General features: G+C 45.7%; 83 protein-coding genes, 2 tRNA genes and 1 pseudogene (1 of these 86 running past the window's edge). 37 read left to right on the top strand and 49 right to left on the bottom strand.

Going from position 1 to position 115,343, the window contains the following annotated elements:
* The 6 genes from parC to nudF form a co-directional block, all read right to left on the bottom strand.
* Nucleotides 1–2,169: the 5' portion of a DNA topoisomerase IV subunit A gene (gene parC, locus L1D15_RS07215; RefSeq protein WP_239875184.1), read on the bottom strand. 102 nt of this gene lie to the left of the window's left edge; the window shows 2,169 of its 2,271 coding nt (coding positions 1–2,169); the start codon lies at nucleotides 2,167–2,169; its stop codon lies off the left edge, out of view.
* Nucleotides 2,170–2,172: 3 nt separating this feature from the next.
* Entirely contained in the window at nucleotides 2,173–4,053 is a 1,881-nt protein-coding gene (gene parE / locus L1D15_RS07210) for a DNA topoisomerase IV subunit B (RefSeq protein ID WP_239875183.1), read from the bottom strand.
* A gap of 213 nt (nucleotides 4,054–4,266) precedes the next feature.
* Nucleotides 4,267–4,848: an esterase YqiA gene (gene yqiA / locus L1D15_RS07205; RefSeq protein ID WP_239837733.1), complete on the bottom strand. Its 582-nt coding sequence runs from the start codon at nucleotides 4,846–4,848 to the stop codon at nucleotides 4,267–4,269.
* A 28-nt stretch (nucleotides 4,849–4,876) separates the two neighbouring features.
* Nucleotides 4,877–5,695 (bottom strand): 3',5'-cyclic-AMP phosphodiesterase, encoded by an 819-nt coding sequence (cpdA, locus tag L1D15_RS07200; RefSeq protein WP_239875182.1) that lies wholly within the window; start codon nucleotides 5,693–5,695, stop codon nucleotides 4,877–4,879.
* 9 nt (nucleotides 5,696–5,704) lie between these two features.
* Nucleotides 5,705–6,145: a DUF1249 family protein gene (locus tag L1D15_RS07195; protein WP_239837735.1), complete on the bottom strand. Its 441-nt coding sequence runs from the start codon at nucleotides 6,143–6,145 to the stop codon at nucleotides 5,705–5,707.
* Nucleotides 6,133–6,762 carry an ADP-ribose diphosphatase gene (nudF, locus tag L1D15_RS07190; protein ID WP_239837736.1) on the bottom strand — a complete coding sequence of 210 codons (630 nt, stop codon included), beginning with the start codon at nucleotides 6,760–6,762 and terminating at the stop codon, nucleotides 6,133–6,135. Before nudF ends, L1D15_RS07195 begins: the two co-directional genes overlap by 13 nt.
* A 233-nt stretch (nucleotides 6,763–6,995) precedes the next feature.
* On the opposite strand from nudF, the gene tolC reads away from it, so the two are divergent.
* Complete coding sequence (gene tolC / locus L1D15_RS07185; RefSeq protein ID WP_239865146.1) at nucleotides 6,996–8,321, top strand: outer membrane channel protein TolC; 1,326 nt, start codon at nucleotides 6,996–6,998, stop codon at nucleotides 8,319–8,321.
* A 100-nt stretch (nucleotides 8,322–8,421) separates the two neighbouring features.
* On the opposite strand, the gene L1D15_RS07180 is transcribed toward tolC, so the two are convergent.
* The 4 genes from L1D15_RS07180 to L1D15_RS07165 all read right to left on the bottom strand — a co-directional run bounded on the left by L1D15_RS07180 (nucleotide 8,422) and on the right by L1D15_RS07165 (nucleotide 14,053).
* Nucleotides 8,422–8,868, bottom strand: a complete 447-nt coding sequence (locus L1D15_RS07180; protein ID WP_239865147.1) for a hypothetical protein — start codon at nucleotides 8,866–8,868, stop codon at nucleotides 8,422–8,424.
* Between the two features lie 5 nt (nucleotides 8,869–8,873).
* The gene (gene arcB, locus L1D15_RS07175; protein ID WP_239875181.1) at nucleotides 8,874–11,213 is read right to left on the bottom strand and encodes an aerobic respiration two-component sensor histidine kinase ArcB; all 2,340 of its coding nucleotides are present in this window, start codon (nucleotides 11,211–11,213) and stop codon (nucleotides 8,874–8,876) included.
* An 81-nt stretch (nucleotides 11,214–11,294) separates the two neighbouring features.
* The gene (locus L1D15_RS07170; protein ID WP_239875180.1) at nucleotides 11,295–13,043 is read right to left on the bottom strand and encodes a GGDEF domain-containing protein; all 1,749 of its coding nucleotides are present in this window, start codon (nucleotides 13,041–13,043) and stop codon (nucleotides 11,295–11,297) included.
* A 50-nt stretch (nucleotides 13,044–13,093) separates the two neighbouring features.
* A complete protein-coding gene (locus L1D15_RS07165) occupies nucleotides 13,094–14,053 on the bottom strand; it encodes a TIGR01212 family radical SAM protein (RefSeq protein ID WP_239875179.1) in 960 nt (319 codons plus the stop codon).
* Nucleotides 14,054–14,587: 534 nt separating this feature from the next.
* Between L1D15_RS07165 and gltB (L1D15_RS07160) the strand changes: the two genes are divergently transcribed.
* From gltB (L1D15_RS07160) to L1D15_RS07140, 5 genes are all read left to right on the top strand, one after another.
* A complete protein-coding gene (gene gltB / locus L1D15_RS07160; protein WP_239875178.1) occupies nucleotides 14,588–19,138 on the top strand; it encodes a glutamate synthase large subunit in 4,551 nt (1,516 codons plus the stop codon).
* The gene (locus L1D15_RS07155; RefSeq protein ID WP_239875177.1) at nucleotides 19,138–20,607 is read left to right on the top strand and encodes a glutamate synthase subunit beta; all 1,470 of its coding nucleotides are present in this window, start codon (nucleotides 19,138–19,140) and stop codon (nucleotides 20,605–20,607) included. Before gltB (L1D15_RS07160) ends, L1D15_RS07155 begins: the two co-directional genes overlap by 1 nt.
* A gap of 431 nt (nucleotides 20,608–21,038) precedes the next feature.
* Nucleotides 21,039–25,502, top strand: a complete 4,464-nt coding sequence (gltB, locus tag L1D15_RS07150; protein ID WP_239875176.1) for a glutamate synthase large subunit — start codon at nucleotides 21,039–21,041, stop codon at nucleotides 25,500–25,502.
* 20 nt (nucleotides 25,503–25,522) lie between these two features.
* On the top strand, nucleotides 25,523–26,935 hold the full coding sequence (locus L1D15_RS07145) for an FAD-dependent oxidoreductase (protein WP_239875175.1): 1,413 nt from the start codon (nucleotides 25,523–25,525) through the stop codon (nucleotides 26,933–26,935).
* A 90-nt stretch (nucleotides 26,936–27,025) separates the two neighbouring features.
* The gene (locus L1D15_RS07140; protein ID WP_239875174.1) at nucleotides 27,026–27,454 is read left to right on the top strand and encodes a DUF1499 domain-containing protein; all 429 of its coding nucleotides are present in this window, start codon (nucleotides 27,026–27,028) and stop codon (nucleotides 27,452–27,454) included.
* A 65-nt stretch (nucleotides 27,455–27,519) separates the two neighbouring features.
* Here the strand turns inward: L1D15_RS07140 and truB are convergent, their stop codons facing one another.
* The 10 genes from truB to L1D15_RS07090 all read right to left on the bottom strand — a co-directional run bounded on the left by truB (nucleotide 27,520) and on the right by L1D15_RS07090 (nucleotide 35,644).
* A complete protein-coding gene (truB, locus tag L1D15_RS07135; RefSeq protein ID WP_239875173.1) occupies nucleotides 27,520–28,467 on the bottom strand; it encodes a tRNA pseudouridine(55) synthase TruB in 948 nt (315 codons plus the stop codon).
* Nucleotides 28,467–28,880: a 30S ribosome-binding factor RbfA gene (rbfA, locus tag L1D15_RS07130; protein ID WP_239837748.1), complete on the bottom strand. Its 414-nt coding sequence runs from the start codon at nucleotides 28,878–28,880 to the stop codon at nucleotides 28,467–28,469. The genes truB and rbfA overlap by 1 nt, the downstream gene beginning before the upstream one ends.
* 114 nt (nucleotides 28,881–28,994) lie before the next feature.
* Nucleotides 28,995–31,640, bottom strand: coding sequence for a translation initiation factor IF-2 (infB, locus tag L1D15_RS07125; RefSeq protein WP_239875172.1), 2,646 nt, complete (start codon nucleotides 31,638–31,640; stop codon nucleotides 28,995–28,997).
* A gap of 22 nt (nucleotides 31,641–31,662) precedes the next feature.
* Nucleotides 31,663–33,150: a transcription termination factor NusA gene (gene nusA, locus L1D15_RS07120; protein ID WP_239875171.1), complete on the bottom strand. Its 1,488-nt coding sequence runs from the start codon at nucleotides 33,148–33,150 to the stop codon at nucleotides 31,663–31,665.
* A gap of 24 nt (nucleotides 33,151–33,174) precedes the next feature.
* Nucleotides 33,175–33,630 carry a ribosome maturation factor RimP gene (gene rimP / locus L1D15_RS07115; protein WP_239837751.1) on the bottom strand — a complete coding sequence of 152 codons (456 nt, stop codon included), beginning with the start codon at nucleotides 33,628–33,630 and terminating at the stop codon, nucleotides 33,175–33,177.
* 212 nt (nucleotides 33,631–33,842) lie between these two features.
* A tRNA-Met gene (locus L1D15_RS07110) sits at nucleotides 33,843–33,919 on the bottom strand.
* Nucleotides 33,920–33,974: 55 nt separating this feature from the next.
* A tRNA-Leu gene (locus L1D15_RS07105) sits at nucleotides 33,975–34,058 on the bottom strand.
* Between the two features lie 15 nt (nucleotides 34,059–34,073).
* Nucleotides 34,074–34,409, bottom strand: a complete 336-nt coding sequence (gene secG / locus L1D15_RS07100) for a preprotein translocase subunit SecG (protein ID WP_006958051.1) — start codon at nucleotides 34,407–34,409, stop codon at nucleotides 34,074–34,076.
* Nucleotides 34,410–34,629: 220 nt separating this feature from the next.
* Entirely contained in the window at nucleotides 34,630–35,133 is a 504-nt protein-coding gene (locus L1D15_RS07095; RefSeq protein ID WP_239837752.1) for an N-acetyltransferase, read from the bottom strand.
* Nucleotides 35,117–35,644: an SCP2 domain-containing protein gene (locus L1D15_RS07090; RefSeq protein WP_239875170.1), complete on the bottom strand. Its 528-nt coding sequence runs from the start codon at nucleotides 35,642–35,644 to the stop codon at nucleotides 35,117–35,119. Before L1D15_RS07090 ends, L1D15_RS07095 begins: the two co-directional genes overlap by 17 nt.
* Nucleotides 35,645–35,841: 197 nt before the next feature.
* Between L1D15_RS07090 and L1D15_RS07085 the strand changes: the two genes are divergently transcribed.
* The 3 genes from L1D15_RS07085 (at nucleotide 35,842) to L1D15_RS07075 (ending at nucleotide 39,929) form a co-directional block, all read left to right on the top strand.
* The gene (locus L1D15_RS07085; RefSeq protein WP_239875169.1) at nucleotides 35,842–37,881 is read left to right on the top strand and encodes a bifunctional diguanylate cyclase/phosphodiesterase; all 2,040 of its coding nucleotides are present in this window, start codon (nucleotides 35,842–35,844) and stop codon (nucleotides 37,879–37,881) included.
* Nucleotides 37,882–38,016: 135 nt separating this feature from the next.
* Nucleotides 38,017–39,030, top strand: coding sequence for a peptidase U32 family protein (locus L1D15_RS07080; RefSeq protein ID WP_239875168.1), 1,014 nt, complete (start codon nucleotides 38,017–38,019; stop codon nucleotides 39,028–39,030).
* A 20-nt stretch (nucleotides 39,031–39,050) separates the two neighbouring features.
* Nucleotides 39,051–39,929, top strand: coding sequence for a U32 family peptidase (locus L1D15_RS07075; protein ID WP_239875430.1), 879 nt, complete (start codon nucleotides 39,051–39,053; stop codon nucleotides 39,927–39,929).
* A 70-nt stretch (nucleotides 39,930–39,999) separates the two neighbouring features.
* Here L1D15_RS07075 and lysS read toward each other — a convergent pair whose 3' ends face one another.
* The 3 genes from lysS to brnQ form a co-directional block, all read right to left on the bottom strand.
* Nucleotides 40,000–41,517 (bottom strand): lysine--tRNA ligase, encoded by a 1,518-nt coding sequence (gene lysS / locus L1D15_RS07070; protein WP_239865179.1) that lies wholly within the window; start codon nucleotides 41,515–41,517, stop codon nucleotides 40,000–40,002.
* 50 nt (nucleotides 41,518–41,567) lie between these two features.
* A protein-coding gene (prfB, locus tag L1D15_RS07065) for a peptide chain release factor 2 (RefSeq protein WP_126575070.1) occupies nucleotides 41,568–42,666 on the bottom strand; the annotation gives its coding sequence in 2 pieces (ribosomal slippage) (nucleotides 41,568–42,590 and nucleotides 42,592–42,666; 1,098 coding nt in all).
* 161 nt (nucleotides 42,667–42,827) lie between these two features.
* On the bottom strand, nucleotides 42,828–44,141 hold the full coding sequence (gene brnQ / locus L1D15_RS07060) for a branched-chain amino acid transport system II carrier protein (RefSeq protein WP_239875167.1): 1,314 nt from the start codon (nucleotides 44,139–44,141) through the stop codon (nucleotides 42,828–42,830).
* A gap of 304 nt (nucleotides 44,142–44,445) precedes the next feature.
* On the opposite strand from brnQ, the gene L1D15_RS07055 reads away from it, so the two are divergent.
* Nucleotides 44,446–45,165: a methyltransferase gene (locus tag L1D15_RS07055; protein ID WP_239875166.1), complete on the top strand. Its 720-nt coding sequence runs from the start codon at nucleotides 44,446–44,448 to the stop codon at nucleotides 45,163–45,165.
* Nucleotides 45,166–45,255: 90 nt separating this feature from the next.
* A complete protein-coding gene (srmB, locus tag L1D15_RS07050) occupies nucleotides 45,256–46,488 on the top strand; it encodes an ATP-dependent RNA helicase SrmB (protein WP_239875165.1) in 1,233 nt (410 codons plus the stop codon).
* A gap of 207 nt (nucleotides 46,489–46,695) precedes the next feature.
* On the opposite strand, the gene prfC is transcribed toward srmB, so the two are convergent.
* The gene (prfC, locus tag L1D15_RS07045) at nucleotides 46,696–48,285 is read right to left on the bottom strand and encodes a peptide chain release factor 3 (protein WP_239875164.1); all 1,590 of its coding nucleotides are present in this window, start codon (nucleotides 48,283–48,285) and stop codon (nucleotides 46,696–46,698) included.
* Between the two features lie 220 nt (nucleotides 48,286–48,505).
* Between prfC and L1D15_RS07040 the strand changes: the two genes are divergently transcribed.
* Nucleotides 48,506–50,557, top strand: a complete 2,052-nt coding sequence (locus L1D15_RS07040; protein WP_239875163.1) for an EAL domain-containing protein — start codon at nucleotides 48,506–48,508, stop codon at nucleotides 50,555–50,557.
* A 1-nt stretch (nucleotide 50,558) separates the two neighbouring features.
* Here the strand turns inward: L1D15_RS07040 and rimI are convergent, their stop codons facing one another.
* The 6 genes from rimI to rlmE all read right to left on the bottom strand — a co-directional run bounded on the left by rimI (nucleotide 50,559) and on the right by rlmE (nucleotide 56,432).
* Nucleotides 50,559–50,999, bottom strand: coding sequence for a ribosomal protein S18-alanine N-acetyltransferase (gene rimI, locus L1D15_RS07035; RefSeq protein ID WP_239875162.1), 441 nt, complete (start codon nucleotides 50,997–50,999; stop codon nucleotides 50,559–50,561).
* Nucleotide 51,000: 1 nt separating this feature from the next.
* Nucleotides 51,001–51,399 (bottom strand): DNA polymerase III subunit psi, encoded by a 399-nt coding sequence (locus L1D15_RS07030; RefSeq protein ID WP_239875161.1) that lies wholly within the window; start codon nucleotides 51,397–51,399, stop codon nucleotides 51,001–51,003.
* A gap of 85 nt (nucleotides 51,400–51,484) precedes the next feature.
* Entirely contained in the window at nucleotides 51,485–52,825 is a 1,341-nt protein-coding gene (glmM, locus tag L1D15_RS07025) for a phosphoglucosamine mutase (protein WP_239875160.1), read from the bottom strand.
* Between the two features lie 26 nt (nucleotides 52,826–52,851).
* Nucleotides 52,852–53,682, bottom strand: a complete 831-nt coding sequence (folP, locus tag L1D15_RS07020) for a dihydropteroate synthase (protein WP_239875429.1) — start codon at nucleotides 53,680–53,682, stop codon at nucleotides 52,852–52,854.
* 48 nt (nucleotides 53,683–53,730) lie between these two features.
* The gene (gene ftsH, locus L1D15_RS07015) at nucleotides 53,731–55,695 is read right to left on the bottom strand and encodes an ATP-dependent zinc metalloprotease FtsH (RefSeq protein ID WP_239875159.1); all 1,965 of its coding nucleotides are present in this window, start codon (nucleotides 55,693–55,695) and stop codon (nucleotides 53,731–53,733) included.
* 107 nt (nucleotides 55,696–55,802) lie between these two features.
* Complete coding sequence (rlmE, locus tag L1D15_RS07010; protein ID WP_239837768.1) at nucleotides 55,803–56,432, bottom strand: 23S rRNA (uridine(2552)-2'-O)-methyltransferase RlmE; 630 nt, start codon at nucleotides 56,430–56,432, stop codon at nucleotides 55,803–55,805.
* Between the two features lie 113 nt (nucleotides 56,433–56,545).
* Here rlmE and yhbY point away from each other — a divergent pair, with 113 nt between their 5' ends.
* Nucleotides 56,546–56,842, top strand: coding sequence for a ribosome assembly RNA-binding protein YhbY (gene yhbY / locus L1D15_RS07005; protein ID WP_239837769.1), 297 nt, complete (start codon nucleotides 56,546–56,548; stop codon nucleotides 56,840–56,842).
* A 72-nt stretch (nucleotides 56,843–56,914) separates the two neighbouring features.
* Here yhbY and greA read toward each other — a convergent pair whose 3' ends face one another.
* Nucleotides 56,915–57,388: a transcription elongation factor GreA gene (greA, locus tag L1D15_RS07000; RefSeq protein ID WP_239837770.1), complete on the bottom strand. Its 474-nt coding sequence runs from the start codon at nucleotides 57,386–57,388 to the stop codon at nucleotides 56,915–56,917.
* A gap of 531 nt (nucleotides 57,389–57,919) precedes the next feature.
* On the opposite strand from greA, the gene L1D15_RS06995 reads away from it, so the two are divergent.
* Complete coding sequence (locus L1D15_RS06995; RefSeq protein WP_239875158.1) at nucleotides 57,920–58,972, top strand: porin; 1,053 nt, start codon at nucleotides 57,920–57,922, stop codon at nucleotides 58,970–58,972.
* Nucleotides 58,973–59,062: 90 nt separating this feature from the next.
* On the opposite strand, the gene L1D15_RS06990 is transcribed toward L1D15_RS06995, so the two are convergent.
* The 3 genes from L1D15_RS06990 to erpA all read right to left on the bottom strand — a co-directional run bounded on the left by L1D15_RS06990 (nucleotide 59,063) and on the right by erpA (nucleotide 63,792).
* On the bottom strand, nucleotides 59,063–62,176 hold the full coding sequence (locus L1D15_RS06990; RefSeq protein WP_239875157.1) for an efflux RND transporter permease subunit: 3,114 nt from the start codon (nucleotides 62,174–62,176) through the stop codon (nucleotides 59,063–59,065).
* Nucleotides 62,177–62,188: 12 nt separating this feature from the next.
* A complete protein-coding gene (locus L1D15_RS06985; protein WP_239875156.1) occupies nucleotides 62,189–63,268 on the bottom strand; it encodes an efflux RND transporter periplasmic adaptor subunit in 1,080 nt (359 codons plus the stop codon).
* A 182-nt stretch (nucleotides 63,269–63,450) separates the two neighbouring features.
* Complete coding sequence (erpA, locus tag L1D15_RS06980; RefSeq protein ID WP_239837774.1) at nucleotides 63,451–63,792, bottom strand: iron-sulfur cluster insertion protein ErpA; 342 nt, start codon at nucleotides 63,790–63,792, stop codon at nucleotides 63,451–63,453.
* Nucleotides 63,793–64,047: 255 nt separating this feature from the next.
* Here erpA and hemL point away from each other — a divergent pair, with 255 nt between their 5' ends.
* The 14 genes from hemL (at nucleotide 64,048) to L1D15_RS06910 (ending at nucleotide 86,460) form a co-directional block, all read left to right on the top strand.
* On the top strand, nucleotides 64,048–65,340 hold the full coding sequence (gene hemL / locus L1D15_RS06975) for a glutamate-1-semialdehyde 2,1-aminomutase (protein ID WP_239875155.1): 1,293 nt from the start codon (nucleotides 64,048–64,050) through the stop codon (nucleotides 65,338–65,340).
* A gap of 261 nt (nucleotides 65,341–65,601) precedes the next feature.
* A complete protein-coding gene (locus L1D15_RS06970; RefSeq protein WP_239875154.1) occupies nucleotides 65,602–66,687 on the top strand; it encodes an AI-2E family transporter in 1,086 nt (361 codons plus the stop codon).
* A gap of 77 nt (nucleotides 66,688–66,764) precedes the next feature.
* Complete coding sequence (gene rsmC / locus L1D15_RS06965) at nucleotides 66,765–67,787, top strand: 16S rRNA (guanine(1207)-N(2))-methyltransferase RsmC (RefSeq protein ID WP_239875153.1); 1,023 nt, start codon at nucleotides 66,765–66,767, stop codon at nucleotides 67,785–67,787.
* Between the two features lie 192 nt (nucleotides 67,788–67,979).
* Nucleotides 67,980–71,366, top strand: a complete 3,387-nt coding sequence (locus L1D15_RS06960; protein ID WP_239875152.1) for a response regulator — start codon at nucleotides 67,980–67,982, stop codon at nucleotides 71,364–71,366.
* Between the two features lie 668 nt (nucleotides 71,367–72,034).
* Nucleotides 72,035–73,717: an ABC transporter substrate-binding protein gene (locus L1D15_RS06955; RefSeq protein WP_239865205.1), complete on the top strand. Its 1,683-nt coding sequence runs from the start codon at nucleotides 72,035–72,037 to the stop codon at nucleotides 73,715–73,717.
* Nucleotides 73,718–73,887: 170 nt separating this feature from the next.
* Entirely contained in the window at nucleotides 73,888–74,874 is a 987-nt protein-coding gene (locus tag L1D15_RS06950; protein WP_239865206.1) for an ABC transporter permease, read from the top strand.
* A gap of 2 nt (nucleotides 74,875–74,876) precedes the next feature.
* Nucleotides 74,877–75,902: an ABC transporter permease gene (locus L1D15_RS06945; protein ID WP_239865207.1), complete on the top strand. Its 1,026-nt coding sequence runs from the start codon at nucleotides 74,877–74,879 to the stop codon at nucleotides 75,900–75,902.
* A 2-nt stretch (nucleotides 75,903–75,904) separates the two neighbouring features.
* The gene (locus tag L1D15_RS06940) at nucleotides 75,905–76,888 is read left to right on the top strand and encodes an ABC transporter ATP-binding protein (RefSeq protein WP_239837782.1); all 984 of its coding nucleotides are present in this window, start codon (nucleotides 75,905–75,907) and stop codon (nucleotides 76,886–76,888) included.
* Between the two features lie 41 nt (nucleotides 76,889–76,929).
* On the top strand, nucleotides 76,930–77,925 hold the full coding sequence (locus L1D15_RS06935) for an ABC transporter ATP-binding protein (protein WP_239837783.1): 996 nt from the start codon (nucleotides 76,930–76,932) through the stop codon (nucleotides 77,923–77,925).
* Between the two features lie 55 nt (nucleotides 77,926–77,980).
* The gene (locus L1D15_RS06930; RefSeq protein WP_239875151.1) at nucleotides 77,981–79,702 is read left to right on the top strand and encodes a glycoside hydrolase family 9 protein; all 1,722 of its coding nucleotides are present in this window, start codon (nucleotides 77,981–77,983) and stop codon (nucleotides 79,700–79,702) included.
* A 1-nt stretch (nucleotide 79,703) separates the two neighbouring features.
* On the top strand, nucleotides 79,704–80,579 hold the full coding sequence (locus L1D15_RS06925; RefSeq protein WP_239875150.1) for an N-acetylglucosamine kinase: 876 nt from the start codon (nucleotides 79,704–79,706) through the stop codon (nucleotides 80,577–80,579).
* Nucleotides 80,580–80,588: 9 nt separating this feature from the next.
* A complete protein-coding gene (locus tag L1D15_RS06920) occupies nucleotides 80,589–82,496 on the top strand; it encodes a family 20 glycosylhydrolase (RefSeq protein ID WP_239875149.1) in 1,908 nt (635 codons plus the stop codon).
* An 88-nt stretch (nucleotides 82,497–82,584) separates the two neighbouring features.
* Nucleotides 82,585–84,993: a N,N'-diacetylchitobiose phosphorylase gene (locus L1D15_RS06915; RefSeq protein ID WP_239875148.1), complete on the top strand. Its 2,409-nt coding sequence runs from the start codon at nucleotides 82,585–82,587 to the stop codon at nucleotides 84,991–84,993.
* A 54-nt stretch (nucleotides 84,994–85,047) separates the two neighbouring features.
* Complete coding sequence (locus tag L1D15_RS06910) at nucleotides 85,048–86,460, top strand: phosphoglucomutase/phosphomannomutase family protein (protein WP_239875147.1); 1,413 nt, start codon at nucleotides 85,048–85,050, stop codon at nucleotides 86,458–86,460.
* Between the two features lie 48 nt (nucleotides 86,461–86,508).
* Here the strand turns inward: L1D15_RS06910 and L1D15_RS06905 are convergent, their stop codons facing one another.
* From L1D15_RS06905 to hrpB, 10 genes are all read right to left on the bottom strand, one after another.
* On the bottom strand, nucleotides 86,509–87,540 hold the full coding sequence (locus tag L1D15_RS06905) for an ABC transporter ATP-binding protein (protein ID WP_239875146.1): 1,032 nt from the start codon (nucleotides 87,538–87,540) through the stop codon (nucleotides 86,509–86,511).
* Nucleotides 87,540–89,165, bottom strand: coding sequence for an iron ABC transporter permease (locus L1D15_RS06900; protein ID WP_239875145.1), 1,626 nt, complete (start codon nucleotides 89,163–89,165; stop codon nucleotides 87,540–87,542). Before L1D15_RS06900 ends, L1D15_RS06905 begins: the two co-directional genes overlap by 1 nt.
* A gap of 165 nt (nucleotides 89,166–89,330) precedes the next feature.
* The gene (locus L1D15_RS06895) at nucleotides 89,331–90,344 is read right to left on the bottom strand and encodes a Fe(3+) ABC transporter substrate-binding protein (protein WP_239865216.1); all 1,014 of its coding nucleotides are present in this window, start codon (nucleotides 90,342–90,344) and stop codon (nucleotides 89,331–89,333) included.
* Between the two features lie 154 nt (nucleotides 90,345–90,498).
* Nucleotides 90,499–91,728, bottom strand: coding sequence for an ammonium transporter (locus L1D15_RS06890; RefSeq protein ID WP_239865218.1), 1,230 nt, complete (start codon nucleotides 91,726–91,728; stop codon nucleotides 90,499–90,501).
* Between the two features lie 26 nt (nucleotides 91,729–91,754).
* Nucleotides 91,755–92,093, bottom strand: a complete 339-nt coding sequence (glnK, locus tag L1D15_RS06885; RefSeq protein ID WP_004742633.1) for a P-II family nitrogen regulator — start codon at nucleotides 92,091–92,093, stop codon at nucleotides 91,755–91,757.
* A 189-nt stretch (nucleotides 92,094–92,282) separates the two neighbouring features.
* A complete protein-coding gene (locus L1D15_RS06880) occupies nucleotides 92,283–92,654 on the bottom strand; it encodes a YacL family protein (RefSeq protein WP_239875144.1) in 372 nt (123 codons plus the stop codon).
* A 105-nt stretch (nucleotides 92,655–92,759) separates the two neighbouring features.
* The gene (gene acnB / locus L1D15_RS06875) at nucleotides 92,760–95,348 is read right to left on the bottom strand and encodes a bifunctional aconitate hydratase 2/2-methylisocitrate dehydratase (protein WP_239875143.1); all 2,589 of its coding nucleotides are present in this window, start codon (nucleotides 95,346–95,348) and stop codon (nucleotides 92,760–92,762) included.
* A gap of 298 nt (nucleotides 95,349–95,646) precedes the next feature.
* On the bottom strand, nucleotides 95,647–97,899 hold the full coding sequence (locus tag L1D15_RS06870) for a patatin-like phospholipase family protein (protein WP_239875428.1): 2,253 nt from the start codon (nucleotides 97,897–97,899) through the stop codon (nucleotides 95,647–95,649).
* A gap of 100 nt (nucleotides 97,900–97,999) precedes the next feature.
* Nucleotides 98,000–100,360: a penicillin-binding protein 1B gene (gene mrcB, locus L1D15_RS06865; RefSeq protein WP_239875142.1), complete on the bottom strand. Its 2,361-nt coding sequence runs from the start codon at nucleotides 100,358–100,360 to the stop codon at nucleotides 98,000–98,002.
* Nucleotides 100,357–102,816 carry an ATP-dependent helicase HrpB gene (gene hrpB, locus L1D15_RS06860; RefSeq protein WP_239875141.1) on the bottom strand — a complete coding sequence of 820 codons (2,460 nt, stop codon included), beginning with the start codon at nucleotides 102,814–102,816 and terminating at the stop codon, nucleotides 100,357–100,359. The genes mrcB and hrpB overlap by 4 nt, the downstream gene beginning before the upstream one ends.
* A gap of 54 nt (nucleotides 102,817–102,870) precedes the next feature.
* Between hrpB and sfsA the strand changes: the two genes are divergently transcribed.
* The 7 genes from sfsA to panC all read left to right on the top strand — a co-directional run bounded on the left by sfsA (nucleotide 102,871) and on the right by panC (nucleotide 108,830).
* Nucleotides 102,871–103,584, top strand: coding sequence for a DNA/RNA nuclease SfsA (gene sfsA / locus L1D15_RS06855; protein ID WP_239875140.1), 714 nt, complete (start codon nucleotides 102,871–102,873; stop codon nucleotides 103,582–103,584).
* A 139-nt stretch (nucleotides 103,585–103,723) separates the two neighbouring features.
* Nucleotides 103,724–104,170, top strand: coding sequence for an RNA polymerase-binding protein DksA (dksA, locus tag L1D15_RS06850; protein WP_006958112.1), 447 nt, complete (start codon nucleotides 103,724–103,726; stop codon nucleotides 104,168–104,170).
* Nucleotides 104,171–104,240: 70 nt separating this feature from the next.
* On the top strand, nucleotides 104,241–105,131 hold the full coding sequence (gluQRS, locus tag L1D15_RS06845) for a tRNA glutamyl-Q(34) synthetase GluQRS (RefSeq protein WP_239875427.1): 891 nt from the start codon (nucleotides 104,241–104,243) through the stop codon (nucleotides 105,129–105,131).
* Nucleotides 105,132–105,245: 114 nt separating this feature from the next.
* Nucleotides 105,246–106,616: a polynucleotide adenylyltransferase PcnB gene (gene pcnB / locus L1D15_RS06840; protein WP_239875139.1), complete on the top strand. Its 1,371-nt coding sequence runs from the start codon at nucleotides 105,246–105,248 to the stop codon at nucleotides 106,614–106,616.
* Entirely contained in the window at nucleotides 106,613–107,098 is a 486-nt protein-coding gene (folK, locus tag L1D15_RS06835) for a 2-amino-4-hydroxy-6-hydroxymethyldihydropteridine diphosphokinase (RefSeq protein ID WP_239875138.1), read from the top strand. Before pcnB ends, folK begins: the two co-directional genes overlap by 4 nt.
* 23 nt (nucleotides 107,099–107,121) lie before the next feature.
* The gene (gene panB, locus L1D15_RS06830) at nucleotides 107,122–107,916 is read left to right on the top strand and encodes a 3-methyl-2-oxobutanoate hydroxymethyltransferase (RefSeq protein WP_239875137.1); all 795 of its coding nucleotides are present in this window, start codon (nucleotides 107,122–107,124) and stop codon (nucleotides 107,914–107,916) included.
* An 11-nt stretch (nucleotides 107,917–107,927) separates the two neighbouring features.
* Nucleotides 107,928–108,830: a pantoate--beta-alanine ligase gene (gene panC, locus L1D15_RS06825; RefSeq protein ID WP_239865232.1), complete on the top strand. Its 903-nt coding sequence runs from the start codon at nucleotides 107,928–107,930 to the stop codon at nucleotides 108,828–108,830.
* A gap of 72 nt (nucleotides 108,831–108,902) precedes the next feature.
* On the opposite strand, the gene L1D15_RS06820 is transcribed toward panC, so the two are convergent.
* The 3 genes from L1D15_RS06820 to L1D15_RS06810 form a co-directional block, all read right to left on the bottom strand.
* Complete coding sequence (locus L1D15_RS06820; RefSeq protein WP_239865233.1) at nucleotides 108,903–109,673, bottom strand: ABC transporter permease; 771 nt, start codon at nucleotides 109,671–109,673, stop codon at nucleotides 108,903–108,905.
* Between the two features lies 1 nt (nucleotide 109,674).
* Complete coding sequence (locus L1D15_RS06815) at nucleotides 109,675–110,589, bottom strand: ABC transporter ATP-binding protein (RefSeq protein WP_239837859.1); 915 nt, start codon at nucleotides 110,587–110,589, stop codon at nucleotides 109,675–109,677.
* A 188-nt stretch (nucleotides 110,590–110,777) separates the two neighbouring features.
* Nucleotides 110,778–112,448 (bottom strand): SulP family inorganic anion transporter, encoded by a 1,671-nt coding sequence (locus L1D15_RS06810; RefSeq protein WP_239865235.1) that lies wholly within the window; start codon nucleotides 112,446–112,448, stop codon nucleotides 110,778–110,780.
* A 352-nt stretch (nucleotides 112,449–112,800) separates the two neighbouring features.
* Between L1D15_RS06810 and can the strand changes: the two genes are divergently transcribed.
* On the top strand, nucleotides 112,801–113,460 hold the full coding sequence (can, locus tag L1D15_RS06805) for a carbonate dehydratase (protein ID WP_239837804.1): 660 nt from the start codon (nucleotides 112,801–112,803) through the stop codon (nucleotides 113,458–113,460).
* A 52-nt stretch (nucleotides 113,461–113,512) separates the two neighbouring features.
* Here the strand turns inward: can and hpt are convergent, their stop codons facing one another.
* On the bottom strand, nucleotides 113,513–114,043 hold the full coding sequence (gene hpt / locus L1D15_RS06800; protein WP_239837805.1) for a hypoxanthine phosphoribosyltransferase: 531 nt from the start codon (nucleotides 114,041–114,043) through the stop codon (nucleotides 113,513–113,515).
* A 306-nt stretch (nucleotides 114,044–114,349) separates the two neighbouring features.
* Between hpt and L1D15_RS06795 the strand changes: the two genes are divergently transcribed.
* On the top strand, nucleotides 114,350–114,955 hold the full coding sequence (locus L1D15_RS06795) for a LuxR/HapR/OpaR family quorum-sensing transcriptional regulator (protein WP_239837806.1): 606 nt from the start codon (nucleotides 114,350–114,352) through the stop codon (nucleotides 114,953–114,955).
* A 92-nt stretch (nucleotides 114,956–115,047) separates the two neighbouring features.
* On the opposite strand, the pseudogene L1D15_RS06790 reads toward L1D15_RS06795, so the two are convergent.
* Nucleotides 115,048–115,343 (bottom strand): annotated as a pseudogene (locus tag L1D15_RS06790) (integrase core domain-containing protein); the annotation flags it as partial.

Genomic DNA, 115,343 nt, shown 5'->3' with positions numbered 1-115,343 from the left:
GAAATTATCCAGGTCGTTTGGCTTCAAGCCCAGTTTACGTTTACCGGCATAGAGCGTCACCGATGCCCCTTGAGGTAACGACATCAGATGAGAAACCACTTCTTCCCGCTCTTTGGCTTTGGCCGCTGGAATATTAATGATCTTGTTGCCCTTGCCTTTGCCTAACTGAGGTAAATCCTTGATAGGGAATAACAACATTCGCCCTTGATTGGTAATAGCCAAAATCTCATCTTGGTCCAGGCTACGGATCGCATCCGGGCTCAAGACCTCAGCATTTTGAGGCAACGTGACTAGTGCTTTACCACTGCGGTTTTTCGACAGTAAATCACTTCCTTTACACACAAAGCCATAACCGGCATCAGAACCGACCAACCATAACTGGTCTTCTTCCCCCATCACCACATGGCGAATGTTAGTCCCTGCATTAATGTTCAGACGTCCCGTGATAGGCTCACCTTGGCTTCTCGCTGAAGGCAATGAGTGTGACTCTAACGAGTAGCTTCGACCATCACTGCCTAAGAAGACGGCTTGTTGATTACTCTTACCGCGAGCATGGGCTAAGTACTTATCACCCGATTTGTAATTCAGTCCTTCAGCATCAACATCATGACCTTTCGCGTGGCGGATCCACCCTTTGTCTGAAAGCACAACGGTAATAGGTTCGCTCGGAACAAGATCGCGCTCAGTCAAGGCTTTGGCTTCCGCACGCTCAACAAGAGGAGAGCGGCGATCATCACCGTATTTTTCAGCATCCGCTTTGATTTCTTTCTTTAATAGCGTATTCAGACGACGCTCAGAGCCTAGAAGCTGTTCAAGCTTTTCGCGTTCTTTTTCTAGCTCTTCCTGCTCACCACGGATCTTCATCTCTTCCAGCTTGGCAAGGTGACGAAGTTTGGTATCAAGAATCGCATCCGCCTGAATATCCGTAATACCGAAGCGTGCCATCAGCACTGCTTTGGGATCATCTTCCGTACGGATGATCTCTATCACTTCATCCAAATTAAGGTAAGCAACCAACAAACCTTCTAAAATGTGCAAACGTGCAAGGACCTTGTCCAAGCGATGCTGCAAACGGCGGCGAACGGTCGCACGGCGGAACTCAATCCACTCTGATAAGATCTGAACCAGACCTTTCACCTGAGGACGGTTATCCAAGCCAATCATGTTGAGATTAACGCGGAAGTTTTTTTCAAGATCCGTCGACGCAAACAGGTGGTTCATCAACTGATCACAATCGATACGATTTGAGCGAGGAACCACAACAATACGCGTCGGGTTTTCGTGATCCGATTCGTCACGCAGGTCATCGACCATTGGCAGTTTCTTGGCTCGCATTTGGCTAGCAATTTGCTCAAGTAACTTGGCACCCGATACCTGATGTGGCAGTGCCGTGATAACAATATCAGTGCCTTCTTTATGCCATACTGCGCGCATTTTGATACTGCCGCGACCAGTGCGGTAGATTTTTTCCAACTCAGCTTTTGGCGAGATAATCTCAGCTTCCGTTGGGTAATCCGGCCCCTGAACAAAGTTCATTACATCTGACAGTTCGGACTTAGGATGATCGATCAGATGGATAGTGGCATCAGCAATTTCACGCACATTATGTGGTGGAATATCGGTCGCCATCCCTACTGCGATACCCGTAACGCCATTGAGTAGAATATGTGGCAGTCGCGCAGGCAGCATTTGCGGCTCTTTCATCGTACCGTCAAAGTTCGGCTGCCATTCAACGGTTCCTTGTCCAAGTTCACCAAGCAGAACTTCTGCAAACTTGGACAATTTCGCTTCGGTATAACGCATCGCAGCGAATGATTTAGGATCATCCGGCGCCCCCCAGTTACCTTGACCGTCAACCAATGGGTAACGATAAGAGAACGGCTGAGCCATTAACACCATAGCTTCGTAACACGCGGAGTCGCCGTGAGGGTGGTATTTACCCAACACATCGCCAACCGTGCGCGCGGATTTTTTGTATTTTGCTGCTGCCGAGAGCCCCAGCTCTGACATCGCATAAATGATTCGTCGCTGAACCGGCTTTAAGCCATCACCAATGTATGGCAAGGCGCGATCCATGATGACGTACATCGAGTAATTGAGATAAGCGTCTTCAGTGAACTTGCGCATTGGCAACTGTTCAACGCCATCGTATGTAATTTCCGTAGACATTCGTTAAACCTCTGCCAAATCCCCGTTGTTTTGTAGCCAAGAACGGCGATCATCAGCACGTTTCTTACCAAGTAGCATATCCATCATTTCCATGGTTGCCTGAGAGTCATCAATCGTGAGCTGAACCAAGCGGCGAGTATTCGGATCCATAGTCGTTTCACGTAGCTGAAGTGGATTCATTTCACCCAAACCTTTGAATCGCTGGACATTGATCTTAGCTTTTTTCTTCGACAAACGTTCTAAGATGCCTTCTTTCTCATCATCATCAAGGGCATAAAAGACTTCTTTACCACAATCAATACGATAGAGTGGTGGCATAGCCACATAGATATGACCCGCTTCTACCAGAGCTCTGAAATGGCGGGTAAACAATGCACAGAGCAATGTTGCAATATGTAGTCCATCGGAGTCGGCATCGGCCAAGATACAGATCTTGCCGTAACGTAAGCTTTCAAGGTTATCACTGTCTGGGTCAATACCCAGCGCAACCGAAATATCATGGACTTCTTGAGAGGCTAATACTTGGTCAGCAGACACTTCCCAAGTATTAAGAATTTTACCGCGAAGCGGCATGACAGCCTGAAACTCTCGATCGCGAGCCTGCTTTGCAGAACCACCAGCCGAGTCACCCTCGACAAAGAAGATTTCGGTACGGTTTAGATCTTGTACTGAGCAGTCCGTTAATTTACCCGGCAAGGCTGGCCCTGAAGCCACTTTTTTACGTACCACTTTTTTACTTGCACGCATTCGCCGATGTGCATTGGCAATACAAACTTCTGCCAGCTGTTCAGCCAGTTGCGGCTTCTCATTCAGCCATAAGCTAAACGCATCCTTTACCACGCCAGAAACAAAGGCAGCGGTTTGACGCGAAGACAGACGTTCTTTGGTTTGACCGGCAAATTGAGGGTCTTGCATCTTAACCGACAATACGTAGGAACAGCGGTCAAAGACATCGTCCCCCGTGAGCTTAACACCACGAGGAAGCAGGTTACGGAACTCACAAAACTCTCGCATCGCATCAAGCAAGCCTTGGCGCAATCCATTTACGTGGGTGCCGCCTTGAGCTGTCGGGATCAGGTTTACGTAACTTTCGGTGATCATCTCACCACCTTCCGGCTGCCAAATCACCGCCCAATTAGCCGCCTCGGTCTCCGCAGAGAATTCTCCAGTAAACGGCTCTTCAGGCAAGACGGTATAACCTTTCACACCTTCTGCTAGATAGTCTTTCAGTCCATCTTCGTACAGCCATTTGTGTTCGTTGCCGTTCACTTTATCAGAGAAAGTGATTTCTAACCCTGGGCAAAGTACCGCTTTAGCTCGTAAGTTATTCACCAAACGAGTGACGGAGAAATTGGCAGAATCAAAATATTTAGCATCAGGCCAGAAGTGAACACTGGTACCTTTGTTACGACGTCCACAAGTGCCAGTGACCGTTAAGTCAGACACTTTATCGCCGTGCTCAAATGCAATTTCATACACTTGTCCTTCACGACGTACCGTTACTTCCACACGTTTTGATAAGGCATTTACAACCGAAATACCTACACCGTGAAGACCACCAGAGAATTGATAGTTTTTATTGGAAAACTTACCACCCGCGTGGAGTTTACACAGAATAAGTTCAACGCCGGAGACTTTCTCTTCCGGGTGAATATCAACAGGCATGCCTCGGCCATCATCGATCACTTCGAGTGATTGATCGGCATGCAGAATTACTTGAACTTTTGAAGCGTGTCCGGCTAGCGCTTCATCGACACTGTTGTCGATGACTTCTTGTCCCAAGTGGTTAGGGCGCGCTGTATCCGTATACATCCCTGGTCGGCGACGTACTGGCTCCAAACCATTAAGAACCTCAATGGCCCCAGCATTATATTGTTCAGTCATAATACGGAATATCGTTATAGAAAATAAATGGGTTACTGAGCAGGTAAGCTTTTGTTCTTTTTATTAATTAGTCTAAAAAGTAGCAAAAACGACCAAACTCTCGTCGTTTCACATCCAGCTCAGTACAAGGGAAACATAGTCTGGAAGAGAGGGAATGATGTCAAGTGAGATAACTAAGTAACCACTAAAATTATGACTTTTCCCTCAATGAGCCTATAGCTGGAGAAACTCAATGATATGCTTAGGGTAGCGTTCAAAGTCGACAAAACTATGATCTCCTCCCTGTTCAACGGTTTGTTTAGCTCCGCTAAACTTTTCAACCGCCTGACGATAATCCAACACCTCGTCTTCTGTTTGTTGTAAAAGCCAGAAATCTTCCGGTTGTTTGATGACCGGCGTATCCAACACTTTTAATTCATCAATATGGGTGTCTTTTAAAACATAGCGTTGCTGTGTGTAGGGGTTTTCCTGCTCGCCTAAATAGTCAGAAAGTAACTCATAAGGTTTCACCGCAGGGTTAACCACCACTGCTCTAAAACCAAATTGAGCATTGAGCCACATGGACATATACCCACCCAGCGAACTGCCCACCAAGCCAATTTGATAATCGTTAAGGTGCGTTTCAATAATGTCCAGCAAACATTCTGCAGCTTGCTTGGGAAAACAAGGTAATTGAGGAACAACAACCTTAATATCAGGACGATATTGCTGGCAATACTCCTTCATAACATTAGCTTTATGAGACAAAGGAGAACTGTTAAAACCATGAATATAAAGCAGTAATGAAGGTTGCATAATGGTCCTTAATCAGGTGAGTTCAAGGTTAATAACCCGTTGAGTTAAAGTCAGGTTGGAACCTACCTGCGGGTAGACGTTTCACTTCGGTAGTCACATTTCCATCATCGTGGAGCAATAATTCACGCCACCCCGGAGACTGGTTATCCAAAGCAAAGTCATCTGAGTTGGGTTTAAATTGTACACAGGTTGAAGGCGTGGCCATTACCCGCACTTCATTTCTCATCACATTCATGTCTTGGTGCACATGGCCACACAAGACCGCTTTGACATTATTATACTGATCGACCAATTGCCAAAAATCCTCTGAATCTTTCAAAGAATGTTGGTCTAACCAAGCACTGCCCACAAGCATGGGATGGTGATGCAATAGGATCAAAGCGTGACGTTCTTGATACTGAACTAATTTTTCTTCCAGCAGTGCAAATTGCTTATCGCTCAAACGACCATGAGGCACTCCCACGACTTGAGAGTCAAGCATAATCATCTGCCATGTTTCACCAAGCAGTACATGCTCAATTTGCTGAATCTGTGGAGAAGGAATCACCGAGGTCATGCTCGGTTTAAAATCATGATTGCCAGGGAGCCAAAAACAGGTTTTCTTGAGCGGTACAATACCTTGCTCAAAACGATGATATGACGCTTCGCTATGATCCTGTGAAATATCCCCTGTCGCCAAAACAGCGTCATAGGCAGGATTTTCTTCGACAATAGCTTCAACGACAGCCTTAAAGCTGTCACCTGTATTCACACTCAATAGGCTTCCATCTGCTGCTTCAAACAGATGAGTATCTGTAATTTGAAGCAGCCTGATGCGACCATCTGATGAGCTCGACGTTACTTTCAAAACTAAAACCTAAATATTGAGCGGCGTCCGGCTAATACCATGCCTTAAACAAAAAGATAACCAATCACCCAAAAAACGGTTCAGTTGCACTTTTTCATCTTGCTGAACCATTTTGTCATTGGGGTATTCGTATCGAGCATTCACTCGTTTTAAATGCTCACACTCACACACCTCTGCTACGCGAGCATCGTGGTAGAGCCTGACAGACATTTTTGGCAATGGAAACACCGGGATATCATCACTTTGACAAATATCGACCAAAGTTGTGTACTTTGTGACTTCGACCACTTGAATTTGATATGTCATGTTAGCAGCCTGATAGCAGCGCACATTACCAACCTTTGCTCTACTTGGAAGCAAAGCATTTAATTTGGCGTAATTGGTTTCATAAGTCCGCATCAATTCTGATAAATCAACGTGATACGGTTTTTTTACTGCTACTTGTGCCATTGTTCTCTTAGCGTTTGGTAATTCAGCTGCAACCATTGCAGTGCAATAATCGAAGCGCCATTTTCAAATTTTCCGTTTGTGACCCATTGATAGGCGGTCTCACGACTGACCACATGAACTCGAATATCCTCACCTTCATAGTCTAAACCATGAACGCCTTGAGCGGTGGATGCATCCACTTTCCCAACGTAAACATCCAGTTTCTCGGAGCAACCACCAGAAGAAGGGTAATAAGACGTCACCTTGGTTACATCGTCAACGGAGATCCCCGCTTCCTCAACCGCTTCGCGACGCACAACCTGCTCTGAAGATTCATTGGTATCAATCACCCCCGCCACAATTTCAAATTGCCAAGGGTGATCATGTTCCAGCGCACCGACACGAATCTGTTCAATCAATACAACCTGATCCGTTACTGGATCATAAGGCAGTAATGCCGCAGCGTGCCCTCGCTCGAACATTTCACGCTCAATAACCTCACTCCAGCCACCTTCAAACAACTTATGTCGAAAGCGATACTTAATCATCCTAAAAAAGCCCTTAAATAGTGTCTCTTTTGAGATGATTTCTACATCTTGTGGAGTAAATTCACTTTGTTGACTATCAGATAGTTGCATTTGGTACCTCAGTGAGTGAATCTTATAGTTTACTCAGACAGAAGCTTAACTTCCAAGGACATGGCTCAACTTTTTATACAATTTTTATATTCTGAGTTAAATCTGCGAATCGAGTATATTGCACAGGTGGATAGTTAAGTGTAAAAATTTGCAAAGTTTTGCGTGAATTAGCATCAGTATGAGTTAAACTCTCGCTCAGTCACCTTTTTCATATTTTGGCAGGAATAGGACCTATGAAAAAACTGCTTCCACTATTTATCAGTGCAGCACTTGGCAGCTTAAGCACCAACGCTTTTGCTGACACACTGACGGAAATTTACAATCAAGCAAAAGAAAACGACCCAACATTACTTAGCGCAGCTGCTACCCGCGACTCTGCATTTGAAGCGGTGACTTCTAGCCGTGCCACTTTGCTCCCTCAAGTTGATCTGACAGCAAGCTACGACTTTGATCGCGGTGAGTACAATGACGCAGACAATGACAAGGATACTTGGACAGCTAAACTAGGTTTTACTCAAGAGTTGTATAAACGTTCTAGCTGGCTCACTCTAGATACAGCGGAGAAAACGGCACGCCAGGCCGATGCAACCTATGCGGCTGCTCAGCAAGATCTTATTCTTCGCGTCGCTACCGCCTATTTTGAAGTGTTAAGAGCACAAGATAACTTAGCTTTTGTCCAAGCAGAGAAAGCGGCTGTGGGTCGTCAACTAGAACAAACCAAACAGCGTTTTGAAGTAGGACTTTCTGCGATTACAGACGTCCATGATGCACAAGCACAGTACGATACTGTTTTAGCAGATGAAGTGCTGGCCGAAAACAGTCTGATCAACAGCTACGAAGGTTTACGCGAAATCACGGGCATAGAGCATGATGATCTCAATGTATTAGACATTGACCGTTTCTCTGCGACCAAGACTCAATCGCCAGTAGACTCTCTAGTTAAAGAGGCCCAAGAGAAGAACTTAAACTTACTTTCTTCACGCATCGCCCAAGACATCGCTAAAGATAATATTTCTCTGCAGAGCTCAGGCCACCTTCCTTCATTGACTTTAGATGGCGGCTATACATTAGCCGAACAAAAGAACAGTACATCCAGTTCAAGTGATTATGATTCGGACAATTTCAATGTTGGGCTAAATCTGTCTGTGCCAATTTATAGCGGTGGCTCAACAACCTCTCTGACTAAGCAAGCGGAATTTGATTACGTAGCGGCAAGCCAAGATTTAGAAGCGACTTACCGCAGCGTGGTGAAAGACGTTCGTGCCTTTAACAACAACATCAGTGCTTCAATTGGTGCACTACGCGCTTATGAACAGACCGTAGTGTCGGCTCGTTCAGCGTTAGAAGCCACTGAAGCGGGCTTTGATGTAGGTACCCGTACTATCGTAGACGTTCTTGACTCAACTCGTAACTTGTACGATGCAAACAAGAACCTTTCTAACGCACGTTACGATTACATCCTAAGTGTGTTGCAGCTTCGTCAAGCAGTCGGCACGTTAAGCGAGCAAGATATCCTAGATATCAATGCTGGTCTGAAAGAAGCTCCAGCTAACAGCTAACAGCTAACAGCTAACAGCTAACAGCTAACAGCTAACACGGAAAAGTAAAAAGGTTGATGCTTTCACATCAACCTTTTTTAGTTCTTGCCTATCTCAAAAACTAGTACACCGTATCTATCACAACATCTTTTTCTACCAGCCACTCGACCTTGTCACCATTCTTAAGCATTAAGGCGACATCGACTGGTTTTTCTGTCTCTACCGCGAATTGCCACACAAATGCCACTTCCCAACGGCTTTGATTGTGAGTACGTAAATCCAGTAAATCACCATCGATAACCCAACTTTCTTCACCTTGCTTAATAGAAATACTGTCCACTTCCAAAGTGGCAGGTAGTATTTTATCCGATTCTAGGTAGAGCGCGCCATGGAGCGTTTGGTCCTGAACTTCTCCTAAGGTAGGCATTTTGTTTAGCCATAAATTACTTTTTAGCCGAACCGTAGCCCCTTCAATAGCAACCTGTTCATCCTGCTCCCAACCCACTGGAGTCGATGCACAGCCAGCTAGCAGCACAGCTCCCAACACCACTACTGCATATTTTTTCATTGTTATCACCTTTGAGCCAACCACTCTTTGAGAGTTTGAATATCATTCTGATATTCATTTTTTATTTCTTCAACCCAATCATCTATGTTTTCCCACCATGCTGGCAAATCAGGAGACTGAGCTTTTTGTGCGACTTTCTGAATATGTTTAAGACCAATAGAACCAGCCGCGCCTTTAATCTTATGAGCTTCAGAAACAATACCGTCTTGATGTTTCGCCGTCATATTAGAATTAAGAACTTCGACATACTCTGGCATCATATTTTCAAACATCTCGATACTATCCAGGACCGGTTGAGAGCCCACTATACCGACATAAGATTCCAGCATCTCCAAATCCAACACCCGGCTGTATAAGTCGTTACTTTCCGCCACAACTGGCTCTTCAATCGTCAGTGGCTGTTGATACTCTTCATCGGAGGTAAATTTCGCGATAACTTCCTGAACAGCCGTCACGGATAGAGGCTTGCTGATCGCATCGTCCATGCCCTTTTCCAAGTATTCATTTTTGTTCTTCAGTACATTAGCAGTAAGGGCGACCAATGGCGGCAAATCTTTATAGGTTTTACGATAAAAATCAGCAACATCAAAACCTGTCATATCTGGAAGTTGGATATCCAAGAACGCCAGATCATAAATTTCCGGATCAAACATCTCAATCGCATCCTGTCCGGTCATGGCCACACTAACCTCATGCCCCATACTCTCTAGAAGCGAACGCGCTACAGTAATATTGAGTTCAATGTCTTCGACCATAAAGATATTGAGCTCTTTACGCTCCGTTGGCTCACTTTCAAGTGGCTGCTCGTGTGCAGAAAGAGGAACACGTATGGTCACCGTAAAAGTACTGCCAAACCCTTCCTCACTACTGACGGTAATATCTCCATCCATCATCTTGATAAGTTGTTTAGATACCGCTAAACCAATGCCTGTGCCAACTGCGTGAAGGTTATCCTTACCGGATTTAACCTGGTAGTACATCGCAAAGATCTTCTCAAGCTCAGATTCCGGAATACCAATACCACTATCTTCAATTTCCATGGTGATATTGGCAAGCTCACCATCGATTTCTGCATCGACGGTCATCACAACGCCCCCCTCTTTGGTGAACTTCATAGCATTACTGATCAGGTTCCACAGTACCTGTCGCAAACGGGTTGCATCGACTTCTATTGCTGTTGGAAGTTCGCTTAAACGCTCTAGATCAAAACGTAAACCTTTTTGGGAGGCCATGAGGGCAGAAATACTCTCCATTTCAGCCACAAATTCCTCAAAGTTCAGTGGAGATGGGAACAGCTCTAACTTGCGACGGTCAAACTTATCCATATCAATAATGTCGTTGAAAATATTACCTAGGGTAATCGCACTGACATTGATGGTCTGCATATGGTTTCGTTGCTCATCCGTTAATGGCGTATCAAGCAACATACGGCTCAAACCAACGATGCCGTTTAGTGGGGTACGTAGCTCATGACTGATGGTTGAAATGAAAGTCGTCTTATCTCGGCTGGCTTTCTTCAATGATTCCTCGTGACGTTTTCGCTCAGTAATGTCACGCCCGAAACCGACTAACCCAAGGTGGCGGCCATCCTTGCTATAAAAAGGAACTTTGCGTAGCTCAAAGTAATTTTTACGGCCGTCTGGGTATTCCAGCCACTGCTCGTAAGTCAAGGCTTGGTTATCCGCAAACACCTTTTCGTCCGTATCAACAATCTGTTGAGCCACTTCTTTGCTGTAGACATCCCAAGGGGTGAGCCCCACCAGCTGATTTTCTTTTTTACCCGTTAGCTCTTCCATGGCACGGTTACAACCGGAAAATACCCCTTCAGCATTGCGGTAATAAATAAGATCCGGAGACGCATCAATAAATGAACGTAGAAGTGCGGTTCTTTCCGCCAATTCCAGTTGCGTACGCTCACGTTGGTAGACTTCGTTTTCGAGATCTTTCATCGCTTCTTCACGGGCTTCCTCAGCTTTTATCCGCTCTTCAATTTCCTGATTCAGCTTAGCAATATTCTGCTGTAACTTATGGTTCAGTTCTTGATCTCGAGAACGCATATCTTTGAGCTTAGATACGAGCTTTGATAAACGCTGGCGTGATTCCTCAAGTTGGTCGACGACCACAGATAAGAAATACACAGCCCAAGGCGTGATTAGCAGACCAAAAAACACCGAGCGAACAATATCAATGTCATCCACATGTCCACTCAACACTAAGGTGATGCCAACCTGAACCACAACAGCCAAGGCAACCAGCGCTAAAGCGAGTAAAATAGAGAAACGCAAAATGCCAAGCTTGACCAGAAGATCGACATAATACTGAGCGAGATTCTTTATAGGTTTCATTGGGCGCTCCGTACGATAAGACTAGGTAAATACTACCTGTTTTCACTACCCACGGCTAAGAGAACCTAAAATCTGGAGAAGTTAATTTTCTGATGTGTGATGGACACAAGTTTGATTACGCCCGTTTGCTTTCGCCTGATACAGGGCACTGTCTGCCAACGCAATCAAGCTTTCTCTGTTATCCATAGGATTAGGGACAAGCGTGGCAACCCCGATACTTACGGTCAGGCTCGAAGAGACTTCAGAGGCTGCATGTTCTAGCCCCAACCGTTTCACCTCTTGGTGGATTTTTTCAGCAATCTGCCACGCACCTTCAACGGTTGTGTTAGGCAAAATGAATCCAAACTCTTCCCCGCCATATCGAGCCACACAATCACTATTTCGAGATAGCACTGATTTAAACACCTCAGCCACTCGAATCAGAGCGTCATCACCAGCTTGGTGACCGTAATAATCATTGAAGCCTTTGAAATAATCGATATCACACAGGAGAACGCTCAGCGGCTGACGCTCTCGAATATGTAAAGGCCATAAAATAGCGAGTTGCTCATCAAATCGACGTCGATTGGAAATTTGCGTCAAGCTGTCAAGAAAACTCAACCTCTCTAGCTCTTGATTGGCCTCTTCCAGTTTTTGTGCCGCAAGATAACGATCCGAGACATCTCTCGCCATGATCAATACACCATTAGTGCCAGAAGCGGGATCACGAAACGGCGATTTCACGACATCATACCAAGTAAACTCTCCATTACTATTGATCGCTTTATCGATGTAACGTAATGATTTCCCTTCATATAAAACCTTCTGATCCGTTTCAGACAAACGGCTATAGACATCATCTGGGATGATATCTTGAAGCCGCTTACCAATGAGCTCATCCACCTCAGAAATGCCGAGGGCGCGTACAAAAGGTAGGTTACAGGCTTGGTAGACCATGTTCTCGTTAAAGATACCGATAGCATCTGGGCTAGACTCAAGAATATTCTGTAAAATGGTATCGCGTTGCGCCAAAGCCACTTCAGTATCGCGACGTTTATCCATCTCATCACGAAGGCTTTGCTGCATATTATGCCAGTCCGTTACGTCATGGCTGATACCTATGCTGCCCATTTTTTCTCCCGTAGAGGAAAGCAAGATATTCTGATAGGTTTCGAGGAGGCAACTTCGCCCATCGCAGTCTGCAGTCCAGCGCCGTTTATTCGCTCGCCCTTTAACGACACCTTTAATATCAGCGCTGCCTTCCTGTTCACGTCCATCCCAAAAACGTTCAAATGCTCGATTAGTAAAAATCAACTCACCTTGGTTATTCTTGATAAACACCAGTTCCGAAAGGTTATTTAACGCACTTTTGGCAATGGAAAGAGATTGAATCTCACGTGCCATTTCCTCGTGAGAAGCTTGGTGCGGTGATAAATAGAGTAACCAAGATGCACGTCCTCGATAGACAGTCTTACGCCCAGTCATCTCTACTTTAATACGCGTATTTCTCGAAACACTCCATTCAATGGGAAAGCTCTTAAATCCATTTCCTGCAAACTGGTTAATTGTCGATAGTAAGAATTCTCGTGAAACAGTATCAGGTAGCAGAAACGATTTCCCCATGCGTCGAATAGCAAGCAACTGCATGGCACTCTTATTGGATAGAAGCAACTTTCCTGACTGAGCCTCGACGAGAATCAAGGCTGTGGGGGTATCCTGAAACAGCAACTCGATATGCTTTTGCAATCGCGAATAGAGCACTGAGGATAAAATAACGAAGAGCAGGATGACGACAAGGCTAAAACCATGTCCACGGGAAACATCCCATAGCCAGTAAAGTACCTGCTCCATTCTAATACTCTATGTCCATCTGCAACCTAATACTAAGGTTACAAAAGATATCAGCTTATTGCTGATTTTTCTGTATTTATTAATAGTTTTATATATATAAACGGCTGATTAATTAACGAACCTTGTGCACCATCACGTTGAAGTGTCTGTTCAAGCTCTGTCATCGCTAGCCAACGATTCTCACACCACAAAGGTGCAAGCAAAGTAGGTCGACGGGCCGCAGACGACACTCGATGAAAGACAACCTCTGGAGGTGTCATCCGAATCATCGCACTTGCGGTTTCAACGTATTGTTCTAATGATAGCGCATCCAATCTGCCCGCTTTCCAAGCTTTAGCCATAGTACTCCCTTCAACAATATGCAGACTATGAAGCTTAATACCATCGGTCCCTACCTCTAGCACTTTACTCAGCGTGCTCAGATTGTCCTCATGAGTCTCCTTTGGTAGACCAACGATCAGGTGAGTACACACTTTAATGCCCATAGCCCGCGCACGGTGAGTAATTTCAGCGTAACACTCGAAGTCATGACCACGATTAATACGTTTCAGAGTCTCATTATTAGCAGTTTGCAGGCCCAGCTCCAACCAAATTTCATAACCTTGTTGAGCATAACCAGACAAAAGATCTAACACGGCATCTGGCACACAATCAGGCCTTGTCCCGACACAAAGCCCAACGATGTCGGCTGTTTTCAAGGCCTGCTCATACATACTTTTCAGCACTTGCACTTCTGCATAAGTGCTGGTGTAAGCTTGAAAATACGCTAAGTACTTCTTCGCTCTGCGAACTTCATTGGCACGATCATTCAGTTGCTCACCAATACTCTTAATCTGGCTTTTTTCATCAGCAAATGAAGCAACATTGCAGAATGTACATCCACCTCTGCCTATCGTGCCATCTCTATTTGGGCAACTGAAACCGCCATGCAGTGTCAGTTTATGGACCTTCTCTCCATATCGTCGCTGTAGATCTTGCCCAATCGTATTGACCATCTCATGTAGCTGCATATTTCTCTTACACACCAAATAGGAATAACTATCATTTCGATTTGTGTAATTAAATTACAACAATGAAAAATTAACAGGTCAGAATTTAAAGATTTAAAACAGCTAAGCTTTATCTAAAATCAATAAAAATGCATAAAATTAAGCACAAAAAGCAATTGTTAAGCAAAAGTTAAACATAAATACAATAACAGGACCTGAAAAACTACTCGACTTCCTCGAATTTTGATTGCAATTAAGCTGGACAAAATTGTAGGATAATTTCAGATTTTAGTTTTATTTGTGTATTTAATTACACAATCATTTACTAAAACGTCGGTGTTTTCCAACTCCCACCTATATAAATCACTAAATAGTGATACAAAAAACATGGATTACACCAAGGATTGTTTTTCTCGCAATATTTTTCCTGCGAGATACGGAATGGAATCAAAGTCGCCAACTTCGGAAGACTTCGAATCATAAAAAATAAAGGACTGGACGCAAAACTGGTTTCGACTAGCTCATTTGCGCCTATTGAACTGGAAGGATGTATCTATGGTAGATAGAGAGCAAAATTCGCAAGGTCTGTATACTCCTGAGCTGGAGCATGACGCTTGTGGCATCGGTTTTGTTGCTCACCTGAAAAACCGTAAATCTCATGAAGTTGTGACTCAAGCATTGGATATGCTGGCTCGCATGGAACACCGTGGTGGTCAAGGCTGTGACCCATGCAGCGGCGACGGTGCAGGTATCTTGCTACAAAAACCTCATGAATTCCTATTAGAAGAAGCCGTTAAGTTAGGCATTAAACTGCCTTCGTTTGAAAAGTATGGTGTCGGTGTCGTTCTTTTCCCGAAGGACGAATACAAACGCGAGCAATGCCGTGACATTCTAGAACGTAACGCACAACGTCTAGATCTTGAAGTTATCGGCTACCGTGTATTGCCAACCGATAACTCAATGATCGGTGCAGACCCACTAAGCACAGAGCCTCAGTTTGAGCATGTGTTTATCTCTGGTGGCCCTGGCATCACACCTGAAGAGCTAGAGCGCAAACTGTACGTACTTCGTAACTACACTGTACGTGTTTGCCTAGAAAGCGTTTCGAACATTGGTGACGACTTCTACATTAACTCAATGTCTTACAAGACATTGGTGTACAAAGGTCAGTTAACGACCGAGCAAGTACCTCAGTACTTCCTTGATCTGCAAAACCCGACCATGGTGACTGCACTAGCACTTGTACACTCTCGTTTCTCTACCAACACCTTCCCGAAATGGCGTCTTGCACAGCCTTTCCGTTACATTGCCCACAACGGTGAAATCAATACAGTTCGCGGTAACTTGAACTGGATGAAAGCCCGTGAAGCAATCCTAGAATCAGACCTGTTTACTCAGGCTGAAATCGACATGCTTCTTCCAATCTGTCAGGAAGGTAGCTCGGATTCATCTAACTTCGATATGGCACTTGAGCTCCTAGTTCTTTCTGGTCGCAGCCTGCCACATGCGTTGATGATGATGATCCCGGAAGCATGGCAAGAAAACAAAAACATGGATCCTAAGCGTCGCGCGTTCTATCAGTACCACGCAAACATCATGGAACCATGGGATGGTCCAGCTTCAGTATGTTTTACTGATGGTGTTCAAGTTGGTGCGACACTCGACCGTAACGGTTTGCGCCCTTCTCGCTACACAGTAACCAAAGACAACTTCCTAGTGATGGCATCTGAATCTGGTGTTGTGGATATTGAACCAGAGAACGTAGAGTTCCGCGGTCGTCTACAACCAGGTCGTATCTTTGTTGCAGACCTAGAGCAAGGTCGCATCATCTCAGATGAAGAAGTGAAAGACACCATCGCAACGGCACAGCCTTACGAGAAGTGGGTAGAAGAAAACCTACTGAGCTTGAAGAAGCTGCCAGATGCGAGCAACCAGTTCAGCCAACCTTCTCCAGAGCGTTTGTTGCACCGTCAGCAAGCTTTCGGTGTGAGCACTGAAGAAGTGAACGAAATCATCGTTCCAATGGCGAATGACGCAAAAGAGCCATTATCAGCCATGGGTGCCGATTGGCCGCTTGCGGTTCTATCTCATCAGTCTCAGCATCTTTCAAACTACTTCAAGCAACTGTTCGCACAGGTAACCAACCCACCGATCGACCCGATCCGTGAGCGTATGGTTATGTCACTGAACACTTACTTGGGTAAAGACCAAAACCTTCTGACTGAAACACCACTTCACTGTCAGAAAGTTGAATTGGAATCGCCTGTTCTAGCGAACTCTGAGCTTGAGAAATTGCGTGCGATCGATAACGAGCACCTACAAGCGAAGACGCTGGATATCGTATTCCAAGCTAATGAAGATCAAGGCAAGCTTGAGCGTGCACTAAAACGTATCTGCCAATACGCAGAAGACGCGGTTATCGATGGTTACTCAATCATCCTACTAACTGACCGTGCAGTGAACTCAAACCACGCAGCGATCCCAGCAATGCTGGCAGTTGGCGCAGTGCACCACCACTTGATCCGCAAAGGTCTACGCGCGAAGTGTGACATCGTGGTTGAAACTGGTGATGCGCGTGAAACGCACCACTTTGCAACGCTACTTGGTTACGGTGCAAACGCAGTTAACCCATACCTAGTAATTGAAACCATCATTGAGCTTCAACGTACTAAGAAGTTGGATCCAGAAGCGAACCCTCGCGATCTGTTCAACAACTACCGTAAAGCGATCAATGGCGGTCTTCTAAAGATCTTCTCGAAGATGGGTATCTCAACGCTACAGTCGTACCACGGTGCACAAATCTTCGAAGCGTTGGGCATCCACAAGTCAGTGGTCGACAAGTACTTCACAGGTACGGTTTCTCGTATCCAAGGTCTCACCCTTGATGATATTGCCAAAGAAGTGCTGATCCGTCACCGCATCGGTTACCCCCAACGCGAAATCCCAATTCAAATGCTGGATGTTGGTGGTGTTTACCAATGGAAACAGCGTGGTGAGAAGCACCTCTTCAACCCAGAAACCATTTCTCTACTGCAAGAATCAACGCGCAACAAGAACTACGATCAGTTTAAGCAGTACGCGACAGCCGTAGATAAGCAAGGCGACAACGCGGTAACCCTGCGTAGCCAGCTAGAATTCATTAAGAACCCAGCCGGTTCTATCTCTATCGACGAAGTCGAGCCAATTGAGAGCATCGTGAAACGCTTCGCGACAGGTGCAATGTCATTCGGTTCTATTTCTTACGAAGCACACTCCACACTGGCTGTTGCGATGAACCGTCTTGGCGCGAAATCAAACTCTGGTGAAGGTGGTGAAGACCCAATGCGTTTCGAACGCAAAGAAAACGGCGACTGGGAACGCTCAGCAATCAAACAGGTGGCTTCAGGTCGTTTCGGCGTAACCTCTTACTACCTAACCAACGCTGATGAGCTACAAATCAAGATGGCTCAAGGTGCGAAGCCAGGTGAAGGTGGTCAGCTACCAGGCGATAAAGTAGATGACTGGATCGGTGCAACACGTCACTCGACTCCGGGCGTTGGCCTTATCTCGCCACCGCCACACCACGATATCTACTCAATCGAAGATTTGGCTCAACTGATCTACGACTTGAAGAATGCGAACCGCGCAGGTCGTGTAAACGTGAAACTAGTATCGGAAGCTGGCGTAGGTACGATCGCTTCTGGTGTAGCGAAAGCGAAAGCGGACGTTGTACTTATCGCAGGTTTCGACGGCGGTACAGGTGCATCCCCAATGTCTTCAATCCGTCATACTGGTCTTCCTTGGGAGCTAGGTTTGGCAGAAACACACCAAACGCTACTGAAGAACGGTCTACGTAACCGTATCGTGGTTCAAGCAGATGGTCAGATGAAGACACCTCGCGACCTTGCAGTGGCAACACTACTCGGTGCAGAAGAATGGGGCGTGGCAACCGCAGCCTTGGTGGTTGAAGGTTGTATCATGATGCGTAAGTGTCATAAGAACACCTGCCCTGTCGGTATCGCAACTCAAAACAAGACGCTTCGTGAGCGCTTTGATGGTCGCGTTGAAGACGTCGTAACCTTCTTCCAATACATGGCACAAGGTCTGCGTGAAATCATGGCTGAACTTGGCTTCCGCACTATCGATGAGATGGTCGGTCAAGGTCAGAAGCTGAAGATTCGCCAAGACGTTTCTCACTGGAAATACAAGAATCTAGATCTGTCCCCTGTTCTCCACGTTGAACAACCACGCGAAGCGGACGGCGTATTCAACCAAGCAGAGCAGAACCACAACCTAGAAGAAGTACTAGACCGTAAGCTGATTCAAGCAGCGATTCCTGCACTCGAGAAAGGCGAAGCAGTGAATGCCGAGTTCCCTATCGTCAACACGGACCGCTCTGCAGGTACCATGCTGTCGAACGAAATCTCGAAAGTGTACAAAGATGCCGGCCTACCTCAGCCAATGAACGTGAAGTTCAAAGGTTCTGCGGGTCAGTCATTCGGTGCATTCCTAGCTAAGGGCGTGAAGTTCGAAGTGGAAGGCGACGCGAACGACTACTGGGGTAAAGGCTTATCTGGCGGTACGTTAGTACTTTACCCAGACGCGAAATCAAGCATTGTCGCAGAAGACAACATCGTGGTTGGTAACGTGTGTTTCTACGGTGCAACTTCGGGTGAGTCTTTCATTCGCGGTATGGCTGGTGAACGTTTCTGTGTTCGTAACTCAGGTGCGAAAGTCGTAGTAGAAGGCGTCGGTGACCACGGTTGTGAATACATGACTGGCGGTGCAGCCATCATCCTTGGTTCAACAGGTCGTAACTTTGCCGCAGGTATGAGTGGCGGCGTGGCTTACGTATGGGATAAATCAGGCGACTTTGAGTCAAAACTGAACCCAGAGCTAGTAGACCTAGATCCAATCGAGCAAGAAGACAGAGATCTATTACTCGACATGCTAACTAAGCATGTTCAATTCACAGGAAGTGAAGTCGCTCAGTCTTTCCTAGACAACTTTGAAGCAAGCCTAGCCTCTATGGTTAAGGTAATGCCGCGTGACTACAAAGCGGTTCTTCAAAAGCGTAAAGCTGAAGCACAGTCTCAAGGAAACGAAACTCAAGTGGAGGCCGTATAATGGGTAAGCCTACTGGATTTTTAGAGCATGGTCGTGAACTACCACAGAAGATCGACCCAGCTGAACGTATCAAGAACAACAAAGAGTTCGTTCTGAACGAGGAGTTTGGTGACAAGATCAATACTCAGGCTTCTCGCTGTATGGATTGTGGTGTGCCGTTTTGTCATAACGGCTGCCCTATCGGTAACATCATCCCAGAGTTTAACGACGCGGTTTATCGTGATAGCTGGGAAGAAGCATGGAACATTCTGAGCTCAACCAATAACTTCCCAGAGTTTACTGGTCGTGTTTGCCCTGCTCCGTGTGAAAGTGCTTGTGTACTTGGTATCAACCAAGATCCAATCACCATCTGTAATATCGAGAAAACCATCGTAGAAACGGCGTATCGTGAAGGGTACGCCAAACCAAAAACACCACGTTCTCGCACAGGTAAAACCGTTGCGATCATCGGTTCGGGTCCTGCTGGCCTTGCGGCGGCTGAGCAGCTAAACAGCGCAGGTCATACTGTGACCGTCTTCGAGCGAGACGAGAAAGTAGGCGGTCTGCTACGTTTTGGTATTCCAGATTTCAAACTAGGTATGGACGTGATTGATCGTAAGATCAACCTCATGGCAGAAGCTGGCGTTGAGTTTAAAGTAAACCAACACGTCGGTGTTGATGTAAATGCTCAGCAACTGCGTCAAGAGTTCGATGTGGTTCTGCTAACTGGTGGCTCAACCGTTCCACGTGATTTGCCCGTTCCGGGTCGTGAACTAAAAGGCGTTCACTTCGCGATGGAATTCCTAGGTCAAAACAACCGTCGCGCCAATAACATGGACCTTAAAATGGAAGAAATTCACGCTGCGGGTAAACATGTTGTGGTTATCGGTGGTGGTGATACAGGTTCAGACTGTGTGGGTACATCAAACCGTCACGGCGCAGCAAGTGTAACTCAAGTGGAAATCATGCCGATTCCACCAGAAAAACGTCCTGCTAATATGCCATGGCCACAGTACCCAATGATCTTGCGCACTTCGACATCTCATGAAGAAGGCGTTGATCGTCACTGGAACATCCTAACCAAAGAGTTCATTGGCAATGACAAAGGTGAAGTCACTGGCCTTCGTCTAGCTGATATCGTTTGGCAAGATGCGAAACCTGGCGAGCGTCCAAGCTTTAAAGAAGTAGAAGGCAGCGAGCGTGTTATCCCGTGTGATATGGCATTTCTAGCTATGGGCTTCCTACACCCAGAACCAACAGGCGTACTTGCTCAACTGGATATCGCGCTAGATGATCGTGGTAACGTAGCAACTCAAGATTTTGCTACCAACCAAGAAGGTGTATTTGCTGCTGGAGATATGCGAACAGGCCAATCTTTGGTGGTTCGTTGTATCAACGAAGGTCGCGAATGTGCCCGTGCTATCGATGATTACCTAATGGGTGGCACAAACCTAGAAGCAAAAGCGGATTCACTGATGCTGTCTGCGTAAACCAAATAATCCCCAGAACTAACCAATAATGAATGATTCTGGGTATTAAACAAATAGCTAATCAATCCTTCCAAACTTTCCATTCTGGCCAGCACAATGTGCTGGCCTTTTTTATTTAAGCCAGATTCAATTGTTAAAAAAGTGTAACAATGAAAAGTGTATCCATATGATAAGAAAGAAGTTTTCAGATTATTAAGTGGTAAATAGAACATTGGCGTGATAAATCACCAAAAACTTGACCTTTTCTATCATAAGCTATACGTTGTGAAGTCGATGAAAATGAATTCATCTTATTTTGTAAAATAATAAAGAAGATTTTGTGTTTATTTATGCAAAAATTAACAAATTAAAAGCATAATTAGTCATATATACCAACCCTTATCATGTTGGTAGTTCTGTCTAGAAGACAGAGAAGCAAAGGGAGAATTGCAATGGCTTTATATGATCCTAGTCTTGAGAAAGACAACTGTGGATTTGGTCTGATTGCGCACATGGATGGGCAACCAAGTCACAAACTGGTTCGTACGGCAATTTCGGCATTAGATCGCATGACTCATCGTGGTGGTATCGCCGCTGATGGTAAAACCGGTGATGGTTGTGGCCTTCTATTACAAAAGCCCGATTCCTATTTACGCCTTATCGCTGAAGAAAGTGGCTTTAACCTTGGCAAGCAATATGCCGTAGGGATGCTTTTCTTCAATCAAGACCCGATCAAAGCCCAACTTGCCAAGGACATCGTCAACAAAGAACTCGCACAAGAGACATTAACTGTTGCGGGTTGGCGTGAAGTACCAACTAATTCAGAAGTACTCGGCCCAATAGCCGCCGATTCACTTCCAAACATTCAGCAAGTCTTTATCTCTGCTCCGGCAGGTTGGCGCGAGCGTGACATTGAACGTCGCCTCTACATCGCACGTCGTCGAATCGAGAAACAAATCACCGAAGATCCAGATTTCTACATCTGTAGCTTGTCGACACAAGTTCTGGTCTACAAAGGCTTGTGCATGCCGGCGGACTTACCGCGCTTCTATCTTGATCTTGCTGATCTACGCATGGAATCCGCTATCTGCCTGTTCCACCAACGTTTTTCAACTAATACTCAACCTCGTTGGCCGCTGGCTCAACCATTCCGCTACCTTGCTCACAATGGTGAGATCAACACTATCGAAGGTAACCGCCAATGGGCTCGTGCTCGGGCTTACAAGTTCTCATCACCACTACTACCTGACTTACAAACTGCGGCGCCATTTGTGAACGAGACAGGTTCAGATTCTTCCAGCCTAGATAATATGCTGGATCTCTTTTTAGCTGGTGGTATGGATATTTTCCGTGCGATGCGCATGCTTGTGCCACCAGCATGGCAAAACCACCCAGATATGGATCCGGATCTGCGAGCGTTTTACGACTTCAACTCCAAACATATGGAACCATGGGATGGCCCGGCAGGTATCGTACTGTCCGATGGCCGTTACGCTGCCTGTAACCTAGATCGAAATGGTCTGCGTCCTGCACGCTATGTGATTACCAAAGACAAGTTGATCACTCTGGCTTCTGAGGTGGGGATTTGGGATTACGCTCCAGATGAAGTTGCCGAGAAAGGCCGTGTTGGTCCAGGTGAACTACTGGTTATCGACACTAGAAAAGGTAAGCTTTGGCAATCGAGCGAGATTGATAACGACCTGAAATCTCGTCACCCTTATCGCGAATGGATGAAAAACAACGTTCGCAAACTCACACCTTTTGCTCAGCTACCTGAAGATCAAGTGGGTGAACGTAGCTTTGATGAAGACTTGCTTAAGACTTATCAAAAGCAATTCGCTATGAGCAATGAAGAGGTCGATCAAGTACTGCGTGTCCTTGGTGATATGGGCCAAGAAGCGGTCGGCTCCATGGGTGATGACACCCCGATGGCCGTCTTATCCTCTAGAGAGCGCTTGGTAACGGACTACTTCCGCCAGAAGTTCGCTCAGGTAACCAACCCGCCAATCGATCCATTGCGTGAAAAACACGTAATGTCACTGGCGACCAGTATTGGTCAGGAGATGAACGTCTTCTGTGAAACCGATGGCCACGCCTACCGAGTGACCTTCGATTCGCCAGTATTGCTTTACTCAGACATGCAACAGTTACTCGAGCTTGGTGATGATCACTACCGTAATACCATTCTCGATATCAACTACGATCCACAACAGAAAGATCTCAAACAAGCCATTGATGATCTGTGTGAGCAAGCAGAACAAGTGGTGCGTGAAGGCACGGTTCTAGTCGTGCTTTCAGATCGCGCTTTAGTCAAAGGCAAACTGCCAATTCCTGCAGCCATGGCAGTCGGTGCGGTTCAAACTCGCTTGATTGATGCCAACTTACGTTGTGATGCCAACATTGTTGTTGAGACAGCCACTGCACGTGACCCACACCAATTTGCCGTCTTGCTTGGCTTTGGTGCCACTGCTATTTACCCATACCTTGCTTATGAAGCGCTAGGTAAGCTGATTGATGATAAAGCGCTAGAAAAAGACTATCGCGATGTGATGCAAAACTACCAATACGGCATCAACAAAGGTCTGTACAAGATCATGTCGAAAATGGGGATTTCTACCATCGCCTCTTACCGCTGCTCACAACTATTTGAAGCGGTTGGCTTAAGCCAAGAAGTGGTCGACTTATGCTTTAAAGGCGTGACGACTCGTATTGAAGGCGCGAACTTCGATGACTTCCAACAAGACTTGTACAACCTTTCTCGTAAAGCTTGGGCGAAACGAAAAGCCATCGAGCATGGTGGCTTATTGAAATATGTCCACGGTGGTGAATATCACGCCTACAACCCAGACGTGGTTGGCACACTGCAAACTGCGGTGAAATCAGGTGAAAGTAACGATTATCAGAGCTTTGCTAAGCAGGTGAACCAACGCCCTGTTGCCATGCTGCGTGACTTAATGGCGCTGAAAAAATCAGACTCACCGCTACCACTTGAGCAAATCGAACCTAGCACTGAGCTCTTCAAACGCTTTGATTCTGCGGCGATGTCCATTGGCGCACTTAGCCCAGAAGCGCACGAAGCACTTGCAACAGCGATGAACCGTCTCGGTGGCTACTCTAACTCAGGAGAAGGTGGTGAAGATCCACGTCGCTTCGGTACAGAGCGTAACTCACGTATCAAGCAGATTGCTTCTGGGCGATTTGGTGTAACGCCTCACTACCTTACCAATGCAGATGTACTGCAAATCAAGGTGGCACAGGGGGCGAAGCCGGGTGAAGGTGGCCAGTTACCGGGACACAAAGTCACCGCAGAAATCGCGAAACTGCGTTATTCGGTACAAGGGGTGACTCTGATCTCCCCTCCTCCGCACCATGATATTTATTCGATTGAAGATTTAGCTCAGCTTATCTTCGACCTAAAACAGGTCAATCCAAATGCGCTGGTTTCGGTGAAATTAGTTTCTGAACCAGGCGTCGGCACCATCGCAACAGGTGTCGCGAAAGCTTACGCTGATCTTATTACCATCTCGGGTTACGACGGCGGTACCGCAGCAAGTCCATTAACTTCAGTGAAATACGCAGGTAGCCCTTGGGAATTGGGACTGGCAGAGACACAACAAGCACTGGTTGCCAATGGTCTACGCCATAAGATCCGTCTACAAGTAGATGGCGGTCTAAAAACGGGGCTAGACGTGGTGAAAGCGGCGATTCTCGGTGCCGAAAGCTTCGGTTTTGGTACTGCACCAATGGTGGCAATGGGTTGTAAGTTCCTACGTATTTGTCACCTCAACAACTGTGCTACTGGCGTTGCAACTCAAGACGAGACATTGCGTAAAGAGTACTTCAAGGGCCTGCCGGAAATGGTGATGAACTACTTCATCGGTCTGGCGGACGAAGTGCGCGGATTACTTGCTGAACTTGGTGTTGAAAAACTGACTGACTTGATTGGTCGTACCGATTTGTTGGAAACCGTTGAAGGTCTGACAGCAAAACAAACCAAGCTGGATTTGTCGAATATCCTCGAGGCACCAGTCTCTCCAGAAGGACACCCTCTTTACTGGACACAGCCAAACACACCATTTGATAAAGCAGAGCTAAACAACAAGATCATTGAAGATGCGCTGCAAGCGGTTGAGAAACGTCAATCTGCTAGCTTCTTCTACAACGTGATCAACACCGACCGTTCTGTGGGTGCTCGCCTATCCGGTGAAATCGCTCAGCGCTACGGCAATCAAGGCATGGCGGCAACGCCAATCAAACTGCACTTAGATGGTACTGCAGGTCAGTCATTTGGCGTTTGGAACGCGGGTGGCGTAGAGCTTTACCTCACTGGTGATGCCAACGACTACGTAGGTAAAGGCATGGCTGGCGGTAAGGTAGTTATCAAACCTCACCTTGGCACTGCATTTAAGTGTAATGAGGCGACCATCATTGGTAACACCTGTCTGTACGGGGCAACTGGCGGTAAGTTGTTTGCCGCAGGTAAAGCCGGTGAGCGTTTCGGCGTACGTAACTCAGGTACGATTGCCGTCATTGAAGGCGCTGGCGATAACGCTTGTGAGTACATGACCGGAGGTATTGTTGCCATTCTTGGCGCGACCGGCGTGAACTTTGGCGCAGGTATGACGGGCGGTTTTGCTTATGTCTTGGATGAAAACCAAGACTTCCAAGGTCACGTGAACAATGAATCCGTTGAAGCGATTTCTTTGTCGGATCTCTACATACATCAAGAGCACTTACGTGGTCTAATTGCCGAGCATCTTGAAGAAACTGGCTCTAGCCACGCAGAAAATATCTTGGCGAACTTTGATGAATGGATTCCAAAGTTCTACTTGGTGAAGCCTCAAGCGGCGGATTTGCGTACGCTACTTGGTCACCAGAGTCGCAGTGCCGCAGAACTGCGCGTTCAAGCCCAGTAATCATGGAGGATGTTTGAATCATGAGTCAGAACGTTTATCAATTTATCGATGTTCAACGCGTAGATCCTGCGAAGAAGCCTATCAAAGTTCGGAAGATCGAGTTCGTTGAAATCTATGAGCCATTTACCAAGCAACAAGCGACTGCACAAGCGGATCGCTGCTTAGATTGTGGTAACCCTTACTGTGAATGGAAGTGCCCTGTCCATAACTACATCCCACAATGGCTAAAGCTTGCCAATGAAGGCCGTATTCTTGAAGCTGTTGAGCTGTCCCACCAAACCAACAGCTTACCTGAAGTTTGTGGTCGAGTTTGTCCACAAGATCGCCTGTGTGAGGGCTCTTGTACTCTCAATGATGACTTTGGCGCTGTCACCATAGGTAACATTGAAAAATACATTACCGACAAAGCTTTCGAAATGGGTTGGAAGCCAGATATGTCGAAGGTGGAATGGACCGATAAAAAGGTCGCCATCATTGGCGCAGGCCCAGCCGGCTTGGCCGCTGCTGATATCCTAGTGCGCAATGGCGTCAAACCTGTCGTATTTGATCGCTACCCTGAAATTGGTGGACTACTGACCTTCGGTATCCCTTCATTCAAGCTTGAAAAAGGCGTGATGGAAAACCGTCGTCGCGTCTTCACCGAGATGGGCGTTGAGTTCAAGATGAATGTCGAAGTAGGTAAAGATGTGCAAATGCAAGAGCTACTTGATGAGTACGATGCGGTCTTTTTGGGTGTTGGTACTTACAAGTACATGCGTGCGGGACTAGAAAATGAAGGTGCGCCGGGCGTTTACGATGCTCTGCCATTCTTGATTTCAAATACGTACAAGGTCATGGACTTGGAGCACGACCAACCTTTTATCGACATGGCAAAGCAACGCGTAGTGGTACTCGGTGGTGGTGATACCGCGATGGACTGTGTTCGTACCTCTATCCGCCAAGGCGCGTCAAGCGTTGTATGTGCTTACCGTCGTGATGAAGCCAATATGCCAGGCTCTCGTCGCGAGGTGAAAAATGCCAAGGAAGAAGGCGTGAAGTTCATGTTCAACCTTCAGCCTTTAGGAATTGAAGTGGATGCGTCAGGCAAAGTCTCAGGGGTCAAAGTGGTGAAAACTGCCCTTGGTGAACCTGATGATGCAGGCCGCCGACGTCCAGAACCCGTCGAAGGCAGTGAGCACGTTCTACCAGCAGACGTCGTGATCATGGCGTTTGGTTTCCAGCCGCACAAAATGGATTGGCTAGCACCATTTGATGTCGAGTTGGATCAATGGGGGCGTATCAAAGCTCCTGCGAAACAAGAGTTCCAATTCCAGACCAGCAACGAAAAGATCTTTGCGGGTGGCGATGCGGTACGAGGCTCAGATTTAGTCGTCACTGCGATTGATGAAGGTCGAAAAGCGGCGGAAGGCATTCTCGATTACCTTGAAGTTTAATCCCAGCTAACGTCTCAAAAAGGATCCTACAATTGGATCCTTTTTTCTTTTATTACATATAATTAAGTTCGTAATATAAGGAATAAAACAATGAAAAAAGCCGCTCTCCTTTCTATCACTTTGCTCGGCTTAACTGCTTGTAGCCAAGGAGTCACAACCATGACGGATCGTTCTCAATTACCTTGTGGTGACAAACCAAACTGCGTTTCTACCCAAGACACACGTGAAGAATACAACCTAGCACCATTCACCTTAACCGAATCCGCAAACATCGATGCCATTGAGCAAGTGGCACTTGAACTGTCAGGCGCGAAGGCAGCGGTGAAAGAAGGCAATTATCTGCGAATCGAGTGCACATCCAAGATCATGCGCTTTGTGGACGATTTAGAACTCAAGCTCGAAGGCGATCAGTTGATTGTTCGTTCCGAGTCTCGCGTTGGCTATTCAGACTTTGGCGTGAACCGTAAACGTGCTGAACAACTGAGAGAAGCTCTTCAAGCCAGCAACCTTATAGAGTAGAGCGTTTCTTTGCACAATAAAAAACCGAAGCACTAAGCTTCGGTTTTTGTACTCGTAATTAGTGATTACTCAGCGTCACCACGAAAAACAACTAAACGCTTTGGCGCGACTTTACCATCATCATTAACCTCAGCAACACCAATAAAAAGCTTCTCGTCACCAGACGTCATACGCAGCGCAGTCCCTTCTGGAGCACCGAGTACTTGTACTGGCATACCATGCTGCACTAAATCTGTTAGCTCAGCGTTTAGGTTCACCTCAGGTAAATCTTCAACGGCAGTGTCCATTGGCAGTAGTAGAGGGTCAAGCAACTCTTTAGGCGCGACTTCATCACGATGCGCTTGCTCTAAAAGTTCATTAAGCTGCTCTAAAGTGACCATCTTCTCATATGGGTATTTCGCAACCCCAGTACGACGTAGCATAGTAACGTGGGCACCACATCCCAGCATTTCACCGAGGTCATCAACGATAGTACGAATGTAAGTCCCTTTTGAGCAGTGGACCTCCATTTCAACTTCATCACCCTCAAAACGATGCAGAATAATTTCGTATACAGTGATTTTTCGCGATTCACGAGGTAATTCAATACCTTGACGAGCATATTCGTAAAGTGGCTTCCCTTGGTATTTCAATGCTGAAAACATCGATGGGACTTGATCAGATTCACCTCGGAACTTATCAATACACTTTTCAAGTTGCTCTAATGAAACACTAACTGGACGAGTTTCAACCACTTCTCCATCGGAATCAGAGGTGTCAGTTCGCTCACCCAGTTTAGCGATCACTCGATAACGCTTATCTGAATCTAATAGAAATTGAGAGAACTTGGTTGCCTCACCAAGGCAGATGGGTAACATGCCTGTCGCGAGAGGATCCAGAGCGCCGGTATGTCCGGCTTTTTCAGCAAAATAGATGCGCTTTACTTTCTGCAGAGCATCATTCGATGAAATACCTGTTGGCTTGTCTAAAAGGACAACACCATTAATTGGACGACCTTTACGACGACGAGCCATTACGCGTTACCTTCTTCCGAATTCTCATCTTCACGACCAGCATCTTGCTGTTTTCGTTTGTCTTCACTGATCACTTCACTGACCAAATTAGACATACGCATACCTTCGACAAGTGTATTGTCGTAATGGAAGCGAATTTCAGGAGTCAAGCGTAAACGGATACGCTTACCTAGCATCATACGGATGTGCACTTCATGCTCACGTAGTGCTTCTAGGCAAGACTCTGGTGTTTGCTCGCCCACACAAAGGAAAGTGACAAACACTTTGGCATAAGCTAGGTCACGCGACACTTCTACATCAGAAATGGTCACCATACCTAAGCGAGAATCACGAACTTCACGCTGAAGGATCATCGCAAGTTCTTTTTGCAGCTGCTGTGCAACGCGCTGCGTTCGGCTAAATTCTTTTGACATATCTTTTCTCTTATTAGAAAGAATGGGGGGATGGATAAATTCCAACCCCCCATGGCGTATTCAACAACCAATTACGGCTTAACTATCAATAAGTAAGCCTGTAATTATAGTCAATTAGTCTAGAGTACGTTTCACTTCAACGACTTCAAATACTTCGATTTGGTCACCAACGCGAACATCATTGTAGTTCTTAACGCCGATACCACATTCGTAGCCGTTCTTAACTTCTTGAACGTCATCTTTAAAGCGACGCAGTGACTCTAGCTCACCTTCGTAGATAACAACGTTATCACGTAGTACACGGATAGGGTTGTTACGTTTGATAAGGCCTTCCGTAACCATACAACCTGCGATAGCACCCAGTTTCGGTGACTTAAACACATCACGTACTTCAGCAAGACCAATGATCTCTTGCTTAAATTCTGGAGCAAGCATACCACCCATGGCTTGTTTCACTTCATCAATCAATTGGTAAATGATTGAGTAGTAACGTAGGTCAAGGTTTTCGTTCTCTACAGCACGACGAGCTGTCGCATCAGCACGAACGTTAAAGCCTAGGATAATAGCATTCGACGCGGCAGCTAGAACGGCATCCGTTTCCGTGATACCGCCTACACCAGAGCCCACAATGTTCACTTTCACTTCGTCAGTAGAAAGTTTCACTAGAGAATCTGCGATTGCTTCAACCGAACCCTGAACGTCAGCTTTAAGTACCACGTTAAGCTCAGCAACTTCACCAGCAGCCATGTTAGAGAACATGTTCTCAAGTTTGGCTTTCTGTTGACGTGCTAGTTTCACATCGCGGAACTTACCTTGACGGTAGTTAGCAACTTCACGCGCTTTACGCTCGTCACGTACAACGGTTGCTTCGTCACCAGATGCTGGCACACCTGACAGACCGATGATTTCTACAGGGATAGATGGACCCGCAGTAAAGATCTCTTGACCATTCTCGTCACGCATTGCACGAACACGGCCATATTCTTGACCACAAAGAATAATATCGCCTTTGTTCAACGTACCAGACTGAACCAGTACAGTAGCAACAGGACCACGACCTTTATCTAAGCGAGATTCAACAACCACACCAGATGCCATGCCTTCTTCTACCGCTGTAAGCTCAAGAACTTCAGATTGTAGAAGGATAGTTTCTAGTAGACCATCAATGTTGGTACCCTGCTTGGCAGAGATGTGAACAAACATGTTCTCACCGCCCCACTCTTCAGGAATAACGTCATACTGAGCTAGCTCATTCTTCACGTTATCTGGGTTCGCATCTTCTTTATCGATCTTGTTCACAGCAACAATCAGAGGCACACCTGCCGCTTTCGCGTGCTGGATCGCTTCGATGGTTTGTGGCATTACGCCATCGTCTGCTGCAACTACTAGAACAACGATATCTGTCGCTTGAGCACCACGAGCACGCATTGCGGTAAACGCCGCGTGTCCAGGAGTATCAAGGAAAGTGATCATACCGTTTTCAGTTTCAACGTGGTATGCACCGATGTGCTGTGTAATACCGCCCGCTTCACCTGAAGCAACGTGTGCTTTACGGATGTAGTCTAGTGTCGATGTCTTACCATGGTCAACGTGGCCCATGATAGTCACAACTGGTGCACGTGGAACCGCTTCTGCGTTGCTATCACGATCAGACAATACCGCTTCTTCAAGCTCATTCTCTTTGCGCAGGATAACTTTATGGCCCATTTCTTCAGCAACAAGTGCCGCTGTTTCTTGGTCAATAACCTGGTTGATAGTCGCCATAGCGCCCATCTTCATCATAACTTTGATGACTTCCGTGCCTTTTACTGACATTTTGCTTGCCAGCTCAGAAACCACGATAGTTTCACCAATAACAACGTCCGCTTTAGCAACCGTTGCTGTCTTATCGAAGCCTTGTTGCATTGAAGCAGGTTTCGCCAGTTTACCTTTGTTACGACCCTTACCGCCACGCTGGTTACGACCACCACGGTTGTTTTGCTCATCGTTGCCAGAAGCTTTCTTCTTCTTCTTACGACGGCCACCTTCTTCACGACGGTCAGCGGCATCTTCTGCTTCACGTGCATAAGATGAAGTCGTGACATGGTAGTCAGAGTTTTCTAGCTCTTTCTTCTTCTGTTCCGCTTCACTCCAGCGAGCTTCATTTTCTTCCGCCAGCTTACGAGCTTCTTCAACAAGCTTAGCTGCTTCTTGTTCCGCTTTACGCTGTGCTTCTTCTTCCTGACGACGTTTCAGTTCGTCAGCTTCTTGTTTCGCTTGCGCGTTCACTTCTGCACTTTTTGTTGCATTCATGTCTTTCTTAGCCTTATCAGCTTGTACGCGTTTGGCTTTTTCTTCAGCTTCACGTTTTGCGTCCGCTTCTCGCTTCGCTTTTTCTTCGGCCTCGCGTTGTGCTTTCTCTGCAGCTTCACGCTTTGCTGCTTCCTCAGCCTCGCGGTTTGCGTCGTCTTCGATAGTGCTGCGCTTCACATAAGTGCGCTTTTTGCGCACTTCTACTTGAACATCCTTACTCTTGCCGCCACCAGCATTAACGCTGAGTGTGCTGCGAGTTTTACGCTGTAGAGTTAAACGAGTTGGCTCAGCTTCACCAGAAGTATCACCGTGCTCTTTTTTCAGGTGGGTAAGAAGCTTTTGCTTCTCTTCTTCAGTCACCTGATCTGCACTCGCTTTTGTCATACCAGCATCAGCAAGTTGCTCTAATAAGCGGTCAACTGGTGTACCAATTTCTTCACTCAGTGCTTTAACAGTAATTTGTGTCATGCCGCTTCCTCCTTGCTGAATATTATGCGTCTTCGCCGAACCAACAGATGTTACGAGCTGCCATAATAAGCTCACCCGCACGTTCTTCAGTTAGGCCATCGATACCTTCTAGGTCATCAATACCTTGGTCTGCTAGGTCTTCCAGTGTTGCTACACCTTTAGCCGCTAGTTTAAATGCCATCTCACGCTCTAGCCCCTCAAGGCCAAGCAAATCTTCTGCTGGCTCTAAGCCTTCAAAAGACTCTTCTTGAGCTAGTGCTAGGGTGGTAAGGGCATCTTTAGCACGACTACGTAGTTCTTCAACTAAGTCTTCGTCTAGACCATCCACTTCAAGAAGTTCGTTTACAGGTACGTAAGCGACTTCTTCCAGAGTAGAAAAGCCTTCTTCAACCAATAATTGAGCGAAATCTTCTTCGATATCTAGATACTTCATGAAGTTTTCGATCGACGCTTGAGACTCTTCAGCATGTTTTTTCTGTAGGTCTTCAACTGTCATCACGTTCAGTTCCCAACCCGTAAGTTGAGAAGCCAAACGGACGTTTTGACCATTACGGCCGATTGCTTGTGCTAGGTTATCCGCTTCAACCGCGATGTCCATTGCGTGCGCATCTTCATCAACAATGATAGAAGCCACATCAGCCGGAGCCATTGCATTGATAACGAACTGAGCTGGGTTATCATCCCAAAGCACGATATCAATACGCTCGCCACCTAGCTCGCCAGAAACCGCTTGTACACGTGCACCACGCATACCTACACACGCACCAACAGGGTCAATACGTTTGTCATTTGTTTTCACAGCGATCTTCGCACGAGAACCTGGATCACGAGCTGCAGCTTTCAGTTCAATGATCTCTTCTGCAATTTCCGGCACTTCAACACGGAATAGTTCTGCCAGCATCTCTGGTTTAGAACGCGTGATGAATAATTGGAAACCTCGCGCTTCTGGCGCTACTCGATAAAGAAGACCACGAACACGGTCACCTGGACGATGGTTTTCACGAGGAAGCTGGTCATCACGTAAGATTACCGCTTCAGCATTATTACCTAGATCAAGAACGATGGTATCGCGATTAACCTTTTTCACTACGCCAGTAACCAATTCACCTTCATTGTCGATGAACTGCTCAACGATCTGTGCGCGCTCAGCTTCACGTACTTTTTGTACAATTACTTGCTTTGCAGTTTGCGTCGTAATACGGTCAAACGTGACGGATTCGATCTCGTCTTCAACATAATCACCCAGCTCAATAGTTTCATCTTCAAACTGTGCAGCTTCAAGTGAAATTTCTTTTGTTGGGTTTTCAACGTCTTCAACAACCAACCAACGACGGAAAGTATCGAACTCTCCGGTCTTACGGTCAATTTCAACACGAACATCGATTTCGATTTCGTGCTTTTTCTTTGTAGATGTAGCTAGAGCAATCTCTAGGGCTTCAAAGATGCGCTCACGAGGTACCCCTTTTTCGTTCGATACCGCTTCTGCTACCGCTAAAATTTCTTTACTCATTTTAAATAGCCTCTAAGACCTTAATTAAAATTTAGGGATCAGGTTAGCTTTTGAAATGTTGCTCAAAGCAAACTCTTCAGCGTTGCCGTCCACAGTAACTGTTACTGTTTCACCTTCTATAGCGTGGATAACACCTTTCCACTTACGACGGTTGCCAACAGCCATTTTCAAAACGATGCTTACCTCGTGACCAATAAATTGTTCATAGTGTGCTGCTTTGAAAAGTGGTCTTTCTAAACCTGGAGAAGACACTTCTAGGTTGTAAGCCACGGTGATTGGATCTTCAACGTCCATTACTGCGCTAACCTGACGGCTAACTTCTGCACAGTCATCCACAGTGATGCCATTTTCATGGTCAATAAAGATACGTAGCGTTGAATGTTCGCCTGCGCGAATAAATTCTAATCCAACTAACTCATAACCTGATGCTGCTACTGGAGCTTCAAGCATTTCAGTAAGTTGTCTTTCTAAACCAGTCATTTAAACCACTCCAGAAACAAAAAAAGGGCTCAGAGCCCAATTTAAATTCCAAGCAATGTCCAAATTTCTGCGATACAGAAATTTAGATAACAAAAAACCCCGAAAGTCGGGGTTTTTTGATGCTGGACCCTGATGTGTTAAGCAATTAAAGTTTGCTTAACTCACAGTTGCTATTAGCGACTGTGCAAACTTGTCCACATCCAGTAAAGGATTGGTTGCGGGGGCCGGATTTGAACCGACGACCTTCGGGTTATGAGCCCGACGAGCTACCAAGCTGCTCCACCCCGCGTCCGACTTGTCGAGCATTATACGCTCTCCAAGGTGTTTTACAAGTTTGTAAACAATGGTGCCGAGAGAGGGACTCGAACCCTCACACCTAAGGCACTAGCACCTCATGCTAGCGTGTCTACCAATTTCACCATCTCGGCAGCTAAATCTTTAGCTTATTGAGGAATTTCGTCGCCTGTAGGGGCTGGAACTTCACTCGCAGCATCATCAGCTTGTTGGATAACTTGACCTTGAGTCGGGTCAACCCACTGAGATTCAGTTTTATGAGTCGACATGTTACCTAGCACTAAGCTAAGGATGAAAAATACTGTTGCAAAAATTGCAGTCATTCGGGTTAGGAAGTTACCTGAGCCGCTTGCGCCAAACACTGTGTTTGATGCGCCTGCACCGAATGAGGCTCCCATATCTGCGCCTTTACCTTGTTGAATCAGCACTAGGCCGATTACACCAACCGCTGCCAACAGGTAAATCACAAGTAGAACTGTAAACATGATTTCCACCTATGTTCCAAATTGTTGAGCCAGCGCCGCTCGAAAACTTTTTGATGTTTTTGAACAAGGCTAGCGACCTCCTTATCGAAGGCCGAGCAATACTAGCGAAACGTTATTACGCTGACAAGTAGAATTTTTCAAAAAAAGACGACTTGATGCCTAAGCGGTCAAAAAAAGGACAAAAGTCATACTTTTCTCATTATTCGCCTAGGTTTTATGCCTAAAATGCTGAAAATTCTGGGCTGTATTCAATCAAGCCACTACGGCCCAAAAACTCACCCTGCGATAACTCTATCACCTGAAACGCACCTTTAGGCACTTCCCATTGGCAATGAAAGCCATAATTTTCACTCGCTTCAAAACCAAATCGCGAGTAATAATCTGGTTCACCGAGTACCACACAAGCTGGATAGCCGAACTCTCTCAGAGACTCAAATCCTTCTTTTACCAGCTCAGCCGCTAAACCTTGGCGTCGATAACCCTCTTTTATCGCCAGCGGTGCTAATCCTTGCCAACTCAACTCTTCGTGATTTAGAGTCACTGGGCTAAACATAACATGCCCAACGACTTCCCCTTCATCATTACAGGCCACCAGCGACAACGTTCTTCGACCGTTTTCTCTTAATCGCATCACTAAATCAGCTTCTGCTTCTGTCTCAAAGGCAGATTTTAGCAGTCTATCCACGGCGAGAATGTCCGCTGGGGCTTCAGTTCGAATAAGCATTGATAACCTCACTTTGTGCAATAGGCGATTGTAACCCTTTCTGCACAAAGTCTGCTAGCTGATTTAATAGCGTTTGCATCGCTTTAGGCAGTTGTTCAAGATCGACACTGTCCATCAGGTTTTTTACTTCTAACCCCAGCTCAGTATCACCTTCTATAAACAGCCGACGCTGAAAAAATAATGTATCCGGATCTTCCTTTCTTCCTGCGATTAACACCAGATCATTTAGATTTCCTCCAAAAGCTACATCTTCTTGAACCGGCGAATCCGCAACAATCAACTTGTCCTTTTGATAGCTAATATACCAACTCAGACTCATATCTTTTACTTCAACTTTCAACCACTTATCTTGGAGGAACTCAAAGTCACCATCCTCTAAGGCCTCTTTAAACACACTCTTTAGCCCATCTAATAAGACTTTTTTTTGTACAATTTGAGGTAATAAGTGGACTGGAGATCGCAAAATTGATGCAGCATTTTGAACTAGTTGGGTACGAATCTTGTTAATCACGCGCGTTATCCGTTACTTTGTAAATAAGGAATTCATCATAATGGATGATGATGGAGCGATTCCTGTTGTGTATCAAAATTTCGTCTAATGCCCCTAAACCTTTAATCTAGCGGCAATCACAGTTATAGTTATTGATATCGCTTCAGTTCACAGCTCTGTGACTCGTATTGCTCTTGGGAGAGTCGGTAATACCTTTGATGCTTTCGCAACAACTACAGCATTGGTTCATGAAGATGACGGCGAATAGTCCGTTTTTTTTCGCTATCTTAGATAACCAACATAACTATGCCATGGTTAATGGCCGCTATTGCGATATCGCGGGGCTATCCAATCAAGAGCTAGTTGGTATGAACGATACTCAAACTCTGGGTAAGCATTTTTATAATCAACTCAAGCCTTATTATGAACGAGCGTTCAAAGGAGAATCTCTCGAAGCAGAAATTACGCTCAATGAAATCGATCTCGAAACCAGCCTACATTTCAGCCTCACCCCTGTAGAAATCGACAACAACATTGAACACGTGGTTTTTCACGCTGTAGATACTTCAGAGAAGCACATTCTTGTTCGTTCGTTAGAAGAATCCGAAGGTAAATTTTCTACTCTGACGACTTTGCTGCCTGATGGCCTTTTGATCGTTGAGGAAGACTGTATTATTTTCGCCAACCCGGCAGCAGTGCGGTTGTTGGGCTTCGAAAGCAGCAGGGATTTGCTAGGCGAAGAGCTTTCACGCCTGTTTGTTGATGAAAAAACCAAAACTGTCTTCAATCAATCACTAAGCCATTCACTTGCCAAAAACCCTCTGACTTGCCTGACTGGACCAAGGTGTGGTTTCGAGCGCCGAGTGCATTTGCACGCTGGCAATGCAATGGTTCTAGGTAGTAATTCACAGCTGGTCCTTATCCAAGATGCGAATGAAACACCTAAACAGCTCAGCAACAAGCCGCTTGAAGATGCTCACATAGACTCCCTCACAGGTCTATACAATCGCTTTGGCTTTACCAAACGCTTAGAGCAGTTCATTCACAATGAAACACCACTGTTACTGCTTTATTTGGATATTGATAACTTCAAAAACATTAATGATTCTTTAGGTCATCACATCGGTGATAAAGTGATCAAAGAAGTGTCATCACGTCTTAAACGCCTTTTACCGCAACACGCCGTCATTGGACATTTAGGCGGTGATGAATTTGGCTTAATCCTGCCGGAGCCAGAAAATAATCGAATGGCGGAAATTCTTGCGGAACGAATCATTTCTCTCATTAACCAGCCATTTGATTTACACCATTTCAGTAAGCGTCTAGCCTGTTCCATCGGTAGCGTCGCTTATCCTGGAGATGGTAATGACGCCCGTATTCTACTGCAGAATGCCGATACCGCGATGTACGAAGCCAAAGACAGAGGCCGTAACCGCCTGATTAAATTTAATGATCAGATGAACAAAGAAGCGCGTATGCGTTTATGGCTGGAAATTGAGCTGCAAAAAGCCTTACAGCAAAATGGCTTAGAAGTATGGTATCAGCCTAAAGTTAACGCTCGTGACTTCAGTATTAACGGTGCTGAAGCTCTTATCCGTTGGAAACACCCCGTCGAAGGCTATATCAGCCCTGGAGCTTTCATTCCTGTCGCAGAGCGAGCCGGCCTTATTGAACACTTAGGACGGGTTGTCATGCGAGAAGTTTTCAACACTGTAAAACGCTGGAAACTCCAAGGTATTCTACCGGGGCGTGTGGCGATTAACTTATCACCTGAGCAGTTTGGTAATCCGAAATTGATCGATTATATGGAGAAGCTACTGCGTACCACAGAGCTTGACCCTAGTTGCATCACGTTTGAGCTCACCGAAAGTGCGGTAATGAGTGACAGTGAACACACATTGCAAATGCTTAACGCAATCAAAAAACTTGGTTTTGCCTTATCTATCGATGACTTTGGTACTGGTTACTCATCACTGTCTTATCTGGCTCGATTCCCGTTAGATGAGCTTAAGATTGACCGCTCCTTCATTAATGACATCGATACATTACCTAAACAAGTCACGGTTATCGAGAACATCATTAACCTAGGCAAATCACTTAATCTCACCGTAGTGGCCGAAGGGGTTGAAACCCAGCAGCAAGCTACTCTACTTTCCAACCTCAATTGTAACTCAATCCAAGGTTTCCACTTTTATCGCCCTCAACCTAAGCAAGAGGTCGAAGAGCTGTTTGCCCAACATCGTCGCCATAAAAACTGATTGTCACTCACTCTAAATGAGTATTTGACTCAGAAACTTACCTAAACCTGCCTTACATCAAACTCGACACTCGTGTTCCTTCATAAAATGCGGAGCAATTTTCGTAAAGCAGTTATAAACGGATAGGAAGGCACAATGGAACTCCTCTGTCCTGCGGGTAATTTACCAGCTCTCAAAACAGCCATCGATTGTGGTGCTGACGCTGTGTATATCGGCTTCAAAGACGATACCAATGCACGCCATTTCGCTGGGCTCAACTTCACAGGTAAAAAACTGGACAAAGCGGTTCAGTATGTTCACGACCATAACAAAAAGATCCACGTCGCATTGAATACTTTTGCTCATCCCGATGGATTTGAACGCTGGACCGACGCTGTCGATCGCGCTGCCCAAAGTGGTATTGATGCGTTAATTATTGCTGACATTGCCGTTTTGGATTATGCCGCCAATAAATATCCGGATCTCGAACTGCATTTGTCAGTACAAGCTTCTGCAACCAATGTCGCGGCCATCGATTTCTACAAGCGTAATTTCAATGTAAAGCGAGTGGTTCTGCCACGCGTACTATCCATCCATCAAGTCAAACAGCTGTCACGTACTATTCCACAAGATGTCGAACTGGAAGTGTTTGCCTTCGGTAGCTTGTGCATTATGTCTGAAGGACGCTGCTACCTTTCTTCGTATATGACAGGCGAGTCTCCCAATACTGTCGGCGCCTGCTCACCTGCGAAATTTGTTCGTTGGCAGGAGACTGAGCAAGGGCTGGAATCTCGGCTCAATAACATTCTGATTGATCGCTACAGTGACGGAGAAAACGCCGGCTACCCTACTTTATGTAAGGGGCGATTCACCGCCGAGCTAGACGAGCACACTCATGCTTATCATGCACTGGAAGAGCCCACCAGCCTCAACACACTCTCCATGTTGCCAGACTTGTTTGCCGCAAATGTGGCTTCTGTCAAAATCGAAGGGCGTCAACGAAGCCCCGCCTATGTCGAGCAAGTGACTCGAACTTGGCGTGCAGCTATCGACCGCTACTTAGCCAATCCAGAAGCTTATCAAGTTGAGGCGGCCTGGGATGCTGCGCTGGCTAACGTCTCAGAAGGCACTCAGACAACCCTCGGTGCTTACCACCGTAAATGGCAGTAAAGTACAGAAAGGAAAACATGATGAAATACGCCCTTGGCCCTCTACTTTACTTCTGGCCTAAACAAGATGTTGAAGCCTTTTATCTGCAGGCCGCATCCAGCTCCGCCGACATCATTTACCTTGGCGAGAGCGTCTGCTCTAAACGCCGAGAAATGAAACCTGCACATTGGATGGATATTGCAAGATCGCTCAGTCAATCCGGTAAACAAGTGGTGCTCTCCACCATGGCGTTGCTTGAAGCGCCTAGTGAAGTCAACATCATGAAGAAGTACATTGATAATGGCGAATTTGCGATCGAAGCCAACGATGTCTCTGCCATTCAGCTGGCCGCAGAGCACAAAGTGCCGTTTGTCGTCGGACCCGCCGTGAATACCTATAACGCGCATACACTTAAGCTATTTCTTAAGCAAGGTATGACTCGCTGGTGCATGCCAGTAGAACTTTCCCGTGAATGGCTAAGTAAAGTCATGACTCAATGTGAAGACGTAGGCATTCGCGGTCAGTTTGAGGTTGAAGTGTTCAGCCATGGCTATTTGCCACTGGCCTACTCTGCACGCTGCTTCACCGCTCGTGCTGAAAATCGAGCTAAAGACGATTGCGAAACCTGCTGTATTAAATACCCCACAGGCATAAAGGTGAGCAGTCAGGAAGGACAGCAAGTGTTTAACCTCAACGGCATTCAGACTCAATCAGGATATTGCTACAACCTGATTAATGATTTGCCAAACATGCACGGGCTAGTCGATGTCGTTCGCCTTAGTCCACTTGGAATCGAAACCCTTTCAGAATTAAACCATTTTCGGGCTAACGAATCTGGGCAAAGCCCGATGAAAATTGATAACCACCAATGTAATGGTTACTGGCATCAGCTAGCTGGGCTGGAAGTGAAAAACCTCTGATCTTTACGTCATAAAAAAGGCCGATATCACCTCTGTGATATCGGCCTTTTCGCTGTTTTTACACTAGCAATTAAGCTTGTGGGCGCATCGCCGGAAACAGAATTACATCACGGATGGTGTGCGTGTTAGTAAACAGCATCGCTAGACGATCGATACCGATACCTTGACCTGCCGTTGGCGGTAAACCGTGCTCAAGAGCTGTGATGTAGTCCGCATCGTAGTACATAGCTTCGTCATCACCAGCGTCTTTCGCATCAACCTGTGCTTTAAAGCGTGCATCTTGGTCTTCTGCATCGTTAAGCTCAGAGAAGCCATTCGCTACTTCACGACCACCAATGAAGAACTCGAAACGGTCAGTAAAGAATGGGTTGTCATCGCTACGACGAGCAAGAGGAGAAATATCCGCTGGGTAACCAGTGATGAAGGTTGGTTGAATTAGCTGAGGCTCAGCAGTCTCACCAAAGATCTCTTCTAGAAGCTGACCACATGTCCAGAAAGTTTCAACTTCCACGTGTACTGATTTAGCAATCGCAACCATCTTGTCACGGTTAGTCAGGTCTTGTTCTGTTAGCGCTTGGATTTCTGCATGCTCTGGGTTGTAGTGCTTGATTGCTTCAAACATGCTCATGCGAGCGTACTTACCACCAAACTCAACTGTCTCATCACCGTAAGGCATAGACGTTGAACCTAGAACGTCCATTGCAACTGTGCTTAGCATCTCTTCTGTCAGATCCATTAGATCTTTGTAGTCAGCATATGCTTGGTAGAATTCCATCATGGTGAATTCTGGGTTATGGCGAGGAGAAAGACCTTCGTTACGGAAGTTGCGGTTGATCTCGAATACGCGGTCAAAACCACCGACAACCAGACGCTTAAGGTAAAGCTCCGGTGCTACACGAAGGTACATATCGATGTCTAGTGCGTTGTGGTGAGTGATGAATGGGCGAGCCGTTGCACCACCAGGGATCACGTGCATCATTGGCGTTTCCACTTCAAGGTAGCCTTTAGAGCTCATGAAGTTACGGATAGATGATACAAGTTTAGAGCGCACGATAAACGCGTTACGAGACTCTTCGTTTACAATCAGATCAACATAACGCTGACGGTAACGCATCTCTTGGTCAGTCAGGCCGTGGAATTTCTCTGGAAGTGGACGAAGTGCTTTCGTTAGCAGCTCGTATGACTCCATGTTCACGTAAAGGTCGCCTTTACCTGACTTATGAAGAGCACCTTTCACACCGATGATGTCACCGATATCGAGACCTTGGTACTTCTCTTTCAGCTCTTTTTGAACCTCTTTTGCAGCATAGGCCTGAATACGACCAGAGGTTTCTTGAATCGCTAGGAAAGGACCACGCTTTGCCATAACACGACCAGCAATTGCCACAACATGGTTTAGCTCTTCTAGCTCTTCTTTCGTCTTTTCACCGAATTCTGCTTGAAGATCGCCAGCTAGGTGCTCACGACGGAAGTCATTTGGGTGGCCGTTTGCTTTGCAGCTCTGACGGATATGATCCAGTTTAGCGCGACGCTCAGCAATCAGCTTATTCTCTTCTTGTACATTGTCGTTTTGAACAGCATCAGTCATTTTTGATGTATCCTGTCTTTCTTTATGAAAATAGTTTTTCGGTGAAAAGCTTACAGACCTGATTTCAGGCTAGCTTCGATAAATTTGTCTAGATCGCCGTCAAGAACCGCTTGAGTATTGCGGTTTTCAACACCAGTACGCAGATCTTTAATGCGCGAGTCATCCAGTACGTATGAACGAATCTGGCTACCCCAACCAATGTCCGACTTAGCGTCTTCATTGGCTTGCTTCTCTGCATTTTGCTTTTGAATCTCTAATTCAAATAGCTTCGCACGAAGCTGCTTCATTGCCTGATCTTTGTTCTTGTGTTGAGAGCGGTCATTCTGGCACTGAACCACAGTATTGGTTGGAACGTGAGTAATACGTACCGCCGATTCCGTGGTGTTAACGTGCTGACCACCCGCACCGGATGCACGGTATACGTCAATACGTAGATCAGAAGGGTTAATGTCGATGTCGATGTTGTCATCAATCTCTGGGTAGATAAACGCAGAAGCAAACGATGTATGACGACGACCGCTTGAATCGAATGGCGATTTACGAACCAAGCGGTGAACTCCTGTTTCCGTACGTAGCCAACCGTAAGCGTACTCACCGGAGATCTTAACCGTTGCACCTTTAAGGCCCGCAACTTCACCTTCAGAGACTTCGATCACTTCCGTCTTAAAGCCTTTTGCTTCAGCCCAACGCAAGTACATACGTAGCATCATCGATGTCCAGTCTTGCGCTTCCGTACCACCAGAGCCTGACTGCAAATCAATGTAGCAGTCAGATGCATCATGGTCGCCAGAGAACATACGTCGGAATTCGAGCTTTTCTAGCTTAGCTTCAAGCTCAGCAAGCTCTGGCTCAATTTCATCGAAAGTTTCTTGATCTTCTTCTTCCACTGCAAGCTCTAGAAGACCGTCAACGTCCTCCACACCTTGCTCAAGTTGGTCAATCGTTTCCACAACCGCTTCGAGGGCAGAACGCTCTTTACCTAGCGCTTGCGCACGCTCAGGCTCGTTCCACACATCCGGTTGTTCTAGTTCTGCGTTGACTTCTTCTAGACGCTCTTGTTTGGCGTCATAGTCAAAGGTACCCCCTCAGGACATTAGTGCGCTCAGACACGTCCTTAAGGCGGTTTTTAATAGGATTGATTTCAAACATGTTTGCTCAACATTTATGAGTAGAATTTAACCGGAGAATTGTACTGAAAAGTGTGATGAAGATACAGGAATTTTTTGCACTGCGACCTACCTAAAATACAATGAAAAATCCCCTGTCACACAGGGTATGACAGGGGATTTTTATCTATTGATCATTTCAGCTTAAGACACTTCTTCCGCTAGTTCTGGTTGAGCTGATTTTCCAATGAAGAACATGCAGATCATGGCAGCAATGGTTGGCAGCAACCAACCCATGCCAATATCGAACAGCGGTAACATACTTAGCGCAGACACATCCACACCCGCGACTTTTGCTGCATCAATCAGAGCAAACAGCAATGACACAAGGATAACGACACGGTAAGCCACTTGTGGGTTTGGTAGCATCTTGCGAATAAACGTCAGTGCGACCAAAGCGATAGCCACTGGGTATAGTGCAAATAGCACAGGAACAGACAAGGCAATCAGTTGGGAAAGACCAACATTGGCAACGACTGCACACGCCACACCGTTAACCACAACCCAAGTTTTGTAAGACACTGGAGTCAGCGAGCTAAAGTAATCAGAACACGCTGAGATAATACCGATAGCCGTGGTTAAACACGCAAGAAGCACAATCACTGACAATACAATTTGACCATACGGACCAAACAGAGATTGAACGTACACGCTAAGAATCACACCGCCATTGTCTGCACCAGCGGCCACAGCCGCACTGGTTGCACCTAGGTAGAATAAAGATACGTATACGAAAGCTAGACCCGCAGCAGCAACACATGCGGCTCTGATCAGGTATTTTGCAGTCGCCTTTTGATCAGAAATACCTTTTTGACGAAGTGCATCGACGATAAGCCCACCAAACATCAGCGAGGCGAAGGTATCCATGGTGTTGTAACCTTCAAGGAAACCTTTTTGCAGTGGGTGCGTAAGGTATTCACCTTGCGCTGCGATCATTTCTCCTTGAGGGTCGATAAACACAGCGACAGCAAGCACAATCAGGCCTAGGAAAAGTACTGGTGTCAGTATTTTTCCGATCACATCAATCAGCTTGCCTTGAGACCAAGCAAAAGACATCGCAACCACAAAGAATAGGATGGAAAAAACCGTCAGATGAAGTTGTGCGGCATCAGCAAAAAATGGCTTCACCGCCATTTCATAAGCCACCAAGCCGGTACGTGGCGCCGCAAAAGCCGGCCCAATAATGATAAAGATCAGTACCGCAATCGTCATTGCTACACGCTTAGGTAAATCTTTGGTGAGATGATCCCAAGATCCCCCTGCAACGGCGATAGCAACGATCGTAATAAGAGGAAGACCTACCGCAGTGAGAAGAAAACCAGTCATCGCAGGAACAAGGTTTTCACCTGCAAGTTGTCCTGCCAGTGGCGGGAAGATAATGTTACCCGCACCTAAGAAGAAGGCGAAAAGCATAAAGCCTACCGCGATAATATCTGTTAATTTTAAAGTCTGATTCACAAGAGACCCTTTAACTTTTTGATTGATGTTGTGCATGCTGAGTAGTCCGTGATGGCTACCCAATCTATAAATTTGGAGGCGAATAATGACGAAACACACACTCATCCGCAACCCTAGGGCCAAAAACGCCATATAAATTTATACTTTCAACTCACAACCAGTTATATCGACCATTAAAATAAGAAATATTAGTTTAATATATGGATCAATAAATAAAACAAATGCAACAATAATAGAACAAAAGACCATACAAATATCCAACAATAGACTGAATCACTCAATTGTTCACCACGCACAGAATAAAATGAAAAACACAAAAACCAAGACGAAAGACTTTTCATTCAAGCAGTTTAAAATTTCTGGTGGTTACTCAGGCATGCCAGTCAGCACTGATGGCGTGTTACTCGGAGCTTGGTGCGATATTAAACAGGCGAATACCATTTTAGATATTGGAACAGGCACAGGCTTACTAGCCTTAATGTGCGCGCAAAGAAATATATCCGCTACTATTGATGCTATCGATATTGACCAACATGCCTTACAAGCTGCTGAAGACAATTTCACCGCCTCTCCTTGGCGAACTCGCTTAACACTATTATCTGGTGACGTACTCCATTTTCCATTTGAAAAACCGTATGACGCTATTGTCTGTAACCCACCCTATTTTAACTCCGGAGAGCACGCCCAAACCCAACACCGCGCCACGGCAAGGCACACCTTAACCTTGAGCCACGAAGCGTTACTTCAGCAATGCCAAAAGTTACTGAACGCTGACGGCCGAGCTTGGTTTGTACTTCCTGAAACGGAAGGGAGGCTTTTTATCTCCTTAGCGGAAACACTTGGTTGGCACCTAGCTAGTTTATGTGAGGTACACACTACAGAGAAGAAGCCAGTGAGCCGGTTGCTGATTGAGCTTAGCCAACACCCATCAAGTACGAAGGTAGAAACGCTGATAATTCAAGATGATAATGGCTACAGCGACAAGTTTATCGCATTGACGAAGGCGTTTTATTTGAAGATGTAGAAATTAAGGTGTGATCCTTATCACCGAACCCTCTATAATACGTTCCCTTAAATTTATCGTTCTCACTTACCAGCTTGTGGAGACACCAGAGTGATCAGAAATTTTGCTGAACTAGAGCTAGATAACAACCTGCTCGTTGCAATCGAAGAAATGGGTTATACCCGCCCAACCCAGATCCAGGCTGAAGCCATTCCACAAGCTTTGGACGGCAGAGACATTCTCGCTTCGGCGCCGACTGGCACAGGTAAAACGGCCGCTTTTGTCTTGCCCGCTTTGCAATATTTGCAAGACTTCCCTCGTCGTAAGCCGGGGCCTGCTCGTGTGCTGATCCTGACTCCGACTCGCGAATTGGCTATGCAAGTCGCTGACCAAGCTCGTGAGCTCGCCAAACATACCAGCCTAAACATTTTCACCATCACAGGTGGAGTACAGTATCAGGAACACGCTGATATTCTCTCCAAAACCCAAGATATCGTGGTTGCGACCCCAGGACGCTTGATGGAATACATCGAAGCTGAACGTTTCGACTGCCGAGCAATCGAATGGTTGATCCTCGATGAAGCGGATCGCATGCTCGACATGGGCTTTGGCCCGACCGTTGATCGTCTTTCTTCTGAATGTCGCTGGCGAAAACAAACCTTACTTTTCTCTGCGACACTTGAAGGGAAAGGCGTAGAAGGTTTTACCGCTGATCTACTCAAAGAGCCCGCAGAGATCGATGCCGAACCTTCTCGTCGCGAGCGTAAAAAGATTGCTCAGTGGTATCACCGTGCCGATGATATGGCGCATAAGCTGGAACTACTGAAAAAAATCATCAATGACCAAGCAGAGCGTTCTATTGTCTTCCTTAAAACTCGGGAACGATTAGCCGAGCTACGCGTAGAATTGGAAAAAGCCCAAATTCCATGTGCCTGGATTCAAGGTGAAATGCCACAGGATCGTCGTAACAACGCCATTGCACGATTCCGCGATGGCTCAGTCAATGTGCTTCTTGCCACTGATGTTGCGGCGCGAGGCATTGATCTGCCAGATGTCAGCCATGTTATCAACTACGACATGCCACGAAGCGCAGATGTTTATCTTCACCGCATCGGCAGAACTGCTCGTGCTGGTAAGAAAGGTAATGCGATCTCACTCGTCGAGGCCCACGATCAACCCATGATGGATCGCGTGGCTCGCTACGTAAAAGAAGAGATCAAAGAGCGCTTCATTAAAGAGCTTCGCCCTAAGCACAAGAAACCTACATTCAAGAAAAAGAAAAAAGACGACAAGAAAGCGTCCACCGCGAAAGGCAAAAAGAAAGTCGCAAAGAAGAAAAAGTAGCGACAAGCTAACAACACTAAAGGGTTGATGTGAGAGCATCAGCCCTTTTTATTTTCGATCGGCTAAAAGCGCATCCTCATTGCTAAAAACAAAAATACCGCCTTTATACAGAGGCGGTATTGAGTTATCAGATCTGCCAAGTCCTTTGGCGCTAGCTAAGATGAGGTTACGCAGTCAACACCGCTATCACGTCAAAGGTGACGAAGATCAGTGTTCGCGAGTCGCTCGGAACTCAACATCTGGGAAACGCTCTTTCGCCAGATTTAAGTTGACCATTGTTGGCGCGATGTACGTCAGGTTATCGCCCCCATCCAGTGCTAGATTGGCTTGGTTCTTACGCTGGAACTCATCTAACTTCTTGCCATCTTCACACTCGACCCAACGCGCAGTTGCAACGTTAACGCTCTCATAAATTGCTTCAACGTTATACTCCGCTTTTAAACGCGCAACAACGACGTCAAACTGAAGCACACCGACCGCACCTACGATAAGATCATTATTTTGTAGCGGACGGAACACTTGCACCGCCCCCTCTTCAGATAACTGTACCAAACCTTTTAGCAACTGCTTTTGCTTCAATGGATCTCTTAGACGAATACGACGGAATAGCTCGGGAGCAAAGTTAGGAATGCCGGAGAATTTGAGCGCTTCACCTTGAGTGAAAGTATCGCCAATCTGGATGGTACCGTGGTTATGCAGACCAATAATATCACCCGCATAAGCATTTTCAGCACGAGAGCGATCACCGGCCATAAAGGTAACCGCATCAGAAATATTGATTTGCTTACCAAGGCGCACATGATTCATCTTCATACCCTGTGTATAGGTACCAGAAACAATACGCATGAAAGCAATACGGTCACGGTGTTTTGGATCCATGTTGGCCTGAATCTTAAATACAAAGCCAGAGAATTTTTCTTCATTCGCTTCGACTTGACGCTCATTCGCCTGGCGAGGCATCGGCGCTGGCGCCCACTCCGTCAAGCCATCCAGCATATGGTCAACCCCAAAGTTACCCAGTGCCGTACCAAAGTATACCGGCGTAAGCTCACCCGCAAGGAACAACTCCTGATCAAACTCAGGGCATGCACCAATCACAAGCTCAAGCTCTTCACGTAGCTGTTCCGCTAACTCAGCACCGACCGCCTCATCAAGTTCAGGGTTATCTAAGCCTTTTACAACCAGTTTCTCCTGAATGGTGTGGCCTTGGCCTGTCGAGTAGAGAATCGTTTCATCACGATGAATGTGGTACACACCTTTAAACTCTTTACCACAACCAATAGGCCAAGTAATCGGTGCACAGGAAATATTTAACTCACTTTCGACTTCGTCCAGTAGCTCCATGGGATCACGGATATCACGGTCAAGTTTGTTCATGAACGTTACAATCGGTGTGTCACGCAGACGGGTCACTTCCATTAACTTGCGAGTACGATCCTCAACACCTTTCGCTGCGTCGATCACCATCAAGCAGGAGTCAACCGCCGTTAAAGTACGGTAAGTATCTTCTGAGAAATCCTCGTGTCCCGGTGTATCCAATAGATTGACTAGGCATTCGTTGTATGGGAACTGCATCACTGAGGTGGTGACCGAGATACCACGCTCTTTTTCCATTTCCATCCAATCAGATTTCGCGTGCTGAGCAGAGCCACGGCCTTTTACTGTACCTGCCGTTTGAATTGCGCGTCCGAAAAGTAATACTTTTTCAGTGATGGTGGTCTTACCCGCATCCGGGTGCGAGATGATAGCGAACGTTCTGCGCTTGGAAACTTCGCCGGTAAATGCTGTATTTGACATCAAAAGATCTTCTTCATCTGAACGCCAGTGTATCGTCAAGATAACCATGACTGATAAGCTGGCAGATTGATTCGGTTTTGCGCGGTATTCTCGCTTATATTGCCTTTAGGAGCAACAAAGGCGAATAAAAGCCTAACAATTCACATCTAAGTAAGATACAAATTAAAATATCAATAAATTTAGGCTATAACTAAAGGAGTAGAGGGAACTATATAAAATTATGCCTACGAGCAAGAAAATAAACTCATTAGCATTCCGGCAAGCGAAAACGGTTTTTTTAGTATCCGTGATATTAGGGATCATTTTCAGCTTATATCAAATTTTGGTGGACCTTCATCAGGAACAAAAGCGGATTGAAGCACACTACCAATTTAAGCTATTACAGAATTATTCCAATGCCAGCCAAGCTGCATATCACTTAAATCAGCTTTTAGCCGAACAAGTAGCATCGAGCTTGATGATGGACAGTGCTATCTATAAAGTCTCCATTGTTGATGACTTTGGCGACACTTTGACCGAACGGGAAAGGGGAGTATCGCTTGAAAACTCATTTACCGAAGCGCTTTCTCATTATTTGACACCAACAACCCCCGTTTACAAAACTGAGCTACACCAGCCAAATTCCCACGTGGTGGTCGGCACATTGAGTTTCTCTGTGAATGGCGCCAATATTGCAAAAGACTTTATTGCCAAAACCAGCCAAATTCTTCTCTTTGACTTATTCAGGAACATTCTGCTAACAACCATTTTGCTGCTGTTCTTCTACCAGAAGCTTTCCAAACCTCTGGTCACCTTGATCGATTGGGTACGCTCACTTCAAGACAAAAACGCAGAAGTTCCCATGCCGAATTTGTATCGTGATGATGAACTCGGACACTTGGCGAAAACGTTCCACAATCTGTGGAAAGACAGAGAAGCGGCAGAAGCTAAGCTGAACCAATTGGCTTATTATGATTCGTTAACTGGGTTGGCCAACCGGAGTTTATTGCTACAAATGCTGGAAGAAGCGATCGAACATGCCAAGCAAACAAATACTTCCGGTGTCTTGTTTTATCTTGATTTAGACCGCTTTAAAACCATTAATGATTCGTTAGGCCACACTATCGGTGACCACCTTATCAAAGCGATCTCAAAACGTATCGAAGCTTGGCTAATTGATGACTATACCGCAGCTCGTATCGGAGGCGATGAGTTTGCTATTCTCATGCCCTCAATTCACCCAGATAAAGCGCATGAAACAGCTCAACAGCTGCTGGCATTGATTTCTAATCCCTATTCCATTGACGATCACCTGCTCTATTGCACAACCAGTGTCGGTATTTCTGTATTTCCTTCTGTCAGCACCACCAACATTGATGTGCTACGTCAGGCTGATACCGCGTTATACCGAGCCAAAGTTGCCGGAAGAAACAAGTACATGTTTTATGAGCCAGAGATGCAGGCTCAGGTGGAATCTTTCTTAGAAATAGAAAAAGGTCTCCATGAAGCGCTTAACAAAGGTCAGTTAGAGCTTTACTACCAGCCTCAGGTGAATGGCGAACAACAAATCGTTGGGGTCGAAGCGTTGATCCGTTGGAACCACCCAGAGAAAGGCGTATTGCCTCCTGGGGTATTTATGCCAATCGCTGAAGAAACTGGACAGATCTTACAAATCGGTAACTGGATTATTGAACAAGCGTGTTATCAATACTCACGCTGGCGTAAACAAGGAGTCCTGCCAGAGACTTTCCGTCGTCTTGCTATCAATATCAGCCCACTGCAATTCTCGCAGAACAGTTTTGTCGAACACATACATGATGTGCTTGCCCAAGCCGATATTGATGGAGAACATATAGAACTGGAAATTACCGAGAACCTTTTGCTTGAAAACGTCGAAAGTGCGATTCAGAAGATGAGTAAGCTTAAGCAACACAATCTCAAAATTTCCATCGACGACTTCGGTACGGGCTACTCTTCATTGAGATACCTAAAGCATCTTGCAGTTGATGTACTAAAAATAGATCGCTCATTTGTTACTCAGTTGCACATGGATGAAAGTGATCAAGCTATTGTCGACACCATCATCATGACAGCGCAGAGACTCAACCTTGAAGTCATAGCAGAAGGGGTTGAGGATGCCGACGAGCTGAATACCCTCAAACAACTCGGTTGTGATCAATTCCAAGGGTACTTATTCGACAAGCCTCTTCCTGCCTCAGAGTTGATTTCACGATTTGAAGCAAACTTCTATCCGGTTGAAGGCTCTCCAACCATCAAAGCGGTACAGAAATAATCTAAAAGAAGATGTAGCTCATTATAATGGCATCTTCTTTTCCGGTCGCCGTTGGGTAGTAATTAACGCGGCGATCAACCTCATTAAAACCTACCGCCTCGTACAAATTAGCCGCGCGTGTATTGCTTTCCCTTACTTCTAACCAAGCGCTTTCAGCATTGAGCTGTTCACACATAGTTAGGAAAGACTCGATAAGTTGTTTACCGTAGCCTTTTCCTTGTTGAGTAGGATCGACAGCAATGTTGAGAAGCGTAACCTCACCAACAATGTTCTGAGCATAAAAATAGCCAACAACCGTATTGTCATCCAATAGCACATGATGACACGCTCCTCTGCTTGTCACATCGCGAATCATCGCTTCTGACCAAGGGTGACTATGTGCTTGGGTTTCTATTGAGTACACCGAATCGAGGTGAGCCTCAGCTAAAGGAAGTAGGGTCATATTATTTTAAAGCTTGAATTTGTTGCCAGAGCACGCGCTTATGTTGCTGATTGCCATCAATTTCATTTAGGCATGGAGATCGTAGCGTCCTCCGCCCCAACTCCAACTGAGCTTCACAACCAGCAAACCAGATCCAATCGACCTGAGAATTCTCCAGTAAAGCCAGATGCTCTGGGGCTAAATAGCGAGATTGCTCTAACGTCAAATTGATGGTTTTTAAAATATTCTCAAACAAGGTTACGGTAGAGCCTAACGGCTGTTGAGGTGATACTAAGAGCATTTTGCAATCATCAGGTAAAGCAATACCTTCAACACTGTAGCCTTGCAATCTTTCCGGGTGAGCCAGTTGATAGGCTTGAATCCCCATTTCGTGTAAGTATGTAAGCTCTCGAGTCGTCATAATTGGCAAATCGCTAGAATAAAAAACGGTGCAATGCTATCACAAGCAGGCACCGCTATTATACGACTAAACGAAATGAAAAGCCTTAGAAGCTAGCTTTCACCGCATCTGCAATTTTTAGTGCTGATGATTTCACTAATTCAGCGTCTTCACCTTCCACCATGACTCGGATAAGCGGCTCAGTGCCTGATTTACGTAACAGCACTCGACCTTTATCACCGAGCTCTGTTTCAACTTCAACAACAGACGCTTTCACCGCTTCCGCTTCGAGAGGATTAGAATCACCAGAAAAACGGACATTTTCCAGTACTTGAGGGTATAAGGTCATACCTTGAGAAAGTTCATGCAGGGACATGTCACTACCAACAACTGAAGCAAGCACTTGCAACGCAGCGACAATAGCATCTCCCGTTGTCACTTTATCAAGTAAAATCACGTGGCCTGAATTTTCCGCCCCGATCTTCCAGCCTTTCTCAAGCAATTGCTCCATAACATAGCGGTCACCGACTGCAGCACGAACAAAGGGAATACCCAATTGTTTGAGGCCATTTTCCATGCCTAGGTTTGTCATCAGAGTCCCGACAACCCCGCCTTTTAATTCTCCACGGCGCAGCGCATCACGAGCGATAATATAGGCAATCTGGTCACCGTCTACCTTATTACCTAGATGATCAACCATAATGATGCGATCACCATCGCCATCGAATGCTAAGCCTAGGTGTGCCTGTTCTTCCACAACTCTTTTCTGTAAAGCTTTAACGTCCGTTGCACCGACTTCGTGGTTAATATTCGTACCATCAGGCTCAATGCCCATGGCAATAACATCAGCGCCTAACTCACTAAAGACGGCTGGTGCAATATGGTAAGTTGCGCCATGCGCACAATCCACTACAATTTTTAACCCAGCAAGGCTCAACTCAGAAGGATAAGTGCTTTTACAGAATTCGATATAACGCCCGGCCGCGTCATTCAAACGGCTTGCTTTGCCCAGCAAAGATGACTCAACACATTCAATATCTTTGTCCAGCTCAGCTTCAATCGCCAACTCAATATCATCAGGTAGCTTAGTCCCTTCCGAAGAGAAGAATTTAATACCATTATCATAATAAGGGTTATGAGAAGCCGAAATCACAATACCCGCTTCAGCACGAAATGTTTGAGTTAGGTAAGCAACTGCTGGGGTTGGCATTGGCCCTGTAAACGTGGCCTTTAGGCCTGCAGCCGCGAGGCCTGCTTCAAGTGCCGATTCCAGCATATAACCTGAAATACGCGTATCTTTACCAATAATGACTTTCTTTGTGCCCTGCTTTGCTAGAACACGCCCCGCAGCCCAACCAAGTTTAAGGACAAAATCAGGGGTAATGGGATACTGACCCACTTTTCCACGTACACCATCAGTCCCAAAATATCGTCTTTTATCAGACATATTTATTCCTTTTTATCATCTTTTTCTCAGTGGTTTTTTCGTACCATTGAGACTATTTTCATCGCATCAAGCGTTTGTTCAAAATCGTGAACTCGGATGATTTGAGCCCCTTTCATCGCCGCGATTGTAGCGCATGCTACGCTAGCTGACACGCACTCCGTGGGTGCTTTGTCGAGCAGCTTGAAGATCATAGATTTTCTCGACATTCCCGCTAGTATTGGCAAGCCAAATTGATGAAGTTCTTCTAGATGAGACAGCATCTGATAGTTGTGCTCTAGTGTTTTTCCAAAACCAAACCCGGGATCGAGTATGAGCTGTTCTCGTGCGATACCTACCTCTTCACACGCCTTAATACGCTCGTGAAGAAACTTTTCCACTTCTTTGAGCAGATCATCATAATGTGGATTGGCTTGCATAGTGCGAGGTTGGCCTTGCATATGCATGAGACAAACCGGTAATCCAGTCGCGGCTGCAACTTCAAGCGCATTAGGTTCTTGAAGTGCTCGCACATCGTTAATGATGTCAGCTCCGGCTTCAGCCGCTTGCCTCATCACTTCTGCTTTGCTGGTATCAATTGAGATCCACACATCAGAAAATGTACGAATCGCTTTAATCACAGGAATAGTTCGCTGTAATTCTTCTTCTAAATCAACATCAGGAGCTCCTGGACGAGTCGACTCGCCACCGATATCAATAATGGTGATGCCGGCATCAATCATACGTTGAGCTTGATTAAGTGCATCCTCTAATGCTTGAAACTGACCACCATCAGAAAAAGAATCCGGCGTTACGTTTAATATCCCCATCACTTGGGGTTCAGATAAATCGAGAGTTTTATTGTTTGCTTTTAATATCATAAACACAAAAACCCCGAGTTTCCTCGGGGTTTCTCTTAATCAAATACACTATTCTGAGTCTTTCTTCTCAGTCGCTTCTGCTGAAGTGTTCTCTTGTGAAGCAGTTGGCTCTTCGTCTTTTGCTTCACTTGTTGACTCTTTCTCTTCTACCTTATTCTCAGGCTTGGATTCTGGCTTATTGCCACTATTATCACTCCAACCTGCAGGCTCACGAATTTCAGCTTTACGCTCCATCAGATCATCAATTTGACCCGCATCGATGGTTTCGTATTTCATTAATGCATCCTTCATTGCATGCATAATGTCCATGTTTTCTTCAAGAATTTTCTTAGCACGTTCGTAGTTGCGATCAATGATACTACGCACTTCGTCATCAATAAGCTTAGCTGTATCATCTGACATGTGCTTCGTTTGCGTTACGCTGCGACCAAGAAAAACTTCGCCTTCATCCTCTGCGTAAAGTAGCGGACCTAACTTTTCGGAGAAGCCCCATTGAGTCACCATCTTACGCGCAATATCGGTTGCACGTTCGATATCGTTAGAAGCACCAGTCGAAACTTTGTCCGCGCCGTAGATAAGTTCTTCAGCAAGACGGCCGCCGTATAGGCTGGAAACCATTGACTCTAAGTGCTGGCGAGACATGCTCACTCGATCTTGCTCAGGCAAGTACATCGTCACACCTAACGCACGACCACGTGGAATGATAGAAACCTTATAAACTGGATCATGTTCAGGAACCAAACGACCAACAATCGCGTGACCCGCCTCATGGTAAGCCGTAGACTCTTTCGTCTCTTCCGACATCACCATAGAACGGCGCTCAGCACCCATCATGATCTTGTCTTTGGCCAATTCAAACTCAACCATAGAAACGTTACGCTTGTTACCACGCGCTGCAAACAAGGCTGCTTCGTTAACTAGGTTAGCCAGATCAGCACCCGAGAAGCCTGGTGTACCACGAGCGATAAGAGATGGCTCTACATCACCAGCTAGTGGTACTTTACGCATGTGAACTTTAAGAATCTGTTCACGACCACGAACGTCTGGTAGACCAACAACCACTTGACGGTCAAAACGACCAGGACGAAGTAGAGCAGGGTCAAGAACGTCTGGACGGTTGGTTGCAGCGATAACAATAATACCTTCGTTACCTTCAAAACCATCCATTTCAACCAGCATTTGGTTTAGTGTTTGCTCACGTTCATCGTGACCGCCACCCACGCCGGCGCCACGCTGACGACCAACTGCATCAATCTCGTCAATAAAGATGATACAAGGTGCTGCTTTTTTCGCTTGTTCGAACATGTCACGTACACGAGATGCACCAACACCAACGAACATTTCCACAAAGTCAGAACCAGAAATGGTAAAGAATGGTACTTTCGCTTCACCGGCAATCGCTTTAGCCAAAAGCGTCTTACCTGTACCTGGAGGACCAACCATCAAAACACCAGTTGGGATCTTACCGCCCAACTTCTGGAAGCGGCTTGGATCACGCAGGTAATCTACCAGCTCTTTAACGTCTTCTTTCGCTTCATCACAACCAGCAACATCGCCGAATGTGGTTTTGATTTGCTCTTCGCTCATCATACGAGCTTTGCTCTTACCGAAAGACATGGCACCTTTACCGCCACCGCCTTGCATTTGACGCATGAAGAAAATCCATACACCAATCAGTAAAATCATTGGGAACCAAGAAATAAAGATCGTGCCAAGTAAGCTCTGCTCTTCTGGAGGAGTACCTTGCACTTTCACATTCTGGTTAATCAGGTCATCCAGCAATTTCTGGTCATAGACCGGCATGTAAGTAACATAACGCGAGCCACCGCCACGACGAGTGAAAGTGATTTCCTCGCCTTTAAATGTTGCTTCCTGAATCTGGCCTTGGCCAACTTCCTGTACAAACGTGGTGTAATCAACCGCTCTGCCGTTACTTTCCCCAGGGCCAAAGCTCTGGAAAACCGACATCAAGACTACGGCGATCACAAGCCACAGAATTAAATTTTTTGCCATGTCACTCAAGGTGTCAGCCTCGCGATAACTAATTGTAATTAAAGGTAGGGTACTACAGTTTGTTGACTGTAGCTACAGTGTTAACTGCTGCTCTGTAGAGCAAATAGTTAACCTTTGTAACCAGTGGCTACAATAAATACTTCTCGGGAGCGAGCCCTTGAAGAATCAGGTTTACGGATTTTCACGACTTTGAACATTTCACGAACGTCTTTAACGTATTGATCGAAACCTTCGCCCTGAAATACTTTCACAACAAAACTACCATTGGGCGCAAGAACTTGTCGACACATATCTAACGCTAATTCGACCAAATACATAGCTCGTGGCTGATCAACCGAATTATTCCCAGCAATGTTTGGCGCCATATCTGACATCACAACATTGACCATAGAAGGTTGGATTCTATCCAGTAACGCTTCTAATACAGCATCTTCACGGAAGTCTCCCTGTAAAAAGCTCACTCCAGCAATAGGATCCATTGGAAGTAAATCACACGCGATGATTTTACCTTCATCACCTACTATCTTAGCAGCATATTGAGACCAACCACCGGGAGCCGCACCTAAATCGACGACAGTCATCCCAGATTTGAGTATTTTGTCTTTGTTTTGAATCTCTTCCATCTTGAAATAGGCTCGTGAACGGTAGCCTTTTTTACGCGCTTCATTCGCGAATTTATCATCAAAATGTTCTTTCAACCAACGGCCAGAGCTTGCCGAATGTTTCTGTTTACTCATTCGATTCCTAACTAATAGAGGGACCAACTTACCCAATAAATTATAGTCTTCAAGGGTAGATGGCGTTAAAATGGTATTTTTCAACCCTTATAGTAAATAAAATTGGCCGCGTAATGAACCTAAGCACCAAACAAAAACAGCATCTAAAAGGCCTAGCGCACAGTCTAAAACCTGTTGTGCTTATGGGCGCGAATGGACTCACTGAGGCTGTTCTAGCGGAAATCGAAATTGCTCTTAATCACCATGAGTTGATTAAAGTAAAAGTAGCCTCTGAAGATCGCGAAACGAAAAACCTGATTATTGAAGCTATCGTTCGTGAAACTGGCGCAGAAAAAGTACAAGTCATCGGTAAGACACTGGTTCTGTATCGTCAGACTGAAGATCGTAAAATCGAATTACCACGTAAATAAAGTGGATTGAGATTTTAACGGTATAAAAAAGGTCGCACTCAGCGACCTTTTTAGTTTCAAGTGAAAAGAGTTTTACACATACTCAACACTGTCGATTTCGAAATCACGATCACCACCTGGTGTAGAAATCACAACTTCATCGCCTTCCATCTTGCCAATTAAACCACGGGCGATTGGTGAGCTCACAGAAATACGACCTGCTTTAATATCTGCTTCGTCGTCACCGACAATCTGGTACGTTTTCTCTTCTTCAGTGTCACAGTCAATCAGTGTCACTGTCGAACCAAAGATAACCTTGCCTGAGTTATCCATTTTAGTGACGTCAATAACCTGAGCTACCGATAGCTTGTATTCGATGTCACGGATTTGTGCTTCGCAGATCCCCTGCTCTTCACGGGCTGCATGGTACTCCGCATTTTCTTTCAGGTCACCGAGTTCACGCGCTTCTGCAATAGCTTCAGAAATCTGTGGACGAAGCTTTAGTAGTCGGTCTAATTCTTCGCGCAGCTTTTGTTCACCGCGCACTGTCATTGGGACTTTTTCCATTGTTTACCTCATTGCCAAAGCTATCTTTGGACAAAACAAAACTACCTAATCCTGTGGATTAGGTAGTGGGTTAACTAATCAATTTCCTTTAGTGTAAACAAAGTTAACGACTAAATCATCTGAATTCAATACTCATAACTTTTACGTCTTCAATATGATAATTCAATCAGCTAAATAGCTCCGCAAAATTCTTTTTATAGTTCAACTATTGAATAAAAAAATCTAAATAACAGATATATAAAGAAGCGATAAGAAACCAAAAATAATAATTAAAATACAACAACTTGAGCATTTTTTACATTAAATAAAACACTGTTCATTAGCCCAATTTATATCATTTTACTAACTCATCAAGGAACTTTGACGGTACAACAATGCACACCAAATGCTCTATGGCACTCAATGTGTGTTGTGTTTCTTATTCCACTGTGCACTTGGGCTATAGAACGGAAGAAAGGAAAAAGTAAAACGAACAACAACGTTAAACATTTTCTCCAAACTATTTATGGACAGTAAATTAGGACTTATAAGATGAACAAAACTCTGATCGCTCTAGCAGTTTCTGCAGCAGCAGTGGCAACTGGCGCAAACGCAGCGGAAATCTACAACCAAGACGGTAACACTATCGAAATGGGTGGTCGTGCTGAAGCTCGCCTAGCTCTTAAAGATGGCAAAGCTGAAGATAACTCTCGCGTACGTCTAAACTTCCTAGGTACAGCTCAGATCACTGACAGCCTATACGGTGTCGGTTTCTACGAAGGTGAGTTCACTACAAATGACAACGGTAGCGCTACAGATGGCAACAACAGCTCATCTGATCTAACTAACCGTTACCTGTATGGTGGTATTGGCGGTGCTTTCGGTGAGGTGACTTACGGTAAGAACGACGGTGCACTAGGTGTTATCACTGATTTTACTGATATCATGGCTTACCACGGTAACTCTGCAGCGTACAAAATCGCAATCGCTGATCGCTCAGACAACATGGTGTCTTACAAAGGACAATTTGCTGACCTTGGCGTAAAAGCAAGCTACCGCTTTGCGGATGGTTCTGCTGATGGCAACAACGGTTACACAGACAACGATGCTGATGGCTACTCTCTATCCGCAATCTACGCAATTGGCGAAACAGGTGTTAAGCTAGGTGCAGGTTATGCTGATGGCAACGAAGCAACTCTAGACAATGATGGAAACACAACTGGTACGGTAACAGAGCGTAACCAGTACATGCTAGCGGCTTCTTACACAATCAACGACCTGTACTTCGCTGGTACATTTGTTGATGGCGAAGACCAAGTGAAAGGTTCTAGCTCAACAACTGATAAGACAGGTTACGAACTAGCAGCAGCTTACACTATGGGCCAGACTGTATTCACAACGTCTTACAACTACCTAGAAAACAAAACAGGTTCAACCAAAGAAGATGCTGCAGATAACATCGCTATCGACGCAACATACTACTTTAAGCCTAACTTCCGTGGTTACGTATCATACAACTTTAACCTGCTAGACGATGATAAGTCATACATCACTAAAGCAGATGCTGAAGATGAGCTAGCGCTAGGTCTACGTTACGACTTCTAATTAGTCACTAACTAAAGCGCTAATAGTCTGTCCCTTGAACCCCGAGTTGGTGTTCAAGGGACATTTTCCATTTAGCCTTACGAAGCAGAGCTACTCTTCTAGGACAATATTTGCACTTTCCTCGACCTTATGCTGTCGTCCAAGCATGAGTAAGCAGGGCGTCAATACCAGCGTTAGTACCGTTGCAAACGCTAGTCCTCCTGCAACGGCAGTCGCCAATTGCGACCACCACTGGGTACTTGGAGCACCAAATTCGATTTTCTGATTAATCAGGTCGATATTCATTTCTAGCACCATTGGCAAAAGACCAAGAATGGTCGTCACTGTCGTTAACAAAACAGGACGTAAGCGCTGTACTCCAGTCCTTAAAATTGCATCTCGTTTATCCAAACCTCTCTTAAGAAGCTGATTGTAGGTATCAATCAAAACAATGTTGTTATTCACGACGATACCCGCCAGAGCAATCACACCTATCCCCGACATAATGACACCAAACGGCTTTTGAAAAATAAGTAGGCCGACAAACACACCAACGGTAGAGAATAGCACTGCACTGAGGATCAAAAATGCCTGATAAAAACTATTAAATTGAGTGATCAATATCAGTGCCATCACTACGAGTGCAACCAAAAATGCTTTTTGTAAGAAAGCTGAAGAGTTCTCTTGCTCTTCATTCTGACCGCGTATCCTAAACTCTACCCCCTCAGGTAAATCCATTTCAGCCAAGGCCTTTTCGATTTTCGGTAGTTCCAACGCTAAGTTGTAACCTTCTTTCATGTCGGCAAATATATTGATCACTCTATGCCCGTCTATACGACGAATAGTGTCCTGCTTATGATCGGGAATGATGCTGGCAAAGTTGGTGATAGGGACCATACCCGCTGCAGTTTTGACTTTTAGCTGATCGAAACGGCCAATATCACGCTTATCTTCTGGGTAACGCACCAGAATATCGACCTCTTCCGTGGCATCATCTGGCAAGTAATCCCCCAGCTTAAGTCCATTGGTGACAAACTGAACCGTGTTACCAACTAAGGTGGCATCAGCTAGGAATCGGGACGCGTCATCTCGGCGAATATCTATCTGCCAATCAATCCCCTCTTTACTCGATGTATCACTAATATTGGTGAAAGCAGGGTACGCATCTGCCCAATGACGAACCATTTTAGCCGCGCGATCTAGTTCTCCCGGAATACGTGTCGACATTTCAATAACCAGATCATGCTCCACAGGCGGCCCGGCATCTGGGAACTTGTACTCGATTTCAACCCCAGCATATTGGTCGGTTGTTTGCTTTAGTTCATCAATAATGGTTTTCACTTTACGGCGATATTGCCAATCCACTGGCGTGATCTGAATCTGCCCGATTTCATCATCCCCACCCGTTTTGGTATAAACGCTTTCAAATTCGTCATGACCAAGCATTACTGCCTCGATATCACGCATGATGACGTCTTTCTCGTTTATCGACAGATCGCCATAAGAACGCACTTTTACAGTAAAAAATGGTGGGTCCACTTCAGGGAAGAACTCCGCGCCTAAACCCGCTTTGGCGTAGGTGAAACCAACTCCTACAGCAAGTAAAATCGCACTTAATAGAATTTTGAGCGGGTGGCGTAAAGCCAGTTTAAGCGTTTCATAATACAGCTTGGTGAGCCCGGTGGCCTTAGAAAAGTCTCCGTCGTGCAGAGCGACCATTTTCTCACGTTGCTGTTTAGTCACATGTTGTGGCTTACCAATCAAACCGCCCAGTACAGGAACAAACAACAATGCCATCGCCAATGACGCAGCCAATGTCGCAATCAGTGTCAAAGGCAGGTATTTCATAAACTCGCCAGTAATATCTGGCCAGAACAATAGCGGCGCAAATGCCGCTAAAGTTGTCGCAGTAGACGCGGTAATAGGCCATGCCATGCGTTTAGCAGCATCCCGATATGCATCTCGACGCGGCGTGCCTTCTTGCATGCGCCGATCCGCAAACTCTGTCACCACAATTGCCCCGTCCACCAGCATACCGACCGCCATGATCAGAGAGAACAGCACTACGATATTAACCGTCAGGCCAAATACAGAAAGCACCAATAGCCCCGTGAGGAAAGAACCAGGAATAGAAACGCCCACCAATAAGGCCGTTCGGACACCTAAGATTGCGATGATCACCACAACAACTAGAATGATCGCTGACAAAATATTGTTTTGCAGATCATTGAGCATCATTTTGACGTCTTTAGACTGATCCCAAGTGTATTTGACCTGCAAATTATTCGGCCAGTCGGCGCGTTTTTGTCCTTCCTCCATCACCTTCTTGATCAAAGCGACAGTCTCAATGATATTTTCACCGGCGCGCTTTTTCACATCCAAAACAATCGCCGATTTACCGTCAAGACGCGCGTAGCTTTCAGGATCGCGAAACGCTCTGCGCACCGTTGCGACATCACCGAAAGTGATCACTTGTTTCCCATCAACCTTAACTGGCAACTCAAGAACATCTTTTAACGAGTCGAATACGGAGGGGACTTTCACCGAGAAGCGGCCATAACCGGTATCAACAAATCCTGCCGCCACAACTCGGTTGTTAAGAGCAATCAAGTTATAGATATCCGCTTGGTCTAATCCGTAGCTTTCCATCAATAAAGGATCAACAACGATCTCGACTATGTCTTCCCTGTCACCAGCGATATCAACTTCTAAGATCTGACGAAAACTCTCCAGCTTATCTCTGAGTTGACGGGCAATTTGCACTATGGTGCGCTCAGGTACGGTGCCGTACAAAACCACCGTCAGCGCTGGCTCTTCTGAAGCAAACGTCACCTCATTGACCGTCGGTTCATCACTGTCTTCCGGTAGTTTTGGTTTTGCTAAATCAACCGCTTCTCGTACATCCGCCATGGCTTTATTCAGATCCACACCGACGCTGAACTCTAACTGCACGGAAGCATGCCCTTCTGAAGCGGTTGAGGTCATTTCCTTAACCCCTTCAATTGAACGTAACTCCTGTTCAATCGGACGAACCAAGAGACGCTCGGCATCGGTCGGCGAAATTCCCTGATGCCCCACGGAGACATAGATTATTGGAATGGTGATATCCGGGCTGGACTCTTTCGGTACCGTCAGGTAAGTCATAACGCCAGCGATTAGGACGAAAACGAGCAGCACTAGCATGGTTCGAGTACGGGATAAAGCCGCATCAATTAAGGCGTACATAATGACTCCTTATTATTGCTGCTCGACAGCGATCACTCGATCGCCATCTCGCACAAAGCCTTGCCCTGTGGTGATAATACTGACCTGCTCACCCAAGCCTGTCAGCCACACACCATCCTGCTCAGCCTTGACTAGCTGAATCGGAACAAAATGAACGCGTTTATCCACTAATGTTTTGACTCCTAGGTTGCCCGAATCATCCAGTGCTAACATCGCAGGGGTCACTTTTACCGCCAATTGCTGTTTCAGACTCAGCTCAACCTCGGCACTAATCCCTGCGGGAATCTGCTGCTGTGGGTTGGGTAACACGATTTCAATCGGGAAAGTATTAGTAGAAGGAGAAGATACCCGTGAAATGTAACGTACTTTTCCCTCCAGCGTTTCATCACCAATAAAACTGACTGATGCTGATTGGTTAAGGGTCAAGTCTTGAATGTGGCGCTCGCTGACATCCGCTTCAATAACAATTTTGCTAAGGTCGATCAATGTCGCCACTGGATCGCCAACCCCAACAAAGTCACCTAATTCAATCGATAAACTATCGACAATGCCACTAAACGGAGCTGTCACCGCTGTATTTCTCAATGCGATGTTCGCATTACTCACCATGGCTCGAGCTTCAACCAAGGCAGCCTCGGCATTACTAAACGCGACTTCACCTTGCAAACCTTTATTTTTCAATGATTGAGCCGCTTTGTACTCTTTCTCACGCACTTTAAGCATGGCTTTTGCTCGCTCAAGTTGAATCTCGAGATCACCTTTATCAATTAAAGCAATCACTTGGCCTTGTTTAACACTGGAGCCTTTGCGCACTTTGATTTCAATAATTTTCCCTGCAATTTCAGCACCCAGTTGGGCTTGCTTATCTGGTGCTGTTCGACCATATAAATCAATCGATTTGTGGGTATTTTGAGCTGTAAAGTTTTGGAAAGCGACTTTGGCAAGCGGTACTCCCTCTTCCTGATGATTTGCTTGACCATCATCGGCTTTGAGTGTTCCTAGCCCGAGCCAAATAGACAGAAGTAGAATGATAAATAGTGACACTATATAAGGTCTGACCGCGAGAAAGCGGAGAAGTGAGAATCTGCCCATAACAATCCTTTGCTGAGTAAAAGCACCAACTTTAATAAGCTCAGGATATTAATTAACCAATAAAAAATAAAATACAGTTGGACAGTAATCTAGCCGAGGTCTCAGTTCTGACCTAGTTGCATAGAATATGCAGAGACTAAAAAGCCGCGACTTAGCGCGGCTCTTCAAATTAGACTTTTACGTTAGACGCTAAATGAAGCGCCACATCCGCACGTTGTCGTGGCATTAGGGTTATTGACGAAGAAACGAGAACCTTCCAACCCCTCAGTATAATCAACCTGACCACCGACTAGGTACTGTAAACTCATCGGGTCAACGACGAGTGTCACACCGCTATTAACAATGGTTGTATCACCATCATTAACGTTTTCATCAAAGGTGAAACCGTACTGGAAACCACTACAACCGCCACCCGTGATATAAACACGTAGCTTTAAGTTCGGGTTTTCTTCTTCAGCAATGAGCGCACCAACACGTTGTGCCGCTGCATCTGAAAATGTTAGTGGGATATTTAATTCGCTCACGATGACCTCTCTCACTCGTGTAAATCCAATCGCTATTAGCAGGATTGGATAAATCATCTTTGTATAATCGTGTCATTATCTAATACCTGAGTTATCCGTTCAAGTATTCGCCACCTCTAACGGCTTTTTTTCACAAAAACACCGCCTTCCTGATGGAAAACTGCCCATAATGTGGCGCAAAGCGTTTTCTTGAACCGGAATCGGCAGGTACAATGCCAGCCAAATTGGTCCGAGCAATCAGAAGAGGATATATCCATGACCAAATCAGCAGAGCTTTACGAAAAAGCACAACAAACCATTCCTGGTGGCGTTAACTCTCCAGTACGTGCTTTCAACGGCGTTGGCGGTGCACCTATCTTTGTAGAACGTGCAGATGGCCCGTTAATTTTCGATGCTGATGGTAAAGCTTACATTGATTATGTTGGTTCTTGGGGCCCGATGATCCTTGGCCACAACCATGCAGTCATTCGCGAAGCCGTGATTGAAGCCGCGCAGCGTGGCCTAAGCTTTGGTGCGCCGACTGAAATGGAAATCCAAATGGCAGAGCTGGTTTCTGAACTAGTACCATCCATGGAACAAGTCCGCATGGTGAGCTCAGGTACAGAAGCTACAATGAGTGCCATCCGCCTTGCACGTGGCTTCACCGGTCGCGATAAAATCATCAAATTCGAAGGCTGCTACCATGGCCATGCCGACAGTTTGTTGGTTAAAGCAGGTTCTGGCGCATTAACACTTGGTCAACCAAGCTCACCAGGTGTTCCTGCGGATTTTGCAAAGCACACGCTCACAGCCACGTTTAATGACTTGGATTCGGTTCGCGAGCTTTTTGCTGCCAATAAAGGCGAGATCGCTTGTATCATCGTTGAACCTGTCGCGGGCAATATGAACTGTATCCCACCAGTTGCAGGTTTCCACGAAGGCCTGCGTCAAATCTGTGATGAAGAAGGCGCACTGCTGATCTTTGATGAAGTTATGACAGGTTTCCGTGTCGCCTTAGGAGGTGCTCAAGGTCATTACAACATTAAGCCAGATATCACCACGCTTGGTAAAGTTATCGGTGGCGGTATGCCTGTGGGTGCCTTTGGTGGCCGTAAAGACGTGATGCAATACATTGCGCCAACAGGCCCGGTTTATCAGGCAGGTACCTTATCTGGCAACCCAGTAGCGATGGCTGCGGGTTACGCTTGTCTGAGCTTACTGAAAGAGGAAGGCAACGAAAAACGCCTTGCTTCAAAAACCAAACAACTGGCTGAAGGTTTTAAAGCTCTAGCGGAACAACACGGGATTCCAATGGTGGTTAACCAAGTTGGCGGTATGTTTGGTTTCTTCTTTACTGACCAACAAGAAATAACTTGCTACGAAGACGTGACTAAGTGTGATATAGAACGCTTTAAGCGCTTCTTCCACCTAATGCTAGAACACGGGGTTTATTTAGCACCGTCTGCATTTGAAGCGAGTTTTACTTCATTAGCACACGGCAGTAAAGAGATTGACGCAACTTTAGAAGCGGCCGATCGCTGTCTTGCAATTCTGGCTAAAGAGGCGTAATAACCTCTTTTAACTGACAAAAAGGCTGCAATTGCAGCCTTTTTATTGCCAGTTCACGATCACTAACACTAAGAGAGAAATCATAATCACAGAAAACCATGGTATCTTCCGCTTCTGCTTTGTACTCCCGCCACAAGCTTTTTTATCGTTGCAACAGCCCATAATTTTTACCCTCCGCTGATAACATTTTGATTTTACATTGAAGACGCAGTGTTTTGCGGCCATTATACTTCTATCGCGACGAATCATTGGACAACTAACGTGTCAGAAAAACTCAAAATAACTTCCAGTCATAGAGTGTTGATTATTGCCCTGCTTGCTGCTGGCCTTGCATGTTTCTTATTAGTTGAACCTTACATCAACTCAATTGTGATGGCGTTTATCATCTCACTGCTCATGTTTCCGATTCATGAATGGATTGAGAACCGGATGCCAAATTACAGAAACCTCGCTTCACTACTATCCTGTACCTTACTCACTGTCATCATAGTACTGCCTTTACTGTTTGTTTTTGCCGCGATCGTTCAACAAGGCTCCTCCTTTTCGCAAAATGTCTATCAATGGGTAACTCACGGTGGTATCCAAGCGTTATTTGAACATCCTTGGGTCATTAAAGGTTTGTCACTCATCAACACCTACTTACCTTTTGATGAAGTTCAACCTCAAGAAATCGGCCAGAAAGTCGCCCAATTTGCAACGTCATTTGGCACTAACCTTGTCGGTATCAGTGCCAAAATACTGGGAGATGCGACTAACTTCCTACTCAACTTTTTCCTGATGTTATTTGTTTTATTCTTCTTACTTCGCGATCACGACAAAATCATCGCGGCGATTCGCCATATTTTGCCACTGTCGCGCAGCCAAGAAGACAAGCTGCTGGATGAAGTTGAACAAGTTTCAAAATCCGCGGTAATGGGATCTTTTCTCACAGCGATTGCACAGGGGGTCGCTGGGGGTATCGGTATGTGGCTCGCAGGCTTTCCCGGTTTATTCTGGGGTACGATGATGGGTTTTGCTTCTTTTATACCGGTTGTAGGGACAGCCCTAATTTGGATTCCGGCCGCGGCTTACCTATTTCTGACCGGAGACACCACCTGGGCAATATTCCTCACTATTTGGAGTGTGGCGGTTGTTGGTTCAATCGATAACCTGCTAAGACCATTGCTCATGCAAGGCAGTGCAGGCATGAACACCTTAATGATCTTCTTTTCTTTGTTAGGTGGTCTTCATTTATTCGGTTTAATTGGCCTTATCTACGGCCCACTGATTTTCGCCATTACTATGGTGCTATTTAATATTTATGAGGAAGAGTTTAAAGACTTCCTTGATGAACAAGATCATAACTAAGATCTAGGAAACAGGAAAACTTCAAGAATGTGGGGGATTATGCGAAAATCCCCCGTCTTTTTCTGTCAGAGTTCACTATGTCTGCTTACATTGCCCCAAGCCAAATCGCACAACGACAGCTCGCCTACTTTGCAGGCAAGCATGTTCTCGTCGCCGGAGAATCAGAAGATCTATTTCCGGTTGAACTGACCAAACATTGTGAATCCGTTACTGTGTTCACAACTCACTATGGTTACTACCGTCAGCTAGAATCCTACACTCAGCTCACGACTGTATTTGGTGCTGAATTTGATCAGCCAACTCAAGCAGATATGATCTTACTTTACTGGCCAAAAGCGAAAGCAGAAGCAGAGTTTTTGCTGGCAATGCTATTCGCCAAGCTAGGTCCAGGCACGGAAATTGTGGTCGTCGGCGAAAACCGTTCAGGGGTAAAAAGTATTGAAAAGATGTTTAAAGCTTATGGCCCAATTAATAAGTTTGACTCAGCAAGGCGATGCTCTTTTTACTGGGGGCAATGCCTTGAACAGCCCGCCCAGTTTAACCTCAAAGACTGGTTTAAGCAGTATCAAGTCAGCTACCAAGGCCACGACTTGATAATAAAAAGCCTACCTGGGGTATTCAGCCACGGTCAGTTTGATGTGGGCAGTAAACTGCTCCTTGATACACTGCCATCCTTGACCGGGAAAGTACTCGACTTTGGCTGTGGAGCCGGTGTGATTGGCTCAGTCATGGCCACAATCAATTCAGACATCGAACTGGAAATGTGTGACATCAGCGCACTGGCGGTCGAATCAAGCAAAGCCACTTTAGAAGCAAACGGATTGAAAGGTTGCGTATTTGCCTCTGATATTTACTCTGGCACCAGCAATGATTACCACTTCATTATCAGCAACCCTCCTTTCCATGCAGGTCTAGATACCAGTTACAGTGCGACAGAAACCTTGTTAGCTGATGCACCAAAGTACCTGAATACACAGGGGCAATTACTGATTGTGGCGAATAGTTTCCTCAAATACCCACCCATTATTCAACAAGCGTTTGGTAATTGCGAGACGCTAAATAAGACCAATAAATTCGCGATTTATTACGCGAAGAAATAACTAGCTAGCCCGATTCAAACCTGTATATCGGGCTTATCTCACCCCGCTACGCTAAATTTGCGCATCCCTCCACGATTTAAATCAGACTTACTTGTCAAAGTAAAAAAACTCGTTAATTTTGTCATTCTAGGAAAGTGACATTTTACTTGGGCATTGTATGCCTATCTTGATTACGGAAAGTCTCGTTAGCTCATGTTTAAGTTGTATCGAAAACAAAGATTCAAGCGCCTGCAACATACTTTGATGCTAGCGTTTTTGGTGCTCAGCATTACCCCTCTCACCATTATCGCTATCTTCTTTTTACAATCTCACACCAAAGATCTACAAGAACAAAGCACTTCGCACTTGCTCTCAGTACGCGACAGCAAACAGCAACAAGTCGTCGATTATATGTATGCAAAAGAATCTGAAGTCATGGGTTTCGTTCGTTCAGAATTGGCTTATGCGAGCGGTGGACGCTTTTATGGATTGGTCAATGCTTTTCGTAGCTTAGGATTAGATATTGAACAAGCACGTGACTATGCCCAACGACGTTATATTCAAGGTTCAGGCGATCAAATAAAAACATCCATTCTTCCTCAGTCTAAGGTTTATAGTGGTACTGAACGCTACCGACTACTGCATAAACGCTACCATCGTGCTTACCTAGAGCTTCTCAAACGCTCTGACTTTGACGACGTCCTCCTAGTTGATTTAGAAGGTAATGTCACCTATTCGATCTACAAACACGATAACTACGGTACTAATCTCCTCACTGGTCGTTTCCGCGATAGCAACCTAGGCAAAACTTTCCATAAGCTCAAAACTCAAGTCACCGAAAAGCGTAAGACCAATGAAGATTATACCCCTGTTATCATTTCTGATTTTGAAATGGATAAAGGGAAACCCGTTGCTTGGCTAGGTGCGCCCATAATTCAGCAAGGTTACCTCCATAGCTATGCCATGTTCCGCTTACCGAATAATGGCATCACTAAGCTGATCGCTGATACCAACAATGCTTCAGCTATGAAAACCTTGTTGGTAGGTGCCGACCATCGTTCACGCACCATGGCTTATGAGCAAAAAGACATCGACAAAAGTCGCGAAGTCGTAGACTTAGCGCTATCAGGAAGAACGGAAGTAGGTACTTACATCAATACAGTTGGAGAAGCGACTATTGCCGCTTACAGCCCGATATCTTTCAAAGGTGTAGAATGGGCAATTGTGGTTGAAGTTCCAGAAAAAGAAGCCTTTGCTCGAGTGAATCAGCTCGAAACCCTCTTCATCTTCGCCATGTTATGTGCAATTGTACTGGTAGTCGCGGCATCGCATTACTTATCCAACTTTATTACCGCACCGCTTCTTAAGTTGACTTGGGCTGCAGAGAAAGTCTCAGCTGGCGACCTTGACACCGATATCATCAATACTGAGCGTAAAGATGAAATTGGTCGTCTCGCGGTGAGCTTTGAACGTATGCAACGCTCCATCCGTGACAAAATGCAGCTCATCAAACAGCAAAATGAAGAACTGGAAAGCAATCTAAAACTGATTCAGAAGCAAAATGATGAATTACAGCTAGCCAACAAACTCAAAGACGAGTTTCTTGCCACAACTTCCCATGAATTACGCACGCCTTTGCATGGCATGGTTGGGATTGCCGAAGCCCTGATTTCAGGTGCGAATGGCCCCATCACCGCCAGCCACAAATATCAACTTGATATCATCATCAGTAGTGGTCAAAGGCTGGCAACCTTAGTCGATGATTTACTTGATTATCACAAAATGCGTTATGGTAATCTGGATATCGAAACCCGCGCAGTGGACATTTCTGGCGCAACACGATTGGTTTTGGAGCTGTCTTCTCACCTTGTCGGTAACAAGCCAATTCGCATTATCAACCAAGTTCCTACCGATCCTCTTTGGGTCAGTGCGGATCCACAACGTCTTGAGCAGGTACTGTATAACTTGGTTGGCAATGCCATTAAGTACACCAGTGAAGGCAAAATCGTCATATCTGCCACTCAGGTTGATGATAATATCCGCGTACAAGTTGTCGATACTGGCCAAGGTATACCAGCCGATCAACTTGAACATATCTTTGAGCCACTCATTCAAGCGGGTAGCGACAGCAGCCGCTATCGACAAGGGGCAGGGTTAGGCCTATCCATTAGCCGACAGTTAATTGATTTGATGCAAGGTACGCTCTATGTGAGCAGCCAGCCAATGGTCGGTACCACTTTCAGCTTCACTCTACCAATCGCATCAGTAGAGCAGATCGCTCAAATCAACGATATTGAGAACGCTCACTTCGTTGCACCGGAGAGCAATAATCTTGAACTCATAGAGAGTTCAAATTTGCCTGAAAACCCCGAAGGGCCATTGTTATTGATTGTGGATGACGAACCGGTCAACCTACGTGTGTTAGACAGCTTCCTCCGTTTAGAAGGTTACCGAGTACGTACGGCTAACAATGGGGAAGAAGCGATTGGCTCAGTTCGAGAAGAGAAGCCCGAACTTTTATTGCTCGATATCATGATGCCGGGTATGAGCGGCTATCAAGTGTGCGAAACGCTTCGACAAGATTACGACCACGCTCAATTACCTGTCATTATGCTGACCGCATTAAATCAGCCTGACGATCGTGTACGTGGTTTTGAAGCCGGAGCGAACGATTACTTATCAAAGCCATTCAATAAACAGGAACTCGCCGCTCGAATAACCGCACACTTAACCGCCAGTAAGGCGGAGCAGCGCAGAATTGAAAATCAACAATTACAAAATGAGCTTAAACAGCGCGCCATGGTTGAAGCTAGCCTGTTGGAAACCCAAGGACGATTACTAGAACAGTTAGAATCAGCCCCAGAAGCCATTATCTGTGTGCGTGATGATAATAAAGTCCGTTTCACCAATGACGCGGCCTCAAGACTATTTAAGCGCACAACCGAGCAGCTTAGACGCTCCAGCGCCGATGAACTTATCGCACCCAAATACCTTAATGTAGAACAGCCGCATTATTGTGGAGTCATTGATATATACGTGGAAGATGTTCGTCAGCATTTATCTGCGGATATTCTAAAGCTTCCCGAGGGATCTGGGCTGAAATCCATGTATATTTTCGATGTCGGTGGTGGTGTGAATGCAGCACGCATTACCAATCTTGAAACAGCCATTGAAGCGCTTTCCAGCTATGCCTTCGAAGGCGACAAAGCCAAACTTCAGGAATTAAAAGAACTCGGAGGTGAGTTCACACGCTTGGCCGACCGCGTCACAACGGATAATAAGTCCAAACAGGAAATTATGCGTGAAGTATTGGTCGATTCCATGACAAGTGCCCTGAATTACTGGGAAAGTGTCACGGGCCAAAGTAAGTTTGCATTTGCAGAGCAAAGTGGTTTGTGGCGAGTGTACCTTGACCGCAGTACATTACAAACTCGAACTCTAGATAAATATCTACGAGTCGAGACGTTGCCTAAAACACCTCGCTGGAGAACCGTGTTGAGCTCATTAGAGTACATTTTGGAACACTGTAAAGAGATGAGCCCTGAGCGAACCCATATTGAAAACCTTCGTGACAAGCTTCAACACCTTCTCACCAGCTAAACAACCCAGTCTATTGATTAAGCCCGGAAACGGGCTTTTTTATTGCCTAAACCAAGCTATCCGTCGGCCACTGAGCCCAAAAGGGAGTTAAAGAGTTTTTACACAAAATAAAACAACTCATATTCCCCTAGCAAAGACCGACAATTCAAATCAACTTAATAGAGAAAAGGGCCGTTACTTCACCAGGATTTAAAGAAAAGAATTCAGTTTGCGAACATAATCACAACAAGACGGCAGAATTAATTTTTCACTATAAATTAACCCTCCCCAACACTAGTGACAATGATCTCACATACAAACCAAATCAAAGACAGACCTTAAAAATAAAACCACAGGGAGTTAGTGATCACTCACATATGATTTTAAGATCAGTGAATAGTGCGAGTGAACTCAAATTTAACAATACGTCAACAACAGACTAAAAAAAGGACGAATCAACGTTATTAACGTCGTTTGGGTACTTTTTAACGTTTTTAACGAGAAAGCTAATTGCCAAATTTAACGTAAAGGTGTTTTCTTAACTTGCCTAAGGCCTACAGGCCACTCAATACCCTCGACTCCTTCGGTATGTGGGAATGAAGATTGAGGTAGGTGTTTAGGAAATGTCTATTTATTAAGAACCATCAACTTCCATACAGTGAAATGAAAGCAAATAGTAAGGAACAGCTATGCTTGCCAACATAAAAAAAACTGCACTAGCTACAGCAATTATTGCAACCGCGACAACTGGGTTTACTTCTGTCGCAACGGCTGCTGAGCGCAGTGAATTAACAGTACACCCTAAAGAATTCACCACTTTTGTACGCAACTTTAACCCATTCCTAGGTGCCACTAACCTACACACAACAACGGACTTTCTATACGAACCCCTTGTTGTATTTAATGAAATGCACGGCAACACACCAGTATTCCGTTTGGCAGAAAACTTCAAAATGTCTGACGATCTTATGAGCGTAACGTTTGACATTCGCAAAGGGGTAAAGTGGTCAGATGGTGAGGCATTTGATGCGAACGACGTGGTTTACTCTTTTAATTTAGTTAAAGAAAAGCCAGAGCTTGACCAAAGTGGTATCAACTCATGGGTAGCTGGCGTTGAAAAGCTGAACGACTACCAAGTTAAGTTCCGCCTAACTGAAGCGAACTCAAACGTTCCTTACGAAATTGCCAAGGTACCTGTTGTTCCTGAACACGTTTGGAAAGACGTAAAAGATCCAGCCACTTTTACCAATGAAAATCCTGTAGGTTCAGGCCCTTTCACTGAGATCGATACCTTCACTGCGCAACTGTACATCCAGTGTCGCAATCCAAACTACTGGGATGCTGACAACCTAGAAGTCGATTGTCTTCGCGTGCCTCAAATTGCAAACAACGATCAGTTCCTAGGTAAAGTGGTTAACGGCGAAATGGATTGGACATCATCTTTCATTCCAGATATTGACCGCACCTACGCAGCCTCTAGTCCAAATCACCAGTACTGGTACCCACCAGCAGGTACTCAAGCATTCGTGATTAACTTTAAGAACCCAGACGCCGCGAAAAACGAAGCATTAACTAATGTCGATTTTCGCCGTGCATTCTCAATGGCTCTAGACCGTCAGACTATCATCGATATTGCCTTCTACGGTGGTGGCACTGTGAATGACTTTGCCTCTGGCCTCGGCTATGCCTTTGAAGCTTGGTCAGATGAAAAAGTTCACGACAAGTACAAAACATACAACACATACAACGTCAAGGGCGCTAAAGACCTTCTCAACAAAGCTGGCTTTAAAGATGTCAACAATGATGGTTTCGTCGATACCCCATCTGGCAAATCATTTGAGCTGCTAATTCAGTCACCAAATGGTTGGACAGACTTCAACAACACAGTTCAACTGGCAGTTGAACAGCTGGCCGAAGTGGGGATTAAAGCGAAAGCACGTACACCTGATTTCTCTGTCTACAACCAAGCTATGTTGGAAGGAACATACGACGTATCGTACACCAACTACTTCCACGGTGCAGATCCATATACTTACTGGAACAGTGCATACAACTCATCATTGCAATCTGGTGACGGCATGCCTCGCTTTGCTATGCACTTCTACAAAAACGATAAACTTGATGGACTTCTTAACAGCTTCTACAAAACCGCTGACAAGAGTGAGCAGCTAGAAATTGCTCATGGTATCCAGCAAATCATCGCCGCAGACCAAGTGACCGTTCCTGTTATGTCTGGTGCCTACATGTATCAGTACAACACAACACGCTTCACAGGTTGGTGGAATAAAGACAATCCGAAGGGCCGTCCAAACATTTGGGCTGGTATCCCTGAGCGTCTACTTCACGTACTGGACCTAAAACCAGTTAAGTAAGCGTTTAATCTTTGCGGTGCACATCCCGTGCACCGCTTTATCCCCAAGCTTTTGACTATTTAAAGTATGGCGCCAGTCGTCAGGGGATTGTTCGCTCTCAATTTTGGCTTTTCGCTAGGAGCGACCTGAAACCAGAAACAGGAAATATCTGGGTCAGTAAGGTGTAAGTTATGGGCTATTTTTTAAGACGTTTGTCATTTTATTTTGTCGCACTATTAGTTGCAGCAACACTTAATTTTATTATTCCCCGGGCGATGCCGGGCGATCCGGTCACCATGATGTTCGCAAATGCATCAGTACAAGTGACCCCAGAGCGTATTGCCGCGATGAAAGAATTACTCGGTTTTGTTGATGGTGGACTATTTGTTCAATACATCGCGTACATGAAGAACATTCTCAGCTGGGAGCTGGGAACATCGATTCAGTTTTACCCTTTATCTGTGAATGAGTTGCTAGGAAGTGCTTTTGGCTGGTCGCTCTTTCTTGCGGGTACCGCCGTTGTTTTATCTTTTTCATTAGGCTCAATTCTCGGTATTTATGCCGCTTGGAAACGAGGCAGTAAGTACGATGCCTTCATTACTCCTGGAATGCTGATCATCCAAGCTGTACCACAAGTGGTGATTGCCATGCTCGCCATGTTCATCTTTGCTATTGGTTTGAAATGGTTCCCTACAGGGTATGCGTACACTGCTGGTACTTTACCTGACTGGACAAGCTGGGCGTTCATCAAAGACGTAGCTTATCACGCAGTCTTACCCCTATTCTGCGCATCTGTTGTCCAAATAGGTGGCTTCCTCGTTAACATGCGAAACAACATGATTAACCTTCTTGCTGAAGATTACATCACCATGGCTAAAGGCAAGGGATTGAGCGAGAACCGCGTCGTGTTCAACTATGCCGCCCGTAACGCCTTATTACCGAGTGTTACCGCTTTATCAATGGCATTAGGTATGGCTATTGGTGGCCAGCTCATCATCGAAATCATCTTCAACTACCCAGGCCTAGGCTCGGTACTGTTCAATGCAATCAAAGCCCGTGATTATCAGGTGCTTCAAGGTCAATTACTGATCATGACGCTGTTTATGCTGTTCTTTAACCTACTGGCTGACATGCTTTACGTTGTACTCGACCCTCGCCTACGTAAGGGAGGTAAATAATCATGAAGGGATTCATCAAACTCATCATAGGTAACCCAATCGCTTTGGTTGGTAGCATCATCATCAGTGTTTTTCTGTTCATCGCTCTTGCTGCGCCGCTACTCAGTAAACACGCGCCTGATAAACGTACAGGTAACCCGCATGAATATCCTGCTTTTGTTGTTAAGGCTGCTCAAGCCAACCCAGATGGCTGGGTAGCAGAAAACCTTGCCACAGACCGCCGAACCCTGCTGATGTCAAAAAAAGCGGATCACACTCTCGGTACAACACGCATGGGACGTGATGTCTGGTCTCAATTTATCCATGGTGCGCGAGTATCTCTCGCCGTAGGTTTTGGTGCCGGTATCACCGTGTGTTTTCTCGCCACAGTGATTGGTATCTCTGCAGGCTACTTCGGGGGACGTATCGATGACATCCTAACCGCAGCGATGAACATCATGCTGGTCATTCCACAATACCCACTACTGTTCGTTCTCGCGGCCTTTATTGGCGAAGCGGGTCCATTGACCATTGCGATGATCATTGGCCTCACAGCTTGGGCTTGGGGAGCGAGAGTCGTTCGCTCGCAAACCTTAGCTTTACGAGAAAAAGAGTTTGTTAAAGCGGCAGAGGTACTTGGTGAATCATCTTGGCGAATCATCTTTGTAGAGATCCTCCCTAACCTTATCCCGATTGTCGGTGCAAGTTTTATCGGTTCAGTTATGTACGCCATCATGATGGAAGCAACAATCTCATTTCTTGGATTAGGCGACCCGAATACGGTGAGTTGGGGCATCATGCTCTACAACGTTCAGACCTCATCTTCAATGTTGATTGGCGCTTGGTGGGAACTGTTTGCCCCTTGTGCTGCTCTAGTCCTACTCGTTACTGGCTTGGCCTTACTCAACTTTGCGGTCGATGAAATCGCCAATCCACAGCTGCGCTCTCACAAAGGGATGAAGCGCTGGAAAAAACTTGCTCAGCAAGACAAAAAAGAACGTGAGCCAGAATTGGCCCCACAAAGTGCACTTTGGAGCGGAGATAAATAATCATGACAGCACCACTCATTTCTATCCGTAACCTATGTGTTGACTATATTACGGCAGCTGGCGACGTCCGTGCTTGCAACAATGTCAGCTTTGATATCGCGCCTGGTGAAGTCTTCGGTTTGGCCGGAGAATCAGGTTGCGGAAAATCCACTGTGGCCTTCTCACTGATGCGCCTACATAAGCCACCCGCATTTATCACTGGCGGTGAAGTTATCTTCAATGGTGAGAACATTCTCAACTACAGCGATGAGCGTATGCAGGCCTTTCGCTGGAGTGAAATGTCAATGGTTTTCCAAAGCGCCATGAACGCATTAAACCCCGTTCTTCCGATGGAAGAGCAGTTTTGCGATGTGATCATGCGCCATACCAATATGACACGAGAACAAGCTCGTAATCGTGCTGAAGGCTTGTTGGAAATCGTCGATATTCATCCAAGTCGACTGACAGATTATCCACATCAGTTCTCCGGTGGTATGCGCCAGCGTTTAGTTATTGCAATTGCTTTGGCACTCAACCCTAAAATGATCATCATGGACGAACCCACTACGGCGTTAGATGTGGTCGTTCAGCGCGAGATTTTACAGAAAATCTACGCTCTGAAAGAAGAGTTTGGATTCTCAATCTTATTCATTACTCATGACCTTTCTTTGATGGTCGAGTTTTCTGATCGCATTGGCATCATGTACTCGGGTGAATTAATCGAAGTTGCTCCATCAAAGCAAATTCTCGAGAGCCCGTACCATCCATATACCAAAGGACTAGGTAGCTCTTTCCCTCCATTAACTGGCCCTAAAACTAAGTTAACTGGTATTCCAGGTAATCCGCTTAACTTGCTTGAAATCCCCCAAGGTTGTCGATTCCAAGCTCGCTGTGATCGCGTACATGAAACCTGTACCAAGATACCAACTCAACTGAAACAAATAGAGCCAAATCGTTTCTCAAACTGCCACCTTTATGGCGAACCTATCGCCCAAGCCAAACTCTAGCGCTGGCACGAGACAACAAAGTAAAAATACTGGAGAGAATGATGAGCAAAGAATTTGGCGAACTACTAATCGAAGGAAAAAATCTAGTTAAGGATTTTCCGATTAACAGCAATGCACTACAACAACCCATGATGCGTGCAATCAACGACGTATCATTCAGAATGTATAAAAGTCGTGGCCTTTCAGTGGTCGGCGAATCTGGTTCAGGTAAATCAACCACAGCCAAAATGATCGCAAAAATGTATGCCCCGACATCTGGAACCATTGAATACAAAGGAAGAGATATCAAAACGATTGATTCTCGATCTGATCTGATGGCTTACCGAGAAGGGGTTCAGATGGTGTGGCAAGACCCATTTGGATCTTTAAATCCAACCCACAACATTTTTCACCACATTGCCCGTCCATTACTGATTCACAAAAAAGTGAAGCCAGGTAATAAGAAAGAGCTTGAAGAGCGTGTTTACGATCTACTCGAACAAGTCGGGCTGATCCCGCCTAAAGAAACCTCTCAGAAATTTCCCCACCAACTATCTGGTGGGCAACGCCAAAGGGTTAATCTTGCGCGCAACATCGCGGTGGGTGCAGAGGTGGTACTCGCCGACGAACCAACATCAATGCTGGATGTGTCGATTCGAGCTGGTGTGCTCAACTTAATGGAAGAAATGAAATTTGAGAAGCAGATGTCACTGCTTTATATCACTCACGATATCGCTACAGCTCGTTACATTGCCGAAGATCTTGCCGTGATGTATGTGGGCCATATGGTTGAATGGGGGGACACTGAAGAGATAATTCACAACCCTCAGCATCCATACACCCAGCTATTGGTCTCAGCAGTACCAGATCCAAGCAAATCGATTCACGAAAAGTTAAAAGGCAATAAGGGCGAAATCCCTCTTTGGACTCCAAGTTCTCTAGGGTGCCCTTTCGCTGGACGTTGCCAACATGCCACTAGTCAATGCCGTGAGCAGCTTCCGGAAGTCACTCAACTGTCAGACAACCACTTTGTGCGCTGTTACTTGTACCAACACTAAAACAATATCGAAGTCAGCAGAGTGGCTGGCTTCACCTAACCACTCGGAGATTTCAATGCTGCTACTTACTAACCACATTGGTTATGAATCCCTGGGACCAAAACAGGCTATTCTGATGGCAGATGTACCCAACCTACCATCTTCCACTGCCCTTTTGGTGTGTGCAGATAGTCATCAGACTGTTGCGTCACTGGATGTCGAGACTGGCACTCGAGTCGCAAATTGGCACCAGGGATATTTTTTTCGCATTGATTTTTCTAACATTCAGAAAGCTGGGCGCTACTACCTCACTTTTGATAACAGTCAGTCTGAGATCTTCTCCATCGCAAAAGATAGACTTCTAACGTCAACGCTTTCAGACGTACTGCACTATTTTAAATCCCAACGCTGCAGCGGCATCTACGATCGTCAGGATCAAAGTGTTCCACTGTTCAATACTGAAGAACGCGTGGATGTCAGTGGCGGTTGGTATGACGCATCAGGTGATGTCAGCAAATACCTAAGCCACCTTTCTTATGCTAACTACCTCAATCCTCAACAGATTCCAATTGTGGTTTGGAATATTCTTAAAGGCCTCGAGTTGAGCCAATCCAGTACTAGCTTGGCTTCCTACACTCGCTCAAGGATGGAAGAAGAAGCTCTATTTGGTGCTGATTTTTTGGTCAGAATGCAGCATAAGTCCGGTTATTTCTACACAACGGTATTTGATAAGTGGTCAAAAGATCCAGAGCAACGCGAAATTTGTGCCTACGCCACACAAGAAGGCCATAAATCAGAGGGTTTTCAAGCGGGCTTCCGCCAAGGCGCAGGAGCGAGCATTGCAGCGTTGGCAGCCGCCGCCCGATTAGGTAAAAAAGGAGAATTCAGCACTCAACGATACCTCCATACTGCTGAATTAGGCTACCAGCACCTCAAAGAGTGCAATCGCTACTACCTTGATGATGGTGAAGAAAATATCATTGATGAGTATTGCGCTTTGCTCGCCTCAACCGAGCTTTATAAGACCACACTCAATACTCACTATTTAGAGGAAAGTCGCGACTGGGCTCAACGTCTCACACAGCGCCAACACTCTGATGCTTACATTCAGCACTTCTGGTCGGCCAACAGCGATGGCTCTAGACCTTATTATCATGCAGCCGAAGCTGGGTTACCCGCGATTGCGTTGTGCCAATATTTAGAGATAGAAAACCGTTCAGATTTGTATGAATCCGTCTTAGCAACGCTCACACAAGCTTGCCATTTCGAGTTATCTATTACCCATAAAGTCGCCAACCCATTCGGCTATCCTCGTCAGTACGTCAAAGGGGTCAGCCAAAGCAAGCGAGACTCTTTTTTCATCGCGCAAGACAATGAGAGTGGTTACTGGTGGCAAGGAGAAAATGCTCGATTAGCCTCATTAGCCAGCATGGGATACCTTGCTCAAACTCACTTAACCGATACCAACCTCAAACAAGCATTAACTGATTTCTCACAGCACGCCCTTAACTGGATTCTTGGGCTAAATCCGTATGACATGTGTATGTTAGATGGTCATGGACATAACAACCCAGACTACTTACCCCATCTCGGTTTCTTTAATGCCAAAGGCGGTATTTGCAATGGTATCACTGCAGGATTTGATGACGCCGAAGGGATCGCTTTTAACCCTAATGAGCACAAAGATGACATGCTACAGAACTGGCGCTGGGGTGAGCAATGGCTCCCTCATGGCGCATGGTTTCTGCTAGCTATACTCGCCCAACACACGCATTTTCAATCCACGGAGAAGCACTAAGATGACGCATTATTACGTTGGTGTGGATGGTGGTGGCACTTCCTGTCGCGTACGCATCAGAGATCCACACGGAAAGTTACTAGGCGAAGCCAAAAGTGGTAGTGCCAACATTTTGCTGGGTGTAGACATTGCGCTGAACTCCATTATCGAAGCGACTTCCAAAGCCGCCCAAGGTGCAGGCTTAGATCATACCCACTTCCAATACATGCACTTAGGTTTAGCCCTTGCAGGAGCCGAACAAAAATCCGCTTGGCATGACTTCATGGCTCTTACTCACCCTTTTGCTTCACTGGTGCTCAATACTGATGCTTATGGTGCCTGCTTAGGCGCCCACAACGGAGAGAGTGGCGCCATCATGATCGCGGGCACAGGATCGTGTGGCATTTACTTGGCTGGTAGCGAACAACATGTCGTTGGTGGTCGCGAATTTCCCATTTCCGATCAAGGCGGTGGCGCAATTATGGGGCTAAGGCTCATCCAGAAAGTCTTACTAGCAGAGGATGGTATTCAAGAGAAAACTCCGCTATGTCATAAGGTGATGGCTCATTTCTCCAACGATGTTGATCAGATTGTTAGCTGGTCTAAACACGCCTTGCCTCGGGATTATGGCCAATTCTCACCAACAATATTTCACTACGCTAAAAGCGCTGACCCATTAGCACTTTCACTGCTTAAGCAGACTGCTGAAGATATCGAAATGTTCATTTGTGCTCTTCATCGCAAAGGAGCTACACGAATTTGTTTAATGGGGAGTATCGCAGAACGCATTTACGATTGGCTTTCTCCTCCTGTCCAACAATGGATTGTTGAGCCACAACTCGACGCGATTGAAGGTGCCTTGATGTTTGCAGGCAAGCCTGAACACAATTTGTATTAAGAGGTTATCATGAGCTATCGCATTGACCTTACTGTCTTATCAGAACACAAACACTACTGCCGGTTTGGTCTAACCCTGCACAACCTATCTGAACAAGCGCTAGTGAACTGGCAATTACAGTTTATCATTGACCGATACATCCTTCCTGATAGCTTCAGTAACGGGCAAATAAAGCAAACAGGGAGCTTTTGTGTTGTTGAGCCAGATAATCACACTTTGGCGGCCAATCAGCATTATTATTGCGAATTTAGCATCAATACTACCCCATTACGTTTCTATACTGATGGGTTGAAAGATGCGTTAGTGCTCAACCAGCATGGTGCCATTAAATTGCCGGTTTCAATAACACCCATAGTGCTCGCCTCCCCTTACCAAGAACGTACTCAGTTATCTCCGACCACAGCGGCTGAACATGCGCTGATACCTATGCCTAATCATATTAGCTATCAGGAGGGCGTTTTTTATTTATCTGCCGCCAGTCAAATCACTCTCCAAACCGCTCAAGCTGAAAAAGCAGCAACATGGCTCGAAAACGAACTCCAGACTTTGTATGGCTATCAAGCTAAAGCGATTGGTCAAAGCGAAATTTTGTTTCGCAATAACCCTACCCTCGATGAAGGCCAGTATCAGTTATTCGTTTCTGCCACAGGCATCCGGCTCGAATCCGCTTCAGCAGCTGGTTTTGTTCATGCGAGCGCAACCTTAATGCAATTGATCAAGCAGGAAAACCATCAACTCTCGGTTCCGTATGTCAAAGTCGTGGATACACCGCGCTTTAGATATCGCGGCATGATGCTTGACTGCGCCCGTCACTTTCATCCGCTCGAAGATATCAAAAGACTGATCAATCAACTCGCTCATTACAAATTCAACACTTTTCACTGGCACTTAACCGATGATGAAGGCTGGAGGCTGGAAATCAACGCATTTCCACAGCTAACACAAGTAGGAGCTCATCGTGGTCAAACAGCGACACTTGAGCCTCAATTCAGCCACCTATCTAGCATGTATGGCGGTTACTATACCCAGCAACAAGTGCGTGAAGTGATTGTTTATGCTCAAGAGCGCGGAATCACCGTCATTCCAGAGATTGATATTCCCGGGCACTGCCGCGCAGCGATTAAAGCATTGCCTGAATTGCTTTGTGACCCTAGCGATAAGTCAGAATTTCGCAGTATTCAACATTACACCGACAATGTACTTTCCCCTGCAATTCCTGGTACGTATGAGTTTCTCGATAAAGTACTCGAAGAAGTTGCCCAGCTGTTCCCTGCACCTTGGGTGCATATAGGCGCCGATGAAGTGCCCGATGGTGTCTGGCTACAAAGCGCAAACTGCCAAGCTCTGATGGAAACGCAAGGATATCAAAATAGCAAAGAACTGCAGGGACACCTGCTTCGCTATGCCGAGCAGAAGCTACGCTCACTCGGCAAACGCATGGTTGGTTGGGAGGAAGCCCAACATGGCGACAAAGTCAGTAAAGATACTGTCATTTATTCATGGCTGAGTGAAGACGCTGCACTCAAATGCGCGAAACAAGGATTTGATGTCATCCTTCAGCCAGCTCAATCCACCTATTTAGATATGGCCCAAGATTACGCACCAGAAGAGCCGGGGGTTGACTGGGCAAACGTCATTCCACTTGAAAGCGCCTACCGCTATGAACCCCTCGCGGATATTCCAGATGAGGACCCAATACGTAAACGCATTCTTGGTATTCAGTGCGCTCTATGGTGTGAACTTATCCACAATCAACCACGGCTTGATTATATGGTGTTCCCTCGTCTCACAGCACTAGCGGAAGCTTGCTGGACAATGAAAGAACATCGCGACTGGCACGACTATCAAGCAAGACTGAAAGGCCACTTATCTTTATTGGATAAGCAACGCATCAATTATCGCAACCCTTGGAAGTAACTTTTGCTGACGGCCATAGCCCTTAGCAGTTTTCTCTAGCAAATATATTAGGCCACGGCTTCAGTGGCAGTAGGAAAAGGAATAAAACATGAAATACGGCTATTTCGATAACGACAATCGCGAATACGTCATCACTCGCCCTGATGTCCCTGCACCATGGACAAATTATTTGGGCACAGAGAAGTTCTGTACGGTTATCTCGCACAACGCGGGCGGCTACTCATTCTACAACTCTCCAGAATACAACCGTGTTACTAAATTCCGCCCTAACGCAACATTCGATCGCCCGGGGCACTACGTTTACCTGCGTGATGATGAGTCGGGGGACTACTGGTCAATCTCTTGGCAACCCGTTGCAAAAAGCTTAGATGAAGCCAACTACGAAGTTCGTCATGGCTTGTCTTACTCTAAGTTCAAATGTGAATACAGCGACATTATCGCAACCAAGACACTATTCGTACCAAAAGGTGAAGATGCTGAAATCTGGGATGTAGTGATTAAAAACACCTCTGACAAACCACGTACCATCAGCGTGTTCTCTTTTGTTGAGTTCTCATTCAGCCACATTCAATCTGATAACCAAAACCATCAGATGTCTCTGTACTCAGCAGGCACGGCTTACAACGAGGGGGTGATTGAGTACGACCTGTATTACAATACCAACGATGCCGAAGGTTTCTACTACCTAGCTTCGACGTTTGACCCAGATTCATACGATGGCCAACGTGACAGTTTCCTAGGTCTATACCGCGACGAAGCAAACCCGCTAGCCGTAGAACAAGGTCAATGTTTCAACACCGCGCAAACGTGTTACAACCACTGCGGCTCTCTGCATAAGCAGTTTACTATCCAGCCTGGTGAAGAAGTACGCTTTGCCTACATTCTAGGTATAGGTAAAGGCAACGGAGAGCGTCTGCGTGCTAAATACCAAGACCTTGCTGAAGTCGACAGTGCCTTCGCTGATATCAAAGCACACTGGGATGAGCGTTGTGGCAGGTTCCAAGTGACATCGCCAAACGAAGGTCTAGATACTATGATCAACGCTTGGACCTTATACCAAGCGGAAACTTGTGTCGTGTGGTCTCGTTTTGCTTCGTTCATCGAGGTGGGTGGTCGTACAGGTCTTGGTTACCGCGATACAGCGCAAGATGCAATCTCAGTTCCTCACGCTAACCCAGCAATGACGCGCAAACGTATCGTTGACCTACTGCGCGGCCAAGTGAAAGCGGGTTACGGTCTACACCTATTCGATCCAGATTGGTTCGATCCAGAGAAAGCAGATGTTAAACCATCTAAATCTCCAACCGTAGTTCCGACACCTTCTGATGAAGATAAGATTCACGGCATCGAAGACACATGTTCTGATGATCACCTATGGCTAGTTCCAACCATCTGTAAGTACGTGATGGAAACGGGTGAGCACAGTTTCTTTGACGAAGTGATCCCTTACGCAGACGGCGGTGATGCAACCGTTTATGACCACATGAAAGCAGCGCTAGACTTCTCGGCTGAATACGTCGGTCAAACCGGTATCTGTAAAGGTCTACGTGCAGACTGGAACGACTGTCTGAACCTAGGTGGTGGCGAATCTTCAATGGTGTCGTTCCTACATTTCTGGGCACTGCAAGAGTTCATCGACCTAGCGAAATACCTAGGTAAAGAAGCCGACGTTGAGAAATACACGGTGATGGCAGCAAACGTTCGTGAAGCGTGTGAAACACATCTTTGGGACGACGAAGGCGGCTGGTACATCCGTGGTCTGACGAAGAATGGCGACAAGATAGGTACCGCGCAACAAACAGAAGGCCGAGTACACCTTGAGTCGAACACACTAGCCGTACTTTCAGGCGCGGTCTCCCAAGAGCGTGGTGAAAAAGCGATGGACGCCGTAGACGAGAACCTATTCTCTGAATACGGCTTACACCTCAACTCGCCATCCTTTGCAACACCAAATGACGACATTGGTTTTGTAACCCGTGTTTACCAAGGCGTAAAAGAGAATGGGGCCATCTTCTCGCATCCAAACCCATGGGCTTGGGTTGCTGAAGCGAAACTAGGCCGCGGTGACCGTGCAATGAAATTCTACGACGCACTCAATCCATACAACCAAAACGACATCATCGAAAAACGCATCGCTGAACCATACTCCTACGTACAGTTCATTATGGGGCGCGATCACCAAGATCATGGCCGAGCTAACCACCCTTGGCTAACAGGGACATCCGGCTGGGCTTACTTCGCAGTCACCAACTTTATTCTTGGTGTGCGTACAGGCTTCGATGGCTTAACGATCGACCCATGTATCCCAACTGATTGGCCCGGTTTTGAAGTGACTCGCCAATGGCTAGAGGCGACTTACAACATCAAAGTGGAGAACCCAGACTCAGTGAGCAAAGGGGTCAAATCGATCCTAGTCAATGGAGAAAAAGTGTCTGGCGCCACGATACCCGTACAACCAAAAGGTAGCGTAAACAACGTCGTCGTTGTGCTTGGTTAACTACCCAATGAGCCTCTCACAGAGGCTCTTCGCGATAAATAAAGGATTATAGATATGATCAAGTTTGGTACTGGCGGCTGGCGTGCTTTTATCGGTGAAGAATTCACTAAAGACAACGTACGCTTAGTCGCTCAAGCCGTGGCGAACATCATTAACCGTGAACAAGTTGCCGAGCGCGGTTTTGTGATTGGCTACGATCGCCGATTCCTTTCAGACAAAGCCGGGCGCTGGTTCGCGGAAGTTCTCGCAGCCAATGGCATCACCGTCAGCTTTATCGACAAGTTTGTTCCAACCCCAATCGTGATGTTCAAAGCGAAAGAGATGAACTGCGCTTATTCCGCATGTATCACCGCTTCTCACAACCCAGCCGACTACAATGGCGTCAAAGTGTTTATTGAAGGGGGGCGTGACGCCGATGAAATCATCACGGAAAAGATCGAATCGCAGATCGCAAACTTAAGCCTAGCGCATGTAGCCTCCGTCGAGTTTGATCAAGCAGTTGAAGATAAACTGATTCAATTGATCAATCCCATGAACGAGTTTGTTGATTCAATCATCGACTTTATCGACATAGAAGCGATCAAAAAAGCCAATTTACGCGTGTTGATCGATCCTATGTTTGGTGTGGCGAAAAACGCATTGCAAACTGTACTGATCAATGGCCGCTGTGACGTTGATGTTATCAATGACGGCAAGAACCCTGATTTCGGCGGATTAATGCCTTCACCGAATGCTGCGACTCTGTATCGTCTCAAGCACCTTGTCGCCGCTGAAGGTTACGACATTGGTATTGGCACGGACGGAGACGCTGATCGCTTAGGTATCATTGATGAAAAAGGCAACTTCATTCATCCCAATGAAGTGCTTATTTTGCTCTACTACTACCTGCTGGAGTACAAAGGTTGGAAAGGTTCTGTTGTACGTAACATTGCGACCACTCATATCCTCGACAAAATAGCAGCAGACCATGGTGAGAAGAGCTTTGAAGTCCCCGTTGGCTTCAAACACATTAGCTCACAAATGGAAGCCGATGACTCACTGATCGGTGGAGAAAGCTCTGGCGGCCTAACCATTCGTGGTCACATTAAAGGTAAAGACGGTGTCTTCGCCTCCAGTCTGCTGGTTGAGATGATTTCAGTCACAGGCAAAAAACTGTCAGAGCTCTTAGACGAAATCTACGCTAAATACGGTTATGCCTATACAGCCGAAGGTGATTGCAGCTTCAAAAGTGGTCAAAAGCTGCACCTACACAACAAGATTTACGTCGAGAAGCAATTGCCGAAGTTTAAGTTTGAAATAGAGAGAGTCAGCTATGATGATGGGGCTAAGGTTTACTTCAAAAATGGTGGTTGGGTGATTGCTCGCTTCTCTGGTACCGAGCCTCTTCTGCGTATCTTTGCAGAGATGGCGGACAAGGAGACCGCAGAAGGCATCGTTGAACAGTTCAAAACATTCTTACAACTGTAACTAGCCTAGAGATCAAAACACCCAGCGATTTGCTGGGTGTTTTGTTATTTAAAAAGCCAGAACGCCTTGCGTCTCTACTTTGACCGAGACAGGCTGCCCTATCGACAAAGGTTCCGCCGAACTAGCCAGTAATCGACTCCCGCTAGCATCAATCACATAACGACAATGGTCGCCCATGAACTGTTGCTCTAAAACGGTCACACTGCTTTCTTCTGTGGCACTGATTTGAACATGCTGTGGACGCAACAATAGCTCACATTCCGCTTGTAACTGAATTTCCTGCTGCGCTTTTGCTTCCACTAGCCCAAGGTCGGTCTCAAATTCAGACTCCGAAACACGCTTGGCCATAAGATAGCTACCGCCGCCTAAGAAGTCGGCTACAAATTTACTTGACGGTTGGTAATACAATTCACTCGCAGTACCATATTGTTCAATTACACCATGGTTCATAACCGCCATCTTATCGGCGAAAGCAAACGCCTCTTCTCTGCTGTGTGTTACGAAAATTGCAGTAACACCTTGCTTCTTAAAGATTTTACGTATTTCTCTAATTAACTCATGACGAACCTGAGTATCAATATTGGAAAAGGGCTCATCCAGCAAAAGTAAATCAGGCTTATAAGCCAACGAACGAGCTATCGCGACACGCTGTTGTTGCCCCCCAGATAACTGATGCGGGTAACGTTCGCCATAGCCAGTCAAGTGCACCAGCTCCAGCATCTCCGCCACTTTAGCTTTTCTCTCTTCGCTAGTCAGCGCCTTAAGACCAAACGCCACGTTGTCCTCAACCGTCAGGTGAGGAAACAAGGCGTAATCCTGAAAGATCATACCAATATTGCGTTGTTCTGGAGGCAACCAATTCTCACCATCATCAATGGTCAGACAATTCAAACTCATGGAACCCGAGCTGAGTGGTAATAAGCCAGCAATGGCTTTAAGCAAAGTCGTTTTACCACAGCCACTTGCCCCTAAAAGGCACACAATTTCCCCATGCTCTACATTCAACGATAAGGATTCAAGTACAGTCGTCTGCTCATCGTACTTACAAGTTAAGTTATTGATCGATAATGCACAGCTCATCAGTGTGTATGCTCCAGTGAACGGTTAACCATAACAAGGGGGATCAAGCCAACTAAAACCAGCAGGACAGCAGGTAACGCCGCTAATTCCAGCTGCTCATCAGAGGCAAAATTGTAAACGTAAGTAGCTAATGTTTCGAAGTTAAAAGGCCTTAAGAGTAGCGCAGCATTCAGCTCTTTCATCGACTCAATAAACACAAGGAGCCCAGCAATCAAAGCACCGCGACGAATTAATGGAAAATGCACACGCCATAGCATTTGATTGGAGTTACACCCCATAGTACGAGAAGCCATATCCAACGATGGAGACACTTTATTCAAGCTACTTTCAATACTGCCGATCGCTACCGCAGAGAATCGAACCACTAAAGCAAAAATAAGAGCAAACATAGAGCCAGAAAATATCAGCCCTGGCCGGCCCCACTGCATATATTTGGCAATATCATTGACGAAGTGATCCATCAATAACACAGAAACCATAACACCAATGGCCAGTACAGTACCTGGCACGGCATACCCCATTGATGATAAACGCATAAACGCCATGCTCTGGCGGTTGTTAGACAAGCGACTATAAAAATTAACAATAAGCGCGACCACCACACCAATAAAAGCAGCACTTAAAGAAACATAAAGGCTGTTTAATGCGTACTCGCGAAATTCAGGTGTCCAGCTCTGAGCAAAATACTTATAGGCATAGATAGACAGTTGTAACAGAGGCAGAAGAAAGGCAATGGCGACGATACCCCAACACCAAGTGAGTGCTAGCCATTTTTTCCAGCCGCTTAGCTCGTAACGAAAGTCTTCTCTGCTACTAAACTGATTCTGAAACAGTTTTTGTTTACGGCGACTGTAACGCTCTGTGCTGAGCAATAAGATGACAAACACCAACATGATGGCAGAAATTTTCGCTGCCGCTGTCAAGCTAGAATACCCAAGCCAAGTATCGTAAACCGCCGTTGTTAGAGTGTTAACGGCAAAGTAACTCACCGTTCCAAAGTCACCAATGGTTTCCATGGCCACTAGCGATAAGCCAACCGCCATTGAAGGACGAGCCAGCGGCAGTGAAATACGACGAAAGCTTTCCCATGGCGAGCATTTCAGCAGGCGTGCTGATTGCAGCAAGGAAACGTTTTGCTCCATAAAAGCCGCGCGGCAAAGTAAATAAACATAGGGATACAGAACCAGAGCGAGCACAATAATCGCCCCCGTCAGTGTTCTTATATCAGGAAACCAATAATCTCCCGGCCCCCAACCAGTGAGGTCACGAAGTAAGATTTGCACAGGCCCAGCAAAGTCGAGCCAATCGGTAAAGATATAACCCACAATATAAGCTGGCATGGCTAAAGGTAACACCAACGCCCATTGTAAAATACGTTCACTGGGCAAGCGACACATCGCCATAATCCACGCGGAAGGAATACCAAATACGAGGGACAGAACCATCGTCCCCAACGCTAATACCACGGTATTGAATGTATAGGTTGGCATCACGGTTGACATCAGATGAGAGAACAGCTCATCTGTTTCGCCAATCGCGGTAAAGAATATCGCTAAGATCGGCAAAACCAGTAGCAGAGCTAGCGTCCCACTACTGGTTTTCCATAAATAATTATTTTCTTTCATTGCTTAATAATCATCGGTATATATAACTCGAATGCATTTGCTAATACATCTCATATACCTTTAATACGCTTAAGGGTCAGTTATACCCTTATAAACAAACAACCTCAAGCGACCCTTGTAAAAGAGCGACTTGAGGCCGTCTAGAATGATATGAAGCGTTAATGATTACAGGTCAAACTTGACTTCATCAAGCAGCTTGATTGCAGCGGCATGGTGCTCAGCAATTTCATCCAGAGAAATCGTATCCGCTTTAAACTCACCCCAAGAAGCAACCAGCTCTGAAGGTTTCACATCGGCTTTTACTGGGTATTCGTAGTTAACTTCAGCGTACATACCTTGTGCTGTATCTCCCGCTAGGAATTCCATCAGCTTAAGCGCATTCTCTTTGTTTGGAGAGTACTTAGCCATTGCCATACCAGAGATGTTTACGTGAGTACCAGTTGTGTTCTGGTTAGGGAAGTTAATGTAAACCGCATCAGCCCATGCTTTTTGCTCTTTATCGTTAACCATCTTACCTAGGTAGTAACTGTTGCCCAGAGAAACGTCACATAGACCTTCTTTGATCGCTTTCACCTGTGCACGATCGTTGCCTTGAGGCTTACGCGCTAGGTTAGCTTTAACGCCTTCTAGCCACTCTTTAGTTTCCGCTTCGCCTTTATGAGCAATCATAGAAGAAACTAGAGAAACGTTGTAAGGGTGCTTACCACTACGAGTACAAATTTTTCCTTTGAACTCAGGCTTAGCAAGATCAGCATACGTGAAATCATCACCTAGCTTACCAACACGGTCACGTGAAGAGTAAACACTACGAGTACGAGTAGTTAGAGCAAACCACTCATTGTCAGTATCTTGGTATTGAGCAGGGATATTCTTCTCAAGAACGTCGCTTTCTACAGACTGAACCAAGCCTTGCTTAGTTAACTCAGCAAGACGGCTGATGTCCACAGTCAGGATCACATCAGCAGGGCTGTATTCACCCTCTTGAGCTAGCTTCTCTGCTAGACCTTTCTTTGCGAACTTAACGTTAACTTTGATGCCTGTTTCTTTAGTGAACTCGTTGAACATAGGCTCAACTAGGAAAGGTTGACGGTAAGAGTACACGTTCACTTCTTCTGCAGCCATCGCTGTCGGTGCTAATGTCGCACACGCTAGAGCCGAAAGAGTTAGCAGTTTTTTCATTGGTTCAGTCCTTTAACTTCGTAATGATAACGTTTATCAGTTGCGTTATTATATTCATGATGATTTAGAAAACAATGATGCAAAACAAAAAAACCTGCCTCTTAGAGCAGGTTTTTGAGTATTTTATTTGTAACAGTTTATGTCTTATTCTGACTTACTTCACAGTCACAAATTCTGGGTAGGCACCTACCCCACAGTCGTGCATATCCATCCCTTCTAACTCTTCATCTTCAGATACTCGGATTCCGATCGTTGCCTTCAATACCGCCCAAACCACAAGGCTAGCAAAGAACACCCAAGCAAAGATAACCGCCGCACCTAATAGTTGAGCCCCAAACGTTGCATCACCATTGCTTAGAGGCACCACCATCAAGCCGAAGAAGCCACACACTCCGTGAACAGAGATCGCACCCACTGGATCATCAATCTTAAGCTTATCAAGAGCAATGATGCTAAACACGACTAGAGCACCTGATACAGCACCAATGGCTACTGCATAGATTGGTGATGGCGACAGAGGATCGGCAGTAATGGCAACCAAACCTGCTAAAGCACCGTTAAGAATCATTGTGAGATCAGCTTTACCCCACGTAGTTTTACACACAAGAAGGGCTGCAATCGCACCAGCCGCTGCTGCTGCATTTGTGTTGAGGAAGATTTGACCTACTGCCGTTGCATTCTCAAAGTCAGAGACCATCAACTGAGAACCACCGTTAAAACCAAACCAGCCAAACCAAAGGATAAAGGTACCCAATGTCGCTAGAGGCATGTTCGAGCCTGGAATTGGATAGATTTCACCATTCTTACCGTATTTACCTTTACGGGCACCTAGAAGTAGAACACCGGCTAGCGCAGCAGCAGCACCTGCCATATGAACGATGCCTGAGCCTGCGAAGTCACTAAAGCCCGCCTCTGATAGGAAACCACCACCCCAAGTCCAGTAACCTTCCATTGGGTAGATAAATGCTGTTAACACTGCCGAGAAGATAAGGAAAGACCATAACTTCATACGTTCAGCAACGGCACCTGACACAACTGACATGGCTGTTGCGACAAACACTACCTGGAAGAAGAAGTCTGACTCTAGCGAGTGATCTGCACCTTCGCCTTGAGTACCGATGAGTGCACCAAATGAAGGTAACCAACCGCCTTCACCGTTATCAACATACATAATGTTGTAGCCGACTACCAAGTACATGGTACAGGCAATCGCATAAAGACAAACGTTCTTAGTTAAAATCTCAGTTGTATTTTTGGAGCGAACTAAACCCGCTTCAAGCATGGCAAACCCTGCTGCCATCCACATGACTAACGCACCTGAAATGAGGAAGAAAAAAGTGTCGAGTGCGTAACGTAACTCCGTTACTGTCGTTGTTAATTCCATTGTTGTGTCTCCAGTCCTTTGAATTCTTAAAGTGCTTCAGCGTCCATTTCACCAGTGCGGATTCGCACTGCCTGACTCAGGTCATAGACAAAGATTTTTCCGTCACCGATTTTTCCGGTATGTGCAGCCTTCGATACCGCTTCAATCACGCGGTCGACATTTTCTGCCTGTGTCGCGATTTCGAGCTTCACTTTAGGCAAAAAGTCCACCTGATATTCTGCACCACGGTAAAGCTCTGTATGACCTTTCTGACGTCCAAAACCCTTTACCTCTGATACCGTCATCCCTTCGATACCCACATCGGCCAAAGCCTCTCGAACATCATCTAATTTGAATGGTTTGATAATCGCATTAATTAGTTTCATCGCATCCTCTCTGAAGCAGTCATCCTTTTTGCTTTATTAATCCAAGGTACGTGCCAATTTATTAAATTATTGATAAATAATAATTTATTACTTTCTCTTGATGAAAAACGCAAAAGGGCGCACCGTTATGGTGCGCCCTTATCACAATTATGAAGCAGATATTCAATTCTTCACTATTTCAGTGCAGAACTATTTGGTAGTCAGGAATTCCTTCCATTGTTCAAGTACGAGCTCGAAGTCATCCAGCCCACAGCAAGCGATGCTCTCACTGTTATAAAAATTAAGTTCACTGCCCTCTTCCATTACATCGCCGTGTGCTAGTACATTTTCTTGCACAGTAACTTCATCCCCTTGAATCAAGATAGAGATTTCAGTGCCCAGCATAGCGTGTTCTTTGAGCGGAGATTGATGGACAGACGTGAGCAAAGACTCTACCTGCGCTATTTTTTGCCAATCCTTACCTATCTCTTCTTGCAGCCATCGACCTACAATTTCATGGCCCATACTCGACTTTACATAGTACTCGCCCATCAATGTATTTCGGATAAATTCAAATTCCATCGTGCTGCCTCATAAAAACCGAGCGCAGAGTATATAGAGTGTGTATGAAAAGCACAAAAAAAGCGCCTGCCAAGGCAGACGCTTTATCGTTCGCTTTTAGAAAGCTTAAGCTGGTTCTTGGAAAATCACCGAATCCGCTTTCTTGGTATACTGATCCATCTTATGGAAGTTCAAGTAGCGATAGGTATCAGCCGCTGTCGCATCAATCTGCTTGGCATACTCTAAGTACTCTTCTTTGGTTGGAATCTTACCTAGAATTGCACCGACTGCTGAAAGTTCAGCGGAAGCTAGAAAAACATTAGCTCCCGTACCTAAACGGTTCGGGAAGTTACGCGTTGATGTCGACATTACTGTCGCTTTGTCAGCGACACGAGCTTGGTTACCCATACACAATGAACAGCCCGGGGTTTCGATACGCACCCCGGCGCGACCATAAATACCGTAGTAACCTTCTTCAGTGAGCTGATCGCGATCCATCTTAGTCGGTGGAGCAACCCATAAACGAGTATCTAATTGGCCACCATATTGCTCTAGCAACTTACCTGCCGCACGGAAGTGGCCTATGTTGGTCATACAAGAACCAATGAACACTTCGTCAATGTTAGTGCCCTGCACTTCTGATAGAAGGCGAGCATCATCAGGGTCGTTTGGTGCACATAAGATTGGTTCGCTGATTTCAGCCATGTCGATTTCAATAACATGTGCGTATTCAGCATCTTTATCCGCTTCCATCAATTCAGGATTTGCTAGCCACTCTTCCATCGCTGAAATACGACGTTCGATCGTACGGCGGTCGCCATAACCTTCTGAAATCATCCACTTCAGCATGGTGATATTCGAGTTTAGGTACTCTTCGATTGACTCCTGAGACAGTTTAACCGTACAACCGGCCGCAGAACGCTCAGCAGAAGCATCAGACAATTCAAATGCTTGCTCCACTGTCAGAGTTTCTAGGCCTTCAATCTCTAGGATACGACCTGAGAATTCATTGATTTTACCGGCTTTTTCTACCGTCAATAGACCTTGCTGAATCGCGTAGTAAGGGATTGCATGAACCAAATCACGTAGTGTGATACCTGGTTGCATCTCACCTTTAAAACGCACCAAAATAGATTCAGGCATATCCAATGGCATAACACCCGTTGCCGCTGCGAATGCGACTAGACCTGAACCTGCCGGGAACGAAATACCCAACGGGAAACGAGTATGTGAGTCACCGCCTGTCCCGACCGTATCAGGCAATAGCATGCGGTTTAGCCAAGAGTGGATAATACCGTCACCTGGGCGAAGTGAGACACCACCACGGTTCATGATGAAATCAGGTAGCGTATGGTGTGTGTTTACGTCGACAGGTTTTGGATAAGCAGAAGTATGACAGAAAGACTGCATCACAAGATCAGCAGAGAAGCCAAGACATGCTAGGTCTTTTAGCTCATCACGCGTCATAGGGCCCGTTGTATCCTGAGAACCTACTGTCGTCATCTTAGGCTCACAATATTGACCAGCACGAACGCCTTCAACACCACAAGCCTTACCAACCATCTTCTGAGCGAGTGTGTAACCTTTGTCTGAAGCCGTTGGATCAACAGGCTTAGCAAACAAATCGGTTTCTTCTAGACCAAGAGAAATACGAGCACGGCTTGTCAAACCACGACCAATGATCAATGGAATACGACCACCAGCACGTACTTCATCAAGAAGCACTTTGCTCAGTTCAAAGTTTGAAATTTCTGCACCATCTTTACGCACAACACCTTCATATGGGTAGATGTCAATCACATCTCCCATGTGCATGTCTTGAACGTTCAACTCGATCGGTAGAGCTCCGGAATCTTCCATTGTGTTGTAGAAGATTGGCGCGATTTTACCACCTAGACAAATGCCTCCAGTGCGTTTATTCGGTACGTAAGGGATATCCTCTCCCATGAACCATAGCACTGAGTTGGTCGCTGACTTACGTGAAGAGCCTGTACCGACGACATCACCCACATACGCTAAAGGGATACCATCTTTTTGCAGTTCTTCAATTTGTTTGATTGGACCGACACTACCCGGCTGATCTGGGTTAATTCCTTCACGCTCCATTTTAAGCATCGCTTTCGCATGCACTGGAATATCTGGACGTGACCAAGCATCAGGCGCTGGAGATAAGTCATCGGTGTTGGTTTCACCGGTCACTTTAAAGACTTTAACTGTGATTTTTTCAGCCACTTTTTCTTTTGAGGTAAACCACTCAGCATCAGCCCATGACTGAAGTACTTGCTGTGCGTATGAGTTACCTGCTTTGGCTTTCTCTTCTACGTCATAGAAAGCATCAAACATCAGTAGCGTGTGAGATAGCGCTTTTACTGCAATGGGTGCCAAAGCGTCATCATCAAGAAGGTCAACAAGTGGCGCGATATTGTAGCCACCTTGCATCGTACCCAACAGCTCAGCTGCTTTTTCACGGCTAACAAGTGGTGATTCCACTTCACCTTTGGTAATTGCCGTCAGAAAACCTGCTTTAACATAGGCAGCTTCATCAACACCAGGAGGGATACGATTTTCTAACAGGTCAAGAATAAAATCTTCTTCACCTTGAGGGGGATTTTTCAGAAGTTCGACAAGACCAGCAACTTGCTCAGCGTCTAGTGGTTTAGGAACAACTCCTTCAGCAGCACGCTCTTCGACGTGTTTACGGTAGGCTTCAAGCACGACTTTTTCCTCTCATTGCGGTTCCTTCGTTATTATTACTATTATTCAACGTAACGAAGTGAACATCCTTGGAAACTTGGCTCTCCTTTTTGCCATATTTTTCATTCATTTTGAGTGAGAAACAGTGCCAAAGAGGCCAAACTGTGGGCGGTAGAATAGCAAATTTAACGATAAATTAAAATCTCATCATTTTGACCAACATAGCAACTTAAGACTAAAGTTCTATGATTTTCTTCGCTTAATTTCGTCAATCTCATGTGACGAGAACGCATAATCGACCAAATCAATCATTGCATAACTATTTAAAACTTGTTCCTATGATCAGGTAAACTGAATCATAGTTTTGCTCGGTTCGACCATAACCAAGCATGATAGGCCCAACGGGAGAATCAACCCCAGCAAATACGGAACCTGCCGCGTATAAAGGGGCGTCATCCAGCTTGATACTTGGATCCGACCACACTCCGCCATACTCAAAAGACGCACCGAGATAGAATGGTGATGAGAACAAGCCGAAATCATTATCAAACCAACGATAACGGTATACCAAGCTGCCAAACGCTTTATTTTGACCAATCAAACTATTACGTGGGATACCCGACAAATTAAGGAAGCCGCCAAGTTCCTTAGGGTCAATAATCAATGACGAGTTTTTGCTCTCAACAACCCCCACATCAAGATTTGCGACCAAAGTATGTCGAGAAAAACTGTTAGCATAAATGATCTTAGCGCCGTACTCATAAGCCGTGTCTTCGTCATGACCATCAAACACACTACCGGAGCTACCAACACTCTCATCATGGGACACCAAATAATCTAAGTTGAGATACAGCCCTCGACTTGGCAAGCTGAAGTTATCCAATGTATCGAGACGATAATTAGCAAAGGCTCCCAATCTCCTAAATGAGACATCTCCCAATGAGGGGACCGAAGCTAGCTCACCTGACCCATCCGTATACCTGACTCCCACTTTAAATCGGCGCCATAAAGTATCTTGATAGCCAATCGCCCACTCCGACTCCCATTCAGTAAACGATACTGGGAGAAAGTCCTGAGTCGCTTTCAGTGAGGGTTCTTCCACTCCGTCAAAAGGTACATTAACCTTCTCATTACTGAATGTAACTCCCAACGTCGTAAAGAGATCTGAGCTAGAGAACAACGGACTATAGAGCTGACCTTCAATCAGTTTGTCCGTGCCCATTTCCAAATTGAGGGTAAATTCTGCACCGTATTCATTGAGGTCAGTAAAATTAGTCGACACCCCGATAGAATATTGACTGTCAGTATCAAAATCATCTTCGAGGAAAAAGCGGAAATTGACATAATTAGGACCCCAAGATTTTTCTCGAACGTTGACCACTAACGCCTCTTGATCATCCACCTTTTCATAGCGATAGGTGATCAATTCAAAACGGTCTAAGGCATAAAGGTCTTGGATACTTTGTTCTACATCAGAGGTGCGATATCGTTGACCAACTTTTAAGTTAAGATGCTTTTTAAGCACATCATCACTGTAGTGAGTGTGATTGTGGATGATGATTCGCTCGACTTGGATTTCATCGCCATAACGTAACCGACGTCTCGCATCTTCTTTCTTATCAATGTAATCCTGATACTGAGATGACGAAACACTGTAGCGTTTCAGTAATGCTTCATTCTCAATGGCAATCTGATAGCCCTTCTCGAAAGCCTCAGGCATTTTATTGAATTCTGTTGTTTCCATCCCCCCAACTTCCGGTTGAAGGAGGACATCTTGATCAGTGAGAGTTTTAGCTTGACGATTGGTAGTACTTCGAACCAAATAATTGGATAACTGATCCGCTATGGTGAATAGAGTCGTGAAATCATCTTCGCCTTTATAGTCCGTACTAATATCAACAGCAATCACCACATCTGCTCCCAGCTTACGGGCAATGTTGACTGGCATGTTATTCGTCACTCCACCGTCGACCAATAGCTGACCATTTAACTCGTAAGGAGGCAGTGCCCCTGGCACCGACATACTCGCCATCATGGCATCGACCAAGTATCCGCTATCGATCACGACAGGTGTCAGTTCAATAATGTCGGTAGCCACCGAACGGTAAGGAATGGCAAGATCATCAAAAGAGGTAAATGGGGGGAGGTTACCAGAGGTTTCACGCAAGATTTTTAACATGCCCTGCCCCTGAACAATACCACGAGCAGCATGCACTTCTCCCCAGCGCAGCCCCAAATCAGTGGTCAACTGGTATCTGTCTTCATACTCTTTATCACGCACGCGACGTTCACTTCGGTCAACACGGTCGCGGTAACCACTATTCCAATCCACCGTTTCAATCAGAGCTTCAATTTCATCGGCACTCATACCTGTCGAGTACAAACCACCAACATAGGCTCCCATACTGGTACCGGTAATAAAGTCGACGGGAATTCTCAACTCTTCAAGCGCCTTCAAAACACCGATATGGGCAGCGCCTTTCGCACCACCACCAGCCAGAACCACCGCAATTTTGGGGCGCTCTACAGGTTCTGGCTTTCTTTTCGTCTCAGAAAAGGCGACTTGTGGCATCACAACTATATTCGTGATTAGAAGCCAAACTAGTTTTCTCACTCTAGAGTTCCCTTCTCATTCTCATACACCGAATCGAGCAATAGATACGCCCAACGATTTACCAACTGAATATTTTTTTTATCCATTGTGTGGGTTGATTGTCACACTGCTGCTTAAGCACACCGTTAGCATCCCAAACGGGCAACTTAAACGAGTTATCGCAATCCAGTTGTAAGCTCCCCTGCTCTGTGGAAGTAAAGCCGAGTGTACTGATCCCTTTTGGCCAAGGTAGCGTCAGTTTTTCTGGTATGCGGTGATTGAGATATTCTGCATAAACTCGTAGCGCACCACTAGAGCCTGTCAGCTTTGTCGGTTTATTATCGTCACGACCTAACCAAATGGTTGTCACTTCCCGGCCATCTACGCCAACAAACCAACTGTCTCGAGTATCGTTACTGGTGCCGGTTTTCCCAGCCAGAGCCGCCCAGCCAAACTGGCTATTGAGATAACGGCCGGTTCCCTCAAGCACACCACGCTTCATGGCATACGTCGTCAGCCATGCCGCTTGTTGGTCAATAGTTTGCGACATACGAGGCAAAGACTGATACAAAACATTACCTTCCAAATCAACGACTGAGCGCAGTGCAGAGAGTGGGGCTTTTTTACCCGAGTTCGTTAACGTTTGATACATCTGCGCGACTTGAAACGGCGTTAAAGTAAATGAACCAAGAAACATGGATGGCACCGGACGGATCTCATTACGGTCTACCCCCAGCTTTTCCAAGGTGTTGACTACATTAGGGATTCCCAATTTCATCCCAAGCTCTACCGTCGGCACATTGAGAGACTTTGCCAGTGCAATGTACAAAGGTACATCACCTCGGAACTTACGATCGTAATTACGAGGTGACCAAACGCTGCCCTTCGATCCTTTAAGGCTGAGAGGTTTATCATGCAAAGTGGTCGCCAAGTTGTATTTATCAGGTTGTTCGAGTGCCGTTAGGTAAACCGCAGGTTTCGCCAATGAACCGATTTGCCGACTGGCATTGAGTGCGCGGTTAAAACCGTCATAGCCGGTCTTCTTTCCCCCTACCATGGCGCGGATTTCTCCAGTATGTCGATCCACGGCTATAGCCGCTCCTTCCAAAGACTTCCCTGCTACCTTACTCAGTTGAGGAATTTTCTTCGCAATCGCTTGTTCCAGCTCTTGTTGAGAAACCGGATCGAGAGAAGTAAACACCCTCAACCCCATATCAGCCTGAAATGCATCACCGACTTTTTCTTTCAGCTCAATTTTCAGTTGCTGGAAATAAGCAGGCTGACGGCTGGCGATACGTGGATTGTCTTGAATATCGAGCGGCCGGCTGGCTGCCATATCAAATTGGTTAGCACTCAACATTCCCTGCTGCATCATTAAACGCAACACTAAATCACGGCGCTCTTTTGCACGCTCAGGAAAGCGAATGGGATTGTAATAGGACGGACCTTTAACCATCCCAACCAATAAGGCCAATTGATCGATTCTCAGCTCTTGAATCGGCTGCCCAAAATACAAACGCGACGCTAAGCCAAAACCGTGAATAGCCTCACCTCGACTTTGACCTAGATACACTTCATTAAGATAACCTTCGAGGATGCGATCTTTGCTATAACGATAATCAATGATCAACGCGATGTAAGCTTCACGGATCTTACGCCACAAAGTGCGGTCACTGGAAAGAAAAATGTTCTTGGCTAACTGCTGGGTCAGCGTACTACCGCCTTGTACGGTGCGACCAGCTTTGATATTGGCGACTAACGCCCGAGCAATAGCGAAAGGTGATACGCCATCATGCTGGTAAAAATCTCTGTCTTCGGTCACTAGTAGTGCATCAACCATCACCTCTGGGAACTGATCTCGCCGCAAAAATAAGCGCTGCTCATCATAATTTTTTTCCAACATGCCCAACATTTTAGGTTCAATGCGCAGATAACCAAGATCGCCTGATGATTCAAGCGACTGAATTCGCGTCAGTTCTGAACGGTCAAAATGCAGCATTACATGACGGTCAGGCTCTGGCCCATCAGTAAACTCAAATGGGCGACGAATCAGCTCAATCTTAGTCGATGAGGAAGAGTACTCACCAGGGTAACGAGGCTGCTGCACTTTGCGGTAATTGAGCACATCTAACTCATTACGCACTTCTTGAATGGATATTGAATCGCCAGGAGAAAGGTTAAGAATGCGCGCATACACGACCGTTGGGAGATCAAATAACTGACCTTCAAAGCGTTGCTTGACCACACTATCGAGGTAAATCCCAACAAACAAAAGCACAGCAAAACCAGCCAAGCTTAACTTCCAACTCACACTCCATAGCGTCTTCAACCAGCGGTGTGGGCCTTTGGAGGACGATTTACGTTGAGTTTGAGCCCGCTTTCGAGTTGGTCTCTTGGTTGTTTTCGCTTTACTGCTCGTAGTAGTTTTTTTCTTGGTCATGAGTTCATTTGTCGCTTAGTTTTGGTCGTTGCCACATGATTAGCTGGGTCATCAGGCCACACATGCTTGGGATAACGCCCTTTCATTTCTTTTTGCACCTCTTTGTAAGCCCCAGCCCAGAAACTGGCTAAATCGCGTGTCACTTGCAGTGGCCTTTGCGCTGGAGAAAGCAGCTCCATAACCAGTGTTTTTCGGCCATCAGCAATATGAGGCGACGTTTGCTCACCAAACATTTCCTGCATGCGAACAGAAAGTACCGGCTCTTGGCCTTGTTGATAGCGTATCTTCTTTTTTGACCCAGTGGGCACAACATAGTGTGTCGGTAACCATTGTTCAATTTCTTGATTGAGTGGCCAAGCGATATAAGCCTGTAATGCCGGCTCCAAGTCCACTTTTGCTAATGCTTTCAGTGAGGTCACTCCGACAAGATAAGGCTCCAGCCACTGCTCTAAATTATCCAGTAACTCAACGTCCGACACTCCCGGCCATTGCTGCTCTGGCAACCACTCTGCCGCACATCGAATGCGTTCGAGGGTTTCTTTACTTTTTTCCGACCAGTTTAATGCATCGAGTCCTTTGCGGCGGACATAGTTGAGTAAAGCTTGAGTCATTTTTTGCTTATCTGGTTCTGGAAGTGAACGACGACTAATGACCAAGCGACCAATTGTTCTATGTTGCTCAGCAATCAGTCGACCTTTATTTTCATCCCAATCTACATTCTCTTTGTCATCAATCAGGGAAGAAAGCCACGATTCGACAGCCAATAAATCCAACTCTACTGCAGAGAATACTTTGGAAGCCTCAGAGTGACTGCGCATGAGCTCAATCGCGACTATGTATTCCGAGGTGGACAATCGTTCATCATCCGCCATTTCAGCCCCGTGACCATTAGCCAAAAGAAATTTACCTGCCTGCCCAGTTCTTAATTGCCCAATACGGTCAGGGAATGCGATAGCCAGAGCTGCCGTAACCAAAGCCTCATCAACAGACGCCAGAGAAAAGTTGACAGACAACTTGCGCGCCAATGTTTGCGCCCATTGGAAAACCATTTTTTGTTTGCTGTGCTGGCCGCGCTTCAAGCGGTCAATGCTCTGCAGAAAGTCCAAAATATGACGCTCAGGTTCTTCTAATAAAGCGGCAACAGCCACCGCAGTATTAGCCCAATCTTGCTGTGCTGAATGCGTCAGCATAGCTGCGATGCGTGGCTCAACACTAAGCTCGCTCGCTAACCGACCTCGTTCCGTTAACTTATGATTGGTATCCAATAATCCCAGCTTGTGTAAAAGAGAACGAGATTGGCTCAAACCGCTCACAGGCGGTTCATCGAGCCAGTTTAGTTCAGCCGCATCTACCGTTCCCCACAGAGCAAGTTCAAGACTTAAAGCGGCAAGGTCAGAGTGCAAGATTTCGGCTTGAGGCACTTCAGGCTGCTGATTTAACTGACCTTCACTGTATAAACGTAAACAAATACCGGGCTCAACTCGCCCTGCACGTCCAGCCCGCTGTTCCGCAGACGACTGTGCGATCCGAACTTGCCCAAGCCTAGTAATACCGCTTTTAATGTCAAACTTTGCGGTTCGCTCCAACCCTGCATCAACCACCAATCGAATACCTTCAATGGTCAGCGAAGTTTCAGCAATATTCGTCGCTAACACCACTTTGCGCTTACCTGAAGCTGCAGGCTGAATCGCAGCTTGCTGCTGAGTGAAACCCAACTGCCCGTACAAAGGACACACCTCTACCTCATCTGGCAATGCAGTCAGCCGCTCTTCAATGCGCTTGATTGCCGCCACACCGGGGAGAAACGCCAACAACGACCCTGACTCTGAATGGAGCAACATACTGATATGTTTGACCATTGCATCTTCAAATCGCTCATTGGGACGTAACGGGTGGTATCTGTACTCAACCGGAAAACTGCGTCCTTGCGACTCAATGTAGCTCGCTTCCGGCATCAATCGGCCCAATGCTCGTTCATCCAATGTCGCAGACATAACGACTAACTTAAGATCCTCTCTTAAGGCTTCTTGAATTTCCAAGCTAAACGCGAGCGCGGTATCAGCATGAATGCTGCGCTCATGAAACTCATCAAAAATCAGTAGAGAGACACCATTGAGTTCTGGATCAGATTGAATCATTCGGGTCATGATGCCCTCGGTCACGATCTCAAGTTTTGTCTCAGGGCTAACTTTAGTTTCTCCACGAACTCGATAGCCAACCTTCTGACCTACACTCTCTCCTAATTGCTGGGCTAAGTAACGGGCAATATTGCGCGCCGCTAGTCGCCTAGGCTCAAGCATAATAATTTTGCCTTCGACCACCTTATTGCGTAGTAGTTGTAAGGGAAAGTATGTCGATTTACCGGCACCGGGCGCCGCTTTAAGGATGACTTGAGTGCTTTCGCGTACAGCCGAGAGCAACTCAGGCATCACGCTCTCGATAGGCAGCTGTGACAATGGAAAAACCTTATGGTGTAATAATGTGAATATTGTACATAAATCCAGTCCCAAATGAAGTTTGATCCCCAACTTGAATCTGCCATCTTAATTAAACGCTACAAACGCTTTTTGGCAGACATTACCCTACCCGACGGCAGCGAGCGTACTATTCATTGTGCCAATACCGGAGCGATGACCGGCTGCGCTACTGTAGGCAACACCGTTTGGTACTCAACGTCAGACAACCCAAAACGTAAATACCCCAATAGCTGGGAACTGACACAGACAACGCTTGGGCACCATATATGCGTAAATACTGCAAGAGCCAACCAATTAGCAGTGGAAGCGATAGAATCAGGTGTCATTAGTGAGCTGCAAGGCTATGAACAGTTAAAGACAGAGGTCAAATACGGCAATGAAAATAGTCGGATTGATATCTTGCTCAAGTCACAACATCAGCCAACGTGCTATATAGAGGTAAAAAGCGTGACGTTGCTTGATGAAGAACGGCACGGGCAGGGCTACTTTCCCGATGCGGTGACCACACGTGGTCAAAAGCATCTGAGAGAGCTCACAGAAATGGCACAAAATGGAAGCAGAGCGGTACTTTTATTCACTGTTTTACATTCAGGGATTGAAAAAGTCTCTCCGGCACACCATATAGACGCAAATTATTCACAATTGTTGAAAAACGCACAAGACCAAGGAGTTGAAGTTCTGTGCTATAAAGCAGAACTTTCAAACACTGAGATAAAACTGGTGGAGCGCATCAATTTCACCTATTGAGAGAAAAAATGATGTCACCTTCACATTGACAACAACTTTACTCTCTAGAGTTTGCCTCAAATTGTTCTTTTTGCTATAGATACCCGCCTTAAAATCTAACTGCGAGCGCAGTTGACTAGGTGTTAGTAGGAGATGCTGCATGCCAGAATCGAAGAAAAAAGCGCTAGGCATCCTAGCCATTGCAGGGGTTGAGCCATACACAGAAAAAGCTGGTGAAGAGTACATGTCACCAGAGCAACTGGCTCATTTCACAAAAATTTTGACCGCATGGCGCAACCAGCTCAGGGAAGAAGTTGACCGCACCGTGCACCACATGCAGGATGAGGCGGCAAATTTCCCAGATCCAGTTGACCGTGCTTCTCAAGAAGAAGAATTCAGCCTTGAACTTCGTAACCGTGATCGAGAGCGTCGCCTAATCAAGAAGATTGAGAAAACGCTCAACAAGATCGAAGAAGATGAATTTGGCTTCTGTGACTCTTGTGGCATTGAAATCGGTATTCGTCGCCTTGAGGCACGTCCGACAGCTGACCTGTGTATTGATTGTAAGACACTGGCAGAAATCAAAGAAAAGCAGATGCAAGGCTAGCATGCGCTTTTAATCATTAAAGTAAGAGGGAGCATAAGCTCCCTTTTTGATTTTGATACGATAGGAAATGATGAGTTATATAGGCCGTTTTGCCCCTTCTCCCTCTGGCCCATTGCATTTTGGTTCTTTGGTTGCCGCTTTGGGCAGTTATTTTCAGGCAAAATCTCAACAGGGACAGTGGTTAGTCCGAATAGAAGATCTTGACCCACCAAGAGAAATGCCCGGTGCGTCAGATTTGATCTTGCGGACATTAGAAGCCTATCAACTCCACTGGGACCAAAAAGTCGTCTTCCAAAGTCAACGCCACGACTTATATCAAGGTCAAATTGAGCAATGGTTAGACTCACAGCAAGCCTATTATTGCCGATGCACCCGTAAGCAAATCAAAGCTCTGGGCGGTTTTTATAATGGCGCGTGTCGTCACCTTGCCCTCAACAATCCTAAAGATTGTGCTGTGCGTTTAACCATGACACATCCTGTTTATGATTTTGATGACCAAAAGCACGGTAAATTAAGTATTCCTAAACCCTTAGCAGATGAAGATTTTATTATAAAACGTCGGGATGGATTATTTGCTTACAACCTTGCAGTAGTATTGGATGATATTGACCAAGGCATCACAGAGGTGGTTCGCGGCGCAGACCTGATTGAGCCGACAGGCCGCCAAATCAGTATGTATAAAATGTTAGGTAAGACACCTGTCCGTTACCTTCATCTGCCACTGGCATTGGATGAGAATGGTCATAAGTTATCCAAGCAAAACCATGCTCCAGCTATCGACAACAACCAGCCTCGGCCAGCTCTTATCGAAGCAATGCACTTTTTAGGTTTTGATATACATAAAGAAATTACACAGGCTAGTGTGGCAGAAATCATTGAGTGGGGCGTCTCAAACTGGCGAATTGACCAGCTACCAGAATCAACAGAGCTCACACCAAGATTCTCAAACCGCTCACTGTAAGCTATTATTAGCCGCAAATTCGCCCCAAGGGCATAAACGGAATCATAAGCTAGTCCTAACTAGGCACACTCAACCGCTGTTCACGCCAAGCGTAACCAGCGTAACGAGTCATTAATGCACATGAATAAAAACGACTATACACCAAGCGAAAAAGACAGTTATCCAGAGTTATCTCTGAACATTATTACTCGCCAAGAGCATAATATCTCTCGCAAACAAATCAGTGACAATGCATTGAAGGTGCTATACCGACTTCATGGTGCAGGCTTTGATGCCTTCCTAGTCGGTGGTGGTGTGCGCGATCTGCTACTGGGACAAAACCCTAAAGATTTTGATATCGCAACCAATGCCACACCAGAACAAATTCGTCAGCTGTTTAAAAACTGCCGCCTCATCGGCCGCCGTTTCCGTCTCGCACACATCATGTTTGGCCGCGACATCATTGAAGTGGCGACATTCCGTGGCCACCATCAAGAAACCAGCAAAAATATCTCTCAGCAATCCAAAGAAGGAATGCTACTACGTGACAATGTCTATGGCACTATCGATGAAGATGCAGAGCGCCGTGATTTCACCATCAATGCCATGTACTACAACATTGCTGACTATGCGATTCACGACTATGCTGGCGGTAATGAAGACCTCGAAGATCGACTGGTACGTTTGATAGGCGACCCAGAGACACGCTACCGCGAAGACCCAGTACGAATGCTTCGCGCCATTCGATTTGCCGTAAAGTTAGACTTTGATATCGAAGAAGACACCGCAGCACCGATCGAAGAAATGTCTTCACTGCTGGGTGATATTCCATCCGCACGCCTATACGAAGAATCACTGAAAATGCTCCAATCAGGATATGGACTGGAAACCTATCACCTGATGCGTGAATACAATCTTTTCCAGCAGTTATTCCCAATCATCTCAGCTGACTTCACAGAAGAGTATTCTTCAAAAACAGAGCAGATGCTTGACTTGGTTCTTGATTCAACGGATCAACGAATCGAAGAAGGTAAACGCATCAACCCTGCATTTATGTTCGCGGCTATGTTGTGGTACCCGTTACAAGAACGCGCAACCTTACTGATGGAAAAGCGCAAGCTGTCTTACTACGACGCTATCATGGAAGCGAGTAACTACATTCTTGATGAGCAAGTTCGCACGATTGCAATTCCTCGCCGTCACACCGCGACTATTCGTGAGATTTGGCAATTACAACTGCGTATGCCACGTCGAAATGGCAAGCGTGCTTTCCGACTGATGGAGCTAAATAAGTTTAGAGCCGGCTACGATTTCCTTGAAATGAGAGGAGAAATAGAAGGCGGTGAAACGGAACAATTAGCCAAATGGTGGGAAACCTTCCAAAATGCTGGACGCAACATGCGCCAAGCTATGGTCGCCGAACTGGATTCGGACGCACCAGAACAAGGTAAAAAACGTCGTCGTAAGCCATTTCGTAAGAAAAAGAACAAGGCTTCAACATCATGATCACGGCGTACATTGCTGTCGGCAGTAACCTTGCCGATCCTGTGGCCCAAGCAGAAAGTGCGATTGATGCATTGAAAAAGCTACCAAGATCTGAGTTTAGTCAGGCATCGATGCTGTACAGTAGCACTCCGATGGGGCCACAAAACCAGCCGGATTACATTAATGCGGTGGTCGAAATCCACACTGAATTAACGCCTTTTGAGCTGCTTGACCGTACTCAAGCGATCGAGCAAGAACAAGGGCGTGTCCGTAAAGATGAACGTTGGGGGCCAAGAACTCTCGATTTAGATATTGTTCTTTATGGCAATGAGGTGATTGATTCCGAGCGTCTGACAGTTCCACACTATGGAATGAAAGAGCGCGAATTCGTGCTTTATCCGCTCGCAGAAATCGCACCAAATTTAACCCTCCCATGTGGGACCAGACTGGAAGACTTACTCAAAGTTGTCGCTCAAAACGGTCTGCGTATTTGGCAATCATAGCCAACTCCTTAAAAGGAAAAATCATGAAAAAAATTACCATTAACGACCTGATGAAATGGAAGCAGGAAGGTCGTAAATTTGCGACTTCAACTGCTTACGATGCTAGCTTTGCCCAGCTATTTGAAAGTGAAGAAATGCCAGTACTGCTAGTGGGTGATTCACTAGGAATGGTACTGCAAGGTACCCGCGATACGTTACCTGTCACCGTAGAAGAAATCGCTTATCACACACGTTGCGTACGTGCTGGAAGCCCTAACTGCTTGCTAATGGCGGATATGCCATTCATGAGTTATTCCACTCCAGAACAAGCGTGTGACAGCGCTGCACAAATCATGCGTGCAGGTGCAAACATGGTAAAAATTGAAGGGGGTGACTGGTTAGTCGAAACCGTAAAAATGCTAACAGAGCGTGCCGTTCCAGTCTGTGCTCATCTTGGCTTAACACCTCAATCAGTCAACATCTTCGGCGGCTTTAAAGTTCAAGGTCGTGAGCAAGAAAAAGCCGATCGTATGGTACGTGACGCCCTCGCTCTACAAGAAGCTGGTGCGCAAATCATTCTCCTTGAATGTGTTCCTCAAGAGCTAGCAGCACGCATCACTGAAGTCTGCGATGTACCTGTTATTGGCATTGGCGCTGGCAATGTGACCGACGGCCAGATCCTCGTCATGCATGATATGTTTGGTATTTCAGCCAACTACATGCCGAAGTTCTCAAAGAACTTCCTTGCTGAAACAGGTGACATGCGTAAAGCTGTAGCTATGTACAAAGACGAAGTTGAAAGTGGTGCATTCCCAAGCGAAGCTCACACAATTGCGTAAGGATTTGACTGATGCAAACTTTTGCTGAAATTGCCGCTCTACGTGAGCAGATCAAACAGTATAAGCGTGATGGTCGTACAATCGCTTTTGTTCCGACCATGGGTAACCTCCACGAAGGACACCTAACTTTAGTACGCAAAGCGCGCGAACATGCTGACATTGTCATCGTCAGTATCTTCGTTAACCCTATGCAGTTTGATCGCAGCGATGATCTTAATAATTATCCTAGAACTTTAGATGAAGACCTAAGTAAGTTGAGCGGTGAAGGCGTCGAGATCGTTTTCACTCCAACACCAGAGGTCATTTACCCTGAAGGGCTAGAAAAACAAACCTTTATTGAGGTCCCTGGGTTATCAAATATCCTTGAGGGCGCTTCTCGTCCTGGCCACTTCCGTGGTGTCGCAACCGTAGTAACAAAACTGTTTAACATCGTTCAGCCAGATGTGGCTTGCTTTGGCGAAAAAGATTTCCAGCAGTTAGCCGTCATTCGTAAAATGGCCGCAGATCTCGCAATGGATATTGATATTATCGGTGTGGCCACAGTGCGTGAAATGGATGGTCTTGCCATGAGCTCACGTAATGGCCTCCTGACGATTGATGAGCGTCAAAGGGCTCCTGTTTTAGCTCGCACAATGCGCTGGATCAGCAGCGCTATGCGTGGTGGCCGTGATGATTACGCTTCTATCATAGAAGATGCTAGCGATCAGCTACGTGCTGCTGGCCTACACCCCGATGAAATCTTTATTCGAGATGCTCGAACGTTACAAGCCATCACCACAGAAACGACTCAAGCTGTGATTTTAATGTCAGCATTTCTTGGCCAAGCCCGCCTGATTGATAATCAAGTCGTTGAAATGGTTGTTGAAGCGAAAGAAGAAGAAAATTCCGAAGCCCCTTCTGAGACGACAGAGTAAACGGTATTTTAATTAGGAAACGAAAAGGCTTGGCATTATGCCAAGCCTTTATTTTTTGAATAAAGTAGCTTGCTACGAGCGCAGGCCAATACCTTTTGTCACTAGGTAATGAGCTACAGTGTAAAGTACAACAACAAATATGCCTAACACGCCAAATGACGTTGCAATACCAACATCCGATACCCCAAGAAAGCCGTAACGGAATGCATTGACCATGTAGACAATTGGATTGATTTTCGACACACCTTGCCAGAAATCTGGCAACAGGCTAATTGAGTAAAACACACCACCTAGATATGTCAGTGGCGTCAAGACAAATGTCGGAATGATCGAGATATCATCGAACGTCTTCGCATAAACCGCATTAATCAACCCACCCAAAGAGAACACCACAGACGTCATAAATACGGTTGCGATGATGATCCCCCAATGATCCACTTGTAAGTCGACAAAGAACAACGAGACAAAGGTCACTATCGTCCCCACCAATAAGCCACGTACGACTCCCCCCATGACGAAACCCCAAATAATCACATAGTTAGGGACAGGGGCAACCAACAATTCTTCAATATTTTTCTGGAACTTAGCACTGAAAAATGACGAGGCAACATTGGAGTAGGAGTTAGTGATCACCGACATCATGATCAATCCCGGCACTATATATTCCATATAACTGAAGCCGTTCATTTCACCAATTCGAGAGCCAATCAGGCTGCCAAAAATAATGAAGTACAGGGTCATAGTAATCGCTGGTGGAACCAAGGTCTGGACCCAAATTCGAGTAAAGCGATTGACTTCTTTGGTCAGTAGGCTACAAAAAGCAGTCCAATAAATACGATACATTTTATTGGCCTCCTTCGCGGACAATATTCACAAACAACTCTTCTAGTCGATTGGCCTTATTACGCATCGACAGTACTTTGATACCCTGCTCTGTCAATTGACTAAAGATGGCATTGAGCCCCTCACTCTTCTCGATTTCAATTTCTAATGAGCCATTGACAACACTCTGGCTGTTCACCCCTTTCAATGGAGGCACTTCTGCACCATCTTCTAAATCAAGAATGAAGGTTTCCACATGAAGTTTATTCAACAGTGCTTTCATTGTGGTGTTTTCTATTAGCTCACCTTTGCTGATAATACCTATATTGCGACACAGCATCTCAGCTTCTTCGAGATAATGCGTGGTCAAAATAATCGTGATGCCTTCTTGGTTAATCTCCTTAAGAAATTCCCACATAGAACGGCGCAGCTCAATATCGACACCAGCCGTCGGCTCATCCAAGATAAGTAACTTTGGCTCATGGACCAGAGCACGAGCAATCATCAGGCGTCGCTTCATACCACCTGATAAGTTTCGCGCACGTTCGTTACGTTTTTCCCACAAATCGAGTTTAGTTAAGTATTTCTCTGCTCTTTGCTTAGCTAATGTGCGGGGCACGCCATAGTAACCGGCTTGCTGAAGCACGATTTGTTCAACCGTTTCAAACTGATTAAAGTTAAACTCTTGGGGAACCAAACCTAAATTTTGCTTTGCCAGCTCTAAATCTTGGTCGATGTCGTAGCCAAACACTTTGACCTTACCTGAGGTCTTATTAACCAGTGAAGAGATCACGCCAATGGTTGTCGACTTACCCGCACCATTAGGCCCGAGCAAGGCATAAAAATCTCCCTTGGCGACGTTGAGGCTGATACCTTTCAACGCTTCAAATCCCCCCGCATACGTTTTGCGGAGTTGTTCAATTTCTAATGCGTACATAGTTTTCAGTGTAATCGTTGGTTGGTGCAGGTGTGGGTAGCGTGCGTGTGCACTTAGACAGCCACGAATTGCCAAAGAGTTTATCGTTGAATAACGATGAACACAATTACATAATTCGATTTATTTGGAAATATAAAATATTACCACTCAATAAAAACGCCGCTGACAATCAGCGGCGTATGGCGAAACTAGATGGATTGAAACTGGTGTTCATCACTGTCAACATGCTTCAAAGCCGCTTTGAGAGCTTCGTAACGGAACTTATACATATTGCCTTCTGGTATCAAATCAATGACATGGAACTTTTCAAGCTGTTGCCTTGTACCCTCGTTAGGACACAATAGGTAGACTTGGCAATGTGCTTCAAGTGCATCTTTTATCGCATTCTCTAGGGCTAAACCGACGGTAACATCGATCATGGGAACATCAGTTAAATCGAGGATCATCACCTCGTAATCAGCGATACTGCTGTGCTGGCGAGAAATCGCTTTTGACACACTGAATATCATCGGCCCAGAAAGATAGAAGAACAGAACTTTGTCATTGGCACTGTCTAACAACGCTCTTTCGCTATCCGTCAGTGGCACATCATTTTCATCCGCATCACTGATCGCTTTAACCTGACGCGCCTGCTCGCGACTCAAACGTTCAATAATAATAATATTGGAAATAAAAACGCCTAACCCGACGGCTACGATAAGATCGACGAAAACGGTCAGCAGCATCACACCATACATGACCGCCATACCTGCAAAACTCACTTTATGAGCTCGCTGGATGAAACTCCAATCGAGGATATTGAAGCCAACGTAAACGGCAATACCCGCTAAGACAGCCATCGGAATGGGCTCTGTGAGGCCACCTGCCACCAGAACCACCAAGGCTAGCACAAGCGCACGAATCACACCGGACAACGGAGAACGCGCGCCAACTTGAATATTGGTCACCGTTCCCATGGTTGCTCCCGCCCCAGGCAGCGCGCCAAATAAGCCTGAAATCATATTCGCTAGCCCTTGGCCACGAAGTTCTTTATCTGAGTCGTGCTCTTTACGTGTTAACGAATCGCCAATCACGGCAGTTAAAAGCGTATCAATACAACCCAGCGTACCCAGAACCAATGCATCAATCACCATCTCAGTGAACATCGAAGCATCAAAATGTGGAATAACCAAAGATGGCAAACCCGCAGGAATTTCACCGATACGACGAATATCCTCACTATCAAACACTATCACCGATAAAAGCGTTACAGCGATTAACGCAACGAGCTGAGCGGGAACGTATTTCCGGTACTTCTTCGGAAAGAAGAATAAAATTCCCAATGTCAGAAGCCCAAGGAAGAGTTCACTAAACTTCATGTTAGCCACCGTATCAGGGAAGGCGGATAACGTGCCTAACACACCACCGGAAGGGGCTGCGTGGCCAAGCAGTGGCGATAGCTGAAGGATAATTAGAATGACGCCGATGCCAGACATAAACCCAGAAATAACACTGTAAGGCATCAAAGTTACATACTTACCGAGTTTTAATGTCCCCAGTAAAATCTGGAATGCACCAGCCATCATCACAACCGTAAAGGTCATTGCCATGCCCGTTTCTGGGTATTTGGCCATCATACTGGTCAGGACCGCGGTCATGATCACCGTCATTGGCCCTGTAGGCTCAGAAATTAGCGAGTTAGAACCACCAAATAGAGAGGCAAACAATCCAACTAAAATAGCCCCCCACAAACCGGCTTCTGCCCCAGCTCCAGAGGCCACCCCAAATGCCAATGCTAATGGCAAAGAGATGATAGCGGTGGTCACGCCACCAAACACATCCCCTTTTAGGTTGATATCTTCAAAACGACTTCCAAACACAACTCAGCTCCACTGCTAACTAATGCAAGTTTGATGATTAAAGGTGCGGTAATTCAAGCTTCCTGTTTCCCCCTGAATATCCGCATAAAAAGTAATTAAATTAAAGCAATCTTGTCGCCATCTTCGTTGATATGGTGACAAACTAATAACTTTAACAAATAGGCTTGTTCAAGGTTAGTCCGAATACAGATTCATCATGCACACTATATAACTCTTTGTTAGATTCACTGCTAAGTTTATGTTTTTTAGCGATGAAACACGTCAGATGAGTGCTTGTTTACACAGTTTTGACAGGAACGGAATTGTAACATTGTGTATAGTAGCGAAAGAATTTTTAAGGATTGATTGTAAGATGCCGGAAATTAAACAGCTTTTTGACAATAACTCAAAGTGGTCTGAATCTATTAAGGCAGAACGACCAGAGTACTTTGCAAAACTTGAAGAAGGACAAAACCCAGGCTTCCTCTGGATCGGCTGCTCAGACAGCAGAGTTCCAGCAGAACGTCTCACCGGCCTTTACTCAGGCGAACTATTTGTTCACCGCAACGTGGCGAATCAGGTGGTTCATACTGACCTGAACTGTTTATCGGTTGTGCAATATGCGGTTGATGTTCTTAAGGTGAAACACATCATTGTTTGTGGTCACTACGGCTGTGGTGGTGTTAATGCCGCTATCGATAACCCTCAATTAGGCTTGATCAATAACTGGTTGTTGCACATTCGCGATAATTACCTCAAATACAAAGCACAAATAGAGTCCCTGCCACGAGATCAGTGGGGCAATAAATTGTGTGAGATCAATGTTGCTGAGCAAGTTTACAATTTAGGCAACTCAACCATACTACAGACGGCATGGGAAAGAGGCCAAGAGGTTGAGATTCATGGTTTCGTCTATGGGATTGGCAATGGCAAGCTCCAAGACTTAGGGGTTCGCTGTTCAAGTAGAGAAACCTTAGAAAACAGCCATCAAGAAGCGCTAAACAAGATTCTAACTTCACCAGTACTTGAATAGATAACAAAAGACCCGCATCTCGCGGGTCTTTTATTATTGGAATCAGAGTGCTTTATTCCTGAGGAACCACTTTACCAATGTAAGGTAGGTGGCGGTATTTCTGCGCGTAGTCAATACCCACACCCACAACAAACTCATCTGGAATGGCAAAACCAACCCAATCGACCGGCACTTCTACTTCACGTCGTGAGGGCTTATCCAGTAAAGTACAGATAGCAATAGACTTTGGTTCACGTAAAGAAAGGATCTCTTTAATTTTATTCAGCGTATTGCCTGTATCAATGATGTCTTCGATGATTAGAACATCTTTACCTTTAATATCATCATCCAAATCTTTAAGAATGCGAACATCACGAGAACTTTCCATCGTGTTGCCGTAGCTAGAAGCTGTCATGAAGTCTACTTGATGTGTCAGTTCAATCTTTCGAGCTAAGTCAGCCATAAAGACAAATGAACCACGTAACAAACCAACCAGCACCAAATCTTCACTGCCCTGATAGTGAGCTGTAATTTCTTTGCCAAGTTCATTGACGCGTTCCTGAACCTCTTGCTCAGAAATCATTACTTCTACTGTATGTTTCATACCAATCTCATTTTCTGCATTAACGATAGCTTATTCGACGCGAGTTCAGATATCGCCAGATGATTTTAAGCCCGTAGTTTATCACCACTGTGTAGCGAGAGAAACGTTTGCTTGATTAAAGACTGCAATAACCATATGCAACCACATGATCGATAGCACGGTATTAATAAAAATAATTATTAAATAAACTGAAATCGTTGACCTAATTAATATGCACCATTACACTCATTAATGCGAAAGCAATAATAAAATACTAATTAGGGCAAAAGCCCACATATACAACTCAATTGGCAAGGAAATATAACTATGGATTCTATAGCTAAGAGACCGCGTACGCGTCTTTCACCACAAAAACGTAAGCAACAACTGATGGAAATCGCATTAGAAGTGTTTGCTCGACGTGGTATTGGTCGCGGTGGTCACGCTGACATTGCAGAAATCGCTCAGGTTTCTGTAGCCACCGTGTTTAACTACTTCCCAACCCGTGAAGATTTGGTTGATGATGTACTAAACTACGTGGTTCGTCAGTTCTCTAACTTCCTATCTGATAATATCGACCTCGATATTCACGCGAAAGAAAACCTACGCAACCTAACTTCAGCGATGGTTGATCTGATTGTCAACGACTGTCACTGGTTGAAAGTTTGGTTTGAGTGGAGTGCTTCAACACGTGATGAAGTATGGCCTTTGTTCGTGACCACCAACCGCACCAATCAACTGCTGGTTCAGAACATGTTTGTCAAAGCCATCGAGCGAGGTGAGGTGTGTGACGAACACGATCCTGCAGATCTAGCAACACTGTTCCATGGTATTTGCTACTCATTGTTCGTACAGGCTAACCGTACTCAGGACGATGAGTCTGTGAACCGCCTGACACAAAGCTACCTAGATATGCTTTGCATCTACAAGTAAGTAGGCTTACGCCTTAATACTAGCCGGGTTTTCACCCGGCTTTTTTGTGTTTGCAAAGACCTGTCTAGTCCTAAAATAGGTTGACGCTTTTTTTATGAAGCCAGTAGGTAATCCCTGCTGGCTTTTTCATGCACTTCACTCGGGGTTTTCATCCCCAAGCTCATGTGCGGCCTCAAGTCGTTATATATCGATATCGACTCTTTTACTAACACTGTGAGCTCCTTCATCGTATTGCATTAATAGAGCAGGAACTCACTCTTTAATATCCCGTTAACTCGCTCTGCAAGGGCGTTTTGATAGCAGTCATAACCGTCTGTCATTGATGGAATCATGCCGTTAGCATTTAACTTTTCTTGATATTCTGACGAACAGTACTGTAGACCTCTGT

Source organism: Vibrio sp. Isolate25 (assembly GCF_022398025.1).
GTDB classification, from domain to species: domain Bacteria; phylum Pseudomonadota; class Gammaproteobacteria; order Enterobacterales; family Vibrionaceae; genus Vibrio; species Vibrio coralliilyticus_A.
The sequence above is the reverse complement of the archived record's forward strand: the minus strand, read 5'-3'. Positions and strand labels throughout refer to the sequence as shown.

What these genes read in the sequence shown, in the direction of transcription:
- L1D15_RS06815 (WP_239837859.1), bottom strand. Translation starts at nt 110,589, where the DNA reads ATGTACGCATTAGAAATTGAACAACTCCGCAAAACGTATGCGGGGGGA.
- L1D15_RS07055 (WP_239875166.1), top strand. Translation starts at nt 44,446, where the DNA reads ATGAAAAACACAAAAACCAAGACGAAAGACTTTTCATTCAAGCAGTTT.
- tolC (WP_239865146.1), top strand. Translation starts at nt 6,996, where the DNA reads ATGAAAAAACTGCTTCCACTATTTATCAGTGCAGCACTTGGCAGCTTA.
- L1D15_RS06920 (WP_239875149.1), top strand. Translation starts at nt 80,589, where the DNA reads ATGAGCTATCGCATTGACCTTACTGTCTTATCAGAACACAAACACTAC.
- L1D15_RS07075 (WP_239875430.1), top strand. Translation starts at nt 39,051, where the DNA reads ATGAAATACGCCCTTGGCCCTCTACTTTACTTCTGGCCTAAACAAGAT.
- L1D15_RS06915 (WP_239875148.1), top strand. Translation starts at nt 82,585, where the DNA reads ATGAAATACGGCTATTTCGATAACGACAATCGCGAATACGTCATCACT.
- L1D15_RS06820 (WP_239865233.1), bottom strand. Translation starts at nt 109,673, where the DNA reads ATGTATCGTATTTATTGGACTGCTTTTTGTAGCCTACTGACCAAAGAA.
- L1D15_RS06950 (WP_239865206.1), top strand. Translation starts at nt 73,888, where the DNA reads ATGGGCTATTTTTTAAGACGTTTGTCATTTTATTTTGTCGCACTATTA.
- L1D15_RS07140 (WP_239875174.1), top strand. Translation starts at nt 27,026, where the DNA reads ATGAAAAAAGCCGCTCTCCTTTCTATCACTTTGCTCGGCTTAACTGCT.
- gluQRS (WP_239875427.1), top strand. Translation starts at nt 104,241, where the DNA reads ATGAGTTATATAGGCCGTTTTGCCCCTTCTCCCTCTGGCCCATTGCAT.
- sfsA (WP_239875140.1), top strand. Translation starts at nt 102,871, where the DNA reads ATGAAGTTTGATCCCCAACTTGAATCTGCCATCTTAATTAAACGCTAC.
- glnK (WP_004742633.1), bottom strand. Translation starts at nt 92,093, where the DNA reads ATGAAACTAATTAATGCGATTATCAAACCATTCAAATTAGATGATGTT.
- L1D15_RS06935 (WP_239837783.1), top strand. Translation starts at nt 76,930, where the DNA reads ATGAGCAAAGAATTTGGCGAACTACTAATCGAAGGAAAAAATCTAGTT.
- rbfA (WP_239837748.1), bottom strand. Translation starts at nt 28,880, where the DNA reads ATGTCAAAAGAATTTAGCCGAACGCAGCGCGTTGCACAGCAGCTGCAA.
- nusA (WP_239875171.1), bottom strand. Translation starts at nt 33,150, where the DNA reads ATGAGTAAAGAAATTTTAGCGGTAGCAGAAGCGGTATCGAACGAAAAA.
- L1D15_RS06990 (WP_239875157.1), bottom strand. Translation starts at nt 62,176, where the DNA reads ATGTACGCCTTAATTGATGCGGCTTTATCCCGTACTCGAACCATGCTA.
- rsmC (WP_239875153.1), top strand. Translation starts at nt 66,765, where the DNA reads ATGTCTGCTTACATTGCCCCAAGCCAAATCGCACAACGACAGCTCGCC.
- L1D15_RS07085 (WP_239875169.1), top strand. Translation starts at nt 35,842, where the DNA reads ATGCTTTCGCAACAACTACAGCATTGGTTCATGAAGATGACGGCGAAT.
- L1D15_RS07095 (WP_239837752.1), bottom strand. Translation starts at nt 35,133, where the DNA reads ATGCTTATTCGAACTGAAGCCCCAGCGGACATTCTCGCCGTGGATAGA.
- L1D15_RS06880 (WP_239875144.1), bottom strand. Translation starts at nt 92,654, where the DNA reads ATGGAATTTGAATTTATCCGAAATACATTGATGGGCGAGTACTATGTA.
- L1D15_RS07170 (WP_239875180.1), bottom strand. Translation starts at nt 13,043, where the DNA reads ATGGAGCAGGTACTTTACTGGCTATGGGATGTTTCCCGTGGACATGGT.
- L1D15_RS06960 (WP_239875152.1), top strand. Translation starts at nt 67,980, where the DNA reads ATGTTTAAGTTGTATCGAAAACAAAGATTCAAGCGCCTGCAACATACT.
- L1D15_RS06905 (WP_239875146.1), bottom strand. Translation starts at nt 87,540, where the DNA reads ATGAGCTGTGCATTATCGATCAATAACTTAACTTGTAAGTACGATGAG.
- L1D15_RS06795 (WP_239837806.1), top strand. Translation starts at nt 114,350, where the DNA reads ATGGATTCTATAGCTAAGAGACCGCGTACGCGTCTTTCACCACAAAAA.
- L1D15_RS06900 (WP_239875145.1), bottom strand. Translation starts at nt 89,165, where the DNA reads ATGAAAGAAAATAATTATTTATGGAAAACCAGTAGTGGGACGCTAGCT.
- truB (WP_239875173.1), bottom strand. Translation starts at nt 28,467, where the DNA reads ATGGCTCGTCGTCGTAAAGGTCGTCCAATTAATGGTGTTGTCCTTTTA.
- L1D15_RS06870 (WP_239875428.1), bottom strand. Translation starts at nt 97,899, where the DNA reads ATGCCACAAGTCGCCTTTTCTGAGACGAAAAGAAAGCCAGAACCTGTA.
- L1D15_RS06985 (WP_239875156.1), bottom strand. Translation starts at nt 63,268, where the DNA reads ATGGGCAGATTCTCACTTCTCCGCTTTCTCGCGGTCAGACCTTATATA.
- panB (WP_239875137.1), top strand. Translation starts at nt 107,122, where the DNA reads ATGAAAAAAATTACCATTAACGACCTGATGAAATGGAAGCAGGAAGGT.
- mrcB (WP_239875142.1), bottom strand. Translation starts at nt 100,360, where the DNA reads ATGACCAAGAAAAAAACTACTACGAGCAGTAAAGCGAAAACAACCAAG.
- L1D15_RS07195 (WP_239837735.1), bottom strand. Translation starts at nt 6,145, where the DNA reads ATGGCACAAGTAGCAGTAAAAAAACCGTATCACGTTGATTTATCAGAA.
- folP (WP_239875429.1), bottom strand. Translation starts at nt 53,682, where the DNA reads ATGATATTAAAAGCAAACAATAAAACTCTCGATTTATCTGAACCCCAA.
- L1D15_RS07180 (WP_239865147.1), bottom strand. Translation starts at nt 8,868, where the DNA reads ATGAAAAAATATGCAGTAGTGGTGTTGGGAGCTGTGCTGCTAGCTGGC.
- gltB (WP_239875178.1), top strand. Translation starts at nt 14,588, where the DNA reads ATGGTAGATAGAGAGCAAAATTCGCAAGGTCTGTATACTCCTGAGCTG.
- infB (WP_239875172.1), bottom strand. Translation starts at nt 31,640, where the DNA reads ATGACACAAATTACTGTTAAAGCACTGAGTGAAGAAATTGGTACACCA.
- L1D15_RS07080 (WP_239875168.1), top strand. Translation starts at nt 38,017, where the DNA reads ATGGAACTCCTCTGTCCTGCGGGTAATTTACCAGCTCTCAAAACAGCC.
- prfC (WP_239875164.1), bottom strand. Translation starts at nt 48,285, where the DNA reads ATGTCAAATACAGCATTTACCGGCGAAGTTTCCAAGCGCAGAACGTTC.
- L1D15_RS07155 (WP_239875177.1), top strand. Translation starts at nt 19,138, where the DNA reads ATGGGTAAGCCTACTGGATTTTTAGAGCATGGTCGTGAACTACCACAG.
- rimI (WP_239875162.1), bottom strand. Translation starts at nt 50,999, where the DNA reads ATGACCCTACTTCCTTTAGCTGAGGCTCACCTCGATTCGGTGTACTCA.
- L1D15_RS06995 (WP_239875158.1), top strand. Translation starts at nt 57,920, where the DNA reads ATGAACAAAACTCTGATCGCTCTAGCAGTTTCTGCAGCAGCAGTGGCA.
- dksA (WP_006958112.1), top strand. Translation starts at nt 103,724, where the DNA reads ATGCCAGAATCGAAGAAAAAAGCGCTAGGCATCCTAGCCATTGCAGGG.
- glmM (WP_239875160.1), bottom strand. Translation starts at nt 52,825, where the DNA reads ATGTCTGATAAAAGACGATATTTTGGGACTGATGGTGTACGTGGAAAA.
- arcB (WP_239875181.1), bottom strand. Translation starts at nt 11,213, where the DNA reads ATGAAACCTATAAAGAATCTCGCTCAGTATTATGTCGATCTTCTGGTC.
- nudF (WP_239837736.1), bottom strand. Translation starts at nt 6,762, where the DNA reads ATGCAACTATCTGATAGTCAACAAAGTGAATTTACTCCACAAGATGTA.
- L1D15_RS07030 (WP_239875161.1), bottom strand. Translation starts at nt 51,399, where the DNA reads ATGACGACTCGAGAGCTTACATACTTACACGAAATGGGGATTCAAGCC.
- L1D15_RS06955 (WP_239865205.1), top strand. Translation starts at nt 72,035, where the DNA reads ATGCTTGCCAACATAAAAAAAACTGCACTAGCTACAGCAATTATTGCA.
- yhbY (WP_239837769.1), top strand. Translation starts at nt 56,546, where the DNA reads ATGAACCTAAGCACCAAACAAAAACAGCATCTAAAAGGCCTAGCGCAC.
- L1D15_RS06895 (WP_239865216.1), bottom strand. Translation starts at nt 90,344, where the DNA reads ATGAAAAAACTGCTAACTCTTTCGGCTCTAGCGTGTGCGACATTAGCA.
- parE (WP_239875183.1), bottom strand. Translation starts at nt 4,053, where the DNA reads ATGACTGAACAATATAATGCTGGGGCCATTGAGGTTCTTAATGGTTTG.
- panC (WP_239865232.1), top strand. Translation starts at nt 107,928, where the DNA reads ATGCAAACTTTTGCTGAAATTGCCGCTCTACGTGAGCAGATCAAACAG.
- L1D15_RS07040 (WP_239875163.1), top strand. Translation starts at nt 48,506, where the DNA reads ATGCCTACGAGCAAGAAAATAAACTCATTAGCATTCCGGCAAGCGAAA.
- lysS (WP_239865179.1), bottom strand. Translation starts at nt 41,517, where the DNA reads ATGACTGATGCTGTTCAAAACGACAATGTACAAGAAGAGAATAAGCTG.
- L1D15_RS06945 (WP_239865207.1), top strand. Translation starts at nt 74,877, where the DNA reads ATGAAGGGATTCATCAAACTCATCATAGGTAACCCAATCGCTTTGGTT.
- hemL (WP_239875155.1), top strand. Translation starts at nt 64,048, where the DNA reads ATGACCAAATCAGCAGAGCTTTACGAAAAAGCACAACAAACCATTCCT.
- folK (WP_239875138.1), top strand. Translation starts at nt 106,613, where the DNA reads ATGATCACGGCGTACATTGCTGTCGGCAGTAACCTTGCCGATCCTGTG.
- L1D15_RS07145 (WP_239875175.1), top strand. Translation starts at nt 25,523, where the DNA reads ATGAGTCAGAACGTTTATCAATTTATCGATGTTCAACGCGTAGATCCT.
- pcnB (WP_239875139.1), top strand. Translation starts at nt 105,246, where the DNA reads ATGCACATGAATAAAAACGACTATACACCAAGCGAAAAAGACAGTTAT.
- secG (WP_006958051.1), bottom strand. Translation starts at nt 34,409, where the DNA reads ATGTTTACAGTTCTACTTGTGATTTACCTGTTGGCAGCGGTTGGTGTA.
- ftsH (WP_239875159.1), bottom strand. Translation starts at nt 55,695, where the DNA reads ATGGCAAAAAATTTAATTCTGTGGCTTGTGATCGCCGTAGTCTTGATG.
- L1D15_RS06940 (WP_239837782.1), top strand. Translation starts at nt 75,905, where the DNA reads ATGACAGCACCACTCATTTCTATCCGTAACCTATGTGTTGACTATATT.
- L1D15_RS07165 (WP_239875179.1), bottom strand. Translation starts at nt 14,053, where the DNA reads ATGCAGCTACATGAGATGGTCAATACGATTGGGCAAGATCTACAGCGA.
- hpt (WP_239837805.1), bottom strand. Translation starts at nt 114,043, where the DNA reads ATGAAACATACAGTAGAAGTAATGATTTCTGAGCAAGAGGTTCAGGAA.
- L1D15_RS06925 (WP_239875150.1), top strand. Translation starts at nt 79,704, where the DNA reads ATGACGCATTATTACGTTGGTGTGGATGGTGGTGGCACTTCCTGTCGC.
- rimP (WP_239837751.1), bottom strand. Translation starts at nt 33,630, where the DNA reads ATGACTGGTTTAGAAAGACAACTTACTGAAATGCTTGAAGCTCCAGTA.
- L1D15_RS06930 (WP_239875151.1), top strand. Translation starts at nt 77,981, where the DNA reads ATGCTGCTACTTACTAACCACATTGGTTATGAATCCCTGGGACCAAAA.
- rlmE (WP_239837768.1), bottom strand. Translation starts at nt 56,432, where the DNA reads ATGAGTAAACAGAAACATTCGGCAAGCTCTGGCCGTTGGTTGAAAGAA.
- greA (WP_239837770.1), bottom strand. Translation starts at nt 57,388, where the DNA reads ATGGAAAAAGTCCCAATGACAGTGCGCGGTGAACAAAAGCTGCGCGAA.
- L1D15_RS06890 (WP_239865218.1), bottom strand. Translation starts at nt 91,728, where the DNA reads ATGGAATTAACAACGACAGTAACGGAGTTACGTTACGCACTCGACACT.
- yqiA (WP_239837733.1), bottom strand. Translation starts at nt 4,848, where the DNA reads ATGCAACCTTCATTACTGCTTTATATTCATGGTTTTAACAGTTCTCCT.
- gltB (WP_239875176.1), top strand. Translation starts at nt 21,039, where the DNA reads ATGGCTTTATATGATCCTAGTCTTGAGAAAGACAACTGTGGATTTGGT.
- can (WP_239837804.1), top strand. Translation starts at nt 112,801, where the DNA reads ATGCCGGAAATTAAACAGCTTTTTGACAATAACTCAAAGTGGTCTGAA.
- L1D15_RS06910 (WP_239875147.1), top strand. Translation starts at nt 85,048, where the DNA reads ATGATCAAGTTTGGTACTGGCGGCTGGCGTGCTTTTATCGGTGAAGAA.